Genomic DNA, 113,807 nt, shown 5'->3' with positions numbered 1-113,807 from the left:
GCGTGATCACGCTGCTGCTCATAGCGGGTGGCCATCTCACCGAGTTCACCGTGCCCCTGTGGGTCAAGCTGGCAGCTGCGACGAGTCTGACGGTCGGAACCGCGTTCGGCGGATGGCGTATCGTGCGGACGGTGGGGCGTGGGGTGTTTCGGATGACACCGCTCGACGGGCTGGTCAGTCAGGCCGGCGCCGCCGGCGTGATCCTCGGCGCATCCCTCGTGGGTGCGCCGGTCAGCACCACACATGTCGTTGCCGCCGGTGTCGTGGGCACTGGAGCACAACACCGCGCACGGCATGTGCACTGGAAGGTAGTCACAGAGATGGGCGTGGCCTGGGTCGTCACGCTACCGATGACCGCACTGCTGGGGGCGATGCTGTTTCCGGTGTGGGGGGCGATCTGATGCATCGGCCGCGACTGTCCAATGCGTGGTTCCTGCCACGCTCGTTCGACGTGCTGGACATGCTGCGCCGACAGCTCGACATCGTCGAGCAGTGCATACACGTGCTGAACGACTGGGGACACGGCAAGACCCCGACCCACGAAGCGGTCGCGGAGTTGCGGGTCGCCGCGGGAAACGAGCATCGTGCCCGCCGCACTCTCAACAATGCCGTACGCGACAGTTTCAGCACCCCCATCGAGGCGGAAGATCTATTCGAGCTGGGGGAGCGTCTCGGCGAGATCACCGAGGCCGGGTATGCCTTGATCCGGGAGTCCGAGTTGTCGTGTTCCGGCCCGACCTGTGCCCCGCCTGATCCTTACCTGGTCGAGTTGATAGACCGGCTCGCGAGTGCGCTCGTCCCGCTCGCGCAGGGGTTGCGGGCACTGCCGAGCGGGGACGCGGCAAACTGCGCGGACCGCGCCATCGAAGAATTGGCCATGGTCGAACACGCTTACCGCGCTGCGATCGCCGACCTCGAAAACGAACCCGACGTCCGGCGGGAGTTACGCAGGCGAGAACTGTATCGCCGAGCCGAACATCTGCACGCCGCGATGATGCGTGTGGCGCGGCGCACCTGGTATTCGGTGTACAAGTCACGGTGAGCGAACCCCCCAGCCGTGTAGCACGACCCATCTGCCGACGAGGATCGCACTGAAAGCGCTGCGCTGCAGAAGAAGTAACAACGGGTGCGCTGAAGTCCGCAGAGTTCGTGGGGGCTCGGTATGTGTACCGCAGCGCTCCCTGCGGTACCTCGTCGACGTCGCGGGGGAGTCGCTCAGTAACGCACCGCTTCGGGTGGTGCGGACGACAGGGGGACACGACCAGGCGCCCGAACGCTGTCGCCCTCGCGGACCCTCCCATACACGCCACACTGGATACCCCCGGGGGTATAATCGTGTCAGGTTTTACGAAAGGGGCAATCATGGTCGGCGACGAAGAAGGCACTGCGTTGGTACTCAATCGGCTCCGCCGCGCGCACGGGCAGCTGGCTGGGGTGATCTCAATGATCGAACAGGGCCGCGACTGCAAGGACGTCGTCACTCAGCTCGCTGCGGTCTCACGCGCCCTGGATCGCGCCGGGTTCAAAATCGTCGCAACCGGGTTGCGTGAATGCCTGAGCGGCGAGGCCGCGGAGGGTGCCGAACCCATGACCGAGGCTGAACTGGAAAAGCTCTTCCTCGCGCTCGCCTGAGCGGCGCCTTCCTCTCCGGTTCACCGAACGCGATCAGCCGCCAGGGACTACATACGCCATATCCGACGAACCCCCGAAAAGAAAGCCGAATCGTCATGAAACTCGCATTATCGACAACATTGCACACAACCTTCGCCGATGCAGTAGAACGAACCCGGAAGGCGCTGTCAGAGCAGGGTTTCGGGGTACTCACCGAGATAGACATGAAAGCCACCCTGAAGGCGAAACTAGGTGAGGAGATGGAGGACTACCTGATCCTCGGCGCGTGCAATCCGCCTCTGGCTCATCGCGCGGTCAACGTCGACCGACAGATCGGACTGCTGCTGCCCTGCAATGTCGTAGTGCGCGCAGACACCGTCACCGAGAACACCATCATCATCGACGCGATGAACCCGGCCCTGATGGTCGACGTCACCAACGAACCCGGACTGAAAGACGTCGCTGACGACGCCGCCACCAAACTCCGGGCCGCGATCGATTCCCTCGCCGCGCACCAGGCCTGACACCTACACAATCCGACCGGAGCGACGGAACGGAGGATCGTGACACAGGTGGCCGCCTTGCGGCCATCGGCATTCTGCTCGGCTTGGGGTGTGCTCGCGGTCGTCGGCATCGCCGCCGCCAGCAGAACGATGCTGGCGGCGAAAAGGGCACCGAAGACGATGCCCGCGACTGCTGCGGCCCGGGGCGTCCGCAGGTGGCGGTAATGGGCTCCGCTGCGCGGATCGGCCATGCATCAATCATGGACGAAGTCGGGTGTCGGGACCAGCACGCGCTCCGGTCGCTGCCGGGGCGCGGCGCTCCTGCGCCGCGGGTGAACAAACCCCTCGAGGCTCCCGCGTGCCGCTGTCGACCGGAGGAGGGCCGCCATGGCCACGAAGCGTAAAGTCAAGATCGCGGTCGATATCCGGGACTCGGTTGCGGACTGGTCGCCGTATCTGCCGCAGGCGGCCCCCGAGGGCGCCCCGAACGTGCTGATCGTCGCATGGGACGTCTTCGGCGGTCCCATCGAGACTCCCACCATGGCTCGCGTCGCGGACCGCGGTGTGCGGTACTCGAACTTCCACACCACGGCACTGTTCACCCACCCGCGCATCGCTGCTGACCGGCCGTAACGCCACCTCCAACGGAATGGCCACGGTCGCCGAACTCAGCTCCGGGTTCCCCGGCATCTTGACCCACATCCCCTTCGAGAACGGATTCATCTCCGAGGTGCTGGCCGAACGCGGCTGGAACACCTACTGCGTTGGTAAATGGCACCTGACCCCGAGCGAGGAATGCAACATGTCGGCGGTCAAGAGTCGCTGGCCGCTCGGCCGGGGTTCGAGCGCTTCTACGGCTTCCTCGGCGGCGAGTCGAACAGCTGGTACCCGGACCTCGTATACGACAACCACCCGATCGAGGCTCCCGGAACACCCGAAGACGGCTACCACCTGTCGAAGGACCTGTCCGACAAGTCGATTCAGTTCATCCGTGACGCCAAGGCAGTCGACCCCGACAAACCCTTCTTCATGTACCTGGATCCGCAGGTCGGGCATGCCCCCCCACCACGTCCCCGCGGAATGGGCCGACCGGTACAAAGGCACGTTCGACCAGGGTTACGAGGCCATCCGCGCCGAGATCCTCGCCCGGCAGAAGGAACTGGGTCTGCTGCCCGAGGACACCGAGCTTTCCCCGATCAACCCCCACGGGGGGTGTCCCTATGGTTTCTGTCATCCCTGAAAAGGGGCGGGTTAGTCAAGTGCTGCCATCTGGGCGTATTCGGTTTCGGGCCTGTGGGTAGACAGCGTCGACCCTGGCCGCGGGGCGGGACGCAGCGCCCGCAGCGTCAGCGAGGACGAACGGTCTCGGCCGTGAGCGGATCCGGGGTCGACGCAGACTGACCGCAGGCCCTCGAATCCGCGGGGCGTATCAAGTTATGGGGGGTAGCACGTCTCCACTGTGATGCAAGTGGTGGGGGTAGGCCGAGCCACCTCGGCTACCGGTCATCCCTTCGCCCAGCCGGGGGGTTCCTCGGAAGAGGGACCCCCGGTGATGGGGCATGGAGTGGTGCGGTGGCAACACACGGGGTCAATCAAGCCGGCGACCACGCCGAGAGTCCTCGAGGGTCAGACAGAAACGCGGCCACGCATGTGTTGCGTCCGGGGTGCTCACGCCGCCGCCTGCTGGGCAAGGGCGCGGATGTGTCCGTCGCGGAGCCCGTAGTAGACGAGGGTGAGCAGTTTTCTCGCCGCGGCGACCTTGGCGATGTTCTTGCCCCTGCGTGCTTGGATCCGGGTGCGATCGGCGACGATCTTCGCGGTGCTCGGGTGCAGTTGGATCGCCTCGACTGCCGCCCACCGCACCAGTCTCGAGCCCTGCTTCGTGATGTGCCCGCGATGGACGGTGGTGTCGGACTCGTGGTGCCGTGGGGTCAGCCCGGCCCACGAACATAGCTGGTCCGGGCCCGAGAACCGGTGCACGTCACCGATCTCCGCAACGAAGATCGCCGCCAGGACGGGACCGACACCCGGTATCTCCTGGATCGCCCGGTACCCGGGATCATCGCCGAGCCGGCGAGCGATCAGGGCGGTGAACCGCGCCTCCTGGGTGTCGAGGGTGTCGATGAGTTGCAGAAGCGACAGCACCCGTTGGGCGTAGGCCTTGCCGAGGGGCACACGAGCAAGTCTCGCTCGGCCGGTGACACCGAACAGGTCCGAGACCGCGATCTGGACTCCGGCCTTCCCGAGCACCGAGTGGACCTGCGCCTTGAGGTTCGACCGAATCGCGACCAGTTTCGCTCGGTAACGCACCAGTTCCCGCAACTCGCGGACCTCGGGTGGGGCGATCCACGCCTCGGGGAGTCTGTTCATGCGCAGCAGATCCGCCAGATCCGAGGCGTCACGGACGTCGTTCTTGACTCGACGGTAACGAAACCCTGTGACGCCCAGGGGGTGCGCGAGGTGAACGGTCGCGCCGGCGGCCTGCAAGGCGTCGACTGCCCAGTACCACCCGTACGTGGCTTCGAGCACCACCTCGGGGTGCGGTCCGGCGTCGTCGAGTTGCCGCCTCAGCGTGTCCGGGTCGTTGGCGATCCGGGCCACCGACAGCTGCTGGCCCTCGCCGTTGTGGCGGACGATCACCGACCGCCGCCGATGCAGATCGACTCCTACGAACTGCATGCCTGGTTCATACTCGTACATGAGGGGCCACCCTTCTCTTGATTGGGGTCTGGACACCCCCAGCGTCCGCTGGGAACCATGAGGAGCGGGAGGCCCCCCGCCCCCTTTTCATCACATCAAGCCGCTGCTGCGGATGGTGCTCGGTAGTAGGTCTTGTTCTTGAGCATGACGTAGATGACGTCGCATCGGCGTCGCGAAAGGCAGATGAGGGCGGCGTTGTGCTTTTTACCTTCGGCGCGTTTGCGGTCGTAGTAGACGCGGCTGGCAGGGTCGTGCAGCGCCGCGAACGCGGACAGGAACAGGGCTCGTTTGAGTTTGCGGTTGCCTGACCGGGCGGGATGTTCGCCTCGGATCGACGAGCCGGAGCGGTGGGTCACCGGTGCGATTCCGGCGTAGGCGGCGAGGTGTCCGGCGGACTTGAACGCGGAACCGTCACCGACCTCGAGAAGGATTCTTGCTGCGGTCCTGATGCCGACGCCGGGCATCGAGATCAGGACGTGGGGAAGAGGGTGGTCATCGAGCATCCTCTCGACGTCCTCGCCGATGCTTTTTCTTTGCAGCAAAACCTCTTTCAGGGAGTCTGCGAGGTTCGGCAGGACGATCTCCGCGGCCTTGCCACCGGGCACGGTCACCGTTTGCGCATGGAGGGCGGTGAGCATCTCGTCGGCCAGACGCGCACCCATCCGGGGGCGTGCTTGACCGCGAGGCTGGTGAGTTTGCGTTTGCCGGCCCTACGAATTCCGGTCGGTCCGCCGCATCTGGAGAGGATCTCGAGGACGGCGGGGTGGGTGATACGGGGTCCGAGGACCCGTTCGAGCGCTGGATGGATTCCGGTGAGCAGGCCTCGGATGCGGTTGCTGATCCGGGTGGCTTCGCCGGCGAGGTCGTCGTCGAAACCGACGAGGACCTCGAGTTCGGCGAGGGCCTCGTCTCCGGTGTCGACGCGTCGCAGGGTGTGCGGCATTGTCCTTGCGGTGTCCGCGATGATGAATGCGTCCCGGGCGTCGGTTTTCGCCTGCCCGGGGTAGAGGTCGGCGATGCGGCGCATCGACAGCCCCGGCAGGTACGCGACATCGTGCCCACAGGCGCGGGCGACGGTGACCGGCAGGGCGCCGATCGTGTTGGGTTGATCGACGATCACCAGGACCGGTCCGTGAACGGCCAAGCCGTCGAACACCGCCCGCAGCTTCGCCTCGTCGTTCGGTAGCGCCTTGTCATATAGGCGGCCGCCGGAAGGATCCAGCCCAACGGCGTGGTGTTCGCCTTTTCCCACGTCGAGGCCGCAAAACACGGCGTAACTCGTGTCCATTCAGCAGTTCTTCGTCCGGCCGGTCCGGTCGCCGATCCAGCATCGATACCCGACACCCACGTTACGAGGAGACCTACCGTGACTTCCGGTGGCTTTGTCCCTATAAGCGGTCCATCGACGCCACCAGGTTCGGCGGCACCACCCCCCGGATCATTCGAAAGACAGGGGCAAGAAGTCATACCGAACTTGGCGACCGACGGCCCCGTGTGTCGGGGCCACCTAAACGGTAACGGGGGCGAATACCACCGGGCCGAATGGTCAGCTGTGGCAGATGCTCGACACAGTGCGCCCGTGGGACTCGCTCACCGCAGACGAGCAGCGCCTGTTCATCCGGATGGCCGAGGTGTTCGCCGGATTCATCTCCTACGCCGACGATCAGCTGGGCGAGTGATCGATTTCCTGGCCGACTCAGGCGAACTCGACAACACCCTGATCGTCGTGATCTCCGACAACGGTGCCAGCGGTGAGGGCGGCCGGAACGGTTCGTTCAACGAATGGCGGTTCTTCAACGGTGTCGCCGACACGACCGAAATGACGCTGCCGCACCTCGACGAGCTACGGCGGCCCCGCCTCGTACAACCACTACAACACCGGATGGGCCTGGGCGTTCGACACCCCGTTCCCGTACTGGAAGCGATGGGCGGGGTACGAGGGTGGCATCGTACACCCAGAGTCCGATCGAAGGGGAGAGCTTCGCAGCGACGCTGACCGACCCCACCGCCCCGGGGAAACAGACCCAGTTCTACGCAATGCTCGGGCAACGTTCCCTGTACCACGAGGGATGGCTCGCGTGTTCGCTGCACCCGCCGATCTCCGGGTGGGGCAACTTCGGCCACGACGTCTGGGAGCTCTACCACCTCGACGAGGACCGGGCCCAACTCCACAACCTCGCCGACACCGAACCGCAACGCCTCGCCGAGATGAAGGAACTCTGGTTCTACTACGCCGGCATCTTCAACGGCCTTCCACTCGACGACCGCAACGCCCTCGAACAGGTCCTCGCCGACCGCCCCCACCCCGGCAAACCCCGCGACCGCTACGTCTACTACCCGAACTGCGCGGACGTCCCCGAAAGCGCCGGTGCCCCGATCACCGGCCGCTCGTACACCATCGCGGCCGGCGTCCACGTGGACACTTCCGACGCCGAGGGTGTCCTCTTCGCGCACGGCGGCGTCGCGGGCGGGCACAGCATGTACGTCAAAGACCACCGACTCCACTACACGTTCAACTGGCTCGGCACCCGAATCGAGGACGTGGCCGCCGACCGCGACATCACCCCCGGCGGGCACGTGTGCACCGCCGAATTCACCGTGAAAGGCAAGAACGAGGACCCGGCCATGCCCGGGTTCGCCGGCACCCTCGACCTCTACCTCGACGAGCAGCAGGTGGCCAGCAGCGAAATCGTCACCCAGCCCGGCGTGTTCTGCCTCGTCGGAGACGGAATCTGCGTCGGACGCGACAGTGCCTCCCCGGTCACCGCCGACTACACCGCACCGTTCGCGTTCACCGGCGGCACCATCGACAAGGTTGTCGTCGACGTCTCCGGGGAGCACTACGTCGACCACGAGGCACAGGTGAGGGGCTGGTTCATGATCGACTAGCCGCGCTACATGCGCGCACCGAGTTGACAGGAGCATCAGCAGGGGCGACGCAGAAGCCCGCGCCCGGCGGTCGTCTCCCAGGAACGAGTTGAAGGTAGAACGTCTGCAGGGTGGTTCACCTGAGGCAAGGTTGTCGGTGTTCATCGAGGTATTCACGTAGCATCGGCCCGACGACCGCGAACCCGTCACCGCCCCGAGAGAACGGCGTTCCCCGAGATGATCTTGGAACACGCACTGCTGCCCGTGACCCCGGACAGGGTCGCCGAGTTCGAATCTGCATTCGGGCAGGCGCAGTCGATCATCTCGTCGATGCCCGGATTCCGCCGACTGCATTTGTCCCGCGGCCACGAGCGCCCGAATGTCTACCTGCTGCTGGTGGAGTGGGATGAACTCGAATACCACACCGAAGGATTTCGTCATTCGAGTGGATACCAGCAGTGGAAGGACCTGCTGCACCACTTCTACGATCCCTTCCCGGTCGTGGAGCACTACACGCCTCTCGATGTGTCTGCCCTGTAGGGCGACGTCGCGCACCAGGCCGAGGGCAGCACAGCGTCCGCTGCAGCTACGGGGAGACTGCGGTGCCCGCACGTCGGGCGGGCGTGCGGTCGTCGGCGAACATGGCCTCGATCCTCGACTTGATCTCCGCGGTGCTCATGGAGCCGCCGTGGCGGGGCGTCCGCGACACGGTGGGAGTTGCCGGGGTGATCGAGACTGTCGCCATGCGTCCTGCTTTCGTCGGTTACCGATATGTGTGCCTCACGGTCACGCCTGTGATCTGGTTCACATCGTGGCCGACTATGTTGTACACCACATACCCGGTCGTGTGCCACTCGGCCCGGTCGCCAAGTGCCCGGTTGTCGCAGCCGTGCCGTTCGGCGAATGGACAGGAAATCCGGCCCCGGTACAGTCGCCCGAATGGATGAGGAGACGGGCCCGAACCGTCGACAGCTTCGGCTGGTGCAATCCCCGGTCCGTCTACCGGGCGAAGAGGACGAAGAACTCCTCGCCCGGTCGGTGATCGATGCGCTTGCCGGTGGCATGTCGTGGGAGCAGATCGGTACTCGGCTCGGTGTGGCCGCTCCGACTGCGGGCGGCAGTCCGGTCACCGACCGGGACTGGCAGGATGCAGTCGTCGATCACGAAAATGCGCGGCAGCTATCGGACAGCGTTCGGCGTCCTCTCACCGGAGACCGGGCCGTGTCCGTCCACGGAACTCCGCGGCACCGTGAAGGCGGCGGCGACGCACAGTACTGCGATCGCGAAGCAGAGGATCGTGTACCAGATATTTCCGATGGGATCGCCGTTGCTCGTGACACCGTCGACGGCGGCGAAGTAGTCCGGTAACGCGGTCACCCACAGCAGGCCCATCACGCCGAGGTACACCACGCTGTAGACACGCACGAAGTCGTTGGAGTAGGCGGGAACATCCGACGTCCCCCGGCGCAGCCGCGACCACTGCCGCACCAGGACCGGGATCGCGACGAGCGCGACGACGACCAGTTCCGCCGCGTAGAGAACTCCACGGACCGTGGTGCTCTCGATGCCGAGGACCGTCGCCGGGATCGGGAGAATGAACGTGCCCGCCGACGCCAGGAGGCCGATTACGATTGTCCGCCAAGCCAGTTCGAGTCCGGTGAAGTCCCGGCCCCGGTCGGCGTGGCGACCTACGAAGAACTGGACGCACAGCGCCAGCGACATCGGCCACAGTGCCGCGAACACCACGACGCTCGGCAACGGGACCGCGTCGAACATGGGCTGGTTGACCGGGTTGGTGGTCGACCATTCCCACCACCTCAGCTGCGGGCCCAGTTGGTCGAAGATCTCGTAGAACGCGTGGTGTACGAAGCCCACGCAGACCGCGCCGACGAGCACGCCGTATTTCCGGAAGACGCCGAGCATCCGGACGAGCTCGAAGGCCAGCGTGGCCATCAGTGGATAAATCGCAATGATGTACAGGGGCAGCCGACCCAACAGGAAGTCCACCGTGAACACGTTGTGCGCGAACATCGTGTCCACGTGTTCCTCGATCCCGAACGCCGCCGGAAAGTACAGCGGCGGTTCGATGACGAACAGATACGCGGTGGCGCCGAACCAGAGCGCCAGGGTGGTCGGATCGCCGCTGCGGCGCCAGCGCAGGATCGCGAACACGAGTGCGAGCACCGACCCGAGCACGATCGTGAGCTCGAGAACCGGCAGTGTCCAGTTCTCCAGGGCCAACGGATTGCGGAGCTCGACGAGTCCACCGGCCTCGGCGCACGAGAAGCCGAGCGCCGTCGACAGCTGGTCGAAGGTGGGTGAGCAGAGATCGGTCATCAGTTGACCACCGCCGCCGCGGACTCGGTCCGGCGTTCACCCGACTCGGCGGTGTACCAGCGGGTGCAGTCGTAGCCGGCGTCGTATCGGGTGAACCACTCGTCGGCGAGAGCGGGCAGCTTCTCGTGCGTCGGGTTGTGCTTCGGCATCTGACTGCGGACGACGCCGGCCAGGGCGGTGAGTTGTTCCCCGCGGGGGAGGTCGTCGAACGCGCGCGGCATGATCCCTTTGCTCAGGTAGGGCGCGAACGCGGTGAGCAGCTTCTGCTTGGTGCGGTGCGTCGCGAACATCGACATCGAATCGACCTTCCGCTCCCTGAGTGGGACGTGCTGGTTGAACCCGGCGCAGGCGATCCGGACGACCTTCATCACATGCGTGAAGATCGAGGGCGCCATCCTCATCCGGTACAGCTCGTCTCCGACAAGGGAATTGAAGATCACCAGCGCTGAACTTCGGTGTTCGACCTCCTCGACGAAGTGCCAGATGAACAGGGACGCAACCCGGTCGTCGCCCGGCCGGAAGAGGGTCGCGTCGTTGTCGAGCATCAGTTTGAACACCGGTGTGAACGTCGCCTCCAGGTCCGCGGTGTAGGCGAGTCGGTAGTTCAGGCTGGTCGCCTCGGTGAGGAGGTCGAACTCGCCGATCACCGCGTCGAGGGTGTTCTGGAGTCCCGGATACCGCCTGATCAGGGCCTTGACGTGCTGACGGTGTGCGGTCGAGTGGTGGCCCTCCTGGCGCATGAACGCCACGGCCTCCTCCGCGACCTCGGGATCGGTCATCAACGGTTTGGCCTGCATGATCGCCTTGACGATCATTTTCTCGAAACCAATGGCCAGGAACGAGATCGCGTTCGACATGCTCGACCAGGCGGGGTTGTCGGGGTTCCAGAGGAACGGGACGTCCTGTTCGTCGAACGCGAAATCCATCTTTCTGGGATGCAGGTCGGACATGTGCGATTCCTCGTCTCGTGCGGCATGAGTGGGCTGAAGTCTGTGGGCAGGTGGAGACCCAAGCATCAACAACATACACATACCCTAGTATTTGTATGATCACTTTTCGACAGATTCGGGGAGGACTGCTGTGGCCGGAAGCGGGACGCGCTCGCGGTAATCTCTGAGTCCAGGTCGGGCACTGTGCCGTCGTCCCGTGCAGTCCGTTCGGGCCGACGACGCAGTGCGAGAGGTAGGGGAACGGGCAATGGCAGGCAGGCGTGGGTGGGGTGGCAGCCCACCCGGAAGTGATGAGGAAGCGTCCCGGAGAATCGTCATCGCCGCAGTCGAGCTCATCAGCCGGAAAGGCACGGCAATCAGCATCGCCGACGTTGCGGAATCCCTCGGCGTCATCCGCCAGACGGTGTACCGGTACTTTCCCAGCACCGACTCGCTTCTACGAGCCGCAGCCATCGCCGCGGTCGACGGATTCCTCGACCGCCTGACGGAACACGTCGCCGGTATCAAGGATCCCGCAGACGCTGTGGTCGAGGCCGTGATCTACACGCTCAACGAAGCGCCCCGCGTTCCGCAGCTCGGCATCATGCTGTCCGGTTCCCATTCCCACGCCGAGGGAATCACGTCCGAGGAAGCCCTCGCCTTCGGAATGACGATGATCCGGCGGTTCGACGTCGACTGGGAGCGGCACGGCTACGGGGAGCACGCCTTGCGTGAGCTCGTCGAGTATCAGTTGCGGACGATGCAATCGTTCTTCATCTCGCCGGGAAACCCGCCGCGTAGCCAGGACGAGCTGCGTGCGTATCTGCGCCGATGGGTGGGATCCGCGGTCGCCGTCACCGGGAGCCCGGCGTCCGCTGGGTGACGTCCGGTGGGCCGTCCCAGTCGAGAGCGCAGTTCCTGGTTCGACGACGTGCAGACCCGAATAGACTTGTCGAGGTGACCCGCGAGGATCCCGATCGGCTCTCCGCCGACGATGCCCATATTCTGGGGCTCGAATCGGCGGTGATATCCGGCCACACCCTGAAGCTGGTGGTTCTCGAACCGAGCCCCGGCCCGCTGGACCTCGGGGCCCTGCGAACCGCGGTGGCGGAGCGCCTTTCGAGCGAGCCGCGCGCGACGCAGCGGATCGACGCCTCGGGTCCGGCGCCGCGCTGGACCGCGGCGACCGCCTTCGATATCAGCGACCACATCCGGCGCCGGGAAGAGCCGTGTGCCACGCGGGCCGATCTGTGGCGGGCCGTCAGCACGCTGATGTCCGCGCACCTCGATCACGAGCGCCCGCTGTGGACGTTCGATCTGATCGGCCCACTCGACGACGGGCGCGAGGCGATCGCCGTCCGGATCCATCACGCGATGGCCGACGGGATCGGCGCTGTGCGCTTCCTGCACGACGTGCTCTGGGATCGACACGCCGAACCGGCCCCGCACGGGTCGCGTCCGGGTGTTCGCGCCGATTCGGGGCAGCGTTCGCGAGTCGACGAGGTGCTGCGGCTGCCCGCGGCCGTGCATCGTGAACTGGGCCATCGCGGCTCACGCTCGCCCTTCGACCGTCCGATCAGTGCCGCTCGCGAACTCGCGTTCACCGTCGCCCCGCTCTCGGAGCTGAAAGCAATAGGCGCCTCGCGCCCCACCCGCGCAACCGTCAACGACGTACTTCTGGGGATCGTCGCAGGGGGCCTGCGCAGCTGGCTCTCGGCCGGCGACGCTGCGCTGCCGCGTCTGCGTGCTCAGGTTCCGGTCAGCCTTCACCACCGGAGCGAGGGAGCGGAGGTCGGAAACCGCGATTCATTCCTGAACATCGATCTGCCGCTCGCCGAGGCTGATCCGCTCATCCGACTCGACCGGATCAGCGCCGAGACCAGCAAGCGCAAGCACCTCGACGACGCCGACGAGCTCTTCGATCTCTTCCACGCTCTCGGACGCGTGAAGCGCGTCGGGGCGGCAGTGCAACGACTCGCGGGCAGCGCGCGCGAGTTCAGCCTCGCGATCTCGAACGTTCCCGGCCCGCGCGTGCCGGTGAGCGTGTCCGGACGCCGGGTGGAGCGGCTGTTCTCGTCCTCGGAACCCGCCGTTCACCACGCGTTGCGGATCTCGGCGATCTCCTGCGCCGGGATCGTCGGAATCGGGCTCTGCACCGACCCGGAGGCGCTGCCCGACGTTGCCCGGCTGGCGGTGGCGATGGAAGATGCGTACGCCGAATTGCGTGACGCCGCATCGACGCCTTGAAGTGTGCCGGGATGGGTACACGGAGACCATGGCATCCAGTTCCGGATCACGCAGAATGCGGTCCGCCGTCGCTGCAGTGCTGATGGCAGGGGGAGTCGTCTGCGCAGCGACAGGACTGGCACAGGCTGCTCCGGCTCCCAGCGGAATCGCGGACGTTCCCCCACGGACCGCGCTGTCGTTCGCACATACACCCAGCGGAACGAGAGTGGGAACCGCGAATCAGGGCGAGGCGCGACCCGGTCTGTCGATCGTGAAACTGTATGTCGCCGACTACATGATCCGGCACGGCGACGGCGCGCCCGAAGACCTCGAACTCGGGCAACTGGCCACTGCCGCCCCCGTCGCCGTCGACGGCACCCACCAGAATTGGGGCACCGGTGCACTGCCGTCGGTCACCGGAACCAAATGGGGATGGTCCGACGACGGCGCGAGTGTGGTCGCCTCCGCATCGTTCGGACCCGACTTCTCCGTCGCTGCCAACACCTACGGCACCGCCGAACAGCACACCGGCGACGTCCTCGGCGCCTCCGGCACCGAACCTGCTCCGCCCGCCGGTATGGTGCCGCCGCGCTGATAACCGGCGAGGCGGCTCATCCCGCAGATTCGCCGCGCGTTGGCGGCACACCTGTTGTGGGTTCCGCGTCCGTGGGAGTTGGTGCAGCCGGAGCCGGGGTCGCAGCATCACCCAGCGACGCTCCGTTTGTGGGGGCCGTCGTCGAACTCGTATCGGTGTGGTGGTGGTGTGTGGCCTTCTTCGCCAGTTCGCCGACCTTGTGCTGCACCTGCGGCGCCTTGTCCTTCACCGTTTCCGTCGCGCCGCTCACCTTCTCCTGGACGGCAGGGTTGTGCCAGAGTTCGAGGGACTGATGCCTCATCTTCTCGTAGGTTTGCCGGCCGGATCGGGTGCCCAGGACGAAGCCCACGGCCGCGCCCGCTGCGAAGGTCAACACTTTCTGCATGACATCTCCTGACTGTTGTGTGGCACGAGCAGGTCAGCCGAACCGTCGTCCGAACGCCCTCTGCACAGCTTGCCCCCAGCTGAAAACCCCAAACCACGCGAAAGGTGTTCGATTCGAGTGAATATCGGGATCGGACCGGTCGGCAGGTGTCGGTGCTGCTGGTGAGCCGAAGCCCGCATCGTGGCGGCCGCCTCAGTGATTGCGGAGCTCGTCTATGAGTTCCTTCTTGTTCAGCTTCGAATAGCCGGCCAAGCCGAGTTCTTTGGCTCGCTTCTGGAGCTCGTCGACCGTCCAGTCGTCGTAGGACTGCGCCTTCCCGCCCGACTTTCCGACGTTCTCGCGCCCGCGAGCGGCAGCCGCGTTGGAGATGCGCGCCGCCTTCTCTTTGGAATCACCCTTGTCGCGTAGTTCCTCGTACAGGTCCTGGTCTTTGAGTTGGGGTTGCGAATCTTTGGTTGCCATCCGGCGCTCCTCCCATCGAATTCGTGCTCTCCGCCTACCCGTGGACTCTGCGTCTCAAACGACGGCGATCAGCACTTCCCCTTCGAGTCCGTCGGGGTCCCGGAAGAAGATGCTCTGTGCAGAACCGAAGTCGTTGATGGTTCCATCGCTGGCGGCCGCGTCGATCAGCCGCTGCCGGATCACTGCGAAGGCTTCCGGTGAGGCGGCTTGCAGACCGACGTGGTCGATGCGACCTCGCCCCCACATCGGTGTCTGACGCGCGGCTTCGGTGTTGCCGTCGATCACGAAGATGTTCAACTCGGTGTGCGGGCCGATCCGGATCACGGTCATCGTTTCTCCTCCTTCGCGGCCGTGCGGCCGCGTCGGCCCGACGTCGGCGTCGAATACGTCGGCATAGAACCTGCCCAGGCGGGCGGCGTCCTTGGAGATCCAGGCAATATGGTTGACCCCGTCGAGCAACATGATGTCCTCCGCTTAACATTCGGCACTGGAGATCTCGTGGGTCAACCGTCGCATATTCTGCTGCGCGAATCAGGGTGATCGCCGGGGCATGAACCGCACCGTCGCGGGTACTCCGTGTGGACGCTGCGCGCGCAGCATGCGATGGCAGCGCGCCAGCCAGGTCTTCCGGCTTGAATCCCCCCTTGTTCGAGCCGGAGGGCCGCCTCGAAAAAAGCTGAGCAACAGTGTTGTTCAGAACCAATGCCGATGGTTGGCCGTCGCAACCCCGCGTCAGTCGACGACGGCGCCCCGGCGAGGTTGACTCAGAGGACCGAGTAACCCGCTGGCAGGGGAAGGCGGCCGGTCAAGGCCAGCAGCGCCGCGGATGCCGTTCCCTGTGCTGCGGCCAGGCCACCGATCACGGCGAATGTCTCGGCTACTGCATCGTGAGGGACATCCGCGCTGACGCCGAGGGTGGCTGCCAAATCGCAGGTGTGCACCGTCAGCTCGAGGGTTCGGGTTGGAAGGTAGCCCTGCAAGGTCATCGTCCCGAATGGTGTGCGCACCAGGGCGGTGGCTGGCGTGGCCCGGACGCGCTCGGGTACCCGGGCAACCAGCGCGGTCAGCGCGGCCATCGGGTCCTCCCCGAGCGCGGCGCCGGCGGCGCGTCCCCGCTGCGCCACCGCTGCGGTGTCAGCCAGGGCACCGGCGATGGCCAGGTAGTACGCAACGGCATCAGCCAGGTCTACGGGGTCGGACTCGTCGCCGGCGACGTCGAGGTAGGTCTCCACCGTCGTCAGCGACCTGCTGGTGTGACCCAGTAGGTCGCGCACCGACCACTCACCGAGACCGGGGTCGTCATAGTGACCTGTCGCGGAGGCGCTGACTTCGAGGAACCGTCGGGCGGCATTGTCGAAGGCATGAGCAGTTGGGCCGTCCATCAGCTCAGTATCGCAGCCGACCAGTGTTCACCGCCCGCCGAATTCAACTGTCCGACGGTGCCGGCCTGGCTCACGGCGGTGTCAGGGCGAATCGGGCGATTACGTCGGGCAACCAGTCGGGTTCGCCGAATTGCAGTCCGTAACGCTCTGCAATTGCGGCGATCTGCGTGACATCCGGTGCGCCGGCGGCGATCAGTTCGGACATTTCCAGGAAGCAATGTTCGAAGCCGGCTGGACTGATGATCTCGGTCATGCGAGCCGGTTCGGTGCCGGCGTTCCACATGGCGTGCATCTCGCCTCGGGGCTTGGTGATGTATCCGCCGGATTCGAGAACGGCCTCCCGATCGCCGGAGCGGAATCCGACCGATAACACCCCACCGGTGTCACGGCCCCAGAGCTTGAATTCGACCCCGATCGAGCGGCCCAGGTCGCCGGTCTTGCCGGTCCCCGGCGGCACGACGACCAGCGGCGGGGGATCGGTTGCGCCCACGCTTCTCACCTACTCACCGACGTCGACAGATCGAGTCACACGTTCTCTGACCAACTTTTCGCCGACGGCGCAGAAATTGTCAACAGTCTCGGGGCACAGCCGATTGAAGATCTTGGCAGACAGACCCTCGCTTGTCGACGAAGTGCGTCGAGGTGGCGACTATGGAGTTGTGCGGAATTATGGCCAACGCAAACGCCGCCGACCGGAACCGATCGAGCGAGAGATCCGGAGTGGCCCAATGGTTCAGCCCCCAAGTGCCTCGCCTCCTCGCTGACCCGCGGCTCGTATCATCGACACCACCGCGGTTGCCGTTACCTCGGCCTTCGCCGGGGGAGCCCTGCTCACCCAGACCGTGATCGTTCCGCACTGGCGGGAAATGGATCCGGCAGAATTCCTGTCGGAATTCGCGAGCTCCGGACCCACCACCGGAGCGACGGTCTTCCCGTTCGAGGTCGCTTCGGTCGTGTTGCTGGGCATGACGACGTACTCGACCGTCACGCGTCGCCAACCGGGTCGCCTGGTATCGATGGAACTGGATACGCACGGGACTGGGCCTTGCCGCAGCCGCCCTCTCGTGCATTGCACTCACTGCCGGCCGACGTGGAAACGCCACCTCATCGAGATAACTTCGGTGAACGTCGGATCGCATGAGGATCCCCCGGCCGAAGGACAATGAGAGCATGAAGCCTCACACCTACACGACCTACAGCATCGGATGCGGCATCGCGTGGGCCATCGTGTGGTCGATCATCGGCACCACGCGACCAGAATCGCGCTCCCCGGTCCTCCTGTTCTTTGCCGGATGGTTGGCGGGGTGGACGTCAGCGACCATCGCCCGATACGTGTACCCACCACCACAGACAGGCCGCTGCATCCGCACGCGGCACCGGACGGTCCCTGACCAGCTCTGACGCGGCCTCCGATAGTCCTGGCTCTGGTGAGTTCAGTTCAGTCGCTCGGTGAGGTGTACCTCGACGTCGTCACCGTCGTTTTTGCCGATCGCCTTGCGGATGGCAGCAGCCACGGGCAGTTTGTGGGTGCCGTCTCCCAGTGCCATGAACGCTCCGGTGAACGGGTGCGCGTCGATGGTCCCAGCGACCTTGACCAAACCGCGGGTACCGAAGATCCGTGCCGAGTCGGGTAGCTGCACACATGTCCAAGTGTCCCCGGGACGGACCTTGCTCAGCCGGGCGGTGAAGGTGATGTCCAGGGGGCGGGGATCTGCCATGGTCTTGCTCCTTCGCGGTGCTGGACCGGGTCGATCCATCCGGATCGACTCCTCATTGTGAAGGAATTAGCAGCAACCATCTCGCCGATGACACATTCTGCGCACACCGCCGCGTATCTCACTGCCCATCCTGGCCGGCAGCTCCGAGCGTCTGCTGCGGGCCTGATGGATCTGCCCTATTTCAGGTGCCGGGCGAAGAACCGGTTCCCGTCGTCAACCTCGAACTGTGGGACGCCGGTGTGCCCGCCCATATTGGCGTGCAGCGTCTTCTCCTTGGAGCCGAAGGCGTCGAACAGATCCAGGGCCTGTTGCCGGTCGTTTCCTTCGTCGTCCCACTGCAGTAGGACCTGCAGGGGAATGGTGACCTGTCGAGCCTCCTCGAACATGCTGCGGGGCACGAAACTCCCGGCGAACAGGAGGGCGGCCGAGATGCGCGGCTCGACCACCGCCAGCCGGATGCCGATGGCGATCACCCCTCCCGAGTACCCGACCGGGCCACCGATTTCGGGTAGCGACAGGAGGGCGTCCAGGACCGCCCGCCATTCCGGGACGGCCTTTTCGACCAGGGGGAGGACGAGCCGGTCGACGATCTCACCATCGACCGGCTCGCCGGCCTCCAGTGCCCGGCGCAGGTCGGCGCGGGCCTGCTCGGCGGCGGCGGAACGGGGCCGGTCACCGCTTCCGGGGAGCTCGATGGCGACCGCGGCGAAGCCCTCCGCCGCGGCGTGCCGGGCCCGGGCCACGAGTCGGGGATACATCATGTGCAGTCCGCCGGGGTGGCCGACCAGGATCAGTGGTGCCGGTGCGGATCCGGATGCAGATCGGGGTGTCCACAGGATTCCGGGGATCTCACCCAGGGTGAATTCGCGTTCGAGGACGTCGTCGTCGAGGCGCCGTTCGGAAGTGAAGTGCATGGTGTGCCTTTCGGGAGTGCTCGTGATCGGCGCTCCCGGACGACCTGTCGTCCGACCGTGACCCCGAAAGGGAGCACCCGTATCGATACTGCGTTCACGGGTACCACCTCCTGGTTCTCTCGCACGGCCTCCGGAAAAGTAGCAGTGGTCGCCGTGATCCGCCAACAGGTTTATGTGGAGGCCGTCGGACCGGATGCGCGGGGTCGCTGATCCGGTACGGACCACGCTTGCGGGCGGCGACTCCTCGGGTGGTTGTGCGGGAGTTGTTCATCGGGAGTCTCTTTCGTGTATGCCTGCTAATCTTGCTGTGAAACGTGCCTCAATCAATTGGCACCGTCCATCATGTTCACCTCGAGGGAGAAGTTGTGGCGCACAGTCGTTACAAGGTTCGGGAGATCGCCCAACAGGCGGGCCTCAGTGAGGCGACGGTCGACCGCGTGCTTCACAACCGCCCGGGGGTGCGTGAGGGAACCCGCGCAGAAGTCGCGCAAGCGGTCGCCGACCTCGACAAGCAGCGTTCCCAGCTGCGGTTGGCCGGGCGAAAGTATCTCTTCGACGTCGTCATGCAGGCGCCGCCGCGATTTTCCGGGGCGTTCCGCGAGGCGGTGGAGGCGGAACTGCCGTCCCTCGCCCCTGCGGTGGTCCGGACCCGGTTTCACTTCCGGGAGACCGGCTCGGTGCCTGCCATGGTCGAGACACTCGACAAGCTCGTCAAACGCCCCTCGCAAGGTGTCATCGTCAAGGCGCCCGACACCACCGAGGTCTCCGACGCCATCGACAGGCTCACCGAGGCGGGGATCCCCGTCGTCACCTATGCCACCGACGTGCCGAACAGCAGTCGGGTCGGCTACGTCGGTATCGAGAACCGGGCGGCAGGGGAGACGGCCGCCTACCTGCTCGAGCAATGGCTGTGCGACAGCGCGTCCAGTGTCCTCATCACCTTGAGTAGCAACGCGTTTCGCGGCGAAGAGGAGCGAGAGATGGGATTTCGCGGTGCCCTGCGCCGCTCGATCGATGTCGGGGGGAGCGGCTCTCAGCGCACACTGATCGACATCTCCGAGAGCGAGGGCCTCGACACGACGGTCGAGCGTCTCGTCCTCGACGCACTCGAACGCCACCCGGACATCGAGGCGGTCTATTCGATCGGTGGCGGCAACATGGCAACCGTGCGCGCCTTCGAGAAACTCGGCCGCCGCTACCGCGTATTCATCGCCCACGACCTCGATCAGGACAACAAGCAATTGCTCCGCGACAAGAAGATCTCGGCCGTCCTCGATCACGACCTGCGGTCGGACGCGAACCTGGCCTGCCGCATGCTGATTCAGGGACGGGGCGGACTGTCGGGCGTGACCACGGTGAAGTCACCGATTCGGATCATCACCCCCTACAACATGCCCTGACCGTCGGGCGCCGACCGGACTCAGGCCGCGCGGCGTGTCAGGACGAGCGGATCACCGTCGGTGATCGCGATCGTGTGTTCGCTGTGGGCGGTCCGCGAGCCGTCGGCTGATCGGATGGTCCACCCGTCGAGGTCGTAGACGATCTTGTCGGTGCCGCGGGCGAACCAGGGCTCGAGTGCGAGGGTCAGTCCGGGGCGCAGCACCAGGCCCCGTCCGGCGCGCCCCTGGTTGGACACGTGCGGGTCCTCGTGCATCGTTCGACCGAGTCCGTGCCCGCCGAATTCGGTGTTGACCGGGTAGCCGTAGTCGGCGGCGACCGCACCGATCGCCGCGGAAATGTCGCCGAGGCGCCCGCCCGGACGTGCCGCGTCGATACCGGCGGCGAGGGCGCGCTCGGTGGCCTCGATCAGCCGCTGGTCGTCGGCGCGGGGTGTGCCGACGATCAGACTTCGCGCCGAGTCGGCCACCCACCCGTCGACGGAGACCGCGATGTCCATGCTCAGTAGGTCCCCGTCGCGCAGGTCGTAATCGTGCGGCAGGCCGTGGAGCACCGCATCGTTGACGGACAGGCAGATGACGTTGCGGAACGGACCGCGGCCGAACGAGGGCGCGTAGTCCCAGTAGCAGGACACCGCTCCGCGCTCCTCGATCAGGTGTCGGGCGCGGTGTTCGAGGTCGAGCAGATTCACCCCGACCAGAGCGCGCTGTTGCAGGTCGTCGAGCAGTTCCGCGATGAACGCGCCGGTGGTGCGCATCGCCTCGATCTCCCGTGACGTCTTCAGTTCCAACACGCGCTCACCCTCCACATTTTCGCCATCATTCCGGTATAGAAATACCAGGCTAGCGGAAAGTTCGGTATTTTCATACCGGTGTGGCGTATCCTTGTCGCATGGTGCGATCCCCTTTGACGCCGCAGCAACGTGCTGCCGGCAAGCGACTCGGTGCTTACCTCCGGCAGGCGCGCGGCGACCGAAAGCCCGCCGAAGTAGCACATGCCGCGTCGATCTCACCCGAGACCCTGCGCAAGATCGAGACGGGACGCCTCGCAACCCCGGCCTTCACGACAGTCGCCGCACTCGCGGCTGTGCTGGCGGTCCCGCTGGAGGACCTCGCCCAGATCTGCCTTCCCGAACTGAACCTTCAGCAGACCGGGTAGTAAGCGAGGCGCCGCCGGAGTAGAGGATGCGGTCGACGCCGAGGGTTTCGACGCAGTACTGCAGCTGCGCCTGGCTGAACATCCCCGAAGGGGTGATGTAGACGTTGCCGCGAATATGCACGAATAGTGCTCACCGGCCGGCGGCTCGGTGATCAGCTTCCCCCGCAGGGTCCGTTACCTGTCGAAGGCTCGCTGGTCGTCTCCCATTAGAGAGTGAGACGGCGCGGTGTGCCGCCCGGGGGTCGGGAAGTCGCGCGGCGGGTGCGGCGGGTGTGGCGGGCGCGTTCGGTTTCGGAGAGGCCACCCCAGATGCCATAGGTTTCGGTGGTGGTGAGGGCGTGGGCGCGGCAGTCGGTGAGTACGGGGCAGCTCTGGCAGAGTTGTTTGGCGGCGTGCTCGCGCCGGGCGCGGACGCTACGGCGTTCACCGTCGGGGGAGAAGAACATGTCGGTGTCGGTGCCGCGGCAGGAGGCGCGCTGCTGCCAGTTCCGGTCGATGGGGTGGTGCGGATGATCAGGCACAGCAGATGGGTCGCTTTCGGACTTGAACGGTGACACGCTCAGCGGATCGCGCGGCGAGGTGCGACTGGCGGCCTGTCCGCCGATGAACAGCTGCGTTGCGGTTCCATCAGGAAGCCCTGTGGCACCGACGTTCTCGTGTGCTGCAGTCATCAGAGTGCGCTCCCACATGCTGTGTCATGGCCTGCATAAGCATCCCTCCGGCGGGGGTCTCCGGTCTTGCAGTAAAACGCACACTTCGTGCTGAAACGCGCACGGAGATGGCCTCGGCGGGGTCCCCTGGGTGGCGACGTCAGCGCCTGACGTGTCGTGTGGTGGTGCCGCCATACCGAAGCCACCATGGGCGCGGGAGGGGTGTCTGCCTGTGGCCGGTGATCGTGCCGTGTGGGTTCGTATTCGGGTGCCGGGTGGGTGTTGTGCCCGGGGGTGGTCTTGTGAGCGTGGGTCAGGTGGCTTTGCGTTCGGGGGGTCCGATCGTGTCGAGCGCGGTGGCACGTGTCGAGGCGTCGGGGGTGAGGGTCGGCTGGACGGTTCCGGTGTTGAGTAGTTGCCGCCATCGGGCCTCGTCGAATGGTGAGGGGCGGGTTTCGGAGAGGAATTTTTCGATGGTGTGGACAAAGCGCAGGGGGTCGTCCCGGAAGGGGAAGTGGCCGGCGTCTGGGAAGGTGTCCAGGCGGGAGCCGGGCATTGATGTGTGCGCGGTGTGGGCGTGGCTGACGGGGATGACGGTGTCCCGGTCTCCCCAGATGAGTTGAATGGGGAGGCTGGCGGTGAGGTAGCAGCGGTCGAGCATGGTTACGGCTTGTCCGTGCCAGTCGACCACGGCTCGCAGGGTGCGTAGGTAGGCCTCGTATGCGGTGGGGTCGGGTAGTTCGGTCAGGATGCGGACCAGATCCGGGGTGTCGTGCAGCGCGGCACCGGGGTGCAGGGGGGTGCCGTGCAGTCGGGTCAACATGGTTCCCACCCATCGCATCGCGGGCACTGCTCCGGGCAGGCGCAGCAGTTTCAGTGCCTCGTTGAGGATCGGTGTCGCTGCGAGGCGCAGGAGTGGGTGAACGTCCTTGGTGATGCCGCCGGTGGAGACCAGGATGAGCCGATCGACCATGTGTGGGAATTGGTAGGCGAATTGCATTGCGATGCCGCCGCCGAGTGAGTGTCCGATGACGGTGGCGTGGTCGATTCCCAGGGTGGAGAGTAGGTCGCGTATGCCGTTGGCGTAGGCGGCGACGGAGTAGTCGGCGCGGGGTTTGTCGGAGTGGCCGTGGCCGAGTAGGTCGGGTGCGATGACGGTGTAGTTCTCGGCGAGGTGCGGGGTGATCTCGGTCCATGTCGTGGAGTTGTCGCCGATGCCGTGCAGCAGTAGCAGTGTGGGGCCTTCACCGGTCATGCGGAAGGCGCGTCGGTGTCCGTGGATGGTGCGGAACGTCAGTTGCGGCTTGGTGTCGGGTACCGGCCGGAGTCTGCGCAGGCGGCTGGGGTTCATTGGACCCTCCTCGCTTGTTGCGTTCTACGTTGATTCTTCGCTGTGCATCGTCGATACCCGTGGCGACACGCCCCACCTGGGGGTGTTGACATCAGGTGGTTGTTGCTTTTTCCCGTGCCTTGGAGTGGGCGCGGAAACGTTCGCTGGTTATTCGTGGGGGAGGGTGTGGCGTTACACGCAGGCGATCACCGAGTATCTGGAGTGCCTGTGCCTCTCGACCGGCTTGGGGCCGTCGAGCCGCAGCCCGGTGTGGTTGGCGTGGGTGGAATTGCCGCACCGTTATTGAGTGACGGCGTCGCCGTGGTGGTCACGGTTGGTAAGAGTGACAACCGCCGGTCGGCCCGGGCCGGTCACGTCACTCGGCGCGTCGTGGTTCCGGTTGATTTGAGAGCAGTCGAATCGCCGGTTGGTCGAGCGCTGCACCAGCGTGGCCATCGGTAGCCGGATTGCCGCGCCTCGACGCTGCGCATCGGCGTTCGCCACCGTTCGATCATGTCGGCACCCGCGACATCGACCAGCGGATTATGTTCGGCCGCAACGTCAGCCGGCGGTCGATCCCGTCGATGTCGGCGCGCAGTTGGGTCGTCCCGGTGCGCAACTGGATGACGTCGATGTCCCCAACTGGACAGGTCGCACACCGTGCCGCCGCGGGGGTCGCGGACCGTGGCTCGCCCCTGCCGCCCGCCTCGCACGCACACGATCAGATGGGTGCAGGCGTCACAGCGGCCGCAGATCCGCGCGCCGTCGCGCCGGTACGGCACCACCCGCACGGCGCCGCACGGGGCTTCGGGCGGCAGGATGGTCAGCGGTTCGAGTCCCGGAGTGTCGGCGCAATCGTGTCGTGCGCGGGGTCGGATGGCCTACATAAGGTGAGTAGCCCTTCGCGGACGAGGCGCCGGATGAGCACGACACGCCCGGGTTGGTCGAGCTCGCCGGGCAACTGGTTCGCTGCGCATTTTTTTCGGCCTCGAGGAGATGGTTCACCTCTACCGCGGCGGAGGCTGTGATGGAGACGATTTGGCCACCGAACAGCAGCCGGATCCGATCCGCTTCGATGCCCATCTCGTACTCGACCTCCGCTCGCCGCTTGACCTGTGTGGTCTCGTCGATGCGGGTCTCGGACTCGATATCGAGGAGCCGACCGGAAAGCGCCGGGAGCTGAGCGAGCCGTATCGAGTCTGCCGCGTCGTCGACGAGGCCCGCCACGTCGACTTTGCGAGCCCACTGGCCCAGGAGATCCCGAAGCGCTGCGCCGCCTCCTGCCGTACCTCGTCGTTGGCGGCGAATCCGATGGGAAGAGATGGTAGAGGACATCTCGGAGGAGCAGTCCACGTGCCGGGTCGACGTGTCCGCGTTTCAGCCCGCCACCGGCCCGAACGCGGGCAGCTGAACCGGGCTCGACACGTACAGCGCCTCGGCGCGCATCGTCAGTTCCTCGATCTTCGGCAGCTGCGCCGGAGTCGCCTTGGTCGGATCGATCCCGATCTGCGCCGCCACCCGGTCTCGATGTCCTCGTGGGTTATCCGCCACCTTCTATCAGGTCCGCGGCCGCGACCAGTTCGGCGGCGATCCTGCGGGCCTCTCCTGGTGTCAGGCGTGGCCGGAACTCGGGGTGGTCACCGACCTCCCAGGTCATTGAGACGCCGGGTCGACGGTCTGCCTCTCGGACGGGCGTGACGAAGCAGAACGACGATTCGATGCCGTCTTCGTCCAATGTGAGGTAATCCAGTGCTGCGGTCAGTTCGATGCAGTCGCTGCTGTCACCCATGCAGGTGTGATCCGTGCGCCCGCGGGCGTCCTCGTTGGTGCACCAGGGTGCGCATTCGGTTCCGGTCGTCTGGTTGGTGTTCATGCTTTCGATCCTCCTCCCGTGACCGTTCGCCTGTCGCGTGGTATCGCCGCAGGTGGTGGTCGACCATGATGACCCCGGCCTGCCGGTAGCTGTGGATCACGGCGCGGTTGAGTTCGACCAGCGCCCGGTCCTTCCACAGGGTGCGGTCGGAGCGGGTGTCGAGGTTAAAGCCTGGCGGCGACGTCCGGGAGCATGTCGTAGCGGTTCTCGTCGGAGAAGTTGCGGGCCCCGACCTCGGTGCTGACGTACCAGCCGCTGAACGGGGCGCACGGGTAGATCACCCCGCCGATGTCGAGGTCCATGTTCGACACAGCGGGGACGGCATGCCATTTGAGGCCGAGGTCGCCGAACCAATCGTAGTCGGGGTGGGTGATGTCGACCTCGAGCACGAGATCGGCGGGCACGTCGAACCGGTGCCGGGGCTCGTCGGGGTGGAGATCAGCAGCGGGTGGAATGTCGAACGCGGTACCTGCGCCGTGCCAGCCCATCCGCGTCTTTGTCTCGGTGATCTCGAGGTGGGCGGGATCGTCGACGACCCGCCCGTCGGGTTGCCAGTAGCCGGCGTAGCCGATCGGCTGCGGGCTGAGAATGCGGTACTCCCGCCCATCGGGGCGCGGCGGCGGGCCGATCGTGATCACCGATTGCAGTGCGCTGCCGTTGCGGCAGTGTGTCGATCGGATGCAAGCAGTCCATGAAGGACCTTTCGCGGACTCGTCCCGCCGCTCGGTTCATCGGTCAGGAGTTGATAAGGGATCGGTAGGGGTGGGGGCGGATTCTTGGATTTGTCATTCCGCCCCGTTTTGAGGAGTTTCCGCCATGTTTACCCCCCGCATCCGCCGTTTTGCCCGTTCGTCGATGTTGCTGTCGGTTATCGGCTTGTCCGTGTTGGGTGGTGTCGGCGCAGCGAACGCGGCGTCGGCCGACGCGCCGCGCCACACCGACGACGTCTACATCTGCTGGTATGACGACGGTTATTCGACCACGTATTGGATCTGCTGATACGGCGTGCCCTGCATTACGTCCGTCCCGGTCCGTTGGTGGACCGGGACGGACGTCGTGGTGTGTGGGGAAGGGTTTCGCCGTGCGCGATCGGCCGCGGTGGACGGTACTGCGGGAGGTCGTTGGCCGGGTTGTGCGGTGAGGCAGGGGATTCGGGGTGCGGGATGGCCATACCTGTGCGTGTGCCATTTCTGCTCGGGCGACCCCGCGTTCACGGTGAACTGCCTCGGACGGGGGATTGTGAACCATCCCGAGTCCGATGCACGCAGTGTTGTTTGCGTTGTTTGTGTGCGAACGGTTGATCGGCACGGTGTGCAGCGTAGTGTTTGGCCTCGTACTCGGTGGGTGGGATCCGCCCAGGCCGGTGCATCAGCCGGGCGGTGTTGTGCCGGTTCACTCACGCCGTGGTGGCCTCCTCGACGTCGCTGATGGTGCGCAACGGCTCGATGCGGAACGGGGAGTCGTCGGCGATGCCCTCGGCCTTGTAGGGCCCGGCGGTCGTCGCGGCGAGGGCGTTGTCGAAGGCGTCGGCCAACGTCCCGATCGACGGCAGCAGTGTCTGCAGGAACAGGGTCTCCTGGGAAGCGCAGGGCCGTATGTTGCGACCCCGATGTGATGAATAATGCTTCCGCGCAATGGGTTACCCGTGCATCGCCCGCGCGGCGCAGGTGTGATTCTCCGCTCGCCGCGCGGAGGCGCTCTCTTTGGGCGTCGACACCTCCCCATCGGCGATCGTGCCGGCGAACGCATCGAGGACGAACGCGGTGTGCGCCGCGGCGCCGATGGCTCCGCCGCGGTGGTGCGGACCCTCTTCGATGGGGTGGCACCGCGCTACGCATGAGTCGCTCGACGGTGTGGCGGGCCATCTCGATGCCCTGATGGTGCAGGTGGTCCAGCATCTTTGGGCGAGTCGCAGAGAGACTTCGGCCTGCGTCGACTGCGCTTGCTACGCTCGACGTAGAACGAGGCCGGCGACGCGGTGATGGACGCGTCCCACAATGCACGCCTCGACAACGGACGGCTGCGCCAGGCGTTCGTGCATCCGCGCTCGGTGAGCACCGGGCGGATGGGTGCGACCGAAGAGCTGATCGCGATGTTCGGCGATGAACCGGCGGATCACGTGTGTGGCGGGTAGCGTCCCGATCGAATAAAGGCGTTGCAGTCTTTAGTATTTCCATGGTCTTCGAGCTCGGCGTTCTTCCTCCGCAATGCCTGCAGTTCGGCGTCGGCCTCGGATGCCGACGCAGCAGGCATGCCGCCATCGGACGCTTCGGCCTTGCGGACCCACACCCGCGGCGTCTCCGTTTTCGGGGATATCCGCTCGGTGATCGTACGGTTCGCCTCGTGCTCGTCAGGTGTGCCCGTCACGGTGCTCGAGGGCCAGGTGCACGGTCTTCTCCCGTACCTCGGCGCGGTAGACATTCGGCACAAGGATGACCTTCCCGAGAAGGAAGGTGTGCATCGAACTCGGGACGATTCATTGTGCCGAGTTCGGGGGTCTGCGTGTCGGTTCCGTTCTCGGCGCTCAAGAATTCGGTAAGGGTTCGATCAGGCCGGTCTTCCAGACTTTCTCTTGTCAGTTTCCCCCGACGAAGACAAAAGGAACGCCTGTCATGTTCATTCGTATCACCACCGCCGCCCGCACCCTGACCCTTGCCGCCGTGATCGGGGTGAGTGCCCTCGGCGCCGTCTCGATCGCCAACGCCGATACCGCCACTTCGCTCTCCGGCCAGGACGCGGTGTTCCTCGAGGGCATGTCCGATGAAGGGATCACGTTCACCACCGACGACGCCGGGGTCGGGCTGGCCCACCACATTTGCGGTGAATTCGCTGATGGCGCCACCTTCGAGGAGGTCGCTGCGGAGGGTCTGCAGCATTCGTCCCTGTCCGCGTACGACGTGGGTTACGTCATCGGTGGTTCGGTGTCGGTGTACTGCCCTCTGTACACCGACCAGCTGCCCGTCTGAGCCCGGTCCTCGTGCCCCCGTGCCGCCAGCGGTGCGGGGGGACGGATGGGTCTGTCCGCGATTTCGGTGGCGCGACGATCCGCCTCGGCACCCGTATAACTCGGATACCGAGTTATACTTGGTGGTGCGTTCGAGCGGTCTGCGGGTCGTCCGACGCACCGCTGTTGCTCGCGTGGCGGGCATGCCGACAGTCTTTGGTGCGTGCCATGGATCGGTTCACCAGGCGAGGTGGGGGCTCGTGTGGTGGCTGGTCCGTAAGGGCGGCGGTGACATCCGCAGTGACCTCACGAGGACGAACTACTCGTGCACACCGGAAATGAGTGAGGCGGTCTTCCGTGATGGGCAGGGTGGGTGCGTGGGGATGAGCGAGCACGATCTGGTGCCGGGTGCGATGTTCGCCGGATTCACGATCGAGCGGGTGCTCGGTACCGGGGGGATGGGCACGGTCTATCTGGCGCGGCACGGGAGTCTGCCCCGGGGGGTCGCGGTGAAAGTTCTCGACGGGACCGCCGACGACTACATGCGGGCGCGGTTCGTGCGCGAGGCCGAACACACCGCGCGACTCGAGCACCCGAATATCGTGACCGTATATGACCGGGGCTGCGAGGGTGACCGGCTCTGGATCGCCATGCAGTACGTGGCGGGAACGGACGCGGCGACGCTGCTGCGCCGCGGTCCGCTGCCACCGGATCTGGCCGTCCACATCGTCGCCGAAATCGGGCAGGCCCTCGACTTCGCACACGAGCACGGCATCCTGCATCGCGACGTCAAGCCGGCCAACGTGCTGCTCGCCGGGCGACCGGCCGCTGGTGCCGGGGTGTGGCGGGTGTTGCTGACGGACTTCGGGATCGCGAAGAACTTGGACGAGACCCGGCGTCTGACCAGGACGGGCATGCTGGTGGCCACCCTGGTGTATGCGGCGCCCGAGGCTTTGGTGGCGGGCGTCGAACCCGACCACCGCGCCGACGTGTATTCCCTCGGGTGCATGCTGTTCCAGTTGTTGACCGGTCGGCTCCCGTACTCGGGGTCGGCCGCTGCGGTGGTCGATGCGCATCTCAACCAGCCGATCCCGCGGCCGACCGTGCTGCGACCCTCTCTTCCCGACGCGATGGATCCGGTGATCCGGCAGGCGCTGGCGAAGGACCGCGACACCCGGTTCGACAGTTGCGGCGCCTTGGCGCAGGCGGCGCGCCGCGCCCTGTCGTCCCCCCCGCCGGCGCCCGGACCACGGGAGACCCGGACCCCGCAGATGCCCCCGGTACCGGACCGGATCCGCGCCCCGAGCCCTCCTCGTCAGGTCCGGGCGGCGACCCCGCTGCGCCGGGTTCGAATCGACACCCCGCCGCTGAACCGCGGTGTCGAGGGCGCAGGCCGGCCGGGCGGCACCCGCGCAGGTGGGCAGCCCGGACCGGTGCGCTGGTGGCGACGGACGACGACGATCGTGGTCGGTGTGCTTGCCGCGATGGTGGTCGTGGGCGCGGGGGTGGGTGCGGTCGCCGCCTATCTCGCATCGCCGCACCCACCGGCCGCCCGCACCCAGACCACGCTCGCCTTCGCCGGCCTGGCAAGCCCGCAGGGGGTCGCGGTCGATGCGAACGGGACCGTGTTCGTCGCCGATTCCAAGAACAACCGCGTTCTCGAACTGGCCAGCGGCGTGACCACCCAAACGGTGCTGCCCTTCAGCGGGCTCGACGACCCGCTGGCGGTTGCGGTGGACGCCCGCGGGAACGTCTACGTCGCGGACACGGGCAACAACCGGGTCCTCGAACTGGTCGCCGGCTCCGCTACTCCCACCACGCTGCCATTCAGCGGAATCGATGAGCCCCTTGGTGTTTCGGTTAGCGACGGCGGAGACGTCTATGTCGCGGACGGGGGCAACAACCGGGTCCTGAAACTGGTGGCCGGGTCCTCGACACCCACCGTGCTGCCGTTCACCGGACTCAGCCGGCCCACCGATGTCACCGTGAGCGATACGGGCGATGTCGTCGTCCCCGACTCGCGGAACCATCGGGTCCTCGAACTCACTGCCGGGGCGTCCACCCCCGCCACCCTGCCGTTCAATGACGGTCACGCACCGAACGCGGTGGCGGTCTCCGACGCCGGCGATGTGCTGCTGACCACCCTGGACTCCAACGACGTGTTCGAACTGGAGTCCGGTTCGTCGGCCCCGACCACCCTTCCGTTCACGGGCCTCGATCGACCCGCCGGAATCGCAGCCGGCGACGATGGTCACCTCTACCTCTCCGACCTCGGGAACAATCGGGTGCTCGAACTGGCATAGGTTCTGGCGACCGAGATAGCCCCGTGGCCTGCGGGGAGCCACTCGGATCGACTGTCGCGCAGGAAGACTCCGATCCGTGCTCCATCCGGGGTGCGATCTCGTGAGAGCGGGAGCCTCTGCCACCGCTCACCGGCCGCCTCGGCGCGCCCGTCAGGCCGGGGTCTGGTCGTTCAGCGCTCGTCGGGAGGTCTGCGGTTTCGCGTCCGCCCGGACCCGGTTGTTGATGGCGGCGCTGGCCTCGGTGATGAACTGATCGATCAGGCGCTGATCGGCGGGGGGCATCGGGTGGTACACCTCGCCGAGCATCTCGCCGAGTTCCCCGTAGATGCGACTGAATTCGTCGCGGCCGTGGTCGCTGAGCGAGATCAGCCGCTTGCGCCGGTCGGTGGGATGCGGCACCCGCCGGGCGTATCCGGCCTGCTCGATCCGGTCGACGAGCTCGGTCGCGGAGGCACTGGTGATGGTCAGTTCGGCGGCGAGTTCGCTCGCAGTCAGAGGGCCGTTGACGTAGAGATGGCCCAGTGCCACGGTCTCGGTCACACCGATGCGGAGGTGCCCGCGCGCCGCGTGACCGCGATACCGCTCCACCGCCAGGACCAGATCGCGGACGGCCAGCGCCAAGCGAATATCGCGTTCCATGCCTGTCAGAGTACCCGGGATCGACCAGGGCTCCGTGCTTTCAGGATTCCTTGTGTCTCGGCTACCGAGCTATTAGAGTCGGGGTGGTAGCGCAACGACTTTGTCGGCCTCGCGCGCGAGGCGATCTAGCGATGGAGGGGAATCTGGGCGGGAGCTTCCTCTAGAGCGCCGTGGTCCTGCCCGCCGCAACACCCGTCCTGCGCCGATCGCGTGCGCGGCCCGCCCGAGGGGACAGACGCCACTGCTCGACCTGCACTCCCCGTTCCCCTTGCCGATCACGATGGTCGCCGGCGGAAGGCCGCCTGCGACCATCGCGCCGAAGGGAGTGCAACGATGAGCGGCACCGCGCAGGGATCACGGATCGGCACCCAGTTCGGGCATTACCATCTCAAGCGGCTTCTCGGCAAAGGCGGCATGGGCGAGGTCTACGAGGCGTACGACCTCGACAAGGACCGCATCGTGGCGCTCAAACTCCTCCCCGACGCCTTGGCCGACGACCCGGTCTTCCGCGAACGTCTGCGCCGCGAATCGCACGCCGCCGCCCGCCTGCAGGAACCGCACGTCGTGCCGATCCACGACTACGGCGAAGTCAACGGCGTGCTGTACATCGACATGCGCCTGGTGCAGGGCGCCGACCTGCGCTCACTGTTGACCCGCTACGGGCCGCTGGCCCCGCCGCGGGCGGTCGCCATCATCAGCCAGATCGCCGCCGCCCTCGACGCCGCCCATGCCGACAAGCTCGTGCACCGCGATGTGAAACCCGAGAACGTCCTCGTCACCCGGCAGGACTTCGCCTACCTCGTCGACTTCGGCATCGCGAACTCGGCCACCGACGAGAAGCTGACCACGCTGGGAACCGCCGTCGGCACCTACGACTACATGGCCCCCGAACGCTTCGAGGGCGACGGCAGCGAGGTCACCTACCGCGCCGACATCTATTCGCTGGCCTGCGTTCTACACGAATGCCTCACCGGCGCAAGGCCTTACCCGGCGGACAGCATCCGGGTGAAGATCAGCTCACACCTGTTCGAGCCACCACCGCGGCCCAGTGTGGCGCGCCCCGGCGTGCCGGCGGGCTTCGATGCCGTCATCGCCCGCGGCATGGCGAAGAGCCCGCAGGATCGCTACGCCACCGCCGGCGATCTCGCACTCGCCGCCCACGACGCCCTCAGCGCCGGCGATCAGGACGAGGCCGCCACCCTCATCGAGAAAACCCAGGGCGACGCCGCCGAGCCCGGCCCGCCGGATGCCGCGGGACGGGCCGGCACACCCCCACCGGCGCACACGCCGCCGCCCGCCGCCGCACCACCGACCTACATCGACACCCCGCCGCCTCCGCCGTACGGCACCCGCACGCCGCCGCCTCCGCCGTACGGCACCCGCACTCCGCCGCCTCCGCCCTACGGCCCCGTGCCACCGCAAGAACACGGTGCCCCGAATGCCAACGCAGACACCTGGATCGACTCACACTCACCGACCGCGGGACACGGTGGGGCCGGCGCGCCCCCCGGGTGGGACAGCACACAGGTCGCCCCACCCCCGCCCCCGGGGTGGGGCGGCCCCCAGCAGCGCCAGCCGCCGCGCCCGGGTCCGTCCAAGCGGATGTGGATTGTCTTCGCCGGCGCCGCGCTCGTCGTGGCCGCGGCCGCGGCCGGTGTGGCGATGTGGCTCGCGAAACCGGCACCCACGCCGCCCGCATCGGCTCCCGCGCCGGTGTCCGCACCCCCGACGTCCCCGGAACCGTCCGGCCAATTCACCGCCGCCGATCAGCAGCTGATGCAGGTCATGCCCACCGGATACGGCGAATTCAACTGCCAATCGGAACAGTCGACCCCAGGTGAACTCTCCTCCCTCTCCTGCCAGCCGAACCAAGCCACCGGTGCGCCCTCCGCCCGCTTCTTCCTGTTCACCGATCTCGCGGCACTGCAGAGCCATTACGACGATGTCCTCAACGAAACGGACGTCATTTCCTGCCCGGACGGTGGCGGCGGTCCCGGCCCGTACAGTTCGCACGGTGAACCCCAGACCGTCGGCCAGGTGGCGTGTTTCATGTCCGCCGACACTCCGCCGGTGCCCGCCATCGCCTGGACGAACGAAGCCGATCTGGCGATCGGAAAGGTCTTCGCGGACGACCCGAACGGCATGACACCCATGTATGAATGGTGGACGAAGCAGGGGGCGTTCGAGTAGGACGGGAGCAACCGGTGGCCGCCGCGCCGTGTCACGGGCACCGCGTGTGCTCGACCGACCGGGGTAGTCGACGCGAGCCGTCGCTGCCGACCCTCCCGCCCGCGGCGGATCGGATCGCCGTCGAGCCGGTATGGGTTGCCGCTCGGTGGGTTTCACCGGCGACTCGCAGGCCCGTCCGCACCTGTCCGCTCGGCAGGAGCAAATCCGGTGCGGTGCACGGGAGAAGGCGGGGGTTACGCCGTCATTGCCGCTGGGGGTGTCGGCGCGTTCATCGGTCGACGCGACGGCGGGAATCGACGCGGCCGAGCAGCAGAGCGAGTACCACGATCATGATGACGGCGAGGACGCCGCAGATCGCGAGGTCGGTCAGCCAGATTTCGGGAGAGTGCCGCCACAGCGGATCGTCGGCTCCGGGAGATCCCGGCATCGCCGCCAGGTCCACGGTGGAGGCGGCCATCGCATAGGTCCACCGCGACGGGGAGAGCCAGGACAGCTGTTCGAGGGGCACACGCCCGTGTAGCGGGAACAGGCCGCCGCAGAGGATGAGTTGGGCCATGACGACGAGCACCAACAAGGGCATACCCCGGTCGGCGTTGTCGATCATCGCCGAGATGAGCAACCCGATGATCATCGAGGTGACGGTCACCGCGATCACTGCGATCGCGATCTCGGCTTCACCGGATCCCAGCAGGGCGGCGCCGTCCGGCCCCGGCCGCCCGACCCATCCCAGGATCCCGAGAACCAGTCCCTGCAGACCGGTGATCACGGTGAGCACCGCGAGCTTGGAGGCGAGATAGGCATTGCGGGACAGACCGATTGCGTGTTCCCGTCGGTAGATGGCCTTTTCCTTGACGATCTCGCGGACCGCTGCTGCGCAGCCCATCAGGGCGCCGCCGATGATCAGCAGGACCAGTAACTGGCCGGGCTCGTTCGAGTGCTGGACCGCTGCCTGGGTGAGCGAGAGCCCGGCGGTGCCGGGAACAGCATGGGTGAACAGACTGAGCAGCAGTGGCAGCGCCAGCAGAAAGGCCGTGTACTGGCGGTCGGCGGCGATGACGGCCAGGTAGCGGCGGCACAGGATCGCGAACTGGGTGAGCGCGGATTGTTGGGCGTTCGGGTTCTCGGGCGGCGACCGGTGTCCGGGCGGTGCAGGCGTGGCATCGGTCGGGCGCGGGCCGATGTACACCGGGTACAGAGGCGACTGCCGGAAGCGGGCGGCCCAATCGGTGACGGTGTCGTGCTCGAGCAGCGTGAACAGATCGGGGAAGTCCTCGCAGTGAAAGTAGGGGAGCGCTTGCCCAGGGGGCCCGAAGTAAGCGAGCCGGCCCCCGGGGGCGAGGACGAGAAGCCGATCGCACAGGTCGAGTTGGGACACATTGTGCGTCACGACCACCACCGATCGGCCCTCGTCGGCCAAGCCGCGCAGCGTCTGCATCACCGACTTGTCGTATCCGGGATCGAGCCCGGAGGTCGGTTCGTCGAGGAACAACAGCGAGGGTTTGGTCAGTAACTCCAACGCGACGCTGGTGCGCTTGCGTTGTCCCCCCGAGAGGCTGGTGATGCGCTGGTCCGCCTGGCCGGTCAGCCCGAGTTCGGCGAGCACCTCGTCGATACGCTGCTGCCGGGCCTCGGCGGACACGTCCTGCGGAAACCGCAGCCGCGCAGCGTAGTTCAGTGCACGGCGCACCGTGAGCTGGGTGTGCAGAATGTCATCCTGCGGGACGAAACCGATACGGTGTCGCAGTTCCGCGTAGTTCGCGTACAGATCGCGCCCACCGTACTGCACGGCCCCACTCGTGGCCGGCCGGAACCCGGTCAGGGCATTGAGCAGGGTGGATTTTCCGGCACCGGTCGGTCCCACCACCGCGAGAAGGCTGCGTTGATCCAGGGTGAACCCCACACCCGTGAGCAGGACACGTCCGTTTGCGGTGACCGACTCCAGGTCGGTGGCCTCGAAGGACACGTCACCGGTGTCGACGTATTCCTCGAGTCGGTTGCCGTTCAGCCGCAGCAGTTGATGACCGACGCCGATCACGTCCGGCTCACCGATACGCGCCTGGGACACCCGGATTCCATTGACGTAGGTTCCGTTGGCGCTGCCGAGGTCGACGATGTCCCAGCTCCCGCCCGAATATCGCAGTTCCGCGTGGTGGCGGGAGACCAGCAGGTCGTCGAGGATCACGTCGTTGTCGTCGGTGCGGCCGATCCTGATCCGAGGCTGCTCGATCGCATGAACAGCGGTGGGGGGCCGCGGCGATCGATCGCCCTCCGATGGTGTAGGCGCAGGTTCCGGGGGTGGTGCCGACGGTACGGGACGAAGGTGCAGGACCACACCGTGGGACGGGTTCCCGAGTACGACCGTCGTGGGTCCGTGCACCGGCACCTGATCGACCCGCTGTCCGTCCAGGAAGATGCCGTTTCGGCTGTGATTGCTCAAGGTCCAGCCGTGCGGTGTCGTGGTCAGGACCGCATGCGAGCGTGAGATGCGCGGATTGGCCAACTGTGCATCGGCGGTCTCGGACCGGCCGATGGTGAAGGTGTGGCCCGGCGCTGCCCGCCACCGGTGCCCGTCGGCCGCAACTTCCAGTGCTGGGGGCCCGTTGGGTGGGGAGTCGTCGGGGTTCATAGCGGCAGTGCCGGGAGCAATTGTGTGTCGGTGCGATGATCTCGTACGCGAGCGTCGAAGTCCGGCGCCCAGCGACCGGTGCTTGCGTACCGCCCGCGAGTCGTAACGCAGGATCTCGGCATCCGGGCGCCAACCACTATCATCTCGACGCCAACCGCCGTGATGACGTTCGCATGCCGAGTTACTTTCCTGCGTATCACCATGTCAACCGAGTCGTTGACGTTTCTCCCAGATCCTTCCTGCGATGTCGAACGCGGGCATCGCGCCGAGAGTCCGAGGTGGGCGTGGGCCGATTGGGAACCCTCGACACGAACAGTCATCGTGAAGCAGTCATCTCACTCGGCTGCCTAACAACAAGATTGCCGTAACATATGGCAATCTCATGATACGGAATGGTGCGCGATCGTGGTAGTCGCGTGCCGGTCATGCCGGCAGACATGGAGAACGCCGGCGTCGATGACGATGTCGGCGTTCTCTGGAAGCCTCACTGAAAGGGTGCCGCCGGTGGACACCGCACAGTCGGGATCGGAATGTCCGAATGAGTGCGCACAGCCGGCGTACCGAACTCCGGTGGGATCAGCGCGGCGTCGCCGCCATGCCGGAATCGCGAGCTGTTGCCTGCTTGGGGTGGCGGTGCCGGACCGGCAGGCACCGAGCGCAGCATCTACAGGGTAGTGATCATCTCGTAGTCACTGGTGCTCCAGGAGACGAGGAACACGTCGAGGCTGATCGTCTCGGCGCGACCGGTGTCGATGCCGCTGTCGTTGAGGTAGACCAACCCCGCGGCGAGGTCGATGCCGGTGACGACGACGGCGTGATCGGCGGTGGTGCGGTCGCCGCGTTCGCCCCAAATGATTTCCGCGTTCACCCCGACGATGACCTTCCGGCCAATCACGAGATCTGCGACGAGTTCATCGACGCCGGCCGTCGCGTTTTCGGCGTGGCTGAGGACGGCGGCGATGTCATAGTTCGCCAGCAACACGGGAATGTCCTCGGAAGCCGTCCCGCCGGTGCTGGCATCGGCGTCCGCGGGTCCGCCGGCCGCGTCGCCCGTGTAGATCGGGCCCGGTGTAACGGTGCTGGGGGTGTTGCGTGCGACCTCGACGATCTCGGCCTCGGAGGGAATGCGGCCGGTGACTTCTCCGACGACGTCGGCGACCGCCATCTCCGCGCAGTCGTCACCGTGCTGACGTTGCCAGTATGTGGCGGCTCCTACCGGATCGCCGACCACCACCGAGGCTGACATGGTCGAGACCGCGGCGGGGCTCACCGCGTTCGCGGTGCCGACGAGGCCGAGAGCTGCCACCCCGATAACAGCGGCGGTGATGCAGGTACTGGCGGCGGTGGCGATCTTGCGGGTGAACACGACGGTGGACCTTCTCTCATTGTCTTGCTGGGGACGTGAGGAAGTGTGTGGTCCGCCGCTTATCCGATCCTGATCAAATCCCTATCCCCGCATCCGTCGAGCACATCCCCGGCGAGCGCCGCCGACGCCCCGTGCTGCCGGGCCTGGTAGATCCCGTGTCCGGGACGGCATAATTGATGCCGACGCAACAACCTCGCGCGGGCGCCCGGAGCGAAAAGGCTCGGTGATTGGTGTGGCAGAGAATGTCGAGGCAATAAGTCCCCGGCTCGGTCTCCACGTCCTGGGCTCAGTGGAGTTGACCATCGATGGAGCGCCGCAGTCCCTGGGTGGCACCAAACCGCGCGCTGTGCTCGCGATGCTGCTCATCCGGCGCGGTCGTGTGGTCGCGGCCGACGCCCTCGCCGCGGCGGCGTGGAATGACGATCCGCCCCCGGACTACCGGGCCAGTTTGCACGTGATCGTGTCCAAACTGCGAAAGGCCCTCGGTGGCGCCGATGTGGACCCCAAGACCGTATTGGCGACCGTAGCACCGGGATACCGACTGTCGGTGGCGGACGACGACTTCGACCTGGCCCGGTTTCGGGCATTGTCGTCGACCGGTGGCCGGCTCGCCGAGGCCGGACAATTCGAGGAGGCGAGCGCCGCACTGTCTCACGCCCTGGACGAGTGGAAAGGGCCGGTCCTCGACGATCTACGCGGGCACAGCTTTGCCGATGCGTTCGCCGCCACTCTCGAAGAGGAACTGCTGGCGACCGCATCGGCGCGAACCCAGGCCGAAATTGCATGTGGCCGAGCCGAATCAGTAATCTCTACCCTGATCGATCTGACGAATGAGCATCCGCTTCGAGAGCCACTGTGGGCCCAGCTGATCACCGCCCTCTACCTGGCCGGCCGGCAGTCTGACGCCTTGGACACATGCCGGCGGCTACGCACAACCCTCGCCGACGAACTGGGCATCGACCCATCCGGACCACTACAAGACCTCGAAAAACGAATCCTGAATCAGGAACCGTTGACCGTGACGACCGGCGCCATGACGTTGACCTTGATCGAGCAGCAACAGAGAGTGGCCACCGGACAGCTCCGCGACCGCGCCGGCACGGCGATCCCGGTTCCCCCCGCTGGTCTGCGGATCGGGCGAAAGAACACCAACGATCTCGTGCTCAGCCACCGCAACGTCAGCCGGTACCACGCGATCGTCGTGGCCACCGGGCCGCAATACGAAATCCGGGACCTGCAGTCGTCAAACGGCACGCTGATCAACGGCGAGCGCATCATCGACTCCGCAGTTCTCGGCCATGGCGACGTCATCCGCATCGGCAGCACCGAATGGTCGTTCGAGGTGATTGGGCCGTAGGGCCAACTGCGCCAACGACTGTGGCGATGACCCTGTCGCCGCTAGTTGGCGTCGACTACGCAGCTGGTAGGGGACCACCAGCGCTGGTGCTCCGGTGGTGGTTGCCGAGGCGACCGACGCTCGTCCGGTTGTGCCGGCTGACTCCGACGCAACCGGTTAGATTGTCGTAGCGCCTCTCGTACGGAAAAAGTCCTTACTCGATGTTTGCAAGATCAGTGTCACGACGACCACGGCAAGCCCTGAGCACACGACTCCGAGAACTCGTCCGTAATCACTCGTGCTCACCCCGACATTGACGAGATAGAGCCCCACTGCGACTGATGAAGTCCACAGGAGGGATTTGTTGGCGCGACCCCTCGAGACGCCGACTCCACCCCATATGAACAACCCGGCAAACACAAGGCCGACGGGGGAAAGATATAGGGCTGCTGTGACTGCACCGGTCCTGGGATAGTAGTGACTGCTCGTATAGAGCGACACCAAGCTGGCGATAGTGGTCAGCGCGGCCATGACAAGGGCGAGGGCCGCTGCCGCGGTGACCGTCCCGGGGCGCTGGGCGATGCCGTAGCCGGCAGACGGAGCAGTGCCATACACCGAGCCCGGAGCGTTGTAGGACGGGGTGAAATTCGCTGGCGTTCCGTAGGGTTGCCGCGGAGACCAGTGAGCCGGTGACGTGCCGTCGACCGAAGTGCCGTACCGCGGCGGCGGTTGAGTTCCGTAGGCCGGGGGTGGCTGCGGTGTCGAGGCACGCAGCGGTTCGATGGGCAGGCAGACCGTTTTCACGAGCGTGTCGGCGATCGTCTGCCGCTTGGCGGTGAACAACGGCAGCAGATAACCGATGTAGAAGATCGCGTCCAGGATGTGGTCGACCTGACGCACGAGCGACATCCTGAAGCCGATCGGCCGGCCCGTTCGTTCACTGACCACCTTGAACTTCAGCACCGACTTACCGATGCTCGAACCGGTCCGGCCTTGGCGATAGCCCCAGTTCCAGAACCAGTACGCGAGCACCACCAGAGTGATGATCGACGAAACGATGCCTTCGAAGACCGACGAGCTGCACGACGTGGCATCGGTGCTCTCGCCGGTAGGGCAGGACGTGCCATCCGCCATGCCGATGATCACTCCGCCGCCGACACCGAGGCCAACGGCGAGGATCATGTACAGAAGTTGGTCGATCACGAAGGCACCGACACGCCTGATCCATGAGGTATAGGCCTCCGCCGGCAGGACGCCCACGTGATGAGCTGGGAGCGGATACCCAGCGCCGCCGGACGAAGGTGGTTGAGAACCCCTCGGCGGCCGGGGTGGTGAATAGCCGCCGGGCGGAACTGGTGGTTGTTCGGTCATGGGCCGAGCCTTCCGGTGATGACGCTAGTTCGATGGTAAGACGGTGACTGAGCTGTCCGGCGGTGTGTCATTACTGATGGTGGGAAACCTGTGTGCCCTGATCGGCACCTGCTCGTAGAGTGCGCCAACATAATTGCCCTCACGTCGACAAGCGAGATCCCTGATTTCCCGGGTTCTGAAGCGGTAAAACAGATTCCGAAGTAGGGGAGCCTGCTTGCCAACGTTTGCCCTCACTCACCACGTCTCCGACTGTGGGCGAGATCGGCGTGCGAGGCATCGAAGCAATTCCATTCACTCCATTTCCACCACTCATGTGGAGCATCGATCCGCAGCGGTCGATGCGATGGCCGAATCAGGCCCCGCAACGTGTGCGCATCCAGGATGCCGCTCAGAGCTTAAGCAGCTCTGAACGCCTTCTTATCGGCCCGCATGGTGCGGATCTGCTGGGGGTGGGCCGGCCGACGGTGCGACGGTTGATCGACGTGGGAGTTGTCGGCGGAGAACGTCGGCACTCGGCATCGGCTGTTGTTGCGCGATGTGCTCGAGTATCAGCAGCAGCGCCGTGCCCGCCAGTGCAATGCACTTGCCCAGACGTTGTCCGGATCGGCGACGAGGACGATCCAGCGGTGGTCGCGGAGCAGCTGAAGGCCGCGTGGAGGGCGGTTGCGGGGCGCCGGCGCACGCCCAGGGTGGGCCGACCTTGATTCACGGCAGGTGGGTCCGGGGTGTACGCACACGCAAGAATTGTCCGTACAACTCAAGGAAGGAAAGTCCAGTTCTATTTGGATCGCAATTCGGGAATGTGATGTCGTCGGGAGGTGAGTATGGATCCTGTGGATCCACTGAATGCACCCGCCGCCTCCGCGTATCTCGTGAGTTGCACCGGGTTGGCCGATTTTCGGGGTGGTTCCGGCGTTTGCACTGGGTGACAACGGTGCCATCCGGGAAACTGGCACACTGATATGTACGCCGGTTTGTCAAGTGCGCAGGGCGAGGCGGCGTCCAGGACCGTCGTCGTGGGCGCCGCCTCTGTGGCCCGGTCGATCTGGGGTGGGTGGCGAGCGTGTCGGTTTCGACGCGTGGTCAACTCTGATCTGCGCGGATTGGCTACCGCAGGACGGTTATTCGGCTGGAGTGGGTCGCTCGTCTAAATCGAGCGTGATCCCAACGTGGAGTTGGGGATTGCTCATAGTGTGCTCACGGATCACTCCCAGGCGCTGCCGTCACCACACCTTGTGATTCATCCCGGACGTTGGTGGGGGTTCCCTCCGTTCGCCGGTCCTTGCCTGCAGGTCGTCGACGACCAAGGAGGCAAGGTGGAGTCCCCGCAGCGGCAGCGAGGAGAACCGACCTTGCCCCCCGACCGGAGCAGGCTCGGGATCCCGGCTTCCTGCAGGAGCTCGGCGGCGGTCCACCGCACCTCACGGCGCAGCTGCGGGTCATCGGGATGATCGCGACGGCGTCGGTGTGGCGGGGCGGTGTCAGAGCCTGGCGAGTATCGGCCCAGTCGCGCTTGGCAGGTATTGCCATGGTCTCGTAGACGCTGGTCTTCACGTCGGGTCTCTCCGTTACCGCTTCGATGACCCACGTCTGCGTGCTGGACGGCCTCGGAAATGTTGGTGCTGTAGGTCTACCGTTTCCGGGTCTTTGCGATGTTCTCGTCGGCGCGGTTGACGTCGGCGTACATTCCGTGCGCGGAGAGGTCTTTTCCCTTGAATGCGCTGTGCCGGGCAATCTGCCCGCCGAGGATGCCTGCGCCTATTGCGGTGACCCGATTCGGGTCGGAGATCACTTCTCCATTGGTGTTCGGTGGTGCACATTCTTGATGTGCGGTGGGTGCGGTCTCACCTCGTCGGTGACGGCGTGCTGTGGAGGGGGTCGAGGACTCGGCGGAGGAAGGTGAGCTGGTCGGCCAGTGCCTGCTGTTGCCAGGGCCCCTGGTAGACGTCGAAGTGATCGACGGGGTACTCGCGCAGTTGCGCGAGCGGACCGGCCTTGGCGGCGGTCCGGCGGGCGGCGTCGGGCGGCGCGATGCGGTCGTGTGTGCCGATCTGCACCAGGATCGGGCAGGTGAGATGACGAGCGGAGGTGGTGGGCCGGTTCACCCCGACCTCCAGTGCGGTGCGTGCGCACACTTCGTTGCGCCAGGTCGCGCCGGCCATGGAGGTGTAGGCCTCCTCGGCACCGGGCGTGCTGAGGATCGCCGCCGACCCGGGCTGCCCGACCACCGGAACGTGGTGCGGCGCGCGTTTGGTCAGCGCACGGGCGAGGTCCCGCAGCCCGTGTCCGGTGGCGCGAACCAGCTGGCCGGGGCCGGCGTAGCGGGAGATCTGGACCAGGGCGGCGAGCCCGTCGGTGGCCGGTGTCAGGGAAACGACCGCCGCGATGCGCCGATCCTCCGCGGCGACCGCGATGACGTGACCTCCGGAGTACGACGTCCCCCACAGTGCGATCCGGTCCGGGTCGACGCCCGGCAGGCGGCGGGCCGCCTCGATCGCGGCGCGGTAGTCCTGTCGCTGACGGCGGAACGACACATGTTGGCGGGGTGTGCCGTCCGAGTCGCCGAAGCCGCGGTAGTCGAAGACGAACGCATCGATGCCTGCCTGAGCGAAGGCCTCGGCGTAGCCCAGCAGGCCGGTGTCCCGGGTGCCGCCGAAGCCGTGTGCCATGACCACGCACGGCCGGCCGGGTTCTCGGTCCGGCGCGTCGGTGGTGGCCGGAACGTGCCAGGCCGCACAGGTGACGCCGTGGCTGGTGAAGGTGATCTCGTTGTTCATCGTGCTCGCTCCGGTCACGAGGCCAGCAGAGCCGGCGGGTGGGCGGTGAATCGCAGGTCGGGGTCCTCGATCGGCCCCTCACGCAGTCGCTCGACGTCCTTGTCGTAGGCCATCGCGGCCGTCCACGGGCCGCTGGTGCCGGCACGGGGGAACGCGGCGACCGCACGCTGGACGTATCCGGAGGTGAGGTCGAGCAACGGGACCCGTTCCATGTCCGGATCGGTGAGGACCGGTTCGACGGTGGTGTAGCCGCGCTCGTCCATGTGGTCGAGCAGTCGGCAGAAGTGCTCGCTGATGAGGTCGACCTTGAGCGTCCAGGAGATGTTCGTGTAGCCGAGTGCGAACACGAAGTTCGGTAGGCCGCTGAGCATCATCGACTTGTAGACGGTCGTGTCGGGCGGATTCACCGGCTCTCCATCGACTTTGATCCGGATCGCACCGAACGCGAGCATGTTCAGACCGGTGGCGGTGACGACGACGTCGGCCTCGAGTTCCTGGCCGGACTCGAGCCGGATCCCGGTTTCGGTGAAACGCTCGATCCGGTCCGTCACCACCGAGGCCTGGCCTGTCGAGATCGCCTTGAACAGGTCGCCGTTGGGCACCATGCACAGGCGCTGATCCCAGGGGTTGTAGCGGGGGGTGAAGTGGGTGTCGACGTCGAAGTTCTTGGGCAGCTGGCGGCGGACGCCGGCGATCAACAGCTTGCGCATGAGCTTCGGGGAGCGGCGACAGGCCTTGAAGATCCCGCGGTGCATCATGATGTTCTTGCGCCGGATGATCGGGTAGGCCCGCTTCGGGCCGATCAGCTTGTTGAGCGTGTTCGCGATCGCGTCCTCGGCCGGCAGCGAGAGCACGTAGCTCGGCGAGCGCTGCAACATCGTGATGTGCTCGGCGGTGCCGGCCATCGCGGGGATCAACGTTGCCGCGGTCGCGCCGCTGCCGATGACCACCACCTTCTTGCCGGAGTAGTCGAGTTCTTCGGGCCAGTGCTGGGGATGAACCACCCGGCCGGTGAAGTCCTCGATGCCGTCGAACTCGGGAGTGAAGCCGGACTCGTGGTTGTAGTAGCCGGTGCCGGAGAACAGGAATCGCGCTGTGATCTGCACGGTCTCGTCGCTGCCGGAACGGTGTGCGGTCACGGTCCAGCGCCCCGCCGACGAGGAGAACTCCGCCGACGACACCCGGTATCCGAAGCGGATGTGCTCGTCGATGTGGTTCTCGGTGACGGTCTCCTGCAGGTAGTCCAGGATGATGTGCGCGTCGGCGATCGCCTTCTTGTGCGTCCACGGCTTGAACCCGAAGCCGAAGGTCGGCATGTCCGAATCCGAGCGGATCCCCGGGTAGCGGAACTGGGTCCACGTCCCGCCGATCGCGTCCTTACCGTCGAGGATCGCGAACGTCGTGTCCGGCCGGCGGGTCTTGAGGTGGTAGGCCGCGCCGATTCCGGAGATGCCGGCGCCGATGATCAACACATCGAATTCCATGGTCTCCACCTCGGGGATGGTCGTGATCGTCACTGGTGTCTCCTGGACGCTGTCGAGCGGGGGTGTGATGTGATTCACAGTAAATCCGCATCGGCACCCGACGACATGTCCGCACGCCTACACCTTGCCCCCGACTATGTGCGGTAGCACACTCTGTTCATGACCAGCGCAACGACCCCCGCGGTGATCGTCAGGCTCATGGGTGACGTCGCCGAGTCGATGCTCGCCGAACTCGATCGGTTCGTCGAAGACATGGACGCCGAGGTGGTCAAGCTGGCCCCAGCGCTGGGCGCCGATGCCGCGATCGCGGCGGAGATGTCGGCAAGCAACCGCGCGAACGTCGCGCGTCTACTGACGACACTCGCACGCCGCGACGGCCGCGCCGCACCGATCGACGTCCCACCGGAGGCGCTGGATGTGGTCCGCACCATCGTGCGCCGCGGCATCGACCTCGACGTGATCTTCCACGCCTACCGGCGAGGGCAGAACCTGGTGTGGCAGAGCTTCATCGCCCATGCGGCTCGGGTCGTCCCGCCGGGCCCGCAGCTCGTCGAGTTGTTGGAGGCGTTTTCGCAGCACCTGTTCGAGAACGTCGACCACGTGATCGGCCGCGTCATTGCCGACGCGCAGCGCGAGCGTGAGGAGGTGCTCGGTGGTGCGCTCGCACGCCGCACCGAGACCGTTCGTCTGATCCTCGACGGTGCCCCGATCGACAGCCGCCGAGCCAGCGAACGCCTGGGGTACGAACTGGCCCGCCGCCATACCGCACTCGTGTTGTGGGCCCAACCGCCCGGCGAGGTGCAGGGCGCGCTGGAGTCCGCCGCCACCAGCCTCGCCCGCGCCGCCGGTGCGCGCCCTCCGCTGACCCTCCCCGCCGGAACCTCGACCCTGTGGGCCTGGCTCGGCACCGACTCCGACCCTGCGCTCGACGCACTGCACGACGCGCTCACCCGAGCGCAACCCAACGTCCGCGTCGCGGTCGGCCCCACCCAGCCCGGCATCACCGGGTTCCGCCGCTCACACGATGCGGCGCTGACCATCCAGCGGCTGCTCAGCGGGCACCCGAGCGGCGCGCGCCTGGCGCTCTACCGCGACCTCGAAGTCACGGCACTGGCAGCGCAAAACCAAGACCGCGCGGCCGATTTCGTCGCCACGACGCTGGGTCCGCTCGCCGCGGACACGCCCAGCGCGGCGCGGCTCCGCGAGAGCCTGCGGGTGTTCCTCGACGAAGCCGAGAACGCGCCCCGCGCCGCCGTCCGCCTGCACACCCACCGCAATACCGTCCTGCAACGTGTCGCGCGTGCAACCGAACTCCTCGGTCACCATCCCGGCGAACGCCGGCTGGCGCTCGAACTCGCGCTGGAACTCGCCCATCACATCGGGCCCCGGGTCCTGACCCGGACCTGACGAACATTCAGGTACCCCCTGACGCGACACCCTCGCGGCCCTCGACGACCACCAACTGCGCGCCGTCCTCGCCCACGAACGCGCACACCTGAACGGCGGGCACCGTCTGCTGCTCGGCCCGGTGCGGGCCCGCGCCGCAGCGATGCATCCGTTTCTGCCGGACGGCGGGCTGGTAAATGCCGCGGGCGGATTGGGCGACATAGGACAGGGCCATGACGGAGGCGCGGACGTCGCAGAAACGCCTCGGCAAGCTCGTCCTCCCCCGCCGTCATCTACACCGGACTCGCACCTCGCACCCCCGAGTCCGTCGAGGACTGGGACCAGATCGCCGACACCAGCTGACCGGCGAAACTGTTTTGCTAGTGCGAAGTCCGCCAGTCGAACCGGAGCATGGCTGTCGCGGCCGGACTCGACGCTCTTGGACAGTTCCGAACTTCACTGCGTGGAAGGCTTGGACGCGGACTGCAACTCCGTGTCTGCTCAGTCGCGGTAGATCGCTGGGGGTGGGCCCGAGACCGGTCCGAGCGGGGTGGCCAGCCACCGGTCGTAGATGCGCATCCAGGTGCCGTCGGCGCGGATGCGGTCGAGTGTGCCGTTGACGAACCGCACCAGGTCGCTCCGGTCCTTGTTGACCCCTATTCCGGCGTGTTCGGTCTCGAGCGGTGGTCCGACGATCTGCAGTTCCGGGTCCTGGGCGGTGAATCCGGCGAGAAGTGAGTCGGAGGTGCTGGCGGCGTCGGCCTGTGCCTTCTGCAGGGTGACCAGGCAGTCGTCCCAGTCGGGGACTGCGACGATCGTGGCCTGCGGCGCGACCCGCTGGACGGTGGCCAACGAGGTGGTGGCGATGAAGCTGCAGACCCGTTTCCCGGCGAGGTCCGCGGGTCCGGTGATGTCGGAGCCCTTGGGGACCAGCAGGCGCTGGTAGGTGCGCAGGTACTCGGTGGAGAAGCCGACCCGTTGTGCGCGATCACAGGTGATGGAGGTGGAATGGACGACGACGTCCACGTCATTGTTCTCGAGTGCGGTGAATCGGCCGGCGGAGGTGAGCAGTCGGAATTCGAGTTTCGCCGGATCGCCGAAGATGTCGCGGGTGATCTCGCGGGCAATGTCGACGTCGAAGCCCTGCAAGGTGCCGGTGTCCGGGTCCCGGAAGCTGAGCAGATTGGTGTTCTGATCGATACCGACAATCAACCGGCCGCGAGCGGCGATCTCGGCGAGCGAGCCGCCGGGTGGCATCTGTCCGGGTGCCGGCGGTGGGCCGGGACGCAGGCTGGCCAGGGCACCGCACGATTCGGGTGATGGTGGTTCCGGAGGCGCGGTGCCCAGGGGCGCGATGATCTGTGCGCCACCCGACATCGGTCGGGTGTACAGACCAGTGGCGGTCGGGGTGAGCGGATCCGGTGCGGCGCACGCGGTGAGGACGGCGCCGGCGGTGGCGATGATCGCGACGCCGACGAGGATCCCGGGCCGCGTCCGCGGTCCCCCGCTCTGTGTCGGTAGCGTCATCCGGGTCATCAGTGGTACTCGTTCAGTCTCGGCCAGATACCCCCGCCGACGGCAAATCCGCCGAGAACTCCGATTACGATGCTACCGATGGCCAGCTTCGACATCGACCGATACGTGTCGGTCACGGCGTCGACCTCGTCGTCGCGGAGCCGGTCGATTGCGCTGCGCAGGGACTGGTCGAGGGCGGCGAACCGTGCCGTCGATGCGGCAGGATCGGATCCGACGGCGATCGCCGCGGCGGCCGGGTAGTCACCGCGATCGAGGGCACTGTCGATATCCTGATGCGCGGCACGCCACCCGTCGAGTGCGGTCACGGCGCCGTCGATCGGTTCCGCGGCGGCACGTCCGTGTGAGTCGGCCAGCTGCCGGGCGAGTTCCTCCGAGAGCGCCTCCGTACGCCGGGCATAGTCGATCTCGTACCGGGTGTCCGATCCGCGTTGCACTATGGCGAGGGTTTCGTCGGCGCGGGCCTGCTGGGCCAGAATGCGAGCGTGGACGACGGCATCGAGAGGTTGGGTCCCTTCGACTCTCGCGCGGTCGCTCGCCATCGACGACACCACACTTGCCGCGACCAACCAGATCAGCAGAACGGCCATCAGTGCGGTGGCGGCGGCGAGGCCGGGTTGACCCGACGTTTGTTCTTCCGCCGCAGGTACAGCTGGGCGAGGATGAGGGCGACGAGCACGGCGACGGTCACGGTGAGGGCGGTCGTGGGCAGTTGCGCAATGTGGGTCTGGGTATCGGCGACCGTCTGGGATTGGTGGACGTAGAGGCGTTCGGCCATCGGGAGGATGGTGTCCTGCATGAGCGTGGAAGCATCGGACAGGTACGCCACCGCGACCGGGTTGCCGGCCCGGTCGTTGGCCTGCGCAGTCGCCACCAGGTTGGAATACTCGGCGAGGTTGCGCACGATGTCCGACAGCAGTGCCAGCGATTCGGCGTCCTGCGACGAGACGCCGTTGGCTGCGGTGACCAACGCGCTCGATGCCTCGCCGACCGCCTGGGTGTACTGCTGCCGGACGGCGGTCGTTTCGGTGCCATTGGAGAGGAAGGACGTGGTGGCGTCGGCGTCGGCGATCGACAACGCGCTGTAGACGTTCTGGGCGGCATTCATCAGCGGTTCGGTGTGCGTGCGGAGGGTCTCGACGCGCTGCTGCCGGGCTGCAACCGCGGCCGAGGTGATCACAGCAGCGGTGAGGACCGCCGCGACGAGCAGGATCCCCAGCACGGACAGCCGTCCCGGCGTGGAGACGAGAAAGTCCATCCACCGACGGCGGCGGGCCTCGGGCTCGACGACCAGGCCCTCATCGAGAGTAGGGGCTTCGGTAGCGACACGGTCACCACGGTGGAACATCCGGCCTCCTGCCCCACAAACCTGCTGGTCGGTCCCAGTCGGGATTGCCCGGCGGCCGTCCAGAGCAGCGACAGAATCGGCAGTGCATCGCCGCCGAGTACAGCATGACTCCTAGGGGCCGGCCGAGGGAAAGACACCGGGTGCACGAGGAGATCAACGAACATCTCGAGACAACCCGTCAAATCCTGCTTGGCGCGTGAAATCCGATTGCCTGGATCCACTTCCTTCCGAAGGTGTCATCGCTGTCGGCATCGCGACCGGGCGGCATCTGTATGGACCGCCGCCCGGCCGCATCATGCTCTGGGTGCTGATCGGCTATCGGTCCCCGGGGAGCAGACGTGATCGTGTTGTCAGGGATCTGCCAACCGCGACTCAGTGACATCATGCGAGTTCGAGGAGGAGGTCTCCCTCTTCGACGGGATCGCCTTCGTTGACGGGGATTTTCGATACGGTTCCTTCAGTGTCGGCGAGGATCGGGATCTCCCTCTTCATCGATTCCATGATCAGGAGTGTGTCGTCGACATCGATCGCCTGTCCCACCTTGACCAGGACTTTCCATACGGTGCCGGTGAGTTCTGCATGGATTGGACGGTTCATCTCTACTCCTCGAAGGTGTTGATCGGTGCGCAAGGGTCAGCGGACCCGGCCGTCGCGCATACGGTGGACGATGCCGGTGTCGCCGCCACCGTGTTCGCGATCAACCCCGCCGGACCGATCGACCGGGGCGACCTCGCCAGTGGCGCAGCGACTTCGACCAGGCCCACTTCGGCCACGAGTTCCGGGCGTTCACCGGGCTCACGCCGACCCGGTACGTCGAAGTCCGGCGGCGGTTCCTGCGCGAACATCCAGGTCACGTGCTGGGCAGCTGGCCGCTGCCGGCCGATTGATTTCTTATAAGAGCGACAGCTCACGACACGCTAATTTGGGTGCACCCCAAAGCAGAGGAGAGCCCCGTGGGCAAGGTGGTCATGTACAGCTCGGTGTCGGTGGACGGCTTCGTCGCGGACGAGAATGACCAGCCCGGACCGCTGTTCGACTGGTTGTCCAGCGGTGACGTCCCGTTGGACGAGAGCGGCGAGATCACGGTGTCGCAGACGTCCTACGACTACACCCGGCCGTACTGGGACCAGATCGGGGCAACACTCGTCGGCCGCCACGTCTTCGACATGACGGACGGCTGGGACGGGAAGCCTCCGGGCGGGATCGACCACGTGGTCGTCGTGACGCACCGGCCGGAGCCCGAGGGTTGGAACCCCGAGGCGCCGTTTCACTTCGTCGACGGCGTCGAGGCAGCCGTGGCCAAGGCGCAGGAGCTTGCGGGTGACCGCATGGTCGAGGTCGCCGCTGGCGACGTCGGTGGCCAGGTGCTTGCCGCGGGCCTGGTCGACGAGGTGCGCATGGACGTCGTACCCGTCGTGTTCGGGTCCGGCAAGCGCTACTTCGGGTCGGTCCACGCGCAGCACCTGTTGGAGGATCCTGACGTGGTGATTCAGGGCAACCGGGTGCTTCACCTGCGCTATCGGGTGCGCCGTTGACCGATCTGAGCGGGTACGCGAAGAAGTCCACTGCGAACGGTGACACGAGATCGGGCCTCCGGCTGCGTTTGCGCATCGCTGTCCTGGTCGGGCAGCCGACGCCGATCCGCCCCAGCACCTCACCTGCGGCAAGTTCAATTCAAGATCACTGGTTGCCGGTTTCCGTCGTATCTTGGCCGGTTTGTGCGGATCGGGTTCGTCAAGACGACCTGACGAATCGCCAGGTCATGAGGAATCTTCATTGAGGCCGTCAGACGAAGCAGCCATCCGTGCGGGTCAGGCCAGTGGCAGTGATGCCTGCTCGTATTGATCCGCCAGCAGCTTTCCGTCCACAGCGCGGTGCTCGGCGATCTGGAGTTCAACCGATGCACCAGCGAGTAGAGAGTCAGCACGCCGCAACGGGCCAGGCGTTGTCACCGACTCGGCCAGATCCTTGAGACGGCGACGCAGCGCGTCGACGTCCTCACGGACGCTAGTAGCTCGTCAGCGGTACTCATCAATGGTCATGATCGACGCCGAATCAGCCTCGACCACGGTACCCAGACAAATCCAACGGTGTCGCCTCTGGGTCAGTCAGGTCCGGATCACTTTGCACTTCAGGCCAACTCCGAGAGTCCGGGGCCTATTATGGTCGTTCGACTCGCGGCTGACACCGCGGGGACGTTCGCTCTGCCGTTGGTGGGTGCGTTCGTGCCGATGGCGGCAATGGTGGCGTGGATTTCCATGTCGATGGAGCTGTTCTTCACCCCCGGCTGAACCTTCTATTCGGGGTGTCGAGGGCGTTGGTGATTCGTTCGTGGACCGGAGGTTTCGAGGTTCTGGCCGGCGGGGCGGGCAGCGGTGTGGGTGCGGGCGGCTCCGGCGGCGAGGACGACCACCCGGCGGGCTCGATCGGAGAATCTCTCGAACACCATGACGCACTCCCTCCCGAGGCGTCGCCGCGAGTGACGCGATCCACTGCTGAACTCCCTGCTGTTCATTTTGGAGGCCTGGGCGGGTGCGTAGGTGGATCATCGCGCAGTCTCTGTCGATGCCGCTCCCACTCCTACATGCGTGCCATCCTGGCCGCTCCCTCGGCGTCTCGTCGTGGTTGTGCCCGGTGGTGCCCGAGAGCGATCGTGATCCGGACGGTGGTGGTTCGCTGGCGTAGGGCATGGGAGCGGGTGGCAGCTGCCTGGTCATCGAGCATTCGGCCAGCAGCGCGATCCATGGTGACGAGGACGATCTCGTACGCCAGGCGCAGCGGTGCCCGCTCATCGAGCCGGGACATCCCGACATCCTCGACCAGTTGAAAGGGAAGTGCGCGATGTCGTTGTTCACGCGTAGGAGAGCCCTCGGGAGGGAGCCGAGTGTCACCGACGGATCGTAGCCCGGCCGAGACGTGCCGTGAGCGAACTGCGCATAACCCTGCGGAGAACGGCGATCGACCTCGTGAACCGCGGCCGACGGAGAGGCTGTAACCCCCATTGTCGTTGCAAACCCCCATTGTCGTTGCAGCGCTGTCAGCGCGTACCGCCATTTCCGCGTGGTCCTGGGCGGAGCCGGGCCGTGCGGTATCGGCTCAGTGGGCTGGCGGGGGTACCGAGTTCGGTCCGTCGGTGCCGGCCCGCTGGTCTGCCTGCAGTGCGGGGATGGCGTCGGCGGGGGCGGGTTCGGCGAGGTAGGAGCCTTGGGCGAGGTCGCAGCCGCAGGCGTGGAGGGTGTCGAGTTGGGTCTGGGTTTGCACTCCGTTGCCGATAACGGTGGCGCCGTAGGCGCGGGCGATGGTGACGAAGGCGGTGACGACGGCCTCGGGGCGTGGCCCGGGGAGGGCGGTGATGTAGGACCTGTCGATCTTGAGGGAGTCGAAGATCGGGTAGCGGATGAGATATCCGAGTGGGCCGTGTCCGGTGCCGAGGTGATCGAGCAGCAGCACGACTCCCAGTTCGTGCAGCGCGGTCAGGGTGTCGACGGTTCGGGCGGTCACCGATGCCGATGCGGTCTCGCTGATCTCGAGGCCCAGGCGGTGCGCGGGCAGCCCGGTGTCGGCAAGGATGTCGGCGACCTGGTCGGCGAAGAGGGGGTCGCGCAGTTGCACGGTGCTGACATTGACGTGGACGCGGACCTCGGTCCCGTCGTGCGCCGGCCAGGCGGCGGCCTGCCGGCAGGCGGTGCGCAGCCCCCAGGAGCCGACGGGACCGATCAGGCCGGTCCGTTCGGCGACGGCGACGAACTCGGTGCGACTGATAATCCCGAGGGTGGGGTGCGCCCACCGGACCAGGGCCTCGACGGCGACGACGGCGCCGCATCGTAGGTCGACGATCGGCTGGTAGAGCAGGGTCAGCTGGTTGCGGTCGAGTGCGGTGCGCAGGTCGGTGGACATTCGCAGCACCCGGTCGGCGTCGTAGCTGCCGCTTTCGCCCGGGTGGTAGAGCGCGTGACCGCCGGCGCCGGCGCTCTTGGCCCGGTACATCGCCAGGTCGGCCCGCCGGATCAGTTCTTCGGTGGTGCAGGTGGGGTCGGAGACGGCGATGCCGATGCTGGCGCGCAGCGGCACCGGGGTTCCGGTGGAGTGGTCCGGGGTGCGTAGCGCGGTGGTGATCCGGGTAGCGAGGTCGACCGCGGTGTCCGCGGTGCCGACGTCCTCGCAGACGATGACGAATTCGTCGCCGCCGAGGCGGGCGACGGTGTCGGTGGGGCGGACCGCCCCGACCAGTCGCTCCGCCAGCCGGATCAGCGCTGCGTCGCCGTGGGCGTGGCCGAGGCTGTCGTTGACGACCTTGAAGTCGTCGACATCGACCAGCAGCAGAGCGAGAGGGGTGCGATCGCGGTGTGCGGTGTGAAGGGCGGCGGTGATCTGCCGGTACGCGGCGGTGCGGTTCGGCAGCCCGGTGAGTGGGTCGCGGTTGCTCTGCTGCCGGACCCGGGTTTCGGTGTCGATCCGGCCGATCGCGGCGGACAGCACGGCGGCGACCGCCCGCAGGAACGCGACATCGCGGTCGGTGTAGTCGCGGGGGCGGGCGCTGTGCACGGTGAGCACCCCCCACGGGGCGTCGTCGCTGATCGGCACGCTGATGCCGCTGCGCAGCCCGCGCCCGGCCATCGTGGTGGTGGCGAACCGGGTTTCGTGCTCCCGGTTCGGGCAGACCACCACGTCACCGGTGGCGAGGGCGTATCCCGGTTGGGTTGCCGGCCCGGCGGCGAAGCTGCGCGGGGTCGGGGGTTGTCCGCGGTAGGCGACGATGTCGAGCGCGTCGCCGGTGTCGGTGAGCCGGGCGATCGAGGCGCACTGCACCCCGATCAGGGTGGCGGCCGCACCGGCGGCGGCGGGCAGCAGGGTGTCGAGGTCGGCGTCGACGGCGAGCTGACCGAGCTCGGCCAGGGCGTGTTGTTCGTGGGCCCGGTGCGCGGCCTCATCGAGTGCTTTCCGGAATCGGCGATCCTGGGTGCGGCGACCTCGGCGGTCGCGGGCGATGATGGCGATCACCGCCGGGCCGGCCTCCCCGGTGCGCACGGTGAAGGTGGAGACGGACACCGGGATCGGCGCCCCGGTGCCGAAGTGCCGCAGCTCGCTGGTCCCTTCCCAGTGCCCGTCGCGGGTCAGGGCCGCCTCCACCGCGGGGGTCTGGGCCAGCCCGGCGTCGGTGAGGAATTCGGCGGTGGTCCGGGCGTGGGCGTCCGCGTCGTCGCGCAGGCCCACCAACCGGATTCCCGCCGGGTTGAGAGACAGGATGCGGCCGGAGACGAAGTCCGACACCATCACCAGGTCCGTGGCCCGCTTGAACACCGACCGCCACAGGTCGGGGCCCTGCGACTCGAACACCATTGCACCCCCTCCCCGTGGCCCGAGCTGCTCATCGGACGGTGGGTTCCGGCCCGGGGCCCGATGGTCGGGTCGTCGGACACGACCGCGGGCCTCCACCCGCGGCGGCGGGTGTCGCCGCCGCGATCGACAGATCCGTGACGAGCCCGAGGAAGGCGCGTGCATAGGGGGAGTCGGCGGTGGTTGCGGCGACGGCCGGCCAGTCGACCCGTTCGCCCAGGGCCCGGGCGAGCTGCACCATCGGCACGAAGTCGCACCGATGCGTGCCGAGTTCGTGAAGTTTGTCGATCATCAGATCGGTGGCAGCGATCACCGGGGCCGCGGCGCTCCCGATCTGCACCGATGAGGCCCGGTCCAGCAGACGCCCGGTGACCGCGACGGAGTTCGGGCGCCCGAACACCAGCTCGACCGGGGTGTCGCCGTCATAGACCGTGTTCAGCCGGTCCTCGCGTCGCCCGGCGGCCCGCATTCCGGCGGTGGCCAAGGCCTCGGCTGCGCGCCGCGCATCGTCTCGTGTGAGGACGATGGTCACGTCCTGCCCGGCGGGTGGCCCGCCGAGCAGGTGTGCGGCGCAGTCGCCGGCCACGGCGAACCGGATCCCCTTGGCCGAGAGGAGCTTCACCACCCGCACCAGGGTGTGCTGTAGCTCCTGCTCCCGAGCATCCGTCGCACGGGGGTCGGGGAACTCGCTCGACCGCAGGGCATGCCGGTGGGGTTGCTGTTCGGTGACCATGGAGCGGGCGTACCCGATCCCGATGCGATAAACCCTCCCCCTCCCAGCACGAGCCCGCAGGCGTCGCACCGACGGCGGAGGCTCGCTCGACGGAAGGGGTGGTGAACGTCCCCGGGGGCTGACACCGGGAAGTCACGGGTCATGCCCCAGACAGGGGTTCGGCCGGGAATGTTGTCACATTCTCGGCCGGATCTCTGCTTCTCGAGTCTTTCACCGTTACCGATTACTCTCTCGATCCGCGAATTCTAATTTACGCCCGCTCAGCGGCCCACCGCAACGCCACGCATCGACTCGTCACAGGTGCTGTTCGCCGGTGACGAGGATGAGGGCGTAGCCCCCGGGCGAACGGCGCGACCGCCCGCCAGCCCTCGGCGGCCAGTGCCGAGGTGGCGCCAGATCGGCGCGGTGTCCGGGAAGCCGTGTAGCAGCACCGCAGCGGCGCGTCATCAGTGCTTATGATCCAGATGTGTAGCCGAGCGGAAGGCGCAGACCGATGCCCGAGAAGAAGGATCGCAGTCCGAGACCCGAACCCGGTCCATTCGGCGCGGGCGCGCGGGTGCTGGTGCGCCGGCCGTCCGAGTCGGCACAGACCGGTCGGATCATCGAGGATTACGCCGAGCTGACCAACACCGAGGAGCGCGGGCACGCCTGGGCGCCGGTGCACCGGTGGGCTATCGCCCTCGACGACGGGCGCCTGGTCTTCGCCGACACTGACGACCTCACCGCCGACCTGAGCACGCCAGGATCCTCCGGGTAGACCGACCCCGGCCGGTGGACGAACCAGCCCGAGACCATGTCCCCGGGCGACTGACCAGGGTTGTTTCACCGCCACGCTGCCGGTGATGAAGAACGGCGCCGTGCCACCGAAACAGAAGACGGTCGCGTTTCCCGTCGCGAAACCGCTGAGCTTCCCCGCAACCCCGGGCACGAACGCACCGGTCTCGAAGTCGAATCCTCCGCGGTGTGTGGAACCGATGTCAGTTTCTACCGGGACGGACTCGACTCGCCCACCGTGCTCGGTCATCACGTCGTCGGGACCGTCATCTCGGTGGAAGAGACCCAGTCGACCGCGTGGGACGTGCGGCCCGGCGACCGGGTCGCGTTGGAGGAATACCTGCCATGCCTGCGGGAGGCCTGCCCGGCGTGCCGCATCGGGGACTACCGCATGTGCCCACACCGATCTGTTCGCGGGGAAACGGCGAGTGGGTCTGGTCTCGGCGGACGACGGGGCCGGCCTGCACGGCGGCAACGCCGAATACATGCAGCTCAGCGTGAACAGTCTCGTCTACCGACTACCGGCGGATCTCGACGCGGATCTCGCGGCGTGGACGCTGCCCTTCGCCAACGCGCTCGACTGGACGGTCGACGCCGGCGGCGCCGAGGAAGGCTCCACCGTCGTCGTCATCGGCCCCGGCTACCACGGCATCGCCGCGGTCGCCGCGGCCCGAGCCGTCGGCACCGCCTGCAAGGTCGTGATCGGGGTGCCGGAGTCGGTCGGCCGACTCGAGATCGCCGAATCACTCGGTGCGGTACCGGTGATCAACAACAACCACAGCCTCCCCGAGCTGATCTTGCGAGCAACCGGCGGCGAGGAAGCCGACACACTACTCGACACAGTCGGACTTGGGGGAGAGGCCGTTGCCGCCGCCGCCCGCGTGCTGCACAGGCGGGGCCGGCTGGTCATCGGCGGACTGGGCTCGACCCCGGTCTGCGAACTCGATCTCAAATCCCTGGTACGCGGCGCCAACACCATCGTCGGTGTCCGCGGCCGCTCTCCCGATGCGGTCGCACGCAGCATCGAACTTCTCGCCGACGGGCGATCAGGCCTGGAGATCGTGCCCTCCGTCGACATCGACCTGGATCAGGTCGACGACATGCTGGGACGGATGGTCACCGGACAGGGGCCGGTGAGCCCGCACGTCGTCATCCGCCCGCAGCTGCGCCGCTCGACCGATCAGAAACGAGGAACGTTGTCATGAGCGAGATGACACCACGCCGACTGTCCTACGCGGCACGAATTATACTGGTGCCCTTGGGGAATCGGGTCACAGACTCGTCGACCAGATGGCTGCGGCCGGGCTGACCGAGGTGCAGGTGGTCACCGAGCACTCACCGAACGAGGCAACCGTGCGCGACATCAACGCCGACACCACCACCATGCGCCGTATCGACGAGTTGGTCACCGAATCGGACATGGTCATTCTCATCGGCTCGGCGCTGCCCCAAGTCCCCGTCGGTTTCGCCATCACGATGGCCGAAGCAGCCCGCCAGTCGGGCAACCTGCTGGCCGGTGTCCTGGTCGATCAGCAGGACTGGGACAGCCCGCAAGGCGCCGAAGCGATGGCAGTACTGAGGATGGAACTCGACATGCTGGTGTCCATCACCCAGGTCTCGCTCGCCACCGCCTTCGTCGATGTCCTCAAGGGGGATATCGCACCGCGGGTGCGTACGCGCCTGTTCTCTCGACCCCAAGTATCTGAAAATGACACAAGAGACCAACAACCTGCTGGTCCGGCAACAACGACTCGAATCCAAGGGCGTGTTGTCGCTGACCCCGGAACGACCGGACGGCGCCGCCCTCGGCGAATGGGAGCCCGGAGCACACATCGACATCGTGAAGACCTCCGGGACTGTCCGGCAGTACAGCCTGTGCGGTGACCCCACCGACAAAACCGCCTACCGGATCGCCGCCCTCAAAGAGGACGAGGGACGCGGTGGGTCGAAGGAAATCCACGACAGTGTCCGGGTGGAGGACCTTCTGGCGGTACGTGGCCCCCGCAACCACTTCGCCCTCGAGCCGGCCACCCACTACCTCCTGATCGGACGCGCGGGATCACAGACCACGGCATGCCCGTATCGCTCGACGGCTCGGACAGCGTGTGCGCGGCACGGCGGACAAGGTCGGGTTTCACGTACGCAGCGCGCGTCACGCCACGTCGACGGTGGCGGTGTCTGCGGTCAGCACGTCGGTGAGGAAGGACGTCGGGACGGGGGCCCAGTCGGGCGGGCACCGGCCGGCGAGCTGGTCGTCTCGCAGGTCCACGACGAGTTCGCGGACGTAGAGCGGGCTGTCGAGCAGTAGTGGGTCATGCCGAGCTCTGCGCACTGCGCCGCGATCGAGGCGAGCAGCTTCTTCGCCTCGTCGGTGCGCCCTGCCGCTGCCAGACAGACGACGAGCAGGCGCTTGGCCTGCAGCAAGGCCCTGCGCCGCCCCGAACCCTCGAGCATGTTCACCCATTCCTGTGCCCAGGTGCAGGCGAGCCGGGTGGTTTCGGGGGAGTCGTCCGCGATCAGCAGCCTGATGGCGGTGTCTTCCTCGAGCTGCGCGGTGATCGCGTCGATGCCTTCGACGGGCCGCCGGCGCGTGGCGTACTCGGCGCGGGACGGCGGTTCGAGGCCGGCAGTCGGGGGCAGGCCCAGCCTGACCCTTTCGTTTTCGATCCGGGCTCGCAGGCGTGGCAGGCCCAACGTCGCGGCGGTCCGGGCGCCCTCGTCGAGCCGCTGCGCGGCAGTGGATCGGTCCCCGCGGAGCATCTTGATCCGGGCTCCGGCGGCGTACCGGGCGAGCTTGAAATCGACCAGGCCACCGCCGGCGCCGAGCTTGCAGCCCTCGTCGAGGAGTCGTTCCGCCTCCTCGAGCTTGCCCTGCTCGTAGAGCAGTTCGCCGAGCAGCGATCCCGCGAGCCGCGCGGCGAACGAATGGCTCCCGCCCGATCGCCGGGAAACCCGCAGGGCTTTCCGGAAACTGTCCTGGGCCTCGCGGACATCGAGGCGTTCGTTGGCGACGATGCCGACGAAACAGTGTCCGTGCATCACGCCGTACGGACCGATGTTCTCTGCGTGATAGGGGGCGGCCCACTGCTGTCGCCGGAGTGCCTCGGCGAAGTCGAACCGGTAGATCGCGGCGAAGGCGGCCACGTCCGCGGCTATGGATACGACAAACGGCCGCAACGTGTCCGGCCGCGACAGGGCTGCTGCGAGCAGCTCGTCGACGCCCTCGACCCGGTCGGCGCGAGCCGCCACCACGGCCTGCACCACGTTGGCCTCGGCTCGCAGCTCGGCGATCTCGGCGGGGGTGGGCGAGCCGTCGTCGAGTGTGGATTCGACTAGATCGAGTGCCCGCTGGGTGGGCTCGGTGCGATGGAGCAGGATGTTCGCCCACGCCACCGCGAGCTGCAATCGGGGGCGGGACAAAACGATTCGTGGCGGGAGTTTCGCGACGAGTCCGAGGAGGGTGGACATCTGCGACCGCTCGAGCAGATAGATTCCATCACGTTCGACCAACTCCACGGCCCGGTCCGGGTCACCGGCGGCCAGGGCATGGTCGACGGCCTCGCTGACCAGCTTGCGATCGGCGAACCACCGGGACGCGGTGCGGCGCAGGTCGGCGATCCGCTCGGGGTGCTCGCGTTCGAGGCGTTGCTGCAGACACTGCGCGAACAGCGGGTGATAGCGGAACCACTCCCGGTTGTCGTCGATCGCGCGCAGGAACAGATCCCGCTCCTCGGCCCGCTCGAGCATGATTTGTCCGTGGTCGACGTGGGACAGAGCGGCGGCCAGGTCACCGTGGACTCGTTCGGCCACCGAGGTCGCGAGCAGGAAGTCGAGCATGTCCGCCTCCAGAGTGTCGAGCACGTTCTCGGTGAGGTAGTCGCCGATGGCGCGGTGCCGTCCGGACAGTGACTCGATGAGCTGCGCGGGGTCGTCGCTGCCGCGGAGCGACAATGACGCCAACTGCAGGCCCGCGGCCCACCCCTCGGTTGTCGCGGTCAGCTCGTCCACGTCGTCCTGCTCGAGCGTCAAGCCGCCCAGGTCGACGAGCAAGGCGTGAGCTTCGACGGCGTCGAACCGGAGGTCGGTGGAGTCGATCTCGACCAGATCGTCGCGCACCCGCATCCGGCTCACGGGGAGGCCGGAGCGACTCTGGGTGGTCACGACGACCAGCAGGTGGTGACAGGCGTTGTCGAGGAGGAACTCCATCGCCGCGATGGTCGCGGCAGCGTCGACGCGGTGCCAATCATCGATGACGAGCACAACGGGTTCGCCGGCGTCGTGGATCTCGTTGATCAGCGCGGTCAGCACGTACCGGTCGGCCCCTTCGCCGTGATATTCGAGCGCCTGATCGAGATCCTCGGCCAGGGCGGGACGCACCCGCCGGATCGCCTCGAGCAGGTGCCCGAGGAACCACACCACATTGTTGTCATCGCGATCGACGGTCAGCCAGGCGACGACCAGCCCCTCCCCGGCCAGTACCTCGCGCCACTGGGCGGCGAGCGTGGTCTTGCCGAAGCCGGTCGGTGCATGGACGACGGTCAGTAGTCGCCGCTGCCCGGCCCGCAGCAGATCGAGCAACCGCCCGCGGTGCACCAGCGTCCGGGGCGGTGTCGGCGGACGGAACCGGGTCTCCGGGGCCGGCGGGGTGAGAATGCGGGCCCCGGACCGCCGCTGGGCGCCGTACCGGCCCGAGGACTCGTCGTCGGGGGCGACCATCGGGTCGGGGGGCAGCGGTAGATCGTCGACGATCAGGCCGTGCCGCTGCTGGAGCATTCGCAGGTTCTCCCCGAACTCGGCGGGGGCGGTGGGCCGATCGGCGGGATTGCGGGCCATGGCCGCTTCGATGACTGCGCACACGTCGGCGGGGATGCCCGCGCCCCGCAAGCCCGGAACTGGTTGAGTGGTGATCCGCAGGAACTGAGCCACCACCTGCTCACCGCTGCGGCGTTCGAATGCCGCATGCCCGGTAATGGCACAGAACAGCGTCGCACCCAATCCGTAGACGTCCGATGCGACGGTCGCCGACCGCCCCTCGAGCACCTCCGGGGCGGTGAACGCCGGCGACCCGGTCACCGCGCCCGAGGTGGTCTCGAAACCACCGGCGACGCGGGCGATGCCGAAGTCGGTCAACTGCGGCTCGCCGTAGTCGGTGATCAGGATGTTCGCCGGTTTGACATCGCGGTGCAGGGTGCCGATCCGGTGTGCTGCCTCCAGTGCCCCGGCCACCTTGACGCCGATCCCGAGCGCCTCGCTCCACTCGAGCGGGCCGGACCGGCGGATCCATGCCTCCAGCGAATCGCGGGAGTGGTACGGCATCACGATGTAGGGCCGCCCGGATGGCGTGGTACCGACCTGCAGAATGTTGACGATGTTCGGATGGCCGGACAACGCGCCCATGGCGCGCTGTTCGCGCAGGAACCGTTCGAGGTTGTCCGGATCCAGATCGGCGGTGAGCACCTTGACCGCGACCGTCCGGTCGAGGGCACGCTGTAGGCAGCGGTAGACGATGCCGAAGCCACCGCGCCCGATTTCGTGGGCGCCCTCGAACCCGGCACCGGCCAACTCCACCGCGATCCGGGACGTCAGGTCACGCTGCGTGACCAGCGGATCGAATGCGGCCATCACCCATCGCCCCCGAAGCTTGGTGCCCGCCCCTGCACACCCATGGCATCACCTCACGACCAGGTGATCTCAAGTTTAGTCGGCTGCATGTGTCAAACCTCGCGGGTTGGTTCGGTTCGCGCGAAGTGCCCGTTATCCCAAAGGGCGGCACAACAGACGGCGCGCGTGTCCACGGGGCACGCGAGATGCCCGTGCGATCGACGCAGGGGTCATCGCCACGTCTCCGATGCGGTCGTATTGGTAAAAACGGCACGTGCTCAGTACATTTCGGTGCGGTTCGACCGGACCGCAGCATAGGACCCTCACTTGCGAGAACGAAACGTCGACGGGTGCAGGCGACTGAGGCAAGGCGGCGTTTGTGTCAGCCGCACTACTTACCGATGTGTACCGCACAATCCGCCGGTCGCTCGTTGACTCACATTCACGGTTAGTCTGTCCGGTGATGGATACGTCCGAGAAGGCCGCCTGTGCGTCGGCGGCCATGACTGCGGAAGGCTAGCGGAGTTGGCCATGAACGTTATCAGCGGCGCCGCACGCGCCGCCAGAAATGCAGTCGGGGTTCTTCGGGACGCAGGAGAGGGCGCCTGGTCCTGGACGAACAGCAAGCTGCGGCAACAGATGAAAGCATCGGAGGGAGCTAAGGCCGGACTCGAGGGGGAACCTCAGATCACTACCAAGCCCGAGTCGGAGCTGACGACGTCCGAGGTGTCGCCCGTGAAGGTGGCTGCTGCCGCCAAGTCGGCGCTGTCCGAGGTGCTGCCGGTGAAGAAGGCCGCTGGTGCCGCGAAGACACCCGTGAAGAAGGCTGCTGCCGCCAAGACACCCGCGAAGGAGGCCGCTGCCGCGAAGGCGCCCGTGAGGAAGGCCGCTGCCGCGAAGGCGCCCGTGAGGAAGGCCGCTGCCGCGAAGACACCCGCGAAGAAGGCCGCTGCCGCGAAGACACCCGCGAAGAAGGCCGCTGCCGCGAAGACACCCGCGAAGAAGGCCGTGGCCGCCAAGGCAACTGCCAAATCGGTGCCGTCCGAGGTGCCGCCGGTGAAGAAGGCCGCTGGTGCCGCGAAGACACCCGTGAAGAAGGCTGCAGCGGCGAAGACACCCGCGAAGAAGGCTGCAGCGGCGAAGACACCCGCGAAGAAGGCCGCTGCCGCGAAGACACCCGCGAGGAAGGCCTAGGCCGCCAAGGCAACTGCCAAACCGACGCGGTCCGCGAAGAGGGGCGCCAAGGCAACTGGGGTTCCTCCCGAATAGTGAATATCCTTCCAGCGAGGCCTTCGGTCCCACTCGGTGTTCATTATTCGGGGAACCTGCCACCCCAATCGAATCCATGACTGGATTCCTGCGTATCCCCAGCCGGGCGGAGACCGAACCGGGGAGCCGGGCCGACCGGTTCAGCGGTCCGATGCGCGTCGGCACGTCGAGATCGCCGGTAATGCGTTCGTCGATTGCCCGGGCCGCGTGCTACTTCACGCGGGTCGTTGGTGCGGGAGCCGCCCTCGCGCAGGTGCGGCGCGAGGGCGGCTCGGTACCACCAGACCGTACGGTCCGGGATCGGGTCGGGGTGTGTCAGCGGGTCGTCTCATTCTCGGCGGGGGCAGCGTTGGCCTCGTCGATCTGGTCGGCGGCGGCGTCGTCGGCCGGTTCGGTGCGCTCGTCAACGTCCGGGCGGGTGCGCAGCCGTTGGACGGTCCCCGCGCCTCGCTCGGCGAGGTCGGCGTACAGGTCGACGGCACCCTTGCGGTACTCGTCGTAATTCTTGCGCAGCTCCTCGACGGTGAACGCCTCCCGCACCTGCGCCCATCCGGGCAGTTCCGAGGGCAACCCGGCGAGGCGCTGCCGGAAGGCCTCGATACGCTCCTGCACATCGGTGGGCAGTGACCCGACACGCTCCCGGGCGTCTTCGAACCACCCGGACACCTCGGTGCCGGTGTGCTCGGCGCGCTGGCGCACCTCGGCGACGGCATCGGCAACGGCCTGGACGGCCGCATCACCGGCACCGACCGTGGCGTACAGCGGCCTCGTTACGTTGTCGATGACCTTGGACTCACTTGGGGACTCACTCATCTTCGCTCTCCTGCTGTGGGGGCTGGACATCAGGTGTCACCTCGGCACCTTGGGCGGCGAGCCCTCTTCGGTCGATCGGTGACATGACAGGACGATCTGCCAAAATTCGGGCCGCCGAAAATGGACTGTAGTCGACCCGGACGTGGTGTCAGGCGTACCGGAGACGGCGGATAACCCCGGGTCCGGATGTGGGTCACGACGGCATCGCGACCGTGGAGTCCGCCGGCGGGGTCGGGCACGAGGAGCCGAGCGCTCCTCCCGGGACGGATCGCGGGCCGATGGCCCGACCCGACCGCATTGGCCGATTACACCGCGGTTCCCGGAACCGGGCTCGCCCTCACCCCCGAGGTCGAATCGAGGTTCGCCGCCCATCTGCGCAGGCTTTCAACTGTTGCCGATATGTCTAAAACTAGTTAATGGGTTCTGGCATTGTCTGCCTGTGTGAATTGGTGAGGCCGCGGAGTACTTGGGATTTCGGTGGTTGCGGTGTGCAATGCGGCGGCATGGGGCCGGTGGCCTTCTGGGGTGTGTCGGTTCGGGTCACCGGATCATTGACCGCGCGGACCTCGCTCCTCTGTGGGCAGGCCCGGAGGGAAGTGTGCGGGAGCGACGCCGGAGAGGGGTGGAGGCAGTGTCTTGCCGGGTGTGGGGTTCGAGGGGACAACGGGACGTCGATGGCCGATCGGGAAAAGATGGTGCGGGACAGCGTTACTGGTGAGGTGTAGTGGGGTGGGCATGGATCGCGGCTCGAGTCCGCGGGGCGACGGGCGGGGTTGGGCCGGTGCCGGTCTCCGCTACCAGGCGGCGGGTTCAGTGCAGCCGCAGGCGTTGCTCGACTCGGTCGGCGGCGGCCCGCAGGTAGGGGTCGCGTTGCGGTTGCGCGCGGGCGTCGGCGGAGTCGGGGCCGTGCCGGTCGTGCTTCTCGCGCAGCCGCTGGTCCAGGCTCAGCGCCTCGCCGTGTGGTCCGGTCGTCTGATCGGCGACGGTGAGCGCGTCCGAGACTGCGTCCTCGACGAAGCCGAACTGGCTCAGTTGCTCGCCCAGGCCGATGACGGCGGCGACGAACCGGGCGCCGGAGTGATGAGCGACCAGGTCGCACACTCGGGCCGGCCACCCCTGGGCTTGCAGGTAGCGGGCGCCGTCGAGCGGGTGAAACCCGGTCTCGCCCAGTTCGGTGGCGTAGCCGATGTCGTGCAGCCACGCGGCGGCCACCAACGTGTCCCGGTCGGCGGCGGGGACCGTGGGTGCGAGCGCCAGCGCGTGGGCGGCGACCGACGCGCTGTGGTCGACGCGCACGCGGTCGCGGGCCAGGATGCGCAGTGTCAGCGCCTGGGCGCGGGGCGCCAGCGGTGACGATGTCGCATCTTCGGCCATGACCACACCTTCCGCATGGCGCTGATCGACACCCGGGCCAACCACCGCACAGGCGGTCCTGGTGTCGGGCTCACACGATATCTCGCGCCGACAGCCTCCGGACGGGGTTCGCCGCTTCTCCTCGGCGGGGGCGACCTGCAGTCGAGGCGCCGGTGCGAGTGCATCGCCGGGCGCCTCCGACGGACGGTGGCGTGGCGTGGCGTGTCATGGAGTCGGGGTCTGGGCCGGGAATCGGATCGGTCGCCGAGACAGCGGACCGCGCGGATCACCGTGGCGCGCAGACTCCCGGAGCGCAGAAACCCAGTTGATCGGACCTGGATCCGCGAGCGTAGGCGGGCAATCGCGAGGTTCGACTCAGGTGGGTGGAATCGGCTGCAACGGGCGAGTCGTCGTCTCCCGGTCGGACGACGCCGGCAGCGGATTCGGGGACCTCGTTCCACGGCCCCGGGAGGTCGCGCAACGGTTCGGAGAGCACGTCGGGTCCTCCCCGCCCAATCGGTGAACCACCTCCACCTCGGGGTGCCGGGCCTGCAGCCGGGAGATCCATGTGGAGAAGAAAAGCGACCGCGATTGCCGTTTACTTTGGATCCGGTGTGCGGCACGCGTACGTCGGAATAGGATTGATCCGCAAGCTGGGTGATCGCAAGCGGGGGTGATTTCGGTGCCGTCGCGTCACTTCCCGCAGCGGCGAGCGCGAGTGGGCAGTTCCGGCGATCCGTCCGAGACCCCGTCTCGCTCGCTGACGGGAGGGCGGCCCTAGATGATTGATTCCTTGAACGGATCAGTGGTCGTAGGCGATCAATGATCGCTTGGCAGTGGCGCCGATGTTCCAGTTGTGCCAGATGCCGGCGGCCATCGCCAGCACACGCTGGGCGACGCGGGCGAACACCCCGTGCGTGGTACGGCCACCGTGTTCCTCCAGGCCAAGCTGCCCTTTCAACGTGTGGTTGACCGATTCGATCCACTGCCGCACCCCGCCGAGATTGCCGTTCTTGTACGTTTCGTCCTTACGGTCCGGGCGTAGCAGCTGCAGGCCCATCGCGGCGGTGGTGGCGGCGAACTGTGCGCCGGAAAAGCCTTTGTCGGCGAGCAAGATCTGCCCCGACCGAATCAGGTGATGATCGCGTTCGAGCAGCGCGGTCACCACCTCACGCTCACCGAGCTTCGGATTCGCCAGGCACCACGTGATCGGCATCCCGTCGCCCGCACAGACCAGATACAGCTTCAGCCCCCAGTAGAAGCGCGAATGGGAAGCGCAATAGCCGTACCCGGCGTGTCCGGCCAGGTCCGATCGCTTCACCGTTTCACGAGACATCCCGCAGGGCACAGGGGTGGCGTCGGTGATCCACAGGTCGTCGAACCAGGATGGTGAGATCCGCGCCAGCGTCTGAATTGCCTTGCACAGCAACCCTCGTGCCGCCCTGACACGTTTGTTGTAGTCCGACTGTCCGGCAATGTAGGGAAACAGGGCACGCAACTCGACGCTGTGGTGGGCGTGCCGGATCCACCGGCGTTCACAATCGAACCCGAGCAGCATCTGTGCCACGGCCAGGGTGAGCAGTTCGGCATCGCTGAGCACGGGCCGCAGACCCCGACCGGAGCGAGGTTCGACGACATGATCGTCGATGAGCACATACAGTTCGGTCAGGAGGGTTTCCAGTTCTTTGGTCACGCTTTGATCTTGGAAACCCTCCGCCTACTCCTCCTCCGCGACACGCTTCAAGGAATCAATCATCTAGCCAAATTGTCCCTGGTGGGACGCCCGTTCCGGGCTGAAAATGGTGTGGTGGTCGCCCGTCGACGCCGTCCCCCTATGGTTCTTCGAGGCCGTCATCTAGCCGGGCGTTGGGGATCACGCCGTGGGCCCTTCACTGTTGCCGTCGTTGTCGAGCACGAGGATTAGATTCCGTTTCACCCCGGTGATCCCCACGGGTGACCACGCCTGATCAATCGGTGTGTGCGCCGGTGAGGAGAGGACGAGATGCTGGTGGAATCGCACGACGAGGAACAGATCATCGCCCGGGTCGCGGCCCTGGACATCGGCAAGGCGGAGGTGGTGTGCTGCGTCCGGATCCCGGCAGAGGCTGGACGGAAGAAACGGTTGCAGGAAGTGTCCACGCACTCGACGATGACCCGGGCGTTGACCGAGCTGGCGAATCATCTGGTCGAGTTGGCTGTCGAGCGGGTGGTGATGGAGGCGACGTCGGATTATTGGAAACCGGTGTTCTATCTTCTGGAGGCGCACGGCCTCGATCCGTGGCTGGTCAACGCCCGCGACGTCAAACACCTGCCCGGTAGGCCCAAAACCGATGTCCTCGACGCTGTCTGGTTGTGCAAGGTCGCCGAACGGCAAATGCTGCGACCCAGTTTCGTGCCGCCCTGGCCGATCCGCCGGCTGCGGGACCTGACCCGCTACCGCACCGATCTGGTCGGGGCGCGCACGGCGGAGAAGAACCGGGTCGAAAAACTTCTCGAGAGTGCCTGCATCAAACTCTCCGTCGTGGCCTCGGACATCTTCGGGGTATCTGGACGCGCGATGATGGACGCGTTGATCGCCGGCGAGCGGGACCCGAAGGTCCTCGCCCAGCTGGCGCGGTCGAGGATGCGGGCGAAGATCGCCCGGCTCGAGGAGGCGTTCAACGGGCACTTCGACGACCACCACGGGTTCCTGCTGGCCCGGATGCTGGGCCGGATCGACGCGATCGACGCCGACATCGCCGCGGTCGACGAGCAGATCGAGGCGCAGCTGGCCCCTTTCGGATCGGCGGCGGCACGCCTGGATGAGATCCCCGGCATCGGTCCCGTCGCCGCCGCCGCCATTCTCGCCGAGGTGGGGGTGGACATGTCCCGGTTCCCGACCGCAGGGCACCTGTGCTCGTGGGCGAAATTCTCGCCCGGAATCAGCTCCTCGGCCGGCAAGTCCAAGGGCAACGGTGCCACCGGGCACGGCAACCGCTACCTCGCCCGCGCCCTCGGTGAGGTCGCCGTCGTGGCCGGCCGCACCGACACCTTCCTCGGCGCCCGGTACCGGCGCATCGCCAGACGACGGGGTAAGAAACGGGCCATCGTCGCCGTCGGTCGCTCCATCCTGGTCATCGTCTGGCACCTGTTCTCCGACGACCACACCACCTTCCACGACCTCGGCCCCGACCACTACAGCCGCCATATCAACCCGGACACCAAGAAACGCAACCACATCCGCCAACTCGAAGCCCTCGGCTACACCGTCACCCTCACCCCGGCCGCCTGACCCGCACAACAACACCACCACGACCTTCCCGGCTCCGCTGCGCTCCGCCGGGACAACACGCGTGCCGGCACCGCAGGCAAGGTCACCTCATTTTCGGATTAGGCGGTCACCGTCGAGGGCTCGCCGAAGAAGGCCACAGTCGAAAGGCCCACCGATGAAGGCAATGATCTACCACGGTCCCGGCCGGAAGGCGTGGGAGGACGTTCCCGACGCCACCATTGAGAAGCCAACGGACGTGGTGGTCAAGATCGAGACCACCACCATCTGCGGTACCGACCTGCACATCCTCAAGGGCGACGTGCCCGCGGTGCAGGACGGGCGCATCCTCGGCCACGAGGGCGTCGGGACGATCACCGAGGTCGGCTCGGCGGTCACCTCGTTACAGGTCGGCGACCGGGTCATCATCTCCTGCATTTCCGCGTGCGGGCACTGCGATATGTGCAAGCAGCGGGTGTTCTCACACTGCCTGGCCGACGAGGGTGCGTCCGGCATCGGCTGGATCCTCGGGCACCTGATCAACGGCACGCAGGCCGAGTACGTCCGAGTGCCGTTCGCTGAGACGTCGGTGTATCGGCTGCCCGACGGGGTGACACCGCAGGAGGGCGCGATGCTGTCCGACATCCTGCCGACCGGTCACGAGATCGGCGTGCAGTATGGGCACGTCAAGGTCGGCGACGTCGTGGTGGTCGTCGGCGCGGGGCCGGTGGGGCTGGCCGCGATCATGACCTCGCGTCTCTACGGCCCGTCGAAGGTGATCGCCGTCGACCTCGACGCGAACCGGGTGGAACAGGCGAAGCGATTCGGCGCCACACACGGGGTGCTGTCCAGCGACGACGACTGGAAGGGCCAGGTGATGGCGTTGACCGATGGGCTCGGCGTCGACGTCGCCATCGAGGCGGTGGGGGTACCGGCGACCTTCCAGATGTGTCTGGACGTCGTCCGACCCGCCGGGCACGTCGCCAACGTCGGGGTGCACGGCGCCGGCGTGCCGCTGCCGCTCGACACGCTGTGGATCTCGAACATCACCATCGCGATGGGCCTGGTGAACACCGACACGACCGCGACGCTGCTGAAGATGGTCGCCGAACACACCCTGCCCGCCGACCTGTTCGTGAGCCACACCTTCGACCTCGGCGACATCGAGAAGGCCTACGACGTGTTCGGCCGGGCCGCCGAGACGCAAGCGCTCAAGGTTGTGCTCAACGCCTGACGTCGGGTCGGCGGCCACACTGCAGGCGGGCGGCCGACCCGCGGCGTCCGATTACCAGGATGCGCTGATGCAGCGCTTCCCACTTGGACGAGTTGGACGTCGAATCAGGTCGGGCACGCTCAGTTTGTCCGACAGCAGATAGGGGCGGATACGTCGCGAAGAGCCGAGACAGCGACGATGATTCTTGGTGAGCCGTCTCGCCGTGCCGGAACGCGACGGCCCCGTTCCTCTCATGCCATGAAAGGAGGCGAAGGCAATGGGAAACAATGAGCCAAGTGTCAGGGAACTTGCTGTCAACGAATGTTGGGCACTGCTTCGTACCGAGAGTGTGGGCCGTCTCGCCGTGTGGGTGGACGACCACCCGGATATCTTTCCCCTCAATTATGCGGTCGATCATGGAACCATCGTGTTCAGGTCCGGGAGAGGAACCAAAGTGTCCGCTGCGCTGTCGGATGCGCCGGTTGCGCTGGAAGTCGACGGCTACCAGGCGCCGGCGCACGAAGCGTGGAGTGTGGTGATCAAGGGGCGTGCCGAGGGGATCCGTGAAATCGATGAGTTGATGGACACGGTGGATCTGCCGCTCTTTCCGTGGCAGGCGGGGGCGAAGAACCTGTTCGTCAGACTCGTTCCCACCCTGGTGACTGGCCGCCGGTTTCCGGTCGTCGACCCGACGATGTGGCATACGCCCTTCTCGAATGTGCGACGTTCGCCTTCGGAGTAGCTGTGTGGACTGCACGCTACCGGTCGGCCTGGAGGTGAAACTCGCTGTTTCTCTGTGCGATGGCACCGGAACCTGTTGACACGCAGATGGAGCCGGGCTCGTTCGCCAAAACCGCTCGATTGACGTCCGCACGCACTGGCGTGGGTGATCGGGCTCCCGGTGGCGGTCGCGGCGAGGGAGCCCGATCAGCTGGACCCGGGCTGTCCCGCATGGGGAGTTGAGGAATCAGGGTTTGAGGCGTGTAGTAGAAGTTGTGCCGTGTCCCGGCGGCGCACCCGACAACAGCCACGCTGAAGAGACCAGGATTCGAGCACGACAACTTGGTCGGTTTCGCCCTTTTCGAAGACGGCCCCGCCTGGTTGAGGACATGGCCCCTACCACGATCTCTTCGACGCCACGGAAGGTACGACCGTGCTGAAACAAGCGAAGAAGAATGACCTGTCGCGTCTGCTGGCGAAGATCGTCGTCGTCGGAGCATTTGCCGCGTTTCCCATGGCCGCAGTGGCAGCACCCGCTGCGGCCGCCGCCGTGTCGGGGGTTGTGCAGGTCGATCGGAACGGGCAGCACCCCCGAGGCGGGGACGAGGACCAGGACGATCAGCAGGACGAGAACGAACTCAATCCGTTCGGTGGTCTGTTCGGTGAGTCCAACCCGTTCGGCGACATGTTCGGCGACATGTTCGGTGGATCGAATCCGTTCGGTGGTCTGTTCGGCCAGTCCAACCCGTTTGGCGACATGTTCGGCAGCAGCTGAGTCGGCTGTCCGGTTACGTTCGGTGACAAGAGAGTTCGCCGGGTATGACCCTGCCCCGACCTGCCTCCAAGGAGATCGGATACCCGCAGCGAGGACGACAGACCAGCGGTCAGGGCCGATTTCCTCTATCGCCGTCGCGACGTCTCGTCGATCATGGCCATGAGGTACCGAGCCGGAGTTCGCACTCAGGGCTCAAACGACGGAGACCACACGTGTCAGACTTCGACGAGCGCGAGTTCGAGCAGGTCGCGAAAGCCACAGTGGAACAAACGCTGCAACGCGTGATGGATCGGTTACAGCGTGAATGCAAGGGCAAGTCGGTCGAGGAGACGAAACGTCGCGTGGCGCAGGCGTGGGAGGACGCCACGGATGCGGCGATCACCGATCCCGAGTTGACGACGTATGCCCAGAAGCTGGCCGCCGGCTCCCGGGTGATCATCAGGCTCACGTAGCGGGTCGTGGAGTACAGATGAGGCTACTTATCCTGCTCAGGCGGGTGTGGTGCGCATCCCCGCAGCCTCGTCAAGGTACTCCTGGGCATGTGCCTTGCTGCGGCCCACCGGGTGGGCGATGGAGACACCCCGCCCCGGGCCTGCGGTGGTGTACACAACGGGGACATGAGGTAACCGCGTGCAGCGGCCACATCCGATGGGAGCAACGGTGTTCGAGAGGTTTACCGACCAAGCGCGGCGCACCGTCGTCCTGGCCTCGGAAGCGGCCCGGGCCCACCACCACGACTATCTCGGAACCGAGCACATCCTGCTGGGCCTCATCCGCGAACGTGACGGCGCGGCGGCGCGAACGCTGGAATCGTTCGACGTGTCGGCGACCGTCATCGACAGCCGGCTCACCACCGGTCACGGCGAGCCTGCCCGATCCGGGCACATCCCGTTCACCCGGCACGCCAAACGGATCCTCGAACATAGCCTGCGCGAGCCTTCTCTACTCGGCCATGAGCGCATCGGCACCGAACAGATCCTCCTCGCGCTCATCGACGACCGCGAATCGACCGGCGCACGGTTGCTCGGCGAAGTCCTACCGGTGGACTTCGACCAACTGCGTCAGCACATCCTCCGAGAAGTCACCGAGCACCGGCTCACCGCCGAGCTGAGGTTGGAGCCGACACACGTCACCAACCTCAGGTTGACCGACACCGAACATGCGTTGTGTGTAGCCGCGGCCGCCGAGGCCGGCCAACCCCTCGACGCGTGGATCCGAGACAGGATCCTCGACGCGGCCCGTGCCGGCGGCGCGGGTACCGAATAGGAGGCCTGCGCCGCGGGCGAGACCGCGCGCCCGAACGCCGCGGCGGGTCCTCGACACCATTCCCACTGCGGTGAGGCAGCCCGTCGGGATTCGGCCCGACGACGGCGTCACCGCGGCCCAGGGCGGCGTTACGATCGGAGCATGGGACCGGGTGCCGGGTGCGAGCGCTGGTACGGGCCGCCTACCGGCTTGTTCGTTTCCCGTTCCACCTGGTCGACGATGTGGTGCTGCCAGTGATCTTCGACGAGGACGCGCCGGTGCGGCGGGCGTACGGAAAGTTTCTCCTCGAGTGCGACGGTTCGAATGTCCACGCAGCCGTTGACCAGCAGGGGCGGGTCTCTGAACTTCACGGTGGATATCCGGGCACGGGTCAGCGAGATTTCTCCTCGTATGTCCCGGTCCGCCACGCCGTCGAGATCATCGGTGCTGCCCCCGCTCAGCAGGTGTTGGCGGGGCCCTGCCCTGGCGCCGCCCGTGCTCGCGCTCGCCGGGATCCTCCTCGGTGTTGTCACCCTCGGCGTATCACTCCTGCACGCGTGCGCCGCCCGCTGAACCGTGAAAGGTCGGGATCGACCGGATCTGGTGAGCATGAGAATTCGCTTATGCGGTCGGGGTGGCGCTGATCGACCGCGAAAGTCGACGCGTGGGTTCGCTGACACGTCCGGTGACGGGATCATGCCGCCATGACGTCGCCGATTTCCGAAGGACAGTCCTAGGTCTGGGTGATCTGGTTTGCTGGAGTGAGGAGACGCGGGCGGGTCCGGCGTCGTTTCCGGGGTGTTCGGGCGCGGATCGGGTGAGACTCATGGAGCGGTTGACCGCACAGGACGTGATGACCCTGTGGCCGGACGAGGCCGGATGGCCGCAGGACATCGGCCTGGTGGCCCTGCTCGACGGTGGCGACCTCGTCGACACGGACGGCCGATTCCCGATCGAGGAGGTACAGGCGTCGATCGAGGCGCGGCTGGCGCTGGTGCCGCGTCTGCGGCAGATCGTGTTCGTGCCTCGGTGGGGTCTGGGACGGCCACTGTGGGTGGATGCGTCCGCCTTCGATATCCGCGACCACGTGCATGCCGTCCGGCCGGCCGATCACGCTGACGAGGCGCGGCTTCTCGCGGTGGTCGAGGAGTTGCATCGGCGTCCGCTCGTCCGGTCCCGGCCGCTGTGGGAGATGTGGTTCGTACCCGAGCCGGCGGGACGCCGGACCGCGATCTATCTCCGGGTCCACCACGTGATTGCCGACGGCCCGGCCGGGGTGGCCATGCTGGGTGCCCTGTTCGACGCTGCACTCCACGGCGCGGTACTTCCTGTGGAGCCGTGGATCCCGGCACCGGTGCCGACGGTGACGGAGCTTGTCGTCGACAACATTCGTCGCCGCCGGGCCGCGATCGTTCGGATGCTGACGGCGTGTCTGCGTCCGGTGATGATCGTGAGCCGTGTTCGGGGTACGTGGTCATCGGCGCGGAAGATGGTCGCCGAGGGGCGGGCGCCGCGGAGCAGTCTGAATCGGCGAATCGGTGCTGCTCGTGAATTCGCGGTCGTCGATGTCGAACTCGGGACGATGCACGATATTTCTCATCGGTACGGCGCGAAGATCAATGATGTTCTGCTCACCGCCTTCGCCGGTGGCCTGCGCGAGCTGCTGCGCGGTCGGGGGGAGCCGGACGACCTGGAGTTGCGTGCGGTGGTGCCGGTGTCGCTGCATCGGGAACTGCCGGGGCCGGCGCGCGGCAATGTGCTCGGGCAGATGATCGTGCCGCTCCCACTCGGAATCGACGATCCCGTCCGCAGACTGGCGGCGATAGCCGCCGACACCGCCACCCGCAAGCGGGCTGTCCGTCCTCGCCTCGGAGCGGTGGTCGGCGGCCCGATCGTCCGGTGGAGTGCGCTGACGATGCTGCCTCGTCAACGGATGATGAACACCTACGTCGCCGACGTACCCGGCCCACCCGCCCCGCTCTTCTTTCTCGGGGCTGACGTAAGCAAGATGATCCCGGTGGTGGCCCTGATGGGCAACATCGCGGTGGGTGTCGGTGCTCTCTCGTACGCGGGGCAGGTCACGATCACCGTCGTCGGTGACAGTGCCGTATGCCCCGAGGTCGATGTGATCGCCCACGGAGTGGCCAGGACACTGCAGGCACTTGAGGCGTCGCTGTACCGGAACTGAATCACCGGTGAGACCATGCCGTGCGAACACCGCAATGGGGTGGGGTTGTCGGCGCGCCGGTGCGGGTGTTCCGATCAGGGGGACTGCGCACCACGGCACGGCAGAGTGCAATGGGCGCCTCGGGGGAGTGTCGGCCGAGCCAGGGAACCGTGAACCGGCGTGCTCGGTGCACGCGGTGCACGCGTTGAGCAGCAAGCGTGCGCGTCGCCCGATGCTCGAGCGCCTCGCGTGAGAGGTGCCGGCCGCGCTCGGGCCCACGCCTTCCCTGTTCGTGTGGGGCATGATGGACTTCGCGTTCGGACCCGAACGCACGCTTGCTTCCCTGGACGCGGGCGATCCTTCCCGATCACGTGGTTGTCGAGTGGCCGGGGCCGATCACTGCATCCAGGAAACGCGCCCGAACCGATCTCTTTCGCGATCGGCGATCGGTTCGCCTTGCGGCTTACCCCCTTCGGCGGCCCATCTGGCGCAGGCCGGCGAGGGCACCGCGGACCGAGAACAACGGACGGGATGACGACGTGGGCTACGACTGGATCTCGTTCACCACCGATTACGGGCTCTCCGACGGGTTCGTCGCGGCGTGCCACGGCGTGATCGCCCGCTTCGCGCCGGGTGTGCGCATGATCGATGTGACCCATGCGGTGCCGCCGCAGCGCCTCCGGTGGGGTGCGGCGGTGCTGGCACAGACGGTGCCGTACCTGCCGCCTTCCGTGCATCTGGCGGTAGTCGATCCGGGCGTGGGCACCGATCGCCGCCCGATCGTGGTCGTCACCGACGCCGGGGTGTTGGTGGGCCCGGACAACGGATTGCTGCGACCGGCGGCCGAGGCGCTGGGCGGGGTCCGCTCCGCGTACCTGCTTGCCGCACCCGACTATCGGTTGAGTACGGTGTCCGCGACGTTCCACGGTCGAGACATCTTCGCGCCGGCCGCCGCCCACCTGGCCGTCGGTGTGGCGCCGGAGCGGTTCGGGCCCCCGATCGACCCGGACTCGCTCGCGCGTCTGAGGGCACCCGAAATTGACGCCTTACCCGGCGAACTCAGCAGCGAGGTGCTCACCGTCGACCGATTCGGCAACATCCAGCTCGCAGCGACGGCAACGGATCTGGCTGCCGCGGGCCTACGGCGCGGGGATCACGTGACGATCCGGGCCGAGGGGGCCGTGGTGCCCGCCACCGTCGCCCACACATTCGCCGACGTGCGGTCAGGTGAGTTGCTCGTGGTGATTGACTCGGCGGATCACGTGGCGGTGGCCCTGAACGGCGGCTCGGCGGTCGAGCGGCTCGGCGAGGCGGATCGGCTCTCCGTCGCTCGCCGACGGTGAACCGGCAGATCGTCGAGTCCTGCAGCCCGGCGAACCCCTTGCTCGCGCATCTCGCTGATGCGCAGGGATGCGAGGTTGGTGAGGATCTGAGCGCCGGGTGGAGCCGGGGTCGTCGAGCAGGGCCCAGGAGGAAGGTGGTCGGTGCCGGCGTCGGTTCTGGTGGTGGGTGCCGGCGGCGAGGGGTGACCACGTGACGGGCTTGATCGGAGAATCTCTCGAACACCATGACGCGCTTACCTCCCAGGGCGTCGCCGCGAGCGACGCGAACGGCCGATCCGACCGCACCCGGCCGTCACGTGATGCAATGCCCCGGCAACCGGTGGACGGCTAGCGGCCCTTCGCTGCGAGTGCTAGGTACCCGTCGATATGCTGCACGCATCCTTACTGCTGACAGCGAAGAGACGGTGATCGAGTTGTCTGATGGGCAACGTGACCAACCCGGACAAGCTGCACGCCGTGGTGGTCGGCCCATCGTCGACGTCGGCGCACGGTAACCGTGGACGCGCACATCGTGTTGCCGACCATCGACGGGCAGTCGTTCGCGTCGTTGCGCCGCCGGGCCACGCCGAGGGCGGAGCGGTATTCGCTCGGCAAACGCCTGCGCAAGCAGGCACCGCGGTCGGCGCTCGGCGAGTGGCGCGCACCGGACGATCGCCCCGATGTGGTGGATCAGATCGGTGTGTCGCACCGGGGTCGGGTGGAATCCCTGATACCGGTCAGGGCGGGGCGGATGGCGGCTTCGCCGTATGGTTTTCTGCGCGGTACCGCAATCGTGATGGCCCAGGATCTCGCCGGGCTGCCGGCGACCGGAATCCGGCTGGTGATCTGTGGGGACGCGCATCTGGGCAACTTCGGGTTCTACGCCTCGCCGGAGCGCGACCTGGTGCTGGATCTGAACGACTTCGACGAGGCGCATCCCGGCGGCTGGGAATGGGACCTGCGCCGATTGACTGCGAGCATCTGGGTGGCGGGCCGGCAGAACTCGGCGACCGAGGGGCAGTGTGAGAGTGCAGTGCAGTCGTGCGTCGCCACCTATCGCGAGCATGTGCGCTGGCTCGCGGATCAACCATTGCTGGCGCGCTCGTTCGAGCGACTCGACCTCGACCGGCTGCACGCGACGGCGTCGGACGAGTCGCTGCGCCATGAGATCACCCGCGCCGCGGAGCGGGCCCGGCGCCGTGTCAGTGACCGGGCGCTGCCCCGATTCACCGAGCAGGACGAAACCGGCCGGCGCATCGTGGAGGAGCCGCCGCTGATCACCCGGGTGTCCGAGGCGGAGGCCGAGCATCTCGCCGCCGGGCTCGACGAATACCTCACCACGCTGCCCAGCCACTGGGCACGACTGCTCAGTGGCTACACCGTCGTCGATGTCGCGCACAGGTGGTCGGCGTGGGCAGCGTCGGACTGCGTGCCTACGTCGTGCTGTGCGAAGGGAGCAGTGCCGACGACGTGGTGTTCCTGCAGCTCAAGCAGGCGCGTCGATCCGTCGTGGCGCGCTTCGTGCACGGCGAATCCGCCTGGCACGACCATCAGGGGCGGCGCGTGGTCGAGTACCAGCAGGCCCTGCAGACCGTCAGCGATCCGTTGCTCGGCTGGACCACGGTGGAGGGCCGCCAGTATTACGTGCGGCAGTTCCGGAATATGAAGGGGGCGGTCCCGATCGACAACCTCAGCGCGGCAGCTCTGACCGACTACGCCGGCATCTGCGGGCGTCTGCTCGCGAAGGGCCACGCGCGGACCAGTGGGGCGTCGATGATCGCCGGCTACGTCGGAAAGTCGGACACGCTCGACGTCGCGCTGAGTCGGTTCGCGCACGCCTACGCGGATCAGACCGAACGCGACCACGCGACTTTGGTCGACGCGGTGAAGCGGGGGAAGGTGCCATGTGAGCCGCCGACGTGAATCGGTGTGTATCTGTCGTCCGGCTTCGCGGCGACCACACGTCACTGCTTCTTCGCGTACCTAACCGTCGCCGCTACCTGCTAGGGCAAGGCAGTCCGCGGGAACCAACGGCAACCCGCGTAGTCCGCGCCCGCCAGAACCCCGATGAACATCTTGCCTATCGGGTCGGTCGGGTCGTACACCTTGCCATCAATGTTGAGCGCTACGTTGCGCTCGACGAGATGACCGCGACCCCACGCCTCGTCCGTAGGTTAGTCGACATGGCGCTGCAGGGGAACGTCTGATTGCGTGTGGTGTGCCCCCCGAGGCGACAGGCTTCGGGTCCGAGCTCGAACTCGAAGTCAGCGGATGCCTCCTGGTGCGACGGCACGATGTAGGACCGTCACAGCGGCCTTATGTCGCGCAGTTCCGCGACTCCTCCCCCATTCGATTCTCGGAACCCCCGCCCCGGCGTCACCCCCACGACGTCGGGGCCCATTGACGCCCGGACTTTCCTCTGTCCGCCCACTTTCGACGTCCGCAGTCCTGCCGCTCGGGCGACGCCACCTCCGGATCGATGTAGAGATTTCACAGCTTGAATACCGGGCATCTTGAATACCGGGCATCGGCCGCGCTGTACCTGAGGTCTCCGTCCTGTCGATTGCGGAGGGGTTCGCGTAGTGGACAGCGAATCCTGTGGCTCTGCCGCCGAATGTCGGTGCCGCGGGCTAGCGTCGGGTGGGTATCCGACAGCTGAGGAGCAGCGATGAGCGCGGTCACGACGAATCAACCACTCGGTACCCCGACGTGGATCGACCTGGGCATCCCGGATCTCGACCGGGCGATGGCCTTCTATGGGTCGGTCTTCGGGTGGGAGTTCGACGTGGGTCCCGAAGAGTACGGGCAGTACACGATGTGTCTGCTCGGCGGCAAGAAGGTCGCCGCGCTGATGCCGAATCCCGACGAGAACGCCACCGAGTTCTGGTGGAACGTCTACCTGGCGACGGACGACCTCGATGCGACGGTCGCTCGGTCCGCAGCCGCGGGCGGCACGTTACTGATGGAGCCGATGGACATCGCCGACCAGGGTCGGATGGCGATGGTGCGGGATCCGGCCGGTGCGCAGTTCGGCCTGTGGCAGGGGCGGGTGCACGTCGGCTGCGAGCTCGTGAACGAGCCGAACACGTTGTTGCGCAACGACTTGGTGACACCAAATCCCGGTCCGGCGCGGGAGTTCTACGCGGCGGTGTTCGACTTCACGCTGGACGGGAACGCCGACCTGCCCGGCATGGACTTCACCTTTCTGCGCAGGCCGGACGGGCACGAGATCGGTGGCATCGTGGGCGATACGGCCGCCTCGGAGTCTTCCTGGGGCACGCTCTTCCAGGTCTCCGATACCGATGCAGCCGTCGCCGCGGCCCGGGCCCACGGGGGTATCTCGGAGGACCCGACGGACATGGTGTACGGGCGGACCGCGGATGTTACCGATCCGTTCGGGGTGAAGTTCACGGTGGGTTCCCCGCTGCCGGGTGGGCAGGGGTAGAGGAGTTTCGGGGAGGAAGTAGCTATCCGGATTTCAGGACGACCGCGACGAGAGATGTCCGCAATCCGTACCTGCTGAGCGGTGGTGACGGTGGTTGTCACCGGGTTGTTGTCGGTCGATGGATCACGGTCGGTCGTGATCGTCGGTGCCCACGTCTTGTTCGTCCGGGTCTGCGACCGTGAGGACGGCGTCGACGATGTGCGGGTTGCGTTCGAGTGATCGGTCGATGAGTGGGTTGACGATGCCCCGAGGCGCCGAGATCGGCTGCCACCGCCGAGGAACCATGATGCGCGCCAATCGGTCCTCGATTCCGGTGACCACCCGGTCGGCGACGACTTCTGATTCGATTGCGGAGGCGAGGAACTTGGAAAAGAGCTGTTCGCGCATCGCGGTGATCAGATCGTTGTCATCGAACTCGGCGCGGGCGATGGGCACGGCGTCGCCGAGGAAACCATCCCGCCGACATCGACTCGACGATGGCGACAACCGCGCTCTGGGCGGCACGGAACGGATTCCTCGCCCTCCAGTGGCGCGCGGATCGACTCCGAGCCGACGACACACAGATCCACGCACTCATAGACGCCATGACCGGGATAGTCCGCAACGGGCTCACCCCAACCCTGCCCGAACGGTCACGGATGTACCACCGCCGCCGAGTTCGTCTGCGGCGATCCACGTACGCCAACGCCTGTGCGGGAACCCGGGTGGGAACCCATCGGGCTGCGACTGCCCGTCGAATGGGGTCAAGGCTTGTTCCGGGGCCGGGGGTGCGGCAGGATCGGAAGCGAGGACCGAAAGCCATGAACAGCGAGACCCCCGACTGGCGCAGCAACGGGGTACGAGTTATCCCGCCCGATTCGCTCGACCCCAACACACCGCAGACTCCGGGCATGCACCGGGCCGCTGCCATTACCCACGACCGCACCGGCGCCGACAAGATCTGGGCGGGCACGGTCACGATCCGTCCCGGCGCCCGCACCGGCGCCCACCATCACGGTGAGCTGGAGAGCGTGATCTACGTCCTCCGCGGTCGGGCCGCAATGCGGTGGGGCGAGCGCTTGGAGTACACCGCGGAGGTCGGGCCCGGCGGGTTCATCTTCGTGCCGCCCTACGTGCCGCACCAGGAGATCAACGCCCTCGACGACGAGCCGTTGGAGTGTGTGGTGGCGCGCAGCGGCCAGGAACCGGTGGTGGTAAACCTGAACATCGAGGGCGTGCCCGACCCCGAGCATGTGCCCTGGATCGACCCCGTCCACCCGGCGCCGGGCAACTCCGTCACGTAAGCCCCTCGGTAAGTTCTGGGTCCGCATCGGTCGTTCGGTCGGTTCGAACAGGCGGACAATCGCCTGGTGCGACGCCCGCCGCACCTGCGCGTCCTCGTGAAGATCGCCGGATTCTGCCCCGGGTGAACGCGTCGATCTGGCCGGGGGAAGGTCCTGCCTGCTCGTCGACACCGGACGTTATCCCAACTCCATATCCGAAAGCGCGTGGACAACGCTCGCGCCGCCGTGCTGTACCTCGGCGGTGTGGGTGCGATCGCTGCCGCGATGACTGCGACCGTGTTGCGGACCTCGGGGCTGCCGCAGGTCGTGGTGCCCACCGTCGGCGCGGTCTGTCTCGCCGTGGTGACGTTTGTCGCGGCTCGCTTCCTCACGCCCGCCGAGTTCCGCCGCTGGTCCCGCGCTCGCGCGGTGGCGGAGAGCATCAATCAGGTGATCTACCGGTTCCGCGCGCGAGCACGCCCTTCCGTGCGGAGACGGTGCCCTGCTGAGGCTGCACCGTGCGGTCGCCGAGATCGAGGAAGCCGCCGACGATCCGCCGCACATCGCGCGACACACAGCACTGCGGCCGACATGGTTGAGTGCCGATACGCAGGCCGACCTGACGAAACTTCCGCCATCCACCAGGACCGACCCCTTCCCGCAAGTTCTGCCGCACGACCGGTGAAAGTGTTCAAGAACCTGGACGAACACTTCGCCGGCTTCCTCCACCTCGCAGCCGCACTCACCCGCTTCAAGAAGCACTCCCCATGAGACACACTCTCATGGGACCGTGTATTGGATCGGCGCAGAAGTGTGGCGATGCCCTGATTCCACAGTCGGCAGTGAGAACGCGCCGGGGTCACTCTCGGCGGCGTTTGGCGCGGGCGGCGAATTCGTCGAGGACACGGACGACGTCCTTGGCTTGCCAGATCCGGTTGCGTCGTCCGTCGGTGATTTGGGTGAGTATTCCGGCGTCGACCAGGCGGTCGATCGCGATTTGCGCGTTGGCGCCGGTGACCCCCAGCGTGGAGGTGACGAGTTTGCTCTCGACGACCGGTTGGCGAAGGAGGAGGTCGGCGAGGCGGTGTACCGCCGCGTCTCGTCGCGCCGTCACCCGGGTGTGCCAGTCGGCTCGAACCGTTTCCAGGTCCCGGACGAGGGTGCGGCCGTTGGCGATGGCGGCGAATGATGCTTCCGCGATCGACCGCATGATCGGCTCGAGGTTGCCCGACCGGTACTCGTCGAGGGCTTGGAAGTAGGTGGCGGTGTCGTGCAGGAGGCCCGCGGACACCGGTACGGCGACGCTGCGGGCGAGCTGTCCGCCGCGCAGCATCGCCTGGATCAGGGCGCGACCGACGCGCCCGTTGCCGTCTGGGAACGGGTGGATGGTTTCGAACTGTGCGTGTGCGACCGCTATCTGGGCGACCACGGGTACGTCGACGCGGTTGGCGAAGGCGGTCAGGTCGTCGATCAGTTCGGGAACGCGGTCGTGGTGTGGGGGGACGAATTGCGCGGTGTGTGGTGCGAGGCTTCCGCCGCCGATCCAGACCTGCTGTTGCCGCCATCGGCCGGCGATGTTCGGATCGCCGTGTTCGAGCAGTGCCCGGTGCATCTGCAGGATCGCGTCGGCGTCGATGCGGTCGGACAACTCCAACGCGGCCTGCATGGCCCGGACGTTTCCGACGATCAGGCGGGCGTTGCGGGAGGCGTGCTCGCCGAGTTCTGCCAGCGCGATCTGGCGGGCCCCGCTGGTGAGGTTCTCGATCTCTGAGCTCGATGCACTCTCGGTGCGCAACAGAATGGATGCGAACGGGGCGGTGATGTGGCCGACCTCGGCGTCGAAGCGGGTGAGTTCGGTCGCCGCTTCCTCCGTCAGTGCCTGCAGTTCGCCGTTCAGTGAGATGGTCCGGTTCGCGATGAATGGCGGTACCGCCGCGCGGTAGGGGCCGGCGGTGAGGCGACGTTCGCGTCGAGATCCGTAGTCGCCGGTGGTGCTGACCCAGGGATGCTCCTCGTGGGCGACGGGCGGCCACCGCTGTCCGTCATCAACCGATGTCATATCCGGACCATACTATTGGTTAGTAATTTATCCAATGGTATGGGTGGTGTACGATTCCCGAACGGGCGCGGCTGGCACACGCCGCTGTCGAATACATTGAGCACTTCACCACCAATGAACCCGCCGCGAGTGCTTACGAGCTGGCCTTTTCGGGGACTCGGGAAGATCACGTGGCTGCATGCTCAAAGCCGGGATGGCATAGCGGCTTACGCCGCGAGATGTTGGTCAACAGGGCAGGAGCCTTTTGCAGGCCAGAGCCAATTCGACCTCCACAGTGGAGAGCTTGATCGGCGAGCGCAGTCGCAACACAATCGGCGCGTAGCACTCGAGCGAAGAGCTGTCCTCCGCTCACAGCGTGACGGGTGACGGCTCACGCCTGGTGTGGAAGGTCGTTCGCAGGTTCGATGTGGTGCCGTTGACCCGGGATTTGGATATGTGGGTCGACGACGAGAGCGCGATCCAGGTGGACTCTGAGGTGAATCTGACGGCAATTGCGCGCGCCCACGGGGCGATCTGGCAGCCGTTCTGCGGTGCCATGGCGGGGCCCCGGCACACGACGGCACCGGAGCCGTGGTGTGCCTGTCTGACGCCCAGCAGTAGGTGGGTGAGATGGCGGTGTCGGCGGTGGACCGAGTTGGGCGTGACGGGGCACGGTCATAGTTGTTGCGACTGAGTCGTGCACGCTCTCGTGCGCTGCAACGACGGGCAGTTTGTTGTGCTCGGGTTGTCCCGACGAGACGCGTCGGGCATCGACTCGTTCGCCGGCACCGCTGTGGGGCACCGTCGCCCTTTGCGTCTCTGGTGATTCCGGTGCGATCCTTTGGCCGTGGGGTGCCTGCACGCCCTTGCATCTACGGATGGTCGAGACCGGCCGGAGGCTCGGTGATCAGTGTGCCCTGGATTGGGCTGCTACCTGCCGACGTTTGATCAATCCCCATTAGGCGGCACGGTGCCAGTGCTGGCACCTCGATGAGGGCCTGCCCTCATCGAGCTGACGTCAGCAATCCAACGATTGCAATCGCAATTACCGAGGCGACACCACAGATTGTCCACGCCTGCACAGCGGTCCGGCGCCAGTGGGGAGTGTGGATCCTGATGGACGGCGCGGGGGCAGTCCTGAATTCACTGATACTTGACTGTTCGGGTTCATTGCTGTGACGGTGCGACATCGCATCCGCGGCGAGCGCTGCGCTGAGGGAGGCGACCACCACAATCAACGTGACGGCGATGACCACAACAGTCCAGGGCATATGGCTACCGAGCCTTTACGATTTCTGGGACGTCGACGGGATGTGGTCGACCCGGGCGTGGGGCGCGAATGGAGAGGGTCGAAGCATCACCGGTGCCGCGATGAGGCCGGCGAATGTCGCGGCGACAATCGCTGCGGTGGCGCCCAGTGAGTTGGTGACCATCCAGGCGGGCATGGCTACAGAAAGCGAGGCAACCGCACCGCAGCCTGGATGGGTGAAGCGTTCTGTACCGCCGGGTCTCCACTGCTTCATGGGTAGCGAGGGATGCATTCCATGCTCCTTTCGCAAGGGATCGATGCAGGCGGTTCTGAAATCGGGTCTGATTGGCAGGCCGCCTGTGGGGTTTGTCTGTCCCCTCCGGTAACGATTAAGGGTGATTTGGATCACAATTTAGTTGCAGGGCTTCGTTTGTACCGCATTGCTGTCGGGAGCGCCACTAGGCAACTGTCCATGTTCAGAACGCCCGAAACCCTTCCGTATAACACGGGATCGCCGACATTGACCGCCGCCGGTGCTGGCTAAGCTCACTTTGCGTGGGGATTGAGTTGGTCAAGCGTTCTACGGGGACCGAACGAATACGCACCCGTGGCGTAACGCGGACGCCGACCAGCGACCTGCACAGAGAGACGGGCTTCGCACTCGTCGTTCATCGTGTTCGAGGGCGCGACCGCTACTTTCCCGCGGTGCGCCGGGTGTAGAGATCCGGATGGAGGGCCGAACCAGAATGTGAATCGCTGACATTCCTGGTCGAGTGGTGCAATACCGAGTCGTTGCAGCGTGTTCCATTCGGCCTGGAGATGGGACTTTCACGTGTGGGAGCGGCTGGGGCTCAGTGTGATCGGCGCCGAGTACCCGCCTGGCCGGTGAGCGTCGAGGTCGATTCGATGTGGCATGGCGATCGATACGACAGCCGAACTCGGCATGAGCGCTCCCGGGAATGAACGGACATCAACGGGACCTAAGACTCTTTGCAAGTGCTTTTGCCGAGCCTACGATTCCGCGGGTGACACTCGGCTCCCTATCCATGGCCCTCCTACGCGTGAACTATCGGCTGGCGCGGCTTCCGCTACAACTGATTGAAGACCTGGCGGTGTCGCGGCTCGACGAACAGGAGCCGATACGGCTTGCCTACGAGCAGATCCTGATCGGCTGCGACCGTGCAGCGGCGTACCTGCTCAACGATGAGAACGCGGCAAGGTGCGCGACGGACCTCGAGCGGCGGACCACCTCGGTGCGACTGCTGATTGCTCGTGAAGATCATCGCGTCCGGCGCCGTGGTGTGATCTTGCTCGATGAGCAGCGTGAGCGGTTTCATCGACGCCGGCAGAAGGACGCGGGTTCGCCGCAGTGACGTGTGCCGGTTTCGCCGTTGCGGTGGTGTGAGGTCGGCACAGCGTTCGGCTACTGACTCCCACGGTTCATCCGATGTGAAATCGTATCGCACGTTACTTCCGTGATCACTGGCTAGCAGATCGCGTATTCGTGCTGCGTTGATGGGGGAAGTGTAGGTGTACGGCCAGTCGCTCGCGTGGAACTGTGTGGACTTTTGTTCGGGTGCGGTCTTCCCAACTCTCGCAATGACGATCGTAATCCACGCTCGGTTCTCGACATCACGGGACTGTCGAATCCTCCTGCCGGAAGGTGAATTCGGTCCAAAGGAGACCTGATGCCTGTATTGCCGGGCTTGGATGCACCATGCACAGCACTCCGCGATCGATTTGTGCTGCGGGTTGGATTTCAACGGCGCGGAGCTGACGGCATATCTGCGTGACGAATCCATCGACGTAGGTGGCAGGCGGTATAGACGCCTTCGAGAACATCTGCTGGTGGCTGTCGGACTCACCATCCCCATCTTCGGACAGATCACCGACAGCTGACGCACTGCTCCCACGTTCCGGCCGGTACAGGGACCGTCGGGAAACGGTGGCCCCGACGTCGTGACCCGCCGGTACGGCGGATACATGCACCCGGACAGCACGTTCGACACCTTTCACATCATCGTGTCCGAATGGGACGAATCCAGATGGCCCTACCGGGCCGTGCAATTTCGGGTACAGGACGCCGCTTATCTTCGCTTGCCAAGTGCTCCCGCATGCTCGCCGACCTGGCCGGCGGTCACGGTGATCGCACCATCGGTCAGCGGATGCGGGAATACACTCGGCCACCGGTATTGATTATCGATGATTTCGCGATCCGTTGCGAAATCCCCACCGGATAGATTGCACGCTGACAAATGGCCGACGGGGGCCACACCCGCATGGGGTGACATCTGACCTGTGAAAATCAGTCTGCACGCTGAAAGGATGCTGCAATGCCGAAGCCGTTCCCCGAGGGTTCCACCGCGACGTAAGTGCGGTCGCCCGCAAGCGCGAAGCCCCGCTGAATCAGATCGCCGCGACCACCGTGGTGCTGCCGTCGCTCGGTGAAAACGTCACGGCGGCGACTATCACCCACTGGCTCACATCACGAGGTGACCGCATCGAAGGGGGGAACCGTTGCTCGAGGTGTCCACCGACAAGGTCGACACCGAGGTCCGTCGCCGACGGCCGGAATTCTCGTTGAAATCCTCGCTTCAGAGGACACTGTCGTCGAGGTCGGCGGCCCACTGGCGATGATCGGAGCGAACGCAGCGGAGGTGACACTGCCGGAACCCGCGCCCATCGTCGAACCGGTGACGGTGTCCGGCGCGGACCGCGTCGAGAAGCTACCACGGATCCGCCGCACCATTGCCCGGAGAATGATCGAATCACTATACACAGCAGTACAATTCACGACAGTCGTCGAGGTCGATGTCACCAGGATCGCCCGCTTGTGGGACCGGGAAAAGCGGTGTTCCACGCACGCACAGGTATGAAGCTTCGTTCCTGCCGTTCTTCGTGGCCGCCGCTGTCGAATCGCTCGGCGACCATCCGGTGATCAACTCCTCGCTCGACGCCGAGTGCACCGAAGTCACCTACCACGGTGCCGTCCACCTGGGGATTGCCGTCGACAGCGACAAGGGACTGATGGTGCCCGTCATCCGTGACGCCGCAACGTTGGGAATTCCCGACCTCATCCGGTCCATCGCCAGTGTCGCGGACAGTGTGCGTGCGGGCACGGTCCGCCCCGACGATCTGTCCGGCGGCACCTTCACCACGACCACCGCATCGTCGAAGGCGTCGACGCCGACGCCGCCCGCTACCTCACCACGGTGCGGCAACGGCTGGAAACGGGCTTTGGCCATGCAGCTCTGCATCAAGCACAGGTTGAACTCGAACCAACCTGACAATCTCCATTTGTCTCAATCGATCTGGGCCAACGCGCGAGGCGAGACGGACCAGTTGTTGCCGTTGCTGTCACTCGTCCTTCGGCGAGACGAAATCGAGATGGCGGCCCAGCGGTGCGGCCGCGGTCCCGGCGCCGACGACGAGGGTGAGCGCGGCGATGGCGCCGAACCCGGCGGTGAGTGTGGCGACCGCGGCGACGCCTCCGACGAGTAGTGGTCCTCCGGCGTCGCCGAGTTCGCGTCCGAGTTCGGCGGCACCCATGGTCTGTCCCATCCTTTCGTCGGGGGTCGCGCCGGCCAGCGCCGCAAAAGCCAGCGGGGTGATCAGTCCCGTGCCGGTGCCGATGACCACTGCGGAAAGCAGCACACCGAGCAGGCCGGGGAGCATCGCGCACCCGAGTCCGGTGGCGGTTATCAGCAGGCCCAGCGCGGTTCCGGCGCCGGCCGAGATGCGACCTGTGTCCAGTGCCCGCCCGGCTCGCGGCTGCACGAGGGCGGCGCAGGCGGCGAGGACGGACACGGCAGCGCCGGTCGCCACCGAGTCGAGCCCGGCGGCGGCACCGGCGACCGGCAGGAATCCCACTCCCACCGACAGCGCCGAGGTTGCGAACGCGAGTGCGACGGTGGGCCGGAGAAACGCCCGATCCGTCAGTCGGCGTGCCAGGTCCAGGACGGTCTGCCGGTCGCGCGGCAGGGGTGGCAGGGCGGGCACCACGCGCGCCGCCCATGCCGCGATGGTGAGCGCGAGGGCGGTCATCACCGCGAACAGCAGTGTGAGGCCGCTGAGCCACACCAGCACGCCGCCCAGCAGTGGGCCGAGCGTGTAGCCGAGGCTCTTGTAGAAGCCGTATGTTCCGAACGCGGTGCCGTGCCCGGCTTTCGGGGTCATCCGTGCGACCAACGCACTTGCGGCCGGGGAGAACGCGGACGCGGCAGCGCCCTGCCCGATCCGGGCCAGCCACAGCCAGTTCGAGTCGCCGACCACGACGAACAGGGCGGAGGCTGCGGCGAATCCGAGGAGCCCACCGAGCAGGACCGGTCGGGCACCGATCCGGTCGGCGAGTGTCCCGAACACGGGTTTGAGCACTACCTCGGCGCCGTCGTACAGCGCCAGCAGCAGACCGAGGTACAGGAGGGAGCCGGCCGGGTCCTCGAGGTCGAAGGCGAGGTTCGCCGCGACGGCATGCGCCCCGAAGGCCGTGGTGAAACCGGCCGCGTACAGCGGCCACATCCGCCACCGCGCGGCTGGCGACGCGGCTCCGGTCATGGCCGTTCGCTGTCGGCGGCGGGTTCCGTCAGCCAGCGCGCTCCGGCTCCCTCACTCGTCACCAGGAAAATGTAACAGCGGCTACATCGGACGAAGTCCTGCGCGTTACGTCACTCGGTCGCCGATCGTTCAGCGGAGGGCGGTCCCGCGACGAAGTCGGCCAGCGAAAGTGTGGCTGTTCGGTCGTGTCGGTTGCGGATGAAGATGGTTCGGTCGGTCAGGTTGGTCACGGTGGTGCACAGGGTGGCGAGCGGGTCGTCGCCCGCGGCGGTGCGGTGCACACCGGTGGGAACGGGGGACCCGGTCAGGACTCGATCGAACCAGTCGACGTCGGGTTCCAGGGCCGGGGTGATGTCTTCGAGGACCCTGCCCCGGGCAAGGCTCTCGTCGCGTTGCCCGAGGTTGGCGGTGGCGGCATCGGCCGGCGCCCGGTCCGGCGAGTTGGGCATGAACCGGATGTGGTTGGTGTGCCATTCGAATGCTCTCTCGGGTGAGAGTTCACGGACGGCGTGACGCCCCGCGGCCGTTTCGACGACGGCGACGCGACCGGTGTCGGTCTCGCCGATCGTGTACGCGAAGCCCCCGGCGCTGGGGTGAGTGCGCAGAAAATCGACGGCGTCGGTGAAGGTGGTGCACTGCTGCAGTCCGCGGGCGACGAAATGGCGGCCGGGAGCGAAGATCGGAGTGGTGACCTGGATGTGGTTGATGCCCCACACCAGTCCGGCGGCGTTGGCGGCGAGGGTGTTGGAAGGCACGAACCCGGGATACCACTCGACGGTGACCGGCAGGTCCCCGTCGATGTGCAGGGTCAGGAGCATGAAATGTCCGTCGAGGGCGGGAGCGCCGTCCTCGTTGTGCGCGATGAAGGACGACGTGCCGCGCCAGGCGAGGTCGGTGCAGCCGGTGCCGTCGTCGACGCCGACGTCGCCGCGCAGATTGGCCAGCAGCAGGTCCTCGTAGGGCAGCGCGGCGCCGGCAGCGAGCGCACGCAGTTCGGCGGTGAGGTGCGGGAACGCCTGTTCGGTGGCTGTCACCACGTCGGTCAGGATGCGTCGTCCGCGACCGCTGCGGGTGAAGGCGTGCAGGCCTTCGCGTTCGGGCAACTGGTTCTGCACGGCGGTGATCGAGGCGCGGGCGTACTCACCGAGCAGGGTGAACGCGGCGGTGCGTTCACCCGTCACCACCACCCATCGCAGTCCGGCGACCGTGGTCTCGTCGATGTGGGCGTTCATCGTCCGCTGAACTGCGGGGTTCGCCGTTCGAGCACGGCCCCGACTGCCTCGTGGTGGTCTTCGGTGTGATGCGCGACCGCCTGCATGGCCGCCGACAACTCGAGGATGCTCTCGAGGCTCTGGTGCTGCCCTTCGCGCAGCAGTCGCTTGGTCATCCGCAGCACGTGCGGCGGGTTCGCCGACACCCGGGATGCGAGTTCGTGGGCGGCGGTCAGGAGGTACTCGGGCTCGGTGACCGCGGAGACCATGCCCCACTCGAGTGCGGTGTGCGCGTCGATCGCCTCACCGGTGAAGGCCATCTCGCTGGCGCGGGCCATGCCGATGGCGCGGGGCAGCAGCCAGGCGCCGCCGTCGCCGGGGATGATGCCGACCTTGACGAAGCTCTCGGCGAATTTTGCGGTGGTCGAGGCGATCCGCAGGTCGCACATCATCGCCAGGTCGCAGCCGGCTCCGATGGCCGCCCCGTTCACGGCGGCGATCGTCGGGATCTCGCAGTGATACAAGGCTTTCGGGATGCGCTGGATGCCGTGCCGGTAGCCTTGGCGCAGTTCTGCGGGTGACCCGCCGAACATGCCGTCCTTGTCGCGCATGTGTTTGACGTTACCGCCGGACGAGAACGCGGAGCCGGCGCCGGTGAGGATCGCCACCCGCACGCTCGGGTCGCGGTTGACCGCGGTGACGGCCTCCTCGAGCGCGTCGATGGTGTCGGCCTCGGAGATGGGATTGCGGGCCTCGGGGTTGTTGAGAGTCCAGACGACGGTGTCGCCGGTGCGGTCGGTCAGCAGGGGGTCGCTCATGCGTGTGCTCCAGAGAGTTTGTCGGACAGTACGATCCGCACGTCAACCGGGACGATTCCGGTGTCAGAGGCGATGACGGGGTTGAGGTCGAGTTCGCTGATTTCCGGGTGCGCGGCGACGATGTCACCGACGCGGACGAGGAAGCGGGCCAACGCTGTCCGGTCGATCACCGGAAGGTGGCGGTAGCCGTCGAGCATGCGGGAGGCGATGGTCTCGTCTACCATCTCGTGGGCTTCGATCTCGGTGAACGGTGCCGCGCGGAAGGTGACGTCCTCCAGGGCTTCGACCATCACGCCACCGCTGCCGAACGCCACCACCGGACCGAAGATCGGGTCGTGGGTGGCGCCGACGAGCAGTTCGACGCCCTGATCGGCCATCGGGGTGACGACGATGCCGTCGATCACCGCGCCGCGCACGTTCTCGGCGACCGCGTCGATGATCGCCTGTGCATTCTCCGCGGCGCCGGCGCCGACCACGTTCAATTTCACGCCGCCGACGTCGGACTTGTGGATCACCTGTGGCGAGACGATCTTCAGTGCACACGGCCGCCCGTATCCGGTGACCGCGGTGACGACCTCATCGATGGTGCGGGCGAAGGTCCATCCGCCGATGTCGACCCCGGCGTCCTCGACGAGGGCGCGGGCGGTGGGCTCGTCCAGGATCCCCGTGCCCACCGCAGCACGTGGTGCTGGGGCGGGGAGGGTGAGGGACGACCGCTGCGACGCGGTGGCGAGTCGTCGTCCGCGCCGGTCGAGGGCGGCGACCACCCGGACGGCATGGTCGATGGAGTTGATCACCGGAACCCCACCGGCCCGCAGGCGGTCGTGGTTGGAGACGATGTCCCCGGCATAGCAACTCTGTACCAGCAGGGGAACCCGGTGGGCGGTGGTCAACTCGAGGAGTCGCTCGGCGGTGGCGTCCTCGGCGGCTGTCAGGCTGGCGTCGAACCGCAGGTGATAGCCGCCGTACAGTCCCACGATCAGCACCAACCCGACTGCGGGATCGCTCATCAGGGCGTCCACCGCGTCGGCGAACACCGTGGGATCGGCATCGCTGGCCCCGGCCACGTCGACAGGGTTGACCACCGACGCCGGCCCACCCAGCAGATCACGCAGGACCTGCTGGGTCCGCTCACCGATCTGCGCGAGTTCGATCCCGCGCGCGGTCAGTGCATCGGCGGCCAAGGTGGCGTGGCCGCCGCCGTCGGACAGGATGGCGACCTTGCCGCCTGATGCGATCGGCGCGGTGGTGGCCATTGCTCCTGCGACGACGGCCAGTTCGTCCGAGCGGTCGACCAATTCCACGCCGGCCTGGCGGAGGACCGCGGTGGCGACGGCGTCCGAACCGGCGATCGACCCGGTATGGGAGAGCGCCGTGCGCTGCCCGATCTCGGAGCGGCCGCCGCGCAGCATTACCACCGGCTTGTCCTCCACCGCGCTCGCCGCGGCGACCAGGAACGCCCGGCCGTCCGCGAAACCCTCCGAGTGGATGGCGACGGCGCCGGTGCGGGTGTCGCGCGCGAGTTCGGTGACGCATTCGTCGTAGCGGACGTCGGCCTGGTTGCCGAGGCCGATGTAGGCGTGGAAGCCGGGGCCCTTCAGAGCACGGTTGTCGTTGACCAGGGACAGCAGCATGTTTCCGCTCTGGGTGACCACGCTGATCGGGCCCGTGGGCACGTCCTGCAGGCCCACCAGGTTGGCGCCGGTGGAGACGTTGAGCATTCCCGAGGTGTTCGGGCCGATGACCCGGATACCGGTCTCGGCGATCGCTCGCGCCAGCGCGGCGTCGAGCTCGGCGCCCGAGTCTCCGGTTTCCTTGAATCCGTTGGCCAGCACCACCGCTCCGGCGATGCCGACGGCCGCGCAGTGGCGCAGGGCGTCGGGCACGGCGGCGCCGGGAAGCGCGATGAGAGCGACGTCGACGCCGTAGGGCAGTCCGTCGATCGAGGGGACGACCTCGAGGCCGAGGATCTCGGTTGCTTTCGGGTTGACCGGGTACACCGGGTGCGCGTACCCGGCCTGCTGCAGAGCGCGCACGGCCTGGAAACCGCGCTTGGTCGGGCTGGTCGAGGCACCGACGATCGCAATGGAGCGGGGATCGAACAGGCGCTGGAGCGCCGTGCGCGTCTCGGCCGGCAGGGTCTCGGCGACCGCGACGGAGGAAGGCTGAGCCATCGTTGTCATCTCTACTTTCCCTGGAAGATCGGAGTGCGGCGTTCGGCGAATGCCGCCACGCCTTCGGCCCAGTCCTGCGTGCCCATCAGCGCCAGCAACTCCTGGGGCTCGGTCTCGAGGACGACGTCGAGGGGGTCGTTACGCCGCAGCGCTGCCTTCATCCGGGCGAGCGAGAGCGGGGCCTTCCCGGCGAGCGTGTCGGCGAGCGCGTGCGCCGCGTCCAATAGTGCGTCGGCGGCAACTGCCGAGTGCGCCAGTCCCCACTCCACCGCCTCGGCGCCGGTGAAGCGTTCGCCGAGGATCAGCATGTCGGTGGCCCGCCGCAGTCCGACGAGGCGGGGGAGTCGGTTGGTGACACCCCCGCCGACGAAGGTGCCGATGCTGACCTCGGGGAAGCCCAACTGGGCGTCCTCGGCGACGACGAGGAAGTCGGCGCTGACCGCCATCTCCGCGCCGGCGCCGAGTGCGTAGCCGTTGACCGCGGCAACCACCGGGGTGTCCATCGATTGGATCTGCTCGCACACTCTCTGGCCAAGGTCGAGATAGCGAGCCTGCTCCTCCCGGCTGCGGGTGCCGGACTTGTGGGCCTTCAGATCGGCGCCGACGCAGAAGGCGCGGCCTGCACCGGTGATCACGACCGCGCGCACGTCCGGATCGGAATCTGCCGCGACCAGTTCGTCGATCAGCGTCTGGTACAGCTCCTCGCTCACCGCGTTGAGGCGGTCGGGGCGGTTCAGGGCCAGGGTCGCGGTCGAACCCGAACGGGTTGCCAGGACGGTCGTCATCGTCTCACGTCTCTTTCTCGTCGATCTGGCTGTAATGCGTTGTCCTGCTGACGGTGTGGCCGCAGGGTACTGCCCGTCGGGGTGCTTCCGAGAGGGGCCGCTGTGATCCATATAACCGCATCCAGGCTGTCGATGCAAGAAAAGTTGCAAAAATGTGAGTTGACGCAAATTGGGGAGTCCTTCATTCGTGTCGGGAACCTGGTTGTCGTTGTGGCACTTGATGATTCCGGTCGAGTGCGGATCGCTGGACGCAGCGGGGATGCTCATTTCGGGCGACGTCCGAGCGTCGACCGTTCGGCGTCTAGCCAGGTGAGAGGGCGTTTCCGTGAACGCAGTAATGAATTGCATTGAGTGGCATATATGCAAATGGACTTGCATCCAGCGCAGATGACGTGTTTCATGGCTGGCACGCAGTTACCTGGGTCACATCCGCGTTTCACGGAAGAAGGCATCGTGCCAACCTCGATTTCCAGCTCGGAAAACCTCGAGCACTCCATCAACACTCGTCAGCTGACGATGATCGGCATCGGCGGCGTCATCGGTGCCGGCCTGTTCGTCGGCAGCGGCAAGGCGATCTCCTCCGCAGGCCCGGGCATCGTCCTGGTCTATCTGTTCACCGGGCTCCTCATCATCCTGGTGATGCGGATGCTCGCCGAACTGGCCACCGCGAGCCCCGAGACCGGTTCGTTCTCGACCTACGCCTCCCGCGAACTCGGTTCGTGGGCAGGGCTTTCCGTTGGGTGGCTCTACGCATATCACTGGTGCGTGACCGTCGCCTTCGAGGCGATCGCCGGCGCCGCGATCACAAACCAACTGATCCCCGCCGTGCCCACCTGGCTGTACGCACTGATCTTCATGACCGCGTTGACCGGGGTGAATCTGGCGGCGGTCACCTCCTTCGCGCGGTTCGAATTCTGGTTCGCCATGATCAAGGTGACGGCGATCGTGCTGTTCATCGGTATCGGCGTCGCCGCGATCTTCGGCGTCCTGCCGCACTTCGACTCGCCCGGCACCTCGAACCTGCTCGGGCACGGTGGGCTGTTCCCGAACGGTGTCACACCTCTGCTGATCGCCACCTTGACGGTGTTCTTCTCCTACTTCGGCACCGAACTGGTCACCATCGCCGCTGGTGAGGCAAAGGACCCTGTCACGGCCGTCCGCAAGAGCATGCGCAGCGTCGCCTGGAGAATCCTGATCTTCTACGTCGGCTCCATCCTCGTCGTCGTCACGCTGCTGCCGTGGGACACCGCCGAGGTCACCAAGAGTCCGTACACCGCCGTGCTGAACCTCCTCGGCCTGCCCGGCGCGCACACCATCATGAACCTGGTCGTCCTCACCGCGGTGCTGTCCTGCCTGAACTCGGGCATCTACTCCTCCTCCCGGATGCTCTTCTCGCTGGCCCGCCGCGGGGAAGGCCCCCGAGTGCTCGCCCGGACCGGTAAGTCCGGAGTTCCCGTGAAGGCGGTGCTCGCAGCCTCCAGTGCCGGATTCGTCGCGGTCATCGCGAACTACTTCCTGCCCACCGGGGCCGTGTTCACCTTCCTGCTCAGCTCGTCCGGCGCCGTCGCCGTGGTGGTCTACCTGTGCATCTGCGGTACGCAGATCGTCGGCCGCCGCAAGAAGACCGCGGAGGAGACGGCTGCGTTACCGGTCAAGATGTGGGGCTTCCCCTGCCTGTCCTATGTGGTTGGCGTCATCCTGCTCGCCATCGTCGTCGGTATGGCGTTCACTCCCGCCACTCGAACGCCCTTGGTGCTGACCATGATCGTCACCGCCCTGGCCGTCGCCGCGGGCCTGATTCGCCAGCGACGCACCACCGTGCCGGCCGGAAACGGCAATACCACGCTGACCGAATCTCGCCGGCAGTAGCCTTCGCGCACAAGGAGAGTGGGTGCATCCGATCGGATGCACCCACTCTCCTCTGGCGGTCTAAGCGTGGATCGGCTACTGCGGCTTGCCTGTTGCGGCATCGGTGACATACACGCTGAAGCTACTCAAGAGCTTCTCCTCCTCGAGGAGGGTTTCGCGCACCCGGTGTCCGAGAAGTTGTGCGACGCCGCCGGACATGGCCTGAGCCAGCGAGGTGAACGCTGTCATCGACCGCAACACCGAGGCGCTCGACGCGTCGATGTAGAAGGTGTCGTGCGCCGATGCGGCAAGCGGAGAGCTGGCATTGTCGGTGAACGCGATGACGTGTGCACCGCTGTGCCGCGCCCACTCGGCGGCCCGAACTGTGTCGACGCTGTAACGGTGGATGGACATCGCCACGAAGCAGTCGCCCTCGCGGACCCGACGCAAATCGTCGGTCAGCGAACCGACGCTGGCGTTGACCGTCTCCACGTCCTCGCGAAGCATGCGCAGCAAGTATCCGAGCAAATACGCCGGGGCGTGGCACTTGCGCAATCCCATGACGTGCACACGCGGAGCCCGGGCGAGGTGTTCGACCGCTGAATCCCAGGTGGAATCCTCGATCCGGGCGAACGTGCGGGCGATGTTGGCCTGGTCGAGGGCGACGGTCTGTTCCAGCAGCCCGGCCCCGTCCGCGGCCATGTGCTCGAGGTTGTCGAAACGGCGCAGCAGCTGCGCCTGCTCCTGGAGGCGTTCGCGGCACAGGCGCGTCAGCCCGGGATATCCCTTGAGTCCCAGTCCCGTCGCGAACCGTACGACGGTGGCCTCGTTGACGCCGACCGCGGCCGCTAGTTCCGAGATCGTCATGAACGCCACCGCCTCAGGGTCGGACATCACCCGCTCGGCGATTTTCTTGTGCGACGGCGACAACGTGCCCTCGCGCTGACGAATCTCGGTGAGCAATTCCTCGAAGGTCGCAGGACCCGCCGTCTTGGACTTCGTGGCCATGCGCGCCCTCTTCTCCTCGGGAACCGGTGGGTGATCACAGTCGAGCTAACGCCATCGTAATGGTTGCGATCTTGCTTCAAGACGTGCCACTGCAATTGCCGTTGCACTCTTTGGGTGTTCATCGCGAAACGGCTAGATCGGGTCTCTCGTGATGCCTTCACCGTCGCTTACGGGCGATTGAGCGCGGGCGGTCCAGGGTAGTCGGCTCAGTAGTCCGCACGGTCAAATCCATCCGTGGGAGTCGACGATGATGACCAGGCTGCAGGTCGCGATCGCGGTGATCGTGGGATATTGGCTGGGCCGGGCCCGCCACACGAAGCTTGTCGCGGCGGGTGCCGGACGCCTTGCAGGCAGCCCGCAGGAGATGGTCGACCACGCCGCGAAGCTGCTGGAGGCATCGCCCGAGTTCGTCGCCCTCGACGAATCGGTGCGCGGTCAACTCCTCGATGCCGTGAGGGTGGCGGCCGTGACCGCCGGCACCGCCCGGAGCGACGTCGACATCGACCGTCTGCTCCCAAGCAGCGGTGACGACATCCTCCGGACCGCCGAAGACCTGGCCGAGGGCGCCGTGGACCAGGTCGAGGATGTCCCCGCCGATGACGTGGAGACCGACGGAGACGACGACACCGACGACGAGGAACCGGTCGCCGACGCGTCCGTCGCGGACGCTTCTACCGCAGATGAGGGGAGTGCTGCGGCGCCTCCACCGTCCACTGCCGAGGTCCGGGCGTGGGCCCGCGAACACGGCTTCCCCGTCTCCGACCGCGGACGACTACGCGCCGAAGTCTGGGATGCCTACACCGACGCCCACCCTGAGCGTTAGGCCCGAGTCTCGGGAGCCAGCACGATGTCGAAATTGGTTCTGGCCCAGCTGCGGTCATTCAGTTCGCGTCCATTCGGGGTGGGTGTGCCGACGGGTTGCTGCTCGAAGTGGGTGATCAGCGAGTCCTTGACGCCGAAGACGGAGTCTCCGATGTCGATCTGCGGATCGCCGGCGACGAAGATGTGGGTGACCAGCGTCCGCTGGTGCGGTGCGGAGACCATGAAGTGCAGGTGCGCCGCCCGCACGGGGGAGCGGCCCGTGGCCTCGAGCATCCGGCCGACCGGTCCGTCGTGCGGGATCGGGTACGGGACCGGTGTCAGCCCCCAGAATCGGTAGCGTCCGTTGTCGTCGGAATACAGGTGGGCCCGGCCGGTGATCCGGTGGTCGTCGTACTGGACGTCGTAGTAGCCGTCCTCGTCGCATTCCCACACCTCGATGCGGGCGTGGGGGACGGGACGGCCGTCGGTGTCGGTGACGCTGCCCTCGATCCAGCACGGTTGTCCGGTCGCACCGCCGGCGATGTCACCACCACAGGGGATTTCGGGTGCGTCGTCGACGAAGAACGGACCGAACACGGTCGCCTCGGTGGCATCATGGTCGGCCTGATTGTTCACCGCGATCGTCTGCATGGAAGCGCCCAGCACGTCGGAGAGGAGGACGAACTCCTGCCGCGTGTCATCGGTGATGTGCCCGCACTCGGTGAGAAACGTGATGGCGGTATTCCATTCGGCCTCGGTCAACCGGACCTCCCGGATGAAACCGTGCAAATACTTCACCAGGGACTGCATGAGCTGCCGCAGTCGCGGATCCGCGGTGCCGGCAAACGAGGCGGCCACTCGTGCAACGAGTTCCTCCTCCACCGTTTGCTGCTCGTCGCTCTGTGTGCTGGCTGAGTCGGGTGCAGTCGTGGGCTGCTCGGTCATGATCGGCTCCGTGCGTTCGGATTCGTGGTCATCGTTCTCGGATCGGATCCGCGCTGTGCCGCGTCGAGAAGGCGCCGAAGTTCCTCGGCCGTGACGGGGCGGGGGTTGCTTGTCGGCACCACCGGCAGGATCGCCTCGACCGCTTGGTCGATATCGGTGGAGCGGAATCCGTAGTCGTGCAGCGCTGTCGGAGCAGCGAGTTGCTGCCGCAGCCGCTCGAGGCCATCGACGGCTGTGGACGCCCCGAGAGCGGAGGCAATGCGACGTTCGGCTTCCGGGGCCGCAGCGGAGTTGAAGGCGAGAACGTAGGGCAGCACGGTGGCGTGGGTCTGGGCATGCGGGAGGTCGAAGGCGCCGCCGAGAACGTGGCAGATCTTGTGATGCAACCCGGAGCCGGCGGACGCGAAGGCAACCGCGGAAAGGTAGGCCCCGTACAGGGCCTGTTCACGGCCGGGAACATTGTGCGGGTCCGTCGCGATCGCGGGCAGGCCGGCGGCCAGTGCCCGAATGCCCTCCACTGCCAGGGCGCCGTTGATCGGGTCGGCGCGGGGCGCCCACATCGAGTCGATGCAGTGCGCGAGCCCGTTCACACCCGAGGCGACGGACAGCTCCACCGGGAGCGAGAGCGTCAGCTCGGCGTCGTAGATCACCGACACCGGAAGCACCCGGTCGTCGATGCCGGTGGTCTTGCGCGATGCCTCGGTCAGACCCCACACGTTCGTCGCTTCCGAGCCTGCGTAGGTGGTCGGGACCGCCACGATCGGCAGTCCCGTGGTCAACGCCACCGCTTTCGCGAGCCCGGTGGCCGACCCGCCACCGACGCAGACCACGACGTCGACGTCGTGTGCGATGGCCGCTGCCCGGGCCCGTTCGGCCACCGATACCGGCACGTGCATCACCACCTCGTCGTGGCGATACACGCCCGGCAGGTCGGCGATGACCTGTTCGGCGCGCCCGGCCTCGGCCGCCGAGGCGATCACCATCACCCTGGACGCGTGCAGGCGGGCGACCTCGCCGGCGAGCATCGCTTTCGCCTCGCCCGCGGCGAAACAGACACGCTGCGGCAGGGTTTCGTGTTCAAAACGCATGGTGCGTGTTCCCTTCGCTCAGTGAGAGTCGGTCGGCGAACCAGTCGGCAACGACGTCATTACGTTCGTCGGCGTGGTTGTAGAGGGTGTGCTCACCATCGTCCCAGACCCGCAGGGCCACGTCGCCGCCTGTCACTCCGTCGAGGAACGGTTGCTGGTCCTCCATGGTCACGAGTGGATCGGCGCCTCCGTGCAGTACCAGTAGTGGACACCGTATCGATTCTTTGCCCGGGTCGAAGCGCAGACGGGCGAAGTTCGCCGTGATCGCGGCCTCGTCGGTGGTGCCCAGCATGGCGGCGGCCTGCTCGGTGAACGTGCGGAACGGGAGCAACCGGGGCGCGGCGAACGAACCGTTGACACAACATGCGCGGACGGCGGGAGTGCGGGCGGCAGTCAGTGCCGCGAACAGTCCGCCGACACTGTTGCCCCACACCCCGACCGGGCCGCCGGCCTGTTCGGTCGCGTATCGCACGAAGTGGCCGTACGCGTCAGCGACGTCGACGTCCAGGTAGATCCCGTGCCGCAACCGCGTCTCACCCTGCCCGGGGCCCTCGGCCAGAATGGTCGCCACCCCGCGTTCGGCGAGCGCGTCGGCGTATCGCAGATACGTCGCACCCCAACCGCTCTGGCCGCCGAACACCACCACCGTGCCCACCGGAGTGCCCGTCGGCTGCACATGCCAGCCGACCAACGAACCACCCGCGAAAGGCAATTCGACCTTCCGTATCGACGACGGAACCACCGCGGCTGCCGCGGCGACCGCGGCCCCGAATCTGTCGTACAGCTCCCGTTTGCGGTCCGTGTCCGAATTGATCGCCATCTGCGCGAACACGAAGGCGGCGGCCGCGGCCCGGAACTGCTGCCGGGCGGTCACCGCGTGCCCGGACCCCAGCGCGCACTCGGCCAGCTCCAAGCGGTGCTCACCCAGGCGTTCGGCGGCCACATCCCAGTGGTCGCCGGCGAGGATCGCCTGTTCGAGGAGGACGACATCGGCGTAGAGCATGCCGCCGTCGAGCAACCGGGTGGCAGGCATCGCCCGACGGTGCGCCGCATTCTCCGCCGAGAGCGCAGCGTCGATGACGGTGTCGGTCACAGTGCGGCTCCCTCGGGTCGGCGGGGCGGCACCTCTGCAATGCCCAACGCGGCACGCAGCCCATCGACGAGTCCGGGCAGCTCCGGCATCGTTCCCGCGCCGTAGAGATGGAAATCGGGTCGCGCGAGGAACGCCTCGATTCCGTGCGCGGCCAGGTAGTCGGTGTAGGTCCCGTCGACGTCGGTGAACGAATGCGCGCTGCCCGGCTCGATTGTTGCGAGGACGGCGCCGAGCGAATTCAGGAAGTCCAGGTGGTCGGCATCGAGCACCGCGCGGGGAGCGGTTGTCGTGACGACGACGAAGCCCCACCCGAGTACGTCGTCGAAGCGGCCCACCCGGTCGCCGACCGCGATGACGCCTTGCGGTGACAACGTCCCCGCCAACGGTTGCGGTGTCCCGTCCGCCGTGGTGGCGACGATCCCGGTCGTGAGTATGGGAAACGGTGGCATCGGCGGAACGTCGCCGCGCCTGAAGGCGGCATCGCGGGCGGCCGCAGCCTCGGGATCCTTCAGATTCGCGACCCGGCCGAGTTCGACCGCGCACCGCTGGATGACCTCGACGTGGGGCCGGCGTTCGGTCTCGTAGGTATCGAGCAGCTCGGGGCCCGCCCGACCGGACAACACCAGATCCAACTTCCATGCCAGCGCGATCCCGTCCCGCATCCCGGAGCACGCGCCCTGGCCCATGTACGGGGGCATCGTGTGCGCGGCGTCCCCGGCGAGCAGCACCCGACCGCTGCACCAATTGTCGGCGGTGCGGGCAGAGAAGGTGTAGATGATCTGCCGCAAGATCCGGATATCGTCCGGTCCCAGGCCGTGCCGCTCGCGGAACCACGACCACGCGAATTCCGTGGACTCCATCTCCTCGGGATCGTCGCCGGGCAACACCGCGACCTCGAATCGCTGCCGGCTGCGTCCGATCGGCATGAACATGTTCGGGTGCGCCGGATCGCAATACTGCCGAGTGACTTCGAACTCGGGACCGAGCGGACGGAGACACTCGGTGTCGATGTTCAACCAGCGGTCCTCGACGTGTAGGTCCGAACGTTCGATGCCCAACGCGTTGCGCACGAAGCTGTTGGCGCCGTCCGCGCCCACCACATACCGCGCGGTCACGGTCCGGTCCTCGGCTCCGCTGGACCACTGCTCGTCCCGATCCCGTTTCGACGGCCGCACCTCGAGCGCCACTTGGCCTGGCTCCTGCCCGACGGCGACGACACCGACTCCCTGGTTGACCTCCACATTCGGGTACGACCGGACGCGCTGATCGATCGCCGACTCGATATCAGGCTGGTACATCGAGTAATGGGCCTCGAAACCACTGGACTGCCCGGACCAGTCCACCTCGAGCAACAATTCGCCGTCGCATCCGCGCCACTCGTACACCTGCTTCGGGGACGCATCACGCAGCGCGAACTCGATATCGCCTGCCGCCTGAACGATCCGCGCGGTCTCGCCGTCGATGTGAGTCAGGCGCGGAAGACCGTACAGATCCGGCCACCGCTCGAACACCACCACTCGGTGGCCCGCGCGACCGAGAAGCGACGAGAGCACAAGACCGGTCGGCCCGTATCCGACCACCGCGACATCGAAATCTGGGGACACCACAACTCCTTGCTACCTGGGGCTTTCTGCCCGTTGCCACGAAGCTACGAGGGTGTGATCCGGGTCGCTATCCGCAACGCGCCAGCGGTAGCCGCATCACGCCACGAACTTTTCGGCCGCACCGGTGCGGACGCTCAGCCGGGATACCATCGGGATGACCGGGCGCTCGATCGGACGAGGTTGACGTGGGCACTCACCAATTCGATATGCACAGTCCTGGACACGCCGCCACGTTGCCGGGCCCATTGGCGCGCCACGACACACTCGACACCGCCAGCGTCGACGAGTTCCGCCACCAGGCCTCCAGCCTGCTCAGCGAGCACCGCATCCGGCGTATAGATGCGGTCGACACGGCGCCGTTCCGGGGCCGGGTGCGTGCGGCGTCGCTCGGCGACCTCCAACTGGTTTATCTGGAACAGGGCATCGGCATCGACGTCGACATCCTCGAACACCTCGACTACTACGACCTGATGCTCGCAGTGGAGGGCACCAACCGGATCACCTGCGACGACGCTCGCACGCACGTCGGGCCTGCCCACGCCGCATTGCTGTCGCCGAGGATGCGCGCCCGGATGCAGATGGACGCGTCGTACCGGCAGATGCATCTGCGCATCGAACAATTCGCCCTCGACCGTCGACTGGAGTGCCTGATCGGACGGTCGGTTCCCGCGCCGGTGATCTTCGATCTGTCCGTGGATCTGACGACGCCCCAACTGTCGACCTGGATGTCGTCACTGCAGGTACTGATCCGCGACCTGGACGCGGACGGTGGCCTGACCGCCCACCCCTTGGCCGCCGCGAGCGTGCAGGACATGCTGCTCACCGGTCTGCTCCTCGCACAGCCACACACCTACTCGGCTGTCCTCCACCAACACGATCAGCCGCGGCTCGCCCGCCGTGCACTCGCCCGCGCGGTGGATTACTACGAACAACACCTCACCGAGCCGGTGACGATCGGCGACGTCGCCCAGCACGTCGGTGTCAGCGTGCGGTCGTTGCAACGCGCGTTCCAGGAGGATCTGGGCACGTCCCCGAGCCGCTATCTCCAATCGCTTCGACTGGCCCGGGTCCGAGAGGATCTTCTCGCACCAAGCGGGCCGGACGTGGAGTCGGTGACCGACATCGCCTACCGGTGGGGATTCGTTCACCTCTCCCGCTTCGCGGCAGCGTACCGGCGACGATACGGCGAAACCCCTTCTGGCACAAGGGTCCGCGCGATCAACAGTTGACACACGGATCGGGTGTCTGCCCACATCTCATGATGTCTCGTCGAATTGCGCCGCAATACAAGGCGGTACGACCGGGTCGGGGCATCGGGGTTGCGCGTACGATCTTGCGGCGCAACCAAGCGCAGCCCCCGCCAACGATGGATATCAGCTGGCAGGGGCGCTACACGGACAGCCCGCCCGTAGTAATGAGCGGCGTATCAACGATTTTCGTGAGGCGCAGCGCGGAAGTCCATAGAGTGTGACCTATGCCATTGCATAATTTTCCAACTCCCTGAATTACCGACCGGTAGGTGTGATCTCGGAGTTCGTCGTGCGGCAACCAGGGCGAACGCAAACGTGTGACATGAAACACACGTAATTCTGCGAGGAAGTTCGGCGCTCAGGTGTGAGTTGTGGTTCGCGACCCCGCTCGAAGCCCGATGGAGGTATGGGTGTACGTATATCGGCCGTTGTGCCGGTGGCGAAGTCGGGCGAATGTATGTGGTGCACCGTCATCGACGGGGCAGTCAGGAGTCCTTGCACGTGAAAGAAAGAGTTGTCATGGCGCGGATCAGCAAGAAATCGGGGGCCGATCTACTGGATGCGTTACGTGTCAGTGTCATTGGCACTGTCGTGTGCGCGGGACTGGTCATGGGCGTGATCGTCGTGGCGATGTGGAACTTCCCGGTGCCGGGCGTGTAGTCCGGCGGTGACTCTTGTCCTTCGCGAGGGCCCGCGGTCCGGGGGTGCAACACCAGGCGGCCGTCTGGCGATATAGCTGACGGGGGATTGGTTGTGCCCGTGGGTGCGGGTGGGCGGTGGCAGACGCGCGGCACCTGTGACGGGCGTCGTCCGGTGTGGAAGGAATTGGAAATGTTCGGGACGGGTTTGGGCGCCATGGTGGGCCTGCTGGTGGTTGCGCTGCTGGTGGTCCCCGTGTCGTTCGGTGTGGCGGCACGCGCGGACGCGAAGGCTCGCCGTCTTTCGGGGTCACCTGCGCCCGATGCGAATGAGGGGCGATCGGTCGCGGTCGCGGAAATAACCGGTCGGTGCGATCAGTGGCGACGACTCGCCACCCAGGCGTGGCTGATCTGCGGCGGCGCCTCGCTGGTCGCGGTAGTGGTCGTGGGTGTGCTGATCTGTGTCGGGTGAGGGTAGCGGGCGCCGGTCCGTCTGTGGATGCGGTGATCCGTCGGGTGAACCGAAGCGGCCCGGTCGGAGTGGATTTCCGCTCTGACCGGGCCTCGCCGTGACGTATGGAAAGACACTGCTTCGGTCCCCGCCGCGCTCGTGCGGACGGTGGATCTCGGCGCAACGAACTGCGCCAATCGCCTTCGACCGGTTCGGATTTGGCCAGGAAGCGAGTGCGTCGGCGCGGTGCACTGGGTGTGTACCGTTGCGAGGAAATGGTAGATCCACCAGCGGGCTGCATCACCGTGGTGTGATCTATGCCACACGGATATTTCCGTGTCGTTTTGACCCTGACCATCACTGCCGAGTTCGCCGCACCCCGAGCGCGGATCTGGCAGATCGACGAGCCGACCGGCTTCACCTTCACCGACGGATTTGCCGATGCGGACTTTACCCCGGTCGAATCGATGCCGGTGTCCACCAACGAGTTCTCCTTCGAGGACAAGGACGGCAGCACCGTCGCCACCTACGTCAGTACCTACGCGACCGCCGAAGGTCTCCAGCAGGTGCTCGATATGGGTGTGGTCGAGGGGTCCTCGCAGGCGATCGGCCAGACCGACGACCTGATCAAGGGTTGAGTTGCGAGTTCACCATCGCCGCCTCGCCGTCCCTGTGCGAGGCGGCGACTCCAATTGAGTGCGCGAAGCGGTCATACAGTGATGAGATCGACATGGGACAGCACCGACGGGAGGGCGTCCGATGGCCGAGATCAGTGTGAGCGCGAGCGAGGTACGTCTCGCGTTATCCAGGTTCGAAAAATTCGCGGGACTGCATGGGGCCGTCGCCGTCCCCATGCCACTGATTCGAGGCGCCGAGGTGATCGCCGACCCGTTCGCGAACATCCGGGGTGTGCGGGCACCGGGTCTGGGAATTCCTCGGCGTCGGTGCATCGGGACCTGGCGCGGCAGGGGAGTGCGCTCCTTCGTCGCGGTGCGGGCGGGTGTCCCGGCGATTCGCGTGCGCACCCTCGGACGGGGCTCGGGAGCGGAGTTCGACGAACTGATCGTGACCGTGCCCGACGCCGCTCGCGGCGCGGCGCAGATCCGCGATGTGCTCGAATTCGAACGAGTGGGAGTATCCGAACGCGACGTGAGGTTCCGGTCCGGCGACGGCACCGTACTGACCGGCACTGTGACGGTTCCGGTGGGTGCTGAGAGCGGTCCGGCGGCGGTGATCCTCACCGGGTCCGGCCGGCTCGATCGCGACGGCGACCACGCAAAGCTCCCGATCGGCGTGAGCCGTGCCCTCGCGGAGGCGTTGGCCCAGGCCGGTGTCGTGTCGCTGCGATACGACAAGCGCGGGGTCGCGCACTCGGGCGGCGACTACCTGTCCGCGGGCCTGTCGGACAACATCGCCGACGCCGCAGCAGCCGTCGACTGGTTGCGTGGGACCGGGGGATTCGGACGAAATGCGATCGCGGTCATCGGGCACAGCGAGGGTGCCTGCCTGGCAGTGGCGCTGGGGGCAGATCGAGGGGTCGACCCGGCCGCAGTCGTGCTACTCGCGTGTCCGGCGGTGACGGGACGGCAGGTGCTGCATTGGCAGTCGGATAAGGCCATCGCCGGCCTGCGCACTCCGGTGCGCGCGGTCCTGCGGGCACTGCGCATCGACGTGAAGGAAAGGCAACGCGCGGCGCTCGAGAAGCTGTCCCGGACCACCACGGATACTGCGCGGATGGGTGGTCGCAGGGTGAATGCGCGATGGTTCCGCGAGTTTCTCGACTTCGACCCGACACCGCTGTTGCGGGAGAACACCGCGCCGGTTCTCGCGATCACGGGAGCCAAGGACGTGCAGGTGGATCCCGACGACCTCGCGGTGATCGCGGAACTGGTGCCCGGCGAGGTCGACACCGTCCAGGTGCCGGACCTGACGCATCTGATCCGGCGCGATGCGGATCCGCCGTCGCTGCGGGCCTATCGGCGACTCGTGCGCGACGCCGTGGATCCGGAGGTGCTGTCGCAGGTGGCCGATTGGACGGCCGGCCACCTGCGCCGTGCCTGAAGCAGCAGGGATCCGCTGTGCCCTATCGGGCCGACATGTTGTCGATGATTTGTGCGATGTGGTGGGCGCTCATCGGGCTCGCGTCGAGAGCGTCCGCGCCGGGCCGCAGTCCTGCGATCATGATTGCCATGGTCCGCCGCCACCCGGTGTCGGTGACGCCGCGGGTTGTCGCGACGACGCCGCGCACGGACCAGAAGATGAGGTCCAGGTCGGCGTCGGCGGCATCCTCGCGGATGCGGCCGTGTTGCTTGGCTCGCGCCAGGAGTTCGAACAGGATCCGTCGGTATTCGTCCCGCAGAATCGTGGTCTCGTCGTCGTTCCACATACGGGACAAACATCCGCGGTTGGACGCCAGGATTGCGCCGGTACCGTACAGAACCTGCTCGAGGCCTTCACCGTCCGGCGCGGACAGAGCTTCGTCGGCCACGGCCAGGAAGTCGTCGTATACCTGTCTGACGAGTTCACTGACCAATGCATCCTTCGTGGGGAACCGGCGGTAGAGGGTGCCGATCCCGACGCCGGCGACCCGGGCGATCTCGTCGACCCCCACATCCAGGCCGCGCTCGCTGAACACGGTCGCGGCCGCGTCGAGTAGCCGCTGCCGATTCTCCGCGGCGTCGCGGCGCAGAGCCCTTTCGCTTCCCCGAACCCTCACGTCGGACTTCATTCGGATTCGTCGCCCACCAGAGTGCCTCCCGCGACCATCGCGAGTTCCGGGTGCCGCAGTGCGGCCGATTCCTCGAGATGCGTGGTCTCGTCCCGCTTCATCGCCGGGATGAACATGGCCGCAACTGCGCCGAGACCCACTGCCGCGCCCAACATGACGAATCCATGGGTGTAGCCGGATTCGGGCGGAACTCCCGTGGAGGACGCCCCTGCGGTGACGATGCTGGCCATGAGTGCAGCGCCCACAGAGCCGCCGATCGTGCGGATGTTGGCGTTCATCCCGCTGGCGACACCGGTCTGTTCGGGCGGTACCGCCGCGACCACGACATTCGACATCGCCGAGAAGGCCAGCCCGAAACCGATCCCGATCAATGACGTGGCGAGGTAGATGTCGATCTCGGTGTCATGCGCGAACGCCACCACGAAGTAACCGATCGCACCCACGATCGACCCTGCGATGAGCAGGACTTTCGAACCCAGTCGAGCGGCCAGACGGCCGGAGGCGAGTCCGAGCAGGAACATTCCCACGCTCAGGGGCAGCAGCATCAGACCCGACTCGGTGACCGAAGCGCCGAAGCCGTATCCGGCGGACGTGGGTGTCTGCAGGAACTGCGGCAGGAAGCCGAATGCGGCATACATGCCGACGCCCATCAGCAGCGCCAGCAGGTTGGCCGCCCAGACGCTGCGGACCCGCATCATCCGCATGTCGATCAGCGGGTTGGCAGATCGCGCTTCGGCGACCACCCACGTCACGACGAGGAGCGCGGCAGCCACCAGCAGCCCGATGACGATCGGTGAGCCCCAACCCCGCGTGGGCGCCTGACTCACGCCGAGCAGTAGCGTGACCAGCCACCCGGACAGCAGCAGTGCGGTGAGCCAGTTGATCTTGCCGGCGGTGTGCACGGGGGACTCGGGGATCAGGATGTGCGCGGCCACCCCCGCGAGGACGACCATGATCAGCGGAATCCAGAACAGCCAGTGGTAACTGAGCACGGTCACGATGGGACCGGCGAGGACGATGCCGAGACCTGCGCCGACAGCGGTGAGTGCGGCGATGGTGCCGACTGCTCCCGCCACCTTCTCCTCGGGGAACTCGTCGCGGATGATGCCGAACGCCAAGGGCAGCACACCGCCGCCGATGCCCTGGATCACCCGCGCGGCGATCATCACCGGCAGAGACGTGGCGAGGGCGGCGAGCAGGGACCCCACCGCCAGCGCGGTGAGTGCGATGACGAACACGCGCTTCTTCCCGTGCATGTCGCCGAGGCGTCCCATGACCGGGGTGGAGATCGACGCCGACAACAGGTAGGCGGTCAACACCCACGTGACGTCGGCTTGAGTCGTGCCCAGTGCCGACTCGAGGGTCGGCAGCACCGGAATCACCAGTGACTGCAGAAGGGCGAAGGCGCCGACACCGATGGTGAGAACGGAAAATGTCAATTGATAGTGCGTCCGCGGCGAAGCGGTTTTCATGAATACTCCCAACGAAGCGGAGTGTTCACTCCGCATAGTGGGAATCTATCATTCGGCGCGGTGGGGGTGCGTGATCCCGGTCAGTTGGGGCCTTTGCGTCCGACGAGGTGGAAGATTCGGCTGAGCTGGCGGTAAGGGTCTCGTCGGCCGGCTTCGAGTTCGACGGCGGCGGCCGCGGCGACCTGCTGGGAATCGCTCGGATCCAGCCGGGCGCCGCTGAGGTCGAGCCAGTCCACGAACAGCCAGACCCCGTACCAGCGCACCGGCTCGATCCCGCGGTCTCGGATGAGGTCGCTGAGTTGCTCGACGGTGTGGGCGTGGGTCGGAACTCCCAGCACCCCGATCTCGCTGCCGGCATCGAACGAGGCCAGGGCGTCGTCCCATCGTCGTTCCAGCGCCGGGCGGACCGCCATCGCGCGGGCGTTGCCGGCCATGATCGAGACGACTCCGCCGGCATCAGCACACCGGCACAGTTGGTCGATCAACGGTTCCGGGTCTTCGAGGTATCCGACCACGCCATGACACAGCACAGCGGCGAAGCGTCGGCCGTCGACCGCCTCCTCGGCGTTCTCGCCGTCGGCCTGTAGAAGCGTCACCCGGTGCCGGGCGTCATCGGGCAACTGCAGGAGTCGCTGGCGGGCTTTGCCCAACATCGCCGCGGACGGGTCGAGCAGGGTCACGTCGTATCCGGCTCGGGCGAGCGGAAACGATTGATGGCCGGCGCCGCCTCCGACGTCGAGCACCGCCGCCGGTGGCGCCGGGAGATGCTCGAGCAGTTGCTGGTGCAACACCGTGGTGCGCACGAGCCCCTTCACCGAGGCGTAGGCCTCGTCGGCAAAATGGTCGGCCAAACCTTCCCAGCTGTCGTCGCCCACCACTCCACGATATTGGGTTCACATCCAGGGCATGTCGGGATCGAGCGGGTGGGAGATCACGCCGTCGTCGGGCTCGAGGGGGTAGTTCGCCGGGTGGAACTGGGCGCTCGAGGATCCGAAGAGATCGGTGCCGCCGGGCTGGGTCAGCGAGGTGCCGGGCTCGACCAACGTGACCTGCGGGGGCCGGTCCTCGTCCGGGGCGTCGCAAGAGACCATGGGCCAGGCGTCGGCGCATCCGATGCGGTCTCGCACCTGGACGGTGTACGGGGAAATCGCGTGCGGAGCGGCCCCGTCGGCGGGTGCGGCACCGGCGGTGGCACCTTGCGCCATCAACACCCCCAGTCCTACGGCGATGCCTGCGGCGGCTGCGACGGCGGTGCGGGTCTTGATCGAGGTCATTGTGTTACTCCTGCCTGGTGGGTGAAGTCCGCGTCTTGCGAACGACACCAACTCTGCTCCGGGAGCGGGCCCGCGGTAACACCCACAGGGTGGGCATCCCCCCCACCCCTGTACGGGGTCGAAATTCACCCCTCGGGGGTGGTTCCGCGGAGGACGGCGGTCCGGGTGTTACGGCTGCGGAACGGCCCGCCCACGGCCCGCGCTCGCCTGTGTCGTTCAGTGGGTCGATTTGCTCAATAATGTTGGTGTTCAATGGAAGTCGAGTATCTGTCCGTTTCGATCAGTGCGCTGCCAGGTGCTGAGCTGTAAAGCCGTTCGAGGAGTGTGCCTTTGTCGAGCTACTCCGCGTCGGCGCGGTGGGCGGTGCCGAAGCGGCGTTGGAAGGCGGTCGGTGACATCGACAGCTCTCGCACGAAGACGCGTCGCAGACTTTCGTAGCTGGGGAATCCGGCGAGTGATGCTGCCTGTGTTGCGTTGTGTCCCTGGTCGAGGAGGGCCTTTGCCATGTCGAAGCGGATCAGTTCGACGTAGCGGGCCGGGGTGGTGGACAGTTCGGTTCGGAACAGGCGTGTGAGGTGTCGGGCGCTGACGTTGAGGTGTTCGGCGAGTCCGGTGAGGGAGTGGTTCCCGGCGGGGTCCGCTGTCACCAGGTCCACGACGCGGCGCAGTGCCGGCGTTCGTGGTGGTGGGCCCTGGAGTGGGGCGGAGAATTGTGATTGTCCGCCGGCGCGCTGCAGGTAGACCACCAGGTGCCGGGCGACGTCGCGGGTCACGTCGGGGCCGTGGTCTTCCTCGACGAGTGCCAGTGCCAGGTCGATGCCGGCGCTGACACCGGCGGACGTGTAGGTGGTGCCGTCGCGAACGTAGATCGAATCGGGTTCGACGTGCGTCGTGGGGTGACGGGCAGCGAGTTGGTGTGCGACTTTCCAGTGTGTGGTGGCGCGTTTGCCGTCCAGGAGTCCGGCCGCGGCGAGGATGAACGCCCCGGTGCAAATGGACCCGACCCGCGCGGCTCGCGTGGCGAGGGTGTGGGTGGCGTCGACGAGGTCTTGGGCGACGGCGGTTCGGGGATAGACGTCGCCGCCGGCGACGAGGAAGGTGTCGGGGGCAGGCTCCGATTCGGCGTCGCCGTCGACGGAGAGGCCGATGCCGATCGACGAGGCCACGTCGGCGCCGGTGGGGGAGAGCAGCGCGATCCGGTAGTCGGCGCCGCAGCGATTGGCCTCTGCGAATACCTCGGCGGGGTCGGCGACGTCGAGCAGTTTCACGCCGTCGTAGACGAGGATCGCGACCCGATGCGGGTGGGCGCTGCTGTCCACTCTTACCGCCTGTCCGGATTCGGGTGCTTCATGGCCGGAACGGGGCGGCGCTGATCCGGGATGTTCGGGATCGTAAGGGGGCGGGCACACCGTCCGTTCTACAACATCGACATCTGGAAGGGCAGGGCCCATGTCCGAGATCATCGCAGGAGTGGAAATTCCCGAGACACAGGCGGCGGAGGAGGCGACGCGCCTGATTCGGGAGACGACGAACCCGCTGATCTTCCATCACTCGCGGCGAGTGTTCCTCTTCAGCACGATCCGGGCTCGTGAGCTCGGCCTGCGGCCGGACCCCGAACTGCTGTACCTGTCTGCCCTGTTCCATGACACGGGTCTGCTGCGCCCGTTCTCGGAAGTCGAGCAGCGGTTCGAGCTCGACGGCGCCGACCACGCTCGCCAATTCCTGCTCGATCGGGGTTTCTCCGGTGCCGCTGCCGAGGTGGTCTGGACGGCGATCGCGTTGCACACCACGCCCGGGATTCCGGGCCGGATGGGGGACGAGGTCGCTGCCACCAACTTCGGTGTCCTCACCGATGTGGTGGGTTTGGGTTTGGACCGCCTGGATCCGTTGCAGGTGGAGGAGATAACCGCTGTTCATCCGCGCGGCGATTTCAAGAACGAGTTTCTGCGTGCCTTCGTCGACGGGCTCGGTTACCGGCCGGACACGACGTACGGCACCGTCAATGCCGACGTGCTCGAACATTTCGTTCCGGGTTTCCGCCGCGTCAGCATGGTGGAGCGGATCATGGAATCGGCCTGGTCCGCGTGACCGGCACGCACCGCCTATCGAAGGGAACATCATGACCGGCGTGAATCTCAGCAAGCAGCACCCGTCCGTGTACAAGAGCCTGATGAAGCTGGATGCGGACGTGAAGGCTGCCCTGGAAACGGCGGGAGTTGGCCCGCTCCTGGTGGAGTTGGTGAAGATTCGCGTCTCGCAACTCAACGGCTGTGCCTTCTGCCTTCGCATGCACACCCGCGACGCCCTGGCCAAGGGGGAGACGACGGATCGGCTCGCGGTCGTCGCGGCGTGGTGGGAGGCGCAGTACTTCAGCGATCAGGAGCGCGCTGCGCTCGCTCTCGCGGAACAGGTCACCGCTCTTGCCGTTCCGGAACGGCGAACCTGGGACGACGGCTCCCTCACCGGCGAGCAGGTGTCCGCGATCAGTTGGCTCGCGACGGTGATGAACGCCTGGAACCGGGTCGCGGTCACCAGCCACTATCCGGTTGCGCCGTAGAAGTGCAGCATTGCCAGCTGGATCTCAGGCGCTCCTCAGCTTCGGCTCCTACCGTGAGCAGAGAATCCATTGATCCTCAGGAGCGCTGCCATGTCGTCCTCCGCCACCGATCCGATTCCTTCGGACCCGACCCCGCCCACTACTGCTGCCCGCACCTCGGATGAGTCGGCCAGGCCGCGCCCGTCGGCGAATGCCGGGTGGGCCGTGGCGTCCGCGTTGTTCTTCTGGCCGCTGGCCTTTTCCGCTTTCACACATGCGTTCAACGTGTATCCGCTGTGGGCGAGCGGCGACGTCGACGGCGCACAGGACGCGTCGGACCGAGTGCGCCGACTCGGGCAACTGTCGCTGTGGATCTTCGGGGGGCTGCTGATCCTGTTCGCGATCCTCTACACCCTGGTCGCCGTCGCGGTCATCACTCACGGGGGTGGACATCACGGCATGATGCACTACCGATACGGGTAACTGACGTACGCGCGACGCGCCCCCGCCACCGCTTTCGAGGGCAGTGAGCGGGGGCCGACATGCCGCTGGATCGGTTGCATCGAACTTGCAGCAGCACACCCTGAATGCTACTCGAATGCATGGGCCGAACAGCCACGAATTCTGTTCTTTCCGAACATGTCTCAGTTCGCTTGTGGTTCGGGCCACCGCGCGACGACAGGCCGGCGCGACTTGGTCGCGCCGGCCTGCACATCGTCGTTCGTGCCGGAGTGAACTAGTTGAGCTTCTGCGGCACACCGTAAGTCATGACCGTGTCGCCGTCCGCGGTGACTGCCATGGCGTAGGGGCGGATCGTGACCGCACCGAGGGCACCGGAGATCGAACCGTGGACGCCCTGCATCCTCACCGAGGCCGCCGGTCCGTCGAACTCCTGGCCCTCCAGGATCGGGACGGTGGTGATGCCGCCCGGCTCGAGGTCGATGTCGAGTTCCTGCGACGGAATGATGTCGCCGGCGAGTGTGGCGCTGGTGCCTGCGTTCAGCCCCAGAGTGAGATCCGGGACGAGACCCAGGTCGATGCCGTTGCTCGAGCCGATCGCAAACCCGAGACCGGGTGTGTTCAGGACGATCGTTGCGCCCGCCAACGCGATCGGGTAACCGATCTGGTAGCCGACGGTGAGTTGTGTGCCCTTGAATTCCGCCGCATTCGGCCCGGTGATGTTGACCCCGGCATAGCCGTTGTGGAAGAACTCCACGCTGGTGGGTACGCCGTCGAGCGGCGGTACCACCTGGTACGAGGTGTCGCCCTGGAGAACTTCGATCCGGTTACCGGCGGCGTCGACGACCGAGCTGGAATTGTCCACGCCGGCCGACGCCGTGCCGTTGCCCATGACCATGGCGAGCGCTGCGATGCCCGCGACCGCGACACCGCGAGTGAACCTCTTGTACCCCACGCGAGATGTACTGATGTCCGTCATGCCGACCCCATTCAGAGTGCTTCAAAACAGAGATGAAGAGTATGCGAAGCGTAACCACGGGGCCGCACAGAATCTCGGTATTGATCAGAAGTTCACGACGAACTTCCTGCGTCCGAGGGGCGTCGTCTCGGTAGGTTGACCCCATGCGTTATGGCGTCACGCTGCCACCGTTCATGGAGTGGTCCGACCCGTTGACTGTTGTCCAGATGGCAGCCGAGGCGGATGCGGCGGGCTGGGATGGCTTCTTCCTGTGGGATCACGTGACGTGGAACCCCGAGTGGGGTGGCACGCCGCCCATCGCTGACGCGTGGACGTGCCTGGCCGCCGCGGCGACGGCAACCTCGCACGTGCTGCTGGGGACGGTGGTGACGCCGCTGGCGCGTCGTCGGCCGCAGATTTTGGCTCGTCAGGTCCTGACTGTCGATCACCTGTCGGGTGGACGCGCGCTCCTGGGCGTGGGTCTGGGCGGCGACTACGACTACGAGGTCTTCGGTGAGAGACTGACCGCGCGCGGGGATGTGCTCGACGAATCGTTGGCCGTCCTGACGGCGATGTTCACCGGTGGTCCGGTCGACTTCGACGGCAGGTACCACCACGTGCATTGTCCACCGATGCTGCCGGCGCCCGTGAACGGCACGATCCCGATCTGGGTCGGCGGTCACTGGCCGAACCTGGCGCCGTTCGAGCGGGCGGCTCGCTTCGACGGCGTGGTTCCCCGCAAGGCCGACGACGAAACGGGGCTGGTCACCACCGATGACCTCCGTGCGATCCGGCTCGCGATCGGGCGGGAGGACGATTTCGCGTACGTGGCGAGCGGCTCGACGTCTGGGTCCGATGATGTTGCCGCGGTGTCGGAGTGGGTCGGCGCCGGTGCGACATGGTGGCTGGAGACTCTGTACCCGTTCGGTGGGCGCGCCGGGCAGATGCGGGACCGCCTGCGGGCCGGCCCACCTCGCATCCCGAGTCGGTAGAGACCGTGGGCGGGGTCTGCGATGCTCGTGTCCTGATGTCGGTGACGGTCACCCGTGTGCTTTCGGGATCACCGTGAACTATGGGAAGTGCCTTGTTCGGTGTCGCGTATTTCCTGGCTGGCGGCCCAGGACGCGAGGAGTTTGAGGGCGTCGGCGGTGGGTGTTCCGGCGGCGGCGGTGTAGATGTTGAGTTGGAGGCCCGGTTCGGAGGGCAG

The 113,807-nt window shown here is 66.6% G+C and carries 105 protein-coding genes and 11 pseudogenes (2 of these 116 running past the window's edge); 56 read left to right on the top strand and 60 right to left on the bottom strand.

Annotation, left to right across the window (positions count from 1 at the left end):
* The 7 genes and pseudogenes from I1A62_RS09005 to I1A62_RS47150 all read left to right on the top strand — a co-directional run.
* Positions 1-401 carry the end of an inorganic phosphate transporter gene (locus I1A62_RS09005; protein WP_124395342.1) on the top strand. 604 nt of this gene lie to the left of the window's left edge, so 401 of the gene's 1,005 nt are visible here — the last part of the coding sequence; its start codon lies beyond the left edge, outside the window; it ends in the stop codon at positions 399-401.
* A complete protein-coding gene (locus I1A62_RS09000) occupies positions 401-1,042 on the top strand; it encodes a hypothetical protein (RefSeq protein WP_124395341.1) in 642 nt (213 codons plus the stop codon). Before I1A62_RS09005 ends, I1A62_RS09000 begins: the two co-directional genes overlap by 1 nt.
* A gap of 320 nt (positions 1,043-1,362) precedes the next feature.
* Positions 1,363-1,632, top strand: coding sequence for a metal-sensitive transcriptional regulator (locus tag I1A62_RS08995; protein ID WP_124395340.1), 270 nt, complete (start codon positions 1,363-1,365; stop codon positions 1,630-1,632).
* A 95-nt stretch (positions 1,633-1,727) separates the two neighbouring features.
* Positions 1,728-2,135, top strand: coding sequence for a DUF302 domain-containing protein (locus I1A62_RS08990; protein WP_124395339.1), 408 nt, complete (start codon positions 1,728-1,730; stop codon positions 2,133-2,135).
* A 366-nt stretch (positions 2,136-2,501) separates the two neighbouring features.
* Positions 2,502-2,747 (top strand): hypothetical protein, encoded by a 246-nt coding sequence (locus I1A62_RS47160; RefSeq protein WP_374710743.1) that lies wholly within the window; start codon positions 2,502-2,504, stop codon positions 2,745-2,747.
* Positions 2,677-3,128, top strand: a pseudogene (locus tag I1A62_RS47155) (sulfatase-like hydrolase/transferase); the annotation flags it as partial. The gene I1A62_RS47160 and the pseudogene I1A62_RS47155, both read left to right, overlap by 71 nt.
* A gap of 40 nt (positions 3,129-3,168) precedes the next feature.
* Complete coding sequence (locus tag I1A62_RS47150; RefSeq protein WP_374710856.1) at positions 3,169-3,354, top strand: hypothetical protein; 186 nt, start codon at positions 3,169-3,171, stop codon at positions 3,352-3,354.
* A 428-nt stretch (positions 3,355-3,782) separates the two neighbouring features.
* Here I1A62_RS47150 and I1A62_RS08980 read toward each other — a convergent pair whose 3' ends face one another.
* On the bottom strand, positions 3,783-4,793 hold the full coding sequence (locus tag I1A62_RS08980) for an IS110 family transposase (protein ID WP_257890748.1): 1,011 nt from the start codon (positions 4,791-4,793) through the stop codon (positions 3,783-3,785).
* 116 nt (positions 4,794-4,909) lie between these two features.
* Positions 4,910-6,102, bottom strand: a pseudogene (locus tag I1A62_RS08975) (IS110 family transposase).
* A 241-nt stretch (positions 6,103-6,343) separates the two neighbouring features.
* On the opposite strand from I1A62_RS08975, the pseudogene I1A62_RS08970 reads away from it, so the two are divergent.
* Positions 6,344-7,703, top strand: a pseudogene (locus I1A62_RS08970) (sulfatase-like hydrolase/transferase); the annotation flags it as partial.
* A gap of 216 nt (positions 7,704-7,919) precedes the next feature.
* Complete coding sequence (locus tag I1A62_RS08965) at positions 7,920-8,222, top strand: antibiotic biosynthesis monooxygenase (protein WP_219458539.1); 303 nt, start codon at positions 7,920-7,922, stop codon at positions 8,220-8,222.
* A 46-nt stretch (positions 8,223-8,268) separates the two neighbouring features.
* On the opposite strand, the gene I1A62_RS08960 is transcribed toward I1A62_RS08965, so the two are convergent.
* The 3 genes from I1A62_RS08960 to I1A62_RS08950 form a co-directional block, all read right to left on the bottom strand.
* The gene (locus I1A62_RS08960; protein ID WP_192582079.1) at positions 8,269-8,427 is read right to left on the bottom strand and encodes a hypothetical protein; all 159 of its coding nucleotides are present in this window, start codon (positions 8,425-8,427) and stop codon (positions 8,269-8,271) included.
* A gap of 434 nt (positions 8,428-8,861) precedes the next feature.
* Complete coding sequence (locus I1A62_RS08955; RefSeq protein WP_219458538.1) at positions 8,862-10,019, bottom strand: hypothetical protein; 1,158 nt, start codon at positions 10,017-10,019, stop codon at positions 8,862-8,864.
* Complete coding sequence (locus I1A62_RS08950; protein WP_219458537.1) at positions 10,019-10,969, bottom strand: metal-dependent hydrolase; 951 nt, start codon at positions 10,967-10,969, stop codon at positions 10,019-10,021. The genes I1A62_RS08955 and I1A62_RS08950 overlap by 1 nt, the downstream gene beginning before the upstream one ends.
* A 247-nt stretch (positions 10,970-11,216) precedes the next feature.
* Here I1A62_RS08950 and I1A62_RS08945 point away from each other — a divergent pair, with 247 nt between their 5' ends.
* The 3 genes from I1A62_RS08945 to I1A62_RS08935 all read left to right on the top strand — a co-directional run bounded on the left by I1A62_RS08945 (position 11,217) and on the right by I1A62_RS08935 (position 13,769).
* The gene (locus I1A62_RS08945) at positions 11,217-11,831 is read left to right on the top strand and encodes a TetR/AcrR family transcriptional regulator (RefSeq protein WP_124395336.1); all 615 of its coding nucleotides are present in this window, start codon (positions 11,217-11,219) and stop codon (positions 11,829-11,831) included.
* A 74-nt stretch (positions 11,832-11,905) separates the two neighbouring features.
* Complete coding sequence (locus I1A62_RS08940; RefSeq protein ID WP_219461125.1) at positions 11,906-13,195, top strand: wax ester/triacylglycerol synthase domain-containing protein; 1,290 nt, start codon at positions 11,906-11,908, stop codon at positions 13,193-13,195.
* 205 nt (positions 13,196-13,400) lie between these two features.
* Positions 13,401-13,769, top strand: a complete 369-nt coding sequence (locus tag I1A62_RS08935) for a hypothetical protein (protein ID WP_257890746.1) — start codon at positions 13,401-13,403, stop codon at positions 13,767-13,769.
* A gap of 16 nt (positions 13,770-13,785) precedes the next feature.
* Here I1A62_RS08935 and I1A62_RS08930 read toward each other — a convergent pair whose 3' ends face one another.
* The 5 genes from I1A62_RS08930 to I1A62_RS08910 all read right to left on the bottom strand — a co-directional run bounded on the left by I1A62_RS08930 (position 13,786) and on the right by I1A62_RS08910 (position 16,488).
* On the bottom strand, positions 13,786-14,154 hold the full coding sequence (locus I1A62_RS08930) for a YtxH domain-containing protein (protein ID WP_124395334.1): 369 nt from the start codon (positions 14,152-14,154) through the stop codon (positions 13,786-13,788).
* Positions 14,155-14,346: 192 nt separating this feature from the next.
* The gene (locus I1A62_RS08925; RefSeq protein WP_219458536.1) at positions 14,347-14,616 is read right to left on the bottom strand and encodes a Rho termination factor N-terminal domain-containing protein; all 270 of its coding nucleotides are present in this window, start codon (positions 14,614-14,616) and stop codon (positions 14,347-14,349) included.
* A gap of 54 nt (positions 14,617-14,670) precedes the next feature.
* Positions 14,671-15,078 carry a VOC family protein gene (locus tag I1A62_RS08920; protein ID WP_219458535.1) on the bottom strand — a complete coding sequence of 136 codons (408 nt, stop codon included), beginning with the start codon at positions 15,076-15,078 and terminating at the stop codon, positions 14,671-14,673.
* Between the two features lie 302 nt (positions 15,079-15,380).
* Positions 15,381-15,998, bottom strand: a complete 618-nt coding sequence (locus tag I1A62_RS08915; RefSeq protein ID WP_124395331.1) for a maleylpyruvate isomerase N-terminal domain-containing protein — start codon at positions 15,996-15,998, stop codon at positions 15,381-15,383.
* A 70-nt stretch (positions 15,999-16,068) separates the two neighbouring features.
* Complete coding sequence (locus I1A62_RS08910; protein ID WP_219458534.1) at positions 16,069-16,488, bottom strand: cupin domain-containing protein; 420 nt, start codon at positions 16,486-16,488, stop codon at positions 16,069-16,071.
* Between the two features lie 680 nt (positions 16,489-17,168).
* Between I1A62_RS08910 and I1A62_RS08905 the strand changes: the two genes are divergently transcribed.
* Entirely contained in the window at positions 17,169-17,399 is a 231-nt protein-coding gene (locus tag I1A62_RS08905; protein WP_219458533.1) for a hypothetical protein, read from the top strand.
* 32 nt (positions 17,400-17,431) lie between these two features.
* Here the strand turns inward: I1A62_RS08905 and I1A62_RS08900 are convergent, their stop codons facing one another.
* Both I1A62_RS08900 and I1A62_RS08895 read right to left on the bottom strand, forming a co-directional pair.
* Entirely contained in the window at positions 17,432-17,716 is a 285-nt protein-coding gene (locus I1A62_RS08900; RefSeq protein WP_095863875.1) for a DUF1905 domain-containing protein, read from the bottom strand.
* A 176-nt stretch (positions 17,717-17,892) separates the two neighbouring features.
* Entirely contained in the window at positions 17,893-18,630 is a 738-nt protein-coding gene (locus I1A62_RS08895; protein ID WP_219458532.1) for an alpha/beta hydrolase, read from the bottom strand.
* 365 nt (positions 18,631-18,995) lie between these two features.
* Here I1A62_RS08895 and I1A62_RS08890 point away from each other — a divergent pair, with 365 nt between their 5' ends.
* Entirely contained in the window at positions 18,996-20,030 is a 1,035-nt protein-coding gene (locus I1A62_RS08890) for a LacI family DNA-binding transcriptional regulator (RefSeq protein ID WP_124395328.1), read from the top strand.
* Between the two features lie 20 nt (positions 20,031-20,050).
* Here I1A62_RS08890 and map read toward each other — a convergent pair whose 3' ends face one another.
* The gene (gene map / locus I1A62_RS08885; protein WP_219458531.1) at positions 20,051-20,821 is read right to left on the bottom strand and encodes a type I methionyl aminopeptidase; all 771 of its coding nucleotides are present in this window, start codon (positions 20,819-20,821) and stop codon (positions 20,051-20,053) included.
* Between the two features lie 98 nt (positions 20,822-20,919).
* On the opposite strand from map, the gene I1A62_RS08880 reads away from it, so the two are divergent.
* The gene (locus I1A62_RS08880) at positions 20,920-21,186 is read left to right on the top strand and encodes a helix-turn-helix transcriptional regulator (protein ID WP_012687703.1); all 267 of its coding nucleotides are present in this window, start codon (positions 20,920-20,922) and stop codon (positions 21,184-21,186) included.
* A gap of 206 nt (positions 21,187-21,392) precedes the next feature.
* On the opposite strand, the gene I1A62_RS08875 is transcribed toward I1A62_RS08880, so the two are convergent.
* The 7 genes and pseudogenes from I1A62_RS08875 to I1A62_RS08845 all read right to left on the bottom strand — a co-directional run.
* On the bottom strand, positions 21,393-21,707 hold the full coding sequence (locus tag I1A62_RS08875; RefSeq protein WP_124395411.1) for a WhiB family transcriptional regulator: 315 nt from the start codon (positions 21,705-21,707) through the stop codon (positions 21,393-21,395).
* Between the two features lie 442 nt (positions 21,708-22,149).
* The gene (locus I1A62_RS08870) at positions 22,150-23,187 is read right to left on the bottom strand and encodes an alpha/beta fold hydrolase (RefSeq protein WP_219458530.1); all 1,038 of its coding nucleotides are present in this window, start codon (positions 23,185-23,187) and stop codon (positions 22,150-22,152) included.
* A 279-nt stretch (positions 23,188-23,466) separates the two neighbouring features.
* On the bottom strand, positions 23,467-23,670 hold the full coding sequence (locus I1A62_RS08865) for a hypothetical protein (protein ID WP_219458529.1): 204 nt from the start codon (positions 23,668-23,670) through the stop codon (positions 23,467-23,469).
* 234 nt (positions 23,671-23,904) lie between these two features.
* Positions 23,905-24,393, bottom strand: coding sequence for a hypothetical protein (locus tag I1A62_RS08860; protein ID WP_219458528.1), 489 nt, complete (start codon positions 24,391-24,393; stop codon positions 23,905-23,907).
* Between the two features lie 150 nt (positions 24,394-24,543).
* Positions 24,544-24,684: a hypothetical protein gene (locus I1A62_RS08855; protein ID WP_192582078.1), complete on the bottom strand. Its 141-nt coding sequence runs from the start codon at positions 24,682-24,684 to the stop codon at positions 24,544-24,546.
* 22 nt (positions 24,685-24,706) lie between these two features.
* Entirely contained in the window at positions 24,707-25,039 is a 333-nt protein-coding gene (locus I1A62_RS08850; RefSeq protein ID WP_095863926.1) for a hypothetical protein, read from the bottom strand.
* A 52-nt stretch (positions 25,040-25,091) separates the two neighbouring features.
* Positions 25,092-25,698: pseudogene (locus I1A62_RS08845) on the bottom strand (nitric oxide synthase oxygenase); the annotation flags it as partial.
* A gap of 157 nt (positions 25,699-25,855) precedes the next feature.
* Here I1A62_RS08845 and I1A62_RS08840 point away from each other — a divergent pair.
* Positions 25,856-26,038 carry a hypothetical protein gene (locus I1A62_RS08840; RefSeq protein ID WP_095863927.1) on the top strand — a complete coding sequence of 61 codons (183 nt, stop codon included), beginning with the start codon at positions 25,856-25,858 and terminating at the stop codon, positions 26,036-26,038.
* A 397-nt stretch (positions 26,039-26,435) separates the two neighbouring features.
* On the opposite strand, the gene I1A62_RS08835 is transcribed toward I1A62_RS08840, so the two are convergent.
* The gene (locus I1A62_RS08835; RefSeq protein WP_219458527.1) at positions 26,436-26,573 is read right to left on the bottom strand and encodes a hypothetical protein; all 138 of its coding nucleotides are present in this window, start codon (positions 26,571-26,573) and stop codon (positions 26,436-26,438) included.
* A gap of 447 nt (positions 26,574-27,020) precedes the next feature.
* On the opposite strand from I1A62_RS08835, the gene I1A62_RS08830 reads away from it, so the two are divergent.
* The 3 genes from I1A62_RS08830 to I1A62_RS08820 all read left to right on the top strand — a co-directional run bounded on the left by I1A62_RS08830 (position 27,021) and on the right by I1A62_RS08820 (position 30,286).
* Positions 27,021-27,173, top strand: coding sequence for a hypothetical protein (locus I1A62_RS08830; protein WP_219458526.1), 153 nt, complete (start codon positions 27,021-27,023; stop codon positions 27,171-27,173).
* Between the two features lie 478 nt (positions 27,174-27,651).
* Positions 27,652-28,005, top strand: a complete 354-nt coding sequence (locus tag I1A62_RS08825) for a DUF732 domain-containing protein (RefSeq protein WP_192582076.1) — start codon at positions 27,652-27,654, stop codon at positions 28,003-28,005.
* 361 nt (positions 28,006-28,366) lie between these two features.
* Positions 28,367-30,286 (top strand): serine/threonine-protein kinase PknD, encoded by a 1,920-nt coding sequence (locus I1A62_RS08820; protein WP_219458525.1) that lies wholly within the window; start codon positions 28,367-28,369, stop codon positions 30,284-30,286.
* A gap of 150 nt (positions 30,287-30,436) precedes the next feature.
* On the opposite strand, the gene I1A62_RS08815 is transcribed toward I1A62_RS08820, so the two are convergent.
* Complete coding sequence (locus tag I1A62_RS08815) at positions 30,437-30,925, bottom strand: MarR family winged helix-turn-helix transcriptional regulator (protein WP_095863929.1); 489 nt, start codon at positions 30,923-30,925, stop codon at positions 30,437-30,439.
* 333 nt (positions 30,926-31,258) lie between these two features.
* On the opposite strand from I1A62_RS08815, the gene I1A62_RS08810 reads away from it, so the two are divergent.
* Positions 31,259-33,115, top strand: a complete 1,857-nt coding sequence (locus tag I1A62_RS08810) for a serine/threonine-protein kinase (protein ID WP_124395320.1) — start codon at positions 31,259-31,261, stop codon at positions 33,113-33,115.
* A gap of 268 nt (positions 33,116-33,383) precedes the next feature.
* On the opposite strand, the gene I1A62_RS08805 is transcribed toward I1A62_RS08810, so the two are convergent.
* Complete coding sequence (locus I1A62_RS08805) at positions 33,384-35,741, bottom strand: FHA domain-containing protein (RefSeq protein WP_124395319.1); 2,358 nt, start codon at positions 35,739-35,741, stop codon at positions 33,384-33,386.
* Positions 35,742-36,405: 664 nt separating this feature from the next.
* The gene (locus I1A62_RS08800) at positions 36,406-37,107 is read right to left on the bottom strand and encodes a hypothetical protein (RefSeq protein ID WP_219458524.1); all 702 of its coding nucleotides are present in this window, start codon (positions 37,105-37,107) and stop codon (positions 36,406-36,408) included.
* 223 nt (positions 37,108-37,330) lie between these two features.
* Here I1A62_RS08800 and I1A62_RS08795 point away from each other — a divergent pair, with 223 nt between their 5' ends.
* Positions 37,331-38,464 carry a BTAD domain-containing putative transcriptional regulator gene (locus I1A62_RS08795; RefSeq protein ID WP_219458523.1) on the top strand — a complete coding sequence of 378 codons (1,134 nt, stop codon included), beginning with the start codon at positions 37,331-37,333 and terminating at the stop codon, positions 38,462-38,464.
* Positions 38,465-38,620: 156 nt separating this feature from the next.
* Here I1A62_RS08795 and I1A62_RS08790 read toward each other — a convergent pair whose 3' ends face one another.
* The 4 genes from I1A62_RS08790 to I1A62_RS08775 all read right to left on the bottom strand — a co-directional run bounded on the left by I1A62_RS08790 (position 38,621) and on the right by I1A62_RS08775 (position 44,075).
* Positions 38,621-39,703 carry an RDD family protein gene (locus tag I1A62_RS08790; RefSeq protein WP_257890745.1) on the bottom strand — a complete coding sequence of 361 codons (1,083 nt, stop codon included), beginning with the start codon at positions 39,701-39,703 and terminating at the stop codon, positions 38,621-38,623.
* 1,741 nt (positions 39,704-41,444) lie between these two features.
* On the bottom strand, positions 41,445-41,606 hold the full coding sequence (locus I1A62_RS46270; protein WP_225858423.1) for a hypothetical protein: 162 nt from the start codon (positions 41,604-41,606) through the stop codon (positions 41,445-41,447).
* Between the two features lie 52 nt (positions 41,607-41,658).
* The gene (locus I1A62_RS08780; protein ID WP_124395410.1) at positions 41,659-42,591 is read right to left on the bottom strand and encodes an alpha/beta hydrolase; all 933 of its coding nucleotides are present in this window, start codon (positions 42,589-42,591) and stop codon (positions 41,659-41,661) included.
* A 14-nt stretch (positions 42,592-42,605) separates the two neighbouring features.
* A complete protein-coding gene (locus I1A62_RS08775; RefSeq protein ID WP_219461123.1) occupies positions 42,606-44,075 on the bottom strand; it encodes an NAD(P)/FAD-dependent oxidoreductase in 1,470 nt (489 codons plus the stop codon).
* A gap of 159 nt (positions 44,076-44,234) precedes the next feature.
* Between I1A62_RS08775 and I1A62_RS08770 the strand changes: the two genes are divergently transcribed.
* Positions 44,235-45,482 carry a CdaR family transcriptional regulator gene (locus tag I1A62_RS08770; RefSeq protein WP_219458521.1) on the top strand — a complete coding sequence of 416 codons (1,248 nt, stop codon included), beginning with the start codon at positions 44,235-44,237 and terminating at the stop codon, positions 45,480-45,482.
* Positions 45,483-45,962: 480 nt separating this feature from the next.
* On the opposite strand, the gene I1A62_RS08760 is transcribed toward I1A62_RS08770, so the two are convergent.
* From I1A62_RS08760 to I1A62_RS08750, 3 genes and pseudogenes are all read right to left on the bottom strand, one after another.
* Positions 45,963-46,997, bottom strand: a complete 1,035-nt coding sequence (locus I1A62_RS08760) for a glutamate ABC transporter substrate-binding protein (RefSeq protein ID WP_219458520.1) — start codon at positions 46,995-46,997, stop codon at positions 45,963-45,965.
* Positions 46,997-48,342 (bottom strand): annotated as a pseudogene (locus I1A62_RS46845) (hypothetical protein). The gene I1A62_RS08760 and the pseudogene I1A62_RS46845 overlap by 1 nt, the downstream one beginning before the upstream one ends.
* Positions 48,343-48,723: 381 nt before the next feature.
* Positions 48,724-48,939, bottom strand: a complete 216-nt coding sequence (locus I1A62_RS08750; protein WP_124395312.1) for a biotin/lipoyl-binding carrier protein — start codon at positions 48,937-48,939, stop codon at positions 48,724-48,726.
* A 356-nt stretch (positions 48,940-49,295) separates the two neighbouring features.
* On the opposite strand from I1A62_RS08750, the gene I1A62_RS08745 reads away from it, so the two are divergent.
* Both I1A62_RS08745 and I1A62_RS46255 read left to right on the top strand, forming a co-directional pair.
* Entirely contained in the window at positions 49,296-49,877 is a 582-nt protein-coding gene (locus tag I1A62_RS08745; RefSeq protein WP_219458519.1) for a dihydrofolate reductase family protein, read from the top strand.
* A gap of 627 nt (positions 49,878-50,504) precedes the next feature.
* On the top strand, positions 50,505-50,633 hold the full coding sequence (locus I1A62_RS46255) for a hypothetical protein (RefSeq protein WP_257890742.1): 129 nt from the start codon (positions 50,505-50,507) through the stop codon (positions 50,631-50,633).
* Between the two features lie 5 nt (positions 50,634-50,638).
* Here I1A62_RS46255 and I1A62_RS46250 read toward each other — a convergent pair whose 3' ends face one another.
* From I1A62_RS46250 to I1A62_RS08725, 4 genes are all read right to left on the bottom strand, one after another.
* Positions 50,639-50,791 (bottom strand): hypothetical protein, encoded by a 153-nt coding sequence (locus I1A62_RS46250; protein ID WP_257890741.1) that lies wholly within the window; start codon positions 50,789-50,791, stop codon positions 50,639-50,641.
* Between the two features lie 131 nt (positions 50,792-50,922).
* The gene (locus I1A62_RS08735) at positions 50,923-51,147 is read right to left on the bottom strand and encodes a hypothetical protein (RefSeq protein ID WP_257890740.1); all 225 of its coding nucleotides are present in this window, start codon (positions 51,145-51,147) and stop codon (positions 50,923-50,925) included.
* Positions 51,148-51,438: 291 nt separating this feature from the next.
* A complete protein-coding gene (locus I1A62_RS08730; RefSeq protein WP_219458518.1) occupies positions 51,439-53,682 on the bottom strand; it encodes a bifunctional diguanylate cyclase/phosphodiesterase in 2,244 nt (747 codons plus the stop codon).
* 28 nt (positions 53,683-53,710) lie between these two features.
* Complete coding sequence (locus I1A62_RS08725; protein ID WP_124395307.1) at positions 53,711-54,412, bottom strand: nucleotidyltransferase family protein; 702 nt, start codon at positions 54,410-54,412, stop codon at positions 53,711-53,713.
* 493 nt (positions 54,413-54,905) lie between these two features.
* Between I1A62_RS08725 and I1A62_RS08720 the strand changes: the two genes are divergently transcribed.
* The 4 genes and pseudogenes from I1A62_RS08720 to I1A62_RS08710 all read left to right on the top strand — a co-directional run bounded on the left by I1A62_RS08720 (position 54,906) and on the right by I1A62_RS08710 (position 57,070).
* Positions 54,906-55,169, top strand: coding sequence for a hypothetical protein (locus tag I1A62_RS08720; RefSeq protein WP_219458517.1), 264 nt, complete (start codon positions 54,906-54,908; stop codon positions 55,167-55,169).
* Positions 55,170-55,373: 204 nt separating this feature from the next.
* Positions 55,374-55,559: pseudogene (locus I1A62_RS46245) on the top strand (alcohol dehydrogenase catalytic domain-containing protein); the annotation flags it as partial.
* Positions 55,560-55,614: 55 nt separating this feature from the next.
* Positions 55,615-56,391, top strand: coding sequence for a zinc-binding dehydrogenase (locus tag I1A62_RS08715; RefSeq protein WP_257890739.1), 777 nt, complete (start codon positions 55,615-55,617; stop codon positions 56,389-56,391).
* Between the two features lie 85 nt (positions 56,392-56,476).
* Positions 56,477-57,070: a hypothetical protein gene (locus I1A62_RS08710; protein ID WP_257890738.1), complete on the top strand. Its 594-nt coding sequence runs from the start codon at positions 56,477-56,479 to the stop codon at positions 57,068-57,070.
* 268 nt (positions 57,071-57,338) lie between these two features.
* On the opposite strand, the pseudogene I1A62_RS08705 reads toward I1A62_RS08710, so the two are convergent.
* Positions 57,339-60,808, bottom strand: a pseudogene (locus I1A62_RS08705) (protein kinase).
* Between the two features lie 510 nt (positions 60,809-61,318).
* Here I1A62_RS08705 and I1A62_RS08700 point away from each other — a divergent pair.
* Entirely contained in the window at positions 61,319-61,981 is a 663-nt protein-coding gene (locus I1A62_RS08700) for a nucleoid-structuring protein H-NS (protein WP_219458515.1), read from the top strand.
* A gap of 390 nt (positions 61,982-62,371) precedes the next feature.
* On the opposite strand, the gene I1A62_RS08695 is transcribed toward I1A62_RS08700, so the two are convergent.
* The 4 genes and pseudogenes from I1A62_RS08695 to I1A62_RS08685 form a co-directional block, all read right to left on the bottom strand.
* On the bottom strand, positions 62,372-62,869 hold the full coding sequence (locus tag I1A62_RS08695) for a hypothetical protein (RefSeq protein WP_219458514.1): 498 nt from the start codon (positions 62,867-62,869) through the stop codon (positions 62,372-62,374).
* 810 nt (positions 62,870-63,679) lie between these two features.
* The gene (locus tag I1A62_RS08690) at positions 63,680-64,243 is read right to left on the bottom strand and encodes an HD domain-containing protein (protein WP_124395300.1); all 564 of its coding nucleotides are present in this window, start codon (positions 64,241-64,243) and stop codon (positions 63,680-63,682) included.
* Between the two features lie 354 nt (positions 64,244-64,597).
* Positions 64,598-64,834: pseudogene (locus I1A62_RS46240) on the bottom strand (class II glutamine amidotransferase); the annotation flags it as partial.
* Positions 64,835-65,024: 190 nt separating this feature from the next.
* Positions 65,025-65,915: an IS982 family transposase gene (locus I1A62_RS08685; RefSeq protein WP_219458513.1), complete on the bottom strand. Its 891-nt coding sequence runs from the start codon at positions 65,913-65,915 to the stop codon at positions 65,025-65,027.
* A 309-nt stretch (positions 65,916-66,224) separates the two neighbouring features.
* On the opposite strand from I1A62_RS08685, the gene I1A62_RS08680 reads away from it, so the two are divergent.
* The 6 genes from I1A62_RS08680 (at position 66,225) to I1A62_RS08655 (ending at position 71,443) form a co-directional block, all read left to right on the top strand.
* The gene (locus I1A62_RS08680) at positions 66,225-67,493 is read left to right on the top strand and encodes an IS110 family transposase (protein WP_219458512.1); all 1,269 of its coding nucleotides are present in this window, start codon (positions 66,225-66,227) and stop codon (positions 67,491-67,493) included.
* A gap of 154 nt (positions 67,494-67,647) precedes the next feature.
* Complete coding sequence (locus I1A62_RS08675; RefSeq protein ID WP_219458511.1) at positions 67,648-68,703, top strand: zinc-binding dehydrogenase; 1,056 nt, start codon at positions 67,648-67,650, stop codon at positions 68,701-68,703.
* A 256-nt stretch (positions 68,704-68,959) separates the two neighbouring features.
* Positions 68,960-69,424, top strand: coding sequence for a pyridoxamine 5'-phosphate oxidase family protein (locus tag I1A62_RS08670; RefSeq protein ID WP_219458510.1), 465 nt, complete (start codon positions 68,960-68,962; stop codon positions 69,422-69,424).
* Positions 69,425-69,835: 411 nt separating this feature from the next.
* The gene (locus I1A62_RS08665; protein WP_124396464.1) at positions 69,836-70,177 is read left to right on the top strand and encodes a hypothetical protein; all 342 of its coding nucleotides are present in this window, start codon (positions 69,836-69,838) and stop codon (positions 70,175-70,177) included.
* Positions 70,178-70,389: 212 nt separating this feature from the next.
* The gene (locus I1A62_RS08660) at positions 70,390-70,629 is read left to right on the top strand and encodes a hypothetical protein (RefSeq protein WP_072943188.1); all 240 of its coding nucleotides are present in this window, start codon (positions 70,390-70,392) and stop codon (positions 70,627-70,629) included.
* Positions 70,630-70,837: 208 nt separating this feature from the next.
* Positions 70,838-71,443 carry a Clp protease N-terminal domain-containing protein gene (locus tag I1A62_RS08655; RefSeq protein ID WP_225858558.1) on the top strand — a complete coding sequence of 202 codons (606 nt, stop codon included), beginning with the start codon at positions 70,838-70,840 and terminating at the stop codon, positions 71,441-71,443.
* Positions 71,444-71,571: 128 nt separating this feature from the next.
* On the opposite strand, the gene I1A62_RS08650 is transcribed toward I1A62_RS08655, so the two are convergent.
* The gene (locus tag I1A62_RS08650; protein ID WP_145972867.1) at positions 71,572-71,793 is read right to left on the bottom strand and encodes a hypothetical protein; all 222 of its coding nucleotides are present in this window, start codon (positions 71,791-71,793) and stop codon (positions 71,572-71,574) included.
* A gap of 455 nt (positions 71,794-72,248) precedes the next feature.
* On the opposite strand from I1A62_RS08650, the gene I1A62_RS08645 reads away from it, so the two are divergent.
* The 4 genes and pseudogenes from I1A62_RS08645 to I1A62_RS08630 all read left to right on the top strand — a co-directional run bounded on the left by I1A62_RS08645 (position 72,249) and on the right by I1A62_RS08630 (position 78,356).
* Positions 72,249-73,610 (top strand): wax ester/triacylglycerol synthase family O-acyltransferase, encoded by a 1,362-nt coding sequence (locus I1A62_RS08645; RefSeq protein ID WP_219458509.1) that lies wholly within the window; start codon positions 72,249-72,251, stop codon positions 73,608-73,610.
* Between the two features lie 518 nt (positions 73,611-74,128).
* The gene (locus I1A62_RS08640) at positions 74,129-74,932 is read left to right on the top strand and encodes an S-adenosyl-l-methionine hydroxide adenosyltransferase family protein (protein ID WP_124396462.1); all 804 of its coding nucleotides are present in this window, start codon (positions 74,129-74,131) and stop codon (positions 74,930-74,932) included.
* Between the two features lie 496 nt (positions 74,933-75,428).
* Positions 75,429-76,834, top strand: a pseudogene (locus tag I1A62_RS08635) (DUF2252 domain-containing protein).
* Between the two features lie 745 nt (positions 76,835-77,579).
* Positions 77,580-78,356: a VOC family protein gene (locus tag I1A62_RS08630; RefSeq protein WP_219458508.1), complete on the top strand. Its 777-nt coding sequence runs from the start codon at positions 77,580-77,582 to the stop codon at positions 78,354-78,356.
* 123 nt (positions 78,357-78,479) lie between these two features.
* On the opposite strand, the gene I1A62_RS46235 is transcribed toward I1A62_RS08630, so the two are convergent.
* A complete protein-coding gene (locus I1A62_RS46235; RefSeq protein ID WP_257890737.1) occupies positions 78,480-78,791 on the bottom strand; it encodes a hypothetical protein in 312 nt (103 codons plus the stop codon).
* Positions 78,792-79,156: 365 nt separating this feature from the next.
* Between I1A62_RS46235 and I1A62_RS08620 the strand changes: the two genes are divergently transcribed.
* The gene (locus I1A62_RS08620; protein WP_219458507.1) at positions 79,157-79,639 is read left to right on the top strand and encodes a cupin domain-containing protein; all 483 of its coding nucleotides are present in this window, start codon (positions 79,157-79,159) and stop codon (positions 79,637-79,639) included.
* 204 nt (positions 79,640-79,843) lie between these two features.
* Positions 79,844-80,389 (top strand): DUF4231 domain-containing protein, encoded by a 546-nt coding sequence (locus tag I1A62_RS47145; protein WP_192581967.1) that lies wholly within the window; start codon positions 79,844-79,846, stop codon positions 80,387-80,389.
* Between the two features lie 88 nt (positions 80,390-80,477).
* On the opposite strand, the gene I1A62_RS08610 is transcribed toward I1A62_RS47145, so the two are convergent.
* Complete coding sequence (locus tag I1A62_RS08610; RefSeq protein ID WP_124393686.1) at positions 80,478-81,677, bottom strand: Fic family protein; 1,200 nt, start codon at positions 81,675-81,677, stop codon at positions 80,478-80,480.
* A gap of 2,253 nt (positions 81,678-83,930) precedes the next feature.
* Between I1A62_RS08610 and I1A62_RS08605 the strand changes: the two genes are divergently transcribed.
* The 4 genes and pseudogenes from I1A62_RS08605 to I1A62_RS46230 all read left to right on the top strand — a co-directional run.
* Positions 83,931-84,278: a hypothetical protein gene (locus I1A62_RS08605; protein WP_124393690.1), complete on the top strand. Its 348-nt coding sequence runs from the start codon at positions 83,931-83,933 to the stop codon at positions 84,276-84,278.
* A 726-nt stretch (positions 84,279-85,004) separates the two neighbouring features.
* Positions 85,005-85,145 (top strand): annotated as a pseudogene (locus tag I1A62_RS08600) (ATP-binding protein); the annotation flags it as partial.
* Positions 85,146-85,397: 252 nt separating this feature from the next.
* Positions 85,398-85,781: a 2-oxo acid dehydrogenase subunit E2 gene (locus I1A62_RS08595; protein WP_219461765.1), complete on the top strand. Its 384-nt coding sequence runs from the start codon at positions 85,398-85,400 to the stop codon at positions 85,779-85,781.
* Positions 85,717-86,007, top strand: a pseudogene (locus I1A62_RS46230) (2-oxo acid dehydrogenase subunit E2); the annotation flags it as partial. The gene I1A62_RS08595 and the pseudogene I1A62_RS46230, both read left to right, overlap by 65 nt.
* A gap of 255 nt (positions 86,008-86,262) precedes the next feature.
* Here I1A62_RS46230 and I1A62_RS08585 read toward each other — a convergent pair.
* From I1A62_RS08585 to I1A62_RS08565, 5 genes are all read right to left on the bottom strand, one after another.
* Positions 86,263-87,459, bottom strand: a complete 1,197-nt coding sequence (locus I1A62_RS08585) for an MFS transporter (protein ID WP_257890736.1) — start codon at positions 87,457-87,459, stop codon at positions 86,263-86,265.
* A gap of 110 nt (positions 87,460-87,569) precedes the next feature.
* Positions 87,570-88,691, bottom strand: coding sequence for a C45 family peptidase (locus tag I1A62_RS08580; RefSeq protein ID WP_219458506.1), 1,122 nt, complete (start codon positions 88,689-88,691; stop codon positions 87,570-87,572).
* Positions 88,688-89,488, bottom strand: a complete 801-nt coding sequence (locus I1A62_RS08575) for a crotonase/enoyl-CoA hydratase family protein (RefSeq protein ID WP_219458505.1) — start codon at positions 89,486-89,488, stop codon at positions 88,688-88,690. Before I1A62_RS08575 ends, I1A62_RS08580 begins: the two co-directional genes overlap by 4 nt.
* Positions 89,485-91,662 (bottom strand): acetate--CoA ligase family protein, encoded by a 2,178-nt coding sequence (locus I1A62_RS08570; protein ID WP_219458504.1) that lies wholly within the window; start codon positions 91,660-91,662, stop codon positions 89,485-89,487. The genes I1A62_RS08575 and I1A62_RS08570 overlap by 4 nt, the downstream gene beginning before the upstream one ends.
* 11 nt (positions 91,663-91,673) lie before the next feature.
* On the bottom strand, positions 91,674-92,447 hold the full coding sequence (locus tag I1A62_RS08565; RefSeq protein WP_124393694.1) for an enoyl-CoA hydratase/isomerase family protein: 774 nt from the start codon (positions 92,445-92,447) through the stop codon (positions 91,674-91,676).
* A 453-nt stretch (positions 92,448-92,900) separates the two neighbouring features.
* Here I1A62_RS08565 and I1A62_RS08560 point away from each other — a divergent pair, with 453 nt between their 5' ends.
* The gene (locus tag I1A62_RS08560; protein WP_257890735.1) at positions 92,901-94,316 is read left to right on the top strand and encodes an amino acid permease; all 1,416 of its coding nucleotides are present in this window, start codon (positions 92,901-92,903) and stop codon (positions 94,314-94,316) included.
* A 75-nt stretch (positions 94,317-94,391) separates the two neighbouring features.
* On the opposite strand, the gene I1A62_RS08555 is transcribed toward I1A62_RS08560, so the two are convergent.
* Positions 94,392-95,303 carry a MurR/RpiR family transcriptional regulator gene (locus tag I1A62_RS08555; RefSeq protein ID WP_219458502.1) on the bottom strand — a complete coding sequence of 304 codons (912 nt, stop codon included), beginning with the start codon at positions 95,301-95,303 and terminating at the stop codon, positions 94,392-94,394.
* A 247-nt stretch (positions 95,304-95,550) separates the two neighbouring features.
* Between I1A62_RS08555 and I1A62_RS46225 the strand changes: the two genes are divergently transcribed.
* Positions 95,551-96,126 (top strand): histone-like nucleoid-structuring protein Lsr2, encoded by a 576-nt coding sequence (locus I1A62_RS46225; RefSeq protein WP_308340763.1) that lies wholly within the window; start codon positions 95,551-95,553, stop codon positions 96,124-96,126.
* Here I1A62_RS46225 and I1A62_RS08545 read toward each other — a convergent pair.
* From I1A62_RS08545 to I1A62_RS08530, 4 genes are read right to left on the bottom strand one after another with little or no spacing between them, the layout of a single operon-like run.
* Positions 96,123-97,049, bottom strand: a complete 927-nt coding sequence (locus I1A62_RS08545) for a dioxygenase (protein ID WP_219458501.1) — start codon at positions 97,047-97,049, stop codon at positions 96,123-96,125. The genes I1A62_RS46225 and I1A62_RS08545 overlap by 4 nt on opposite strands.
* Entirely contained in the window at positions 97,046-98,137 is a 1,092-nt protein-coding gene (locus tag I1A62_RS08540; RefSeq protein WP_219458500.1) for a maleylacetate reductase, read from the bottom strand. Before I1A62_RS08540 ends, I1A62_RS08545 begins: the two co-directional genes overlap by 4 nt.
* On the bottom strand, positions 98,127-99,230 hold the full coding sequence (locus tag I1A62_RS08535) for an alpha/beta hydrolase (RefSeq protein WP_225858251.1): 1,104 nt from the start codon (positions 99,228-99,230) through the stop codon (positions 98,127-98,129). The genes I1A62_RS08540 and I1A62_RS08535 overlap by 11 nt, the downstream gene beginning before the upstream one ends.
* Positions 99,227-100,834 carry a bifunctional 3-(3-hydroxy-phenyl)propionate/3-hydroxycinnamic acid hydroxylase gene (locus I1A62_RS08530; RefSeq protein WP_219458499.1) on the bottom strand — a complete coding sequence of 536 codons (1,608 nt, stop codon included), beginning with the start codon at positions 100,832-100,834 and terminating at the stop codon, positions 99,227-99,229. Before I1A62_RS08530 ends, I1A62_RS08535 begins: the two co-directional genes overlap by 4 nt.
* Positions 100,835-101,040: 206 nt before the next feature.
* On the opposite strand from I1A62_RS08530, the gene I1A62_RS08525 reads away from it, so the two are divergent.
* The 5 genes from I1A62_RS08525 to I1A62_RS08505 all read left to right on the top strand — a co-directional run bounded on the left by I1A62_RS08525 (position 101,041) and on the right by I1A62_RS08505 (position 105,234).
* Positions 101,041-102,063: an AraC family transcriptional regulator gene (locus I1A62_RS08525; RefSeq protein WP_219458498.1), complete on the top strand. Its 1,023-nt coding sequence runs from the start codon at positions 101,041-101,043 to the stop codon at positions 102,061-102,063.
* Positions 102,064-102,603: 540 nt separating this feature from the next.
* Entirely contained in the window at positions 102,604-102,744 is a 141-nt protein-coding gene (locus tag I1A62_RS08520; RefSeq protein ID WP_192581968.1) for a hypothetical protein, read from the top strand.
* A gap of 171 nt (positions 102,745-102,915) precedes the next feature.
* Positions 102,916-103,194: a hypothetical protein gene (locus I1A62_RS08515; RefSeq protein ID WP_219458497.1), complete on the top strand. Its 279-nt coding sequence runs from the start codon at positions 102,916-102,918 to the stop codon at positions 103,192-103,194.
* 323 nt (positions 103,195-103,517) lie between these two features.
* A complete protein-coding gene (locus I1A62_RS08510; protein WP_257890734.1) occupies positions 103,518-103,811 on the top strand; it encodes a hypothetical protein in 294 nt (97 codons plus the stop codon).
* 214 nt (positions 103,812-104,025) lie between these two features.
* Positions 104,026-105,234 (top strand): S9 family peptidase, encoded by a 1,209-nt coding sequence (locus I1A62_RS08505; protein ID WP_257890733.1) that lies wholly within the window; start codon positions 104,026-104,028, stop codon positions 105,232-105,234.
* Positions 105,235-105,256: 22 nt separating this feature from the next.
* Here the strand turns inward: I1A62_RS08505 and I1A62_RS08500 are convergent, their stop codons facing one another.
* The 5 genes from I1A62_RS08500 to I1A62_RS08480 all read right to left on the bottom strand — a co-directional run bounded on the left by I1A62_RS08500 (position 105,257) and on the right by I1A62_RS08480 (position 109,966).
* Complete coding sequence (locus tag I1A62_RS08500) at positions 105,257-105,901, bottom strand: TetR/AcrR family transcriptional regulator (RefSeq protein ID WP_219458495.1); 645 nt, start codon at positions 105,899-105,901, stop codon at positions 105,257-105,259.
* On the bottom strand, positions 105,898-107,373 hold the full coding sequence (locus tag I1A62_RS08495; protein ID WP_219458494.1) for an MFS transporter: 1,476 nt from the start codon (positions 107,371-107,373) through the stop codon (positions 105,898-105,900). Before I1A62_RS08495 ends, I1A62_RS08500 begins: the two co-directional genes overlap by 4 nt.
* An 80-nt stretch (positions 107,374-107,453) precedes the next feature.
* On the bottom strand, positions 107,454-108,248 hold the full coding sequence (locus I1A62_RS08490) for a bifunctional 2-polyprenyl-6-hydroxyphenol methylase/3-demethylubiquinol 3-O-methyltransferase UbiG (protein ID WP_257890732.1): 795 nt from the start codon (positions 108,246-108,248) through the stop codon (positions 107,454-107,456).
* Positions 108,249-108,266: 18 nt separating this feature from the next.
* On the bottom strand, positions 108,267-108,647 hold the full coding sequence (locus I1A62_RS08485; RefSeq protein ID WP_124393708.1) for a hypothetical protein: 381 nt from the start codon (positions 108,645-108,647) through the stop codon (positions 108,267-108,269).
* 338 nt (positions 108,648-108,985) lie between these two features.
* On the bottom strand, positions 108,986-109,966 hold the full coding sequence (locus I1A62_RS08480) for a GlxA family transcriptional regulator (protein WP_257890731.1): 981 nt from the start codon (positions 109,964-109,966) through the stop codon (positions 108,986-108,988).
* A gap of 130 nt (positions 109,967-110,096) precedes the next feature.
* Between I1A62_RS08480 and I1A62_RS08475 the strand changes: the two genes are divergently transcribed.
* The 3 genes from I1A62_RS08475 (at position 110,097) to I1A62_RS08465 (ending at position 111,666) form a co-directional block, all read left to right on the top strand.
* Positions 110,097-110,735 (top strand): HD domain-containing protein, encoded by a 639-nt coding sequence (locus I1A62_RS08475; RefSeq protein WP_124393709.1) that lies wholly within the window; start codon positions 110,097-110,099, stop codon positions 110,733-110,735.
* Between the two features lie 31 nt (positions 110,736-110,766).
* On the top strand, positions 110,767-111,204 hold the full coding sequence (locus I1A62_RS08470; RefSeq protein ID WP_124393710.1) for a carboxymuconolactone decarboxylase family protein: 438 nt from the start codon (positions 110,767-110,769) through the stop codon (positions 111,202-111,204).
* Positions 111,205-111,294: 90 nt separating this feature from the next.
* Positions 111,295-111,666 carry a CD225/dispanin family protein gene (locus I1A62_RS08465; RefSeq protein WP_218272993.1) on the top strand — a complete coding sequence of 124 codons (372 nt, stop codon included), beginning with the start codon at positions 111,295-111,297 and terminating at the stop codon, positions 111,664-111,666.
* 253 nt (positions 111,667-111,919) lie between these two features.
* Here I1A62_RS08465 and I1A62_RS08460 read toward each other — a convergent pair whose 3' ends face one another.
* Positions 111,920-112,621 (bottom strand): MspA family porin, encoded by a 702-nt coding sequence (locus tag I1A62_RS08460; RefSeq protein ID WP_219458492.1) that lies wholly within the window; start codon positions 112,619-112,621, stop codon positions 111,920-111,922.
* Positions 112,622-112,764: 143 nt separating this feature from the next.
* On the opposite strand from I1A62_RS08460, the gene I1A62_RS08455 reads away from it, so the two are divergent.
* Positions 112,765-113,592, top strand: coding sequence for an LLM class flavin-dependent oxidoreductase (locus I1A62_RS08455; protein ID WP_219458491.1), 828 nt, complete (start codon positions 112,765-112,767; stop codon positions 113,590-113,592).
* Positions 113,593-113,660: 68 nt separating this feature from the next.
* Here the strand turns inward: I1A62_RS08455 and I1A62_RS08450 are convergent, their stop codons facing one another.
* Positions 113,661-113,807 carry the end of a helix-turn-helix transcriptional regulator gene (locus I1A62_RS08450; protein ID WP_219458490.1) on the bottom strand. The gene runs 753 nt beyond the window's last position, so 147 of the gene's 900 nt are visible here — the last part of the coding sequence; its start codon lies off the right edge, out of view; the stop codon is at positions 113,661-113,663.

It is taken from the genome of Rhodococcus sp. USK10 (assembly GCF_019378875.1).
In the GTDB taxonomy this organism is placed as follows: domain Bacteria; phylum Actinomycetota; class Actinomycetes; order Mycobacteriales; family Mycobacteriaceae; genus Rhodococcus_F; species Rhodococcus_F pseudokoreensis.
Note: the sequence above shows the minus strand (reverse complement) of the source record. Positions and strands in the feature narration are given on the sequence as shown.

Bases quoted from the DNA above. Each gene is read 5' to 3' on its own strand.
- I1A62_RS09000 (WP_124395341.1), top strand. From the start codon at position 401: ATGCATCGGCCGCGACTGTCCAATGCGTGGTTCCTGCCACGCTCGTTC.
- I1A62_RS08995 (WP_124395340.1), top strand. From the start codon at position 1,363: ATGGTCGGCGACGAAGAAGGCACTGCGTTGGTACTCAATCGGCTCCGC.
- I1A62_RS08990 (WP_124395339.1), top strand. From the start codon at position 1,728: ATGAAACTCGCATTATCGACAACATTGCACACAACCTTCGCCGATGCA.
- I1A62_RS47160 (WP_374710743.1), top strand. From the start codon at position 2,502: ATGGCCACGAAGCGTAAAGTCAAGATCGCGGTCGATATCCGGGACTCG.
- I1A62_RS47150 (WP_374710856.1), top strand. From the start codon at position 3,169: ATGCCCCCCCACCACGTCCCCGCGGAATGGGCCGACCGGTACAAAGGC.
- I1A62_RS08980 (WP_257890748.1), bottom strand. From the start codon at position 4,793: ATGCAGTTCGTAGGAGTCGATCTGCATCGGCGGCGGTCGGTGATCGTC.
- I1A62_RS08965 (WP_219458539.1), top strand. From the start codon at position 7,920: ATGATCTTGGAACACGCACTGCTGCCCGTGACCCCGGACAGGGTCGCC.
- I1A62_RS08960 (WP_192582079.1), bottom strand. From the start codon at position 8,427: ATGGCGACAGTCTCGATCACCCCGGCAACTCCCACCGTGTCGCGGACG.
- I1A62_RS08955 (WP_219458538.1), bottom strand. From the start codon at position 10,019: ATGACCGATCTCTGCTCACCCACCTTCGACCAGCTGTCGACGGCGCTC.
- I1A62_RS08950 (WP_219458537.1), bottom strand. From the start codon at position 10,969: ATGTCCGACCTGCATCCCAGAAAGATGGATTTCGCGTTCGACGAACAG.
- I1A62_RS08945 (WP_124395336.1), top strand. From the start codon at position 11,217: ATGGCAGGCAGGCGTGGGTGGGGTGGCAGCCCACCCGGAAGTGATGAG.
- I1A62_RS08930 (WP_124395334.1), bottom strand. From the start codon at position 14,154: ATGCAGAAAGTGTTGACCTTCGCAGCGGGCGCGGCCGTGGGCTTCGTC.
- I1A62_RS08925 (WP_219458536.1), bottom strand. From the start codon at position 14,616: ATGGCAACCAAAGATTCGCAACCCCAACTCAAAGACCAGGACCTGTAC.
- I1A62_RS08920 (WP_219458535.1), bottom strand. From the start codon at position 15,078: ATGTTGCTCGACGGGGTCAACCATATTGCCTGGATCTCCAAGGACGCC.
- I1A62_RS08915 (WP_124395331.1), bottom strand. From the start codon at position 15,998: ATGGACGGCCCAACTGCTCATGCCTTCGACAATGCCGCCCGACGGTTC.
- I1A62_RS08905 (WP_219458533.1), top strand. From the start codon at position 17,169: ATGAAGCCTCACACCTACACGACCTACAGCATCGGATGCGGCATCGCG.
- I1A62_RS08900 (WP_095863875.1), bottom strand. From the start codon at position 17,716: ATGGCAGATCCCCGCCCCCTGGACATCACCTTCACCGCCCGGCTGAGC.
- I1A62_RS08895 (WP_219458532.1), bottom strand. From the start codon at position 18,630: ATGCACTTCACTTCCGAACGGCGCCTCGACGACGACGTCCTCGAACGC.
- I1A62_RS08880 (WP_012687703.1), top strand. From the start codon at position 20,920: ATGGTGCGATCCCCTTTGACGCCGCAGCAACGTGCTGCCGGCAAGCGA.
- I1A62_RS08870 (WP_219458530.1), bottom strand. From the start codon at position 23,187: ATGAACCCCAGCCGCCTGCGCAGACTCCGGCCGGTACCCGACACCAAG.
- I1A62_RS08850 (WP_095863926.1), bottom strand. From the start codon at position 25,039: ATGAACACCAACCAGACGACCGGAACCGAATGCGCACCCTGGTGCACC.
- I1A62_RS08840 (WP_095863927.1), top strand. From the start codon at position 25,856: ATGTTTACCCCCCGCATCCGCCGTTTTGCCCGTTCGTCGATGTTGCTG.
- I1A62_RS08830 (WP_219458526.1), top strand. From the start codon at position 27,021: ATGGACGCGTCCCACAATGCACGCCTCGACAACGGACGGCTGCGCCAG.
- I1A62_RS08825 (WP_192582076.1), top strand. From the start codon at position 27,652: ATGTTCATTCGTATCACCACCGCCGCCCGCACCCTGACCCTTGCCGCC.
- I1A62_RS08820 (WP_219458525.1), top strand. From the start codon at position 28,367: ATGAGCGAGCACGATCTGGTGCCGGGTGCGATGTTCGCCGGATTCACG.
- I1A62_RS08815 (WP_095863929.1), bottom strand. From the start codon at position 30,925: ATGGAACGCGATATTCGCTTGGCGCTGGCCGTCCGCGATCTGGTCCTG.
- I1A62_RS08810 (WP_124395320.1), top strand. From the start codon at position 31,259: ATGAGCGGCACCGCGCAGGGATCACGGATCGGCACCCAGTTCGGGCAT.
- I1A62_RS08805 (WP_124395319.1), bottom strand. From the start codon at position 35,741: ATGAACCCCGACGACTCCCCACCCAACGGGCCCCCAGCACTGGAAGTT.
- I1A62_RS08780 (WP_124395410.1), bottom strand. From the start codon at position 42,591: ATGAACAACGAGATCACCTTCACCAGCCACGGCGTCACCTGTGCGGCC.
- I1A62_RS08775 (WP_219461123.1), bottom strand. From the start codon at position 44,075: ATGGAATTCGATGTGTTGATCATCGGCGCCGGCATCTCCGGAATCGGC.
- I1A62_RS08770 (WP_219458521.1), top strand. From the start codon at position 44,235: ATGACCAGCGCAACGACCCCCGCGGTGATCGTCAGGCTCATGGGTGAC.
- I1A62_RS08760 (WP_219458520.1), bottom strand. From the start codon at position 46,997: ATGACCCGGATGACGCTACCGACACAGAGCGGGGGACCGCGGACGCGG.
- I1A62_RS08750 (WP_124395312.1), bottom strand. From the start codon at position 48,939: ATGAACCGTCCAATCCATGCAGAACTCACCGGCACCGTATGGAAAGTC.
- I1A62_RS46255 (WP_257890742.1), top strand. From the start codon at position 50,505: ATGGTCGTTCGACTCGCGGCTGACACCGCGGGGACGTTCGCTCTGCCG.
- I1A62_RS46250 (WP_257890741.1), bottom strand. From the start codon at position 50,791: ATGGTGTTCGAGAGATTCTCCGATCGAGCCCGCCGGGTGGTCGTCCTC.
- I1A62_RS08735 (WP_257890740.1), bottom strand. From the start codon at position 51,147: ATGTCCCGGCTCGATGAGCGGGCACCGCTGCGCCTGGCGTACGAGATC.
- I1A62_RS08730 (WP_219458518.1), bottom strand. From the start codon at position 53,682: ATGGTGTTCGAGTCGCAGGGCCCCGACCTGTGGCGGTCGGTGTTCAAG.
- I1A62_RS08725 (WP_124395307.1), bottom strand. From the start codon at position 54,412: ATGGTCACCGAACAGCAACCCCACCGGCATGCCCTGCGGTCGAGCGAG.
- I1A62_RS08720 (WP_219458517.1), top strand. From the start codon at position 54,906: ATGCCCGAGAAGAAGGATCGCAGTCCGAGACCCGAACCCGGTCCATTC.
- I1A62_RS08710 (WP_257890738.1), top strand. From the start codon at position 56,477: ATGGCTGCGGCCGGGCTGACCGAGGTGCAGGTGGTCACCGAGCACTCA.
- I1A62_RS08700 (WP_219458515.1), top strand. From the start codon at position 61,319: ATGAACGTTATCAGCGGCGCCGCACGCGCCGCCAGAAATGCAGTCGGG.
- I1A62_RS08695 (WP_219458514.1), bottom strand. From the start codon at position 62,869: ATGAGTGAGTCCCCAAGTGAGTCCAAGGTCATCGACAACGTAACGAGG.
- I1A62_RS08690 (WP_124395300.1), bottom strand. From the start codon at position 64,243: ATGGCCGAAGATGCGACATCGTCACCGCTGGCGCCCCGCGCCCAGGCG.
- I1A62_RS08680 (WP_219458512.1), top strand. From the start codon at position 66,225: ATGCTGGTGGAATCGCACGACGAGGAACAGATCATCGCCCGGGTCGCG.
- I1A62_RS08675 (WP_219458511.1), top strand. From the start codon at position 67,648: ATGAAGGCAATGATCTACCACGGTCCCGGCCGGAAGGCGTGGGAGGAC.
- I1A62_RS08670 (WP_219458510.1), top strand. From the start codon at position 68,960: ATGGGAAACAATGAGCCAAGTGTCAGGGAACTTGCTGTCAACGAATGT.
- I1A62_RS08645 (WP_219458509.1), top strand. From the start codon at position 72,249: ATGGAGCGGTTGACCGCACAGGACGTGATGACCCTGTGGCCGGACGAG.
- I1A62_RS08630 (WP_219458508.1), top strand. From the start codon at position 77,580: ATGAGCGCGGTCACGACGAATCAACCACTCGGTACCCCGACGTGGATC.
- I1A62_RS08620 (WP_219458507.1), top strand. From the start codon at position 79,157: ATGAACAGCGAGACCCCCGACTGGCGCAGCAACGGGGTACGAGTTATC.
- I1A62_RS08610 (WP_124393686.1), bottom strand. From the start codon at position 81,677: ATGACATCGGTTGATGACGGACAGCGGTGGCCGCCCGTCGCCCACGAG.
- I1A62_RS08585 (WP_257890736.1), bottom strand. From the start codon at position 87,459: ATGACCGGAGCCGCGTCGCCAGCCGCGCGGTGGCGGATGTGGCCGCTG.
- I1A62_RS08580 (WP_219458506.1), bottom strand. From the start codon at position 88,691: ATGAACGCCCACATCGACGAGACCACGGTCGCCGGACTGCGATGGGTG.
- I1A62_RS08575 (WP_219458505.1), bottom strand. From the start codon at position 89,488: ATGAGCGACCCCCTGCTGACCGACCGCACCGGCGACACCGTCGTCTGG.
- I1A62_RS08570 (WP_219458504.1), bottom strand. From the start codon at position 91,662: ATGGCTCAGCCTTCCTCCGTCGCGGTCGCCGAGACCCTGCCGGCCGAG.
- I1A62_RS08565 (WP_124393694.1), bottom strand. From the start codon at position 92,447: ATGACGACCGTCCTGGCAACCCGTTCGGGTTCGACCGCGACCCTGGCC.
- I1A62_RS08555 (WP_219458502.1), bottom strand. From the start codon at position 95,303: ATGGCCACGAAGTCCAAGACGGCGGGTCCTGCGACCTTCGAGGAATTG.
- I1A62_RS46225 (WP_308340763.1), top strand. From the start codon at position 95,551: ATGATGACCAGGCTGCAGGTCGCGATCGCGGTGATCGTGGGATATTGG.
- I1A62_RS08545 (WP_219458501.1), bottom strand. From the start codon at position 97,049: ATGACCGAGCAGCCCACGACTGCACCCGACTCAGCCAGCACACAGAGC.
- I1A62_RS08540 (WP_219458500.1), bottom strand. From the start codon at position 98,137: ATGCGTTTTGAACACGAAACCCTGCCGCAGCGTGTCTGTTTCGCCGCG.
- I1A62_RS08525 (WP_219458498.1), top strand. From the start codon at position 101,041: ATGCACAGTCCTGGACACGCCGCCACGTTGCCGGGCCCATTGGCGCGC.
- I1A62_RS08520 (WP_192581968.1), top strand. From the start codon at position 102,604: ATGGCGCGGATCAGCAAGAAATCGGGGGCCGATCTACTGGATGCGTTA.
- I1A62_RS08515 (WP_219458497.1), top strand. From the start codon at position 102,916: ATGTTCGGGACGGGTTTGGGCGCCATGGTGGGCCTGCTGGTGGTTGCG.
- I1A62_RS08505 (WP_257890733.1), top strand. From the start codon at position 104,026: ATGCCACTGATTCGAGGCGCCGAGGTGATCGCCGACCCGTTCGCGAAC.
- I1A62_RS08500 (WP_219458495.1), bottom strand. From the start codon at position 105,901: ATGAAGTCCGACGTGAGGGTTCGGGGAAGCGAAAGGGCTCTGCGCCGC.
- I1A62_RS08495 (WP_219458494.1), bottom strand. From the start codon at position 107,373: ATGAAAACCGCTTCGCCGCGGACGCACTATCAATTGACATTTTCCGTT.
- I1A62_RS08485 (WP_124393708.1), bottom strand. From the start codon at position 108,647: ATGACCTCGATCAAGACCCGCACCGCCGTCGCAGCCGCCGCAGGCATC.
- I1A62_RS08475 (WP_124393709.1), top strand. From the start codon at position 110,097: ATGTCCGAGATCATCGCAGGAGTGGAAATTCCCGAGACACAGGCGGCG.
- I1A62_RS08470 (WP_124393710.1), top strand. From the start codon at position 110,767: ATGACCGGCGTGAATCTCAGCAAGCAGCACCCGTCCGTGTACAAGAGC.
- I1A62_RS08465 (WP_218272993.1), top strand. From the start codon at position 111,295: ATGTCGTCCTCCGCCACCGATCCGATTCCTTCGGACCCGACCCCGCCC.
- I1A62_RS08460 (WP_219458492.1), bottom strand. From the start codon at position 112,621: ATGACGGACATCAGTACATCTCGCGTGGGGTACAAGAGGTTCACTCGC.
- I1A62_RS08455 (WP_219458491.1), top strand. From the start codon at position 112,765: ATGCGTTATGGCGTCACGCTGCCACCGTTCATGGAGTGGTCCGACCCG.